This is a genomic window from Curtobacterium sp. MCBD17_021 (assembly GCF_003234525.1).
In the GTDB taxonomy this organism is placed as follows: Bacteria; Actinomycetota; Actinomycetes; order Actinomycetales; family Microbacteriaceae; genus Curtobacterium.
Genome location: NZ_QKTS01000013.1, coordinates 1 through 110,433, shown reverse-complemented (window position 1 = coordinate 110,433; position 110,433 = coordinate 1). Strand labels below are relative to the sequence as shown.

At 70.6% G+C, this 110,433-nt stretch carries 115 protein-coding genes, 1 tRNA gene and 1 riboswitch (1 of these 117 only partly in view); of the genes, 54 read left to right on the top strand and 62 right to left on the bottom strand.

Features of this window, described 5'->3' with window-relative positions; all coding sequences use genetic code 11:
• The 4 genes in view from DEI83_RS16010 to DEI83_RS12460 are tightly spaced (each overlapping or abutting the next) and all read left to right on the top strand, a layout consistent with a single transcriptional unit that may run on beyond the window.
• On the top strand, window positions 1-488 hold the 3' portion of the coding sequence (locus DEI83_RS16010; RefSeq protein ID WP_181431213.1) for an ABC transporter substrate-binding protein. It extends 517 nt beyond the left edge of the window; only the last 488 of its 1,005 coding nucleotides appear in the window; its start codon lies off the left edge, out of view; its stop codon occupies window positions 486-488.
• Complete coding sequence (locus DEI83_RS12470; protein ID WP_111082270.1) at window positions 485-1,261, top strand: trans-aconitate 2-methyltransferase; 777 nt, start codon at window positions 485-487, stop codon at window positions 1,259-1,261. Before DEI83_RS16010 ends, DEI83_RS12470 begins: the two co-directional genes overlap by 4 nt.
• Window positions 1,258-2,277, top strand: coding sequence for an iron ABC transporter permease (locus DEI83_RS12465; RefSeq protein ID WP_258371190.1), 1,020 nt, complete (start codon window positions 1,258-1,260; stop codon window positions 2,275-2,277). The genes DEI83_RS12470 and DEI83_RS12465 overlap by 4 nt, the downstream gene beginning before the upstream one ends.
• Window positions 2,274-3,098: an ABC transporter ATP-binding protein gene (locus DEI83_RS12460; RefSeq protein ID WP_111082269.1), complete on the top strand. Its 825-nt coding sequence runs from the start codon at window positions 2,274-2,276 to the stop codon at window positions 3,096-3,098. Before DEI83_RS12465 ends, DEI83_RS12460 begins: the two co-directional genes overlap by 4 nt.
• Window positions 3,099-3,104: 6 nt before the next feature.
• On the opposite strand, the gene DEI83_RS12455 is transcribed toward DEI83_RS12460, so the two are convergent.
• Window positions 3,105-3,587, bottom strand: a complete 483-nt coding sequence (locus tag DEI83_RS12455; protein WP_258371189.1) for a MarR family winged helix-turn-helix transcriptional regulator — start codon at window positions 3,585-3,587, stop codon at window positions 3,105-3,107.
• A 117-nt stretch (window positions 3,588-3,704) separates the two neighbouring features.
• Here DEI83_RS12455 and DEI83_RS12450 point away from each other — a divergent pair, with 117 nt between their 5' ends.
• Both DEI83_RS12450 and DEI83_RS12445 read left to right on the top strand, forming a co-directional pair.
• Entirely contained in the window at window positions 3,705-4,307 is a 603-nt protein-coding gene (locus tag DEI83_RS12450) for a hypothetical protein (protein ID WP_111082278.1), read from the top strand.
• Window positions 4,308-4,349: 42 nt separating this feature from the next.
• Window positions 4,350-5,348, top strand: a complete 999-nt coding sequence (locus DEI83_RS12445) for a signal peptidase I (RefSeq protein WP_111082268.1) — start codon at window positions 4,350-4,352, stop codon at window positions 5,346-5,348.
• 78 nt (window positions 5,349-5,426) lie between these two features.
• Here the strand turns inward: DEI83_RS12445 and DEI83_RS12440 are convergent, their stop codons facing one another.
• The 3 genes from DEI83_RS12440 to DEI83_RS12430 all read right to left on the bottom strand — a co-directional run bounded on the left by DEI83_RS12440 (window position 5,427) and on the right by DEI83_RS12430 (window position 7,901).
• Entirely contained in the window at window positions 5,427-6,278 is an 852-nt protein-coding gene (locus DEI83_RS12440; RefSeq protein WP_111082277.1) for a LamG domain-containing protein, read from the bottom strand.
• Entirely contained in the window at window positions 6,275-7,159 is an 885-nt protein-coding gene (locus DEI83_RS12435) for a S26 family signal peptidase (protein WP_111082267.1), read from the bottom strand. Before DEI83_RS12435 ends, DEI83_RS12440 begins: the two co-directional genes overlap by 4 nt.
• A gap of 94 nt (window positions 7,160-7,253) precedes the next feature.
• A complete protein-coding gene (locus DEI83_RS12430; RefSeq protein ID WP_111082266.1) occupies window positions 7,254-7,901 on the bottom strand; it encodes a hypothetical protein in 648 nt (215 codons plus the stop codon).
• Between the two features lie 212 nt (window positions 7,902-8,113).
• Here DEI83_RS12430 and DEI83_RS12425 point away from each other — a divergent pair, with 212 nt between their 5' ends.
• Window positions 8,114-8,593, top strand: coding sequence for a MarR family winged helix-turn-helix transcriptional regulator (locus DEI83_RS12425; RefSeq protein ID WP_111082265.1), 480 nt, complete (start codon window positions 8,114-8,116; stop codon window positions 8,591-8,593).
• 80 nt (window positions 8,594-8,673) lie between these two features.
• On the opposite strand, the gene DEI83_RS12420 is transcribed toward DEI83_RS12425, so the two are convergent.
• The 6 genes from DEI83_RS12420 to DEI83_RS12395 all read right to left on the bottom strand — a co-directional run bounded on the left by DEI83_RS12420 (window position 8,674) and on the right by DEI83_RS12395 (window position 14,700).
• Window positions 8,674-9,402, bottom strand: coding sequence for a trypsin-like serine protease (locus DEI83_RS12420; protein WP_111082264.1), 729 nt, complete (start codon window positions 9,400-9,402; stop codon window positions 8,674-8,676).
• A gap of 102 nt (window positions 9,403-9,504) precedes the next feature.
• The gene (locus DEI83_RS12415) at window positions 9,505-10,530 is read right to left on the bottom strand and encodes an NAD-dependent epimerase/dehydratase family protein (protein WP_111082263.1); all 1,026 of its coding nucleotides are present in this window, start codon (window positions 10,528-10,530) and stop codon (window positions 9,505-9,507) included.
• Window positions 10,527-11,732, bottom strand: a complete 1,206-nt coding sequence (locus DEI83_RS12410; RefSeq protein ID WP_111082262.1) for a zinc-dependent alcohol dehydrogenase — start codon at window positions 11,730-11,732, stop codon at window positions 10,527-10,529. The genes DEI83_RS12415 and DEI83_RS12410 overlap by 4 nt, the downstream gene beginning before the upstream one ends.
• A 126-nt stretch (window positions 11,733-11,858) precedes the next feature.
• On the bottom strand, window positions 11,859-12,707 hold the full coding sequence (locus DEI83_RS12405; protein ID WP_146241630.1) for a cytochrome c oxidase assembly protein: 849 nt from the start codon (window positions 12,705-12,707) through the stop codon (window positions 11,859-11,861).
• Between the two features lie 81 nt (window positions 12,708-12,788).
• A complete protein-coding gene (locus tag DEI83_RS12400) occupies window positions 12,789-13,481 on the bottom strand; it encodes a DNA alkylation repair protein (RefSeq protein ID WP_181431212.1) in 693 nt (230 codons plus the stop codon).
• A gap of 58 nt (window positions 13,482-13,539) precedes the next feature.
• Window positions 13,540-14,700, bottom strand: coding sequence for a peptidoglycan DD-metalloendopeptidase family protein (locus DEI83_RS12395; RefSeq protein WP_146243336.1), 1,161 nt, complete (start codon window positions 14,698-14,700; stop codon window positions 13,540-13,542).
• A gap of 210 nt (window positions 14,701-14,910) precedes the next feature.
• Between DEI83_RS12395 and DEI83_RS12390 the strand changes: the two genes are divergently transcribed.
• The 3 genes from DEI83_RS12390 (at window position 14,911) to DEI83_RS12380 (ending at window position 18,973) form a co-directional block, all read left to right on the top strand.
• The gene (locus DEI83_RS12390; RefSeq protein ID WP_111082258.1) at window positions 14,911-16,818 is read left to right on the top strand and encodes a gamma-glutamyltransferase family protein; all 1,908 of its coding nucleotides are present in this window, start codon (window positions 14,911-14,913) and stop codon (window positions 16,816-16,818) included.
• 118 nt (window positions 16,819-16,936) lie between these two features.
• Window positions 16,937-17,377, top strand: a complete 441-nt coding sequence (locus DEI83_RS12385) for an OsmC family peroxiredoxin (protein ID WP_110825588.1) — start codon at window positions 16,937-16,939, stop codon at window positions 17,375-17,377.
• A 93-nt stretch (window positions 17,378-17,470) separates the two neighbouring features.
• Window positions 17,471-18,973, top strand: a complete 1,503-nt coding sequence (locus DEI83_RS12380; protein ID WP_111082257.1) for a threonine/serine exporter ThrE family protein — start codon at window positions 17,471-17,473, stop codon at window positions 18,971-18,973.
• Window positions 18,974-19,093: 120 nt separating this feature from the next.
• Here the strand turns inward: DEI83_RS12380 and DEI83_RS12375 are convergent, their stop codons facing one another.
• Window positions 19,094-19,288 carry a DUF2795 domain-containing protein gene (locus tag DEI83_RS12375; RefSeq protein WP_110903840.1) on the bottom strand — a complete coding sequence of 65 codons (195 nt, stop codon included), beginning with the start codon at window positions 19,286-19,288 and terminating at the stop codon, window positions 19,094-19,096.
• Window positions 19,289-19,393: 105 nt separating this feature from the next.
• Window positions 19,394-20,086 carry a TetR/AcrR family transcriptional regulator gene (locus DEI83_RS12370; protein ID WP_146241626.1) on the bottom strand — a complete coding sequence of 231 codons (693 nt, stop codon included), beginning with the start codon at window positions 20,084-20,086 and terminating at the stop codon, window positions 19,394-19,396.
• A gap of 208 nt (window positions 20,087-20,294) precedes the next feature.
• On the opposite strand from DEI83_RS12370, the gene DEI83_RS12365 reads away from it, so the two are divergent.
• Window positions 20,295-20,615, top strand: a complete 321-nt coding sequence (locus DEI83_RS12365) for a hypothetical protein (protein WP_111082255.1) — start codon at window positions 20,295-20,297, stop codon at window positions 20,613-20,615.
• 74 nt (window positions 20,616-20,689) lie between these two features.
• Here the strand turns inward: DEI83_RS12365 and DEI83_RS12360 are convergent, their stop codons facing one another.
• Window positions 20,690-21,601 carry an SDR family oxidoreductase gene (locus DEI83_RS12360; protein ID WP_111082254.1) on the bottom strand — a complete coding sequence of 304 codons (912 nt, stop codon included), beginning with the start codon at window positions 21,599-21,601 and terminating at the stop codon, window positions 20,690-20,692.
• Between the two features lie 102 nt (window positions 21,602-21,703).
• Window positions 21,704-21,910, bottom strand: a complete 207-nt coding sequence (locus DEI83_RS12355; RefSeq protein WP_111082253.1) for a hypothetical protein — start codon at window positions 21,908-21,910, stop codon at window positions 21,704-21,706.
• 192 nt (window positions 21,911-22,102) lie between these two features.
• Here DEI83_RS12355 and DEI83_RS12350 point away from each other — a divergent pair, with 192 nt between their 5' ends.
• Window positions 22,103-22,825, top strand: a complete 723-nt coding sequence (locus DEI83_RS12350; protein WP_146243335.1) for a hypothetical protein — start codon at window positions 22,103-22,105, stop codon at window positions 22,823-22,825.
• Between the two features lie 55 nt (window positions 22,826-22,880).
• Here the strand turns inward: DEI83_RS12350 and DEI83_RS12345 are convergent, their stop codons facing one another.
• Complete coding sequence (locus tag DEI83_RS12345) at window positions 22,881-23,663, bottom strand: endonuclease/exonuclease/phosphatase family protein (RefSeq protein WP_111082251.1); 783 nt, start codon at window positions 23,661-23,663, stop codon at window positions 22,881-22,883.
• Window positions 23,664-23,723: 60 nt separating this feature from the next.
• On the bottom strand, window positions 23,724-25,232 hold the full coding sequence (locus DEI83_RS12340) for an LCP family protein (protein WP_258371188.1): 1,509 nt from the start codon (window positions 25,230-25,232) through the stop codon (window positions 23,724-23,726).
• A gap of 123 nt (window positions 25,233-25,355) precedes the next feature.
• On the opposite strand from DEI83_RS12340, the gene DEI83_RS12335 reads away from it, so the two are divergent.
• Window positions 25,356-26,216, top strand: coding sequence for a YdcF family protein (locus DEI83_RS12335; RefSeq protein ID WP_111082249.1), 861 nt, complete (start codon window positions 25,356-25,358; stop codon window positions 26,214-26,216).
• Between the two features lie 16 nt (window positions 26,217-26,232).
• Here DEI83_RS12335 and DEI83_RS12330 read toward each other — a convergent pair whose 3' ends face one another.
• Together DEI83_RS12330 and DEI83_RS12325 are read right to left on the bottom strand one after the other, a co-directional pair.
• Window positions 26,233-26,883: a GntR family transcriptional regulator gene (locus DEI83_RS12330; RefSeq protein ID WP_111082248.1), complete on the bottom strand. Its 651-nt coding sequence runs from the start codon at window positions 26,881-26,883 to the stop codon at window positions 26,233-26,235.
• A gap of 12 nt (window positions 26,884-26,895) precedes the next feature.
• On the bottom strand, window positions 26,896-29,031 hold the full coding sequence (locus tag DEI83_RS12325; RefSeq protein ID WP_111082247.1) for an efflux RND transporter permease subunit: 2,136 nt from the start codon (window positions 29,029-29,031) through the stop codon (window positions 26,896-26,898).
• 83 nt (window positions 29,032-29,114) lie between these two features.
• On the opposite strand from DEI83_RS12325, the gene DEI83_RS12320 reads away from it, so the two are divergent.
• Both DEI83_RS12320 and DEI83_RS12315 read left to right on the top strand, forming a co-directional pair.
• A complete protein-coding gene (locus DEI83_RS12320) occupies window positions 29,115-29,534 on the top strand; it encodes a MarR family winged helix-turn-helix transcriptional regulator (RefSeq protein WP_111082246.1) in 420 nt (139 codons plus the stop codon).
• A 162-nt stretch (window positions 29,535-29,696) separates the two neighbouring features.
• On the top strand, window positions 29,697-30,662 hold the full coding sequence (locus DEI83_RS12315; protein WP_181431210.1) for an LCP family protein: 966 nt from the start codon (window positions 29,697-29,699) through the stop codon (window positions 30,660-30,662).
• An 87-nt stretch (window positions 30,663-30,749) separates the two neighbouring features.
• Here the strand turns inward: DEI83_RS12315 and DEI83_RS12310 are convergent, their stop codons facing one another.
• The 4 genes from DEI83_RS12310 to DEI83_RS12295 form a co-directional block, all read right to left on the bottom strand.
• Window positions 30,750-31,433 carry a transglycosylase family protein gene (locus DEI83_RS12310; RefSeq protein WP_111082244.1) on the bottom strand — a complete coding sequence of 228 codons (684 nt, stop codon included), beginning with the start codon at window positions 31,431-31,433 and terminating at the stop codon, window positions 30,750-30,752.
• Between the two features lie 337 nt (window positions 31,434-31,770).
• On the bottom strand, window positions 31,771-32,922 hold the full coding sequence (gene rlmC / locus DEI83_RS12305) for a 23S rRNA (uracil(747)-C(5))-methyltransferase RlmC (RefSeq protein WP_111082243.1): 1,152 nt from the start codon (window positions 32,920-32,922) through the stop codon (window positions 31,771-31,773).
• A 17-nt stretch (window positions 32,923-32,939) separates the two neighbouring features.
• On the bottom strand, window positions 32,940-33,848 hold the full coding sequence (locus DEI83_RS12300; RefSeq protein ID WP_111082242.1) for an SMP-30/gluconolactonase/LRE family protein: 909 nt from the start codon (window positions 33,846-33,848) through the stop codon (window positions 32,940-32,942).
• A gap of 119 nt (window positions 33,849-33,967) precedes the next feature.
• The gene (locus DEI83_RS12295; RefSeq protein ID WP_146241624.1) at window positions 33,968-34,588 is read right to left on the bottom strand and encodes a DedA family protein; all 621 of its coding nucleotides are present in this window, start codon (window positions 34,586-34,588) and stop codon (window positions 33,968-33,970) included.
• A 204-nt stretch (window positions 34,589-34,792) separates the two neighbouring features.
• Between DEI83_RS12295 and DEI83_RS12290 the strand changes: the two genes are divergently transcribed.
• Genes DEI83_RS12290 through mnhG form a run of 6 tightly spaced genes read left to right on the top strand, consistent with a single transcriptional unit; the run spans window position 34,793 to window position 41,261 of the window.
• Window positions 34,793-37,702, top strand: coding sequence for a Na+/H+ antiporter subunit A (locus DEI83_RS12290; RefSeq protein WP_309146594.1), 2,910 nt, complete (start codon window positions 34,793-34,795; stop codon window positions 37,700-37,702).
• Window positions 37,699-38,187, top strand: coding sequence for a Na(+)/H(+) antiporter subunit C (locus tag DEI83_RS12285; protein WP_111082239.1), 489 nt, complete (start codon window positions 37,699-37,701; stop codon window positions 38,185-38,187). Before DEI83_RS12290 ends, DEI83_RS12285 begins: the two co-directional genes overlap by 4 nt.
• Window positions 38,184-39,911, top strand: a complete 1,728-nt coding sequence (locus DEI83_RS12280; RefSeq protein ID WP_111082238.1) for a Na+/H+ antiporter subunit D — start codon at window positions 38,184-38,186, stop codon at window positions 39,909-39,911. Before DEI83_RS12285 ends, DEI83_RS12280 begins: the two co-directional genes overlap by 4 nt.
• The gene (locus tag DEI83_RS12275) at window positions 39,908-40,489 is read left to right on the top strand and encodes a Na+/H+ antiporter subunit E (RefSeq protein ID WP_111082237.1); all 582 of its coding nucleotides are present in this window, start codon (window positions 39,908-39,910) and stop codon (window positions 40,487-40,489) included. The genes DEI83_RS12280 and DEI83_RS12275 overlap by 4 nt, the downstream gene beginning before the upstream one ends.
• Window positions 40,486-40,899 (top strand): hypothetical protein, encoded by a 414-nt coding sequence (locus DEI83_RS16005; protein ID WP_181431209.1) that lies wholly within the window; start codon window positions 40,486-40,488, stop codon window positions 40,897-40,899. The genes DEI83_RS12275 and DEI83_RS16005 overlap by 4 nt, the downstream gene beginning before the upstream one ends.
• Window positions 40,896-41,261: a monovalent cation/H(+) antiporter subunit G gene (gene mnhG / locus DEI83_RS12265; RefSeq protein WP_111082236.1), complete on the top strand. Its 366-nt coding sequence runs from the start codon at window positions 40,896-40,898 to the stop codon at window positions 41,259-41,261. The genes DEI83_RS16005 and mnhG overlap by 4 nt, the downstream gene beginning before the upstream one ends.
• Before the next feature lie 68 nt (window positions 41,262-41,329).
• Here the strand turns inward: mnhG and DEI83_RS12260 are convergent, their stop codons facing one another.
• The 4 genes from DEI83_RS12260 to DEI83_RS12245 are packed head-to-tail and all read right to left on the bottom strand — an operon-like array spanning window position 41,330 to window position 44,384.
• Window positions 41,330-41,686, bottom strand: a complete 357-nt coding sequence (locus tag DEI83_RS12260) for a hypothetical protein (RefSeq protein ID WP_111082235.1) — start codon at window positions 41,684-41,686, stop codon at window positions 41,330-41,332.
• A 3-nt stretch (window positions 41,687-41,689) separates the two neighbouring features.
• Window positions 41,690-43,246: an FAD-dependent monooxygenase gene (locus DEI83_RS12255; RefSeq protein WP_111082234.1), complete on the bottom strand. Its 1,557-nt coding sequence runs from the start codon at window positions 43,244-43,246 to the stop codon at window positions 41,690-41,692.
• Window positions 43,247-43,284: 38 nt separating this feature from the next.
• A complete protein-coding gene (locus DEI83_RS12250; RefSeq protein ID WP_111082233.1) occupies window positions 43,285-43,890 on the bottom strand; it encodes a TetR family transcriptional regulator in 606 nt (201 codons plus the stop codon).
• A 53-nt stretch (window positions 43,891-43,943) separates the two neighbouring features.
• Window positions 43,944-44,384, bottom strand: coding sequence for a hypothetical protein (locus tag DEI83_RS12245; RefSeq protein WP_111082232.1), 441 nt, complete (start codon window positions 44,382-44,384; stop codon window positions 43,944-43,946).
• Between the two features lie 195 nt (window positions 44,385-44,579).
• On the opposite strand from DEI83_RS12245, the gene DEI83_RS12240 reads away from it, so the two are divergent.
• A complete protein-coding gene (locus DEI83_RS12240; RefSeq protein ID WP_111082231.1) occupies window positions 44,580-45,197 on the top strand; it encodes a hypothetical protein in 618 nt (205 codons plus the stop codon).
• Window positions 45,198-45,225: 28 nt separating this feature from the next.
• Here DEI83_RS12240 and DEI83_RS12235 read toward each other — a convergent pair whose 3' ends face one another.
• Together DEI83_RS12235 and mgrA are read right to left on the bottom strand one after the other, a co-directional pair.
• Window positions 45,226-46,449: an MFS transporter gene (locus DEI83_RS12235; protein WP_111082230.1), complete on the bottom strand. Its 1,224-nt coding sequence runs from the start codon at window positions 46,447-46,449 to the stop codon at window positions 45,226-45,228.
• A 285-nt stretch (window positions 46,450-46,734) separates the two neighbouring features.
• Complete coding sequence (gene mgrA / locus DEI83_RS12230) at window positions 46,735-47,778, bottom strand: L-glyceraldehyde 3-phosphate reductase (protein WP_111082229.1); 1,044 nt, start codon at window positions 47,776-47,778, stop codon at window positions 46,735-46,737.
• A gap of 54 nt (window positions 47,779-47,832) precedes the next feature.
• Here mgrA and DEI83_RS12225 point away from each other — a divergent pair, with 54 nt between their 5' ends.
• Window positions 47,833-48,291: an iron chaperone gene (locus DEI83_RS12225; protein WP_111082228.1), complete on the top strand. Its 459-nt coding sequence runs from the start codon at window positions 47,833-47,835 to the stop codon at window positions 48,289-48,291.
• Here the strand turns inward: DEI83_RS12225 and DEI83_RS12220 are convergent.
• The 6 genes from DEI83_RS12220 to DEI83_RS12195 all read right to left on the bottom strand — a co-directional run bounded on the left by DEI83_RS12220 (window position 48,269) and on the right by DEI83_RS12195 (window position 55,235).
• Window positions 48,269-48,727, bottom strand: coding sequence for a MarR family winged helix-turn-helix transcriptional regulator (locus DEI83_RS12220; RefSeq protein ID WP_111082227.1), 459 nt, complete (start codon window positions 48,725-48,727; stop codon window positions 48,269-48,271). The two genes, DEI83_RS12225 and DEI83_RS12220, sit on opposite strands and share 23 nt — an antisense overlap.
• Before the next feature lie 127 nt (window positions 48,728-48,854).
• On the bottom strand, window positions 48,855-49,793 hold the full coding sequence (locus DEI83_RS12215) for an ROK family protein (RefSeq protein WP_258371187.1): 939 nt from the start codon (window positions 49,791-49,793) through the stop codon (window positions 48,855-48,857).
• Complete coding sequence (locus DEI83_RS12210; protein ID WP_111082226.1) at window positions 49,790-51,499, bottom strand: ABC transporter ATP-binding protein; 1,710 nt, start codon at window positions 51,497-51,499, stop codon at window positions 49,790-49,792. Before DEI83_RS12210 ends, DEI83_RS12215 begins: the two co-directional genes overlap by 4 nt.
• Complete coding sequence (locus tag DEI83_RS12205) at window positions 51,496-52,392, bottom strand: ABC transporter permease (protein ID WP_111082225.1); 897 nt, start codon at window positions 52,390-52,392, stop codon at window positions 51,496-51,498. The genes DEI83_RS12210 and DEI83_RS12205 overlap by 4 nt, the downstream gene beginning before the upstream one ends.
• The gene (locus DEI83_RS12200; RefSeq protein WP_111082224.1) at window positions 52,389-53,348 is read right to left on the bottom strand and encodes an ABC transporter permease; all 960 of its coding nucleotides are present in this window, start codon (window positions 53,346-53,348) and stop codon (window positions 52,389-52,391) included. Before DEI83_RS12200 ends, DEI83_RS12205 begins: the two co-directional genes overlap by 4 nt.
• Window positions 53,349-53,438: 90 nt before the next feature.
• The gene (locus DEI83_RS12195) at window positions 53,439-55,235 is read right to left on the bottom strand and encodes a peptide ABC transporter substrate-binding protein (protein ID WP_111082223.1); all 1,797 of its coding nucleotides are present in this window, start codon (window positions 55,233-55,235) and stop codon (window positions 53,439-53,441) included.
• Between the two features lie 240 nt (window positions 55,236-55,475).
• Between DEI83_RS12195 and DEI83_RS12190 the strand changes: the two genes are divergently transcribed.
• Genes DEI83_RS12190 through DEI83_RS12180 form a run of 3 tightly spaced genes read left to right on the top strand, consistent with a single transcriptional unit; the run spans window position 55,476 to window position 58,931 of the window.
• Window positions 55,476-56,660, top strand: coding sequence for an ROK family transcriptional regulator (locus DEI83_RS12190; protein ID WP_111082222.1), 1,185 nt, complete (start codon window positions 55,476-55,478; stop codon window positions 56,658-56,660).
• Window positions 56,653-58,194 (top strand): M81 family metallopeptidase, encoded by a 1,542-nt coding sequence (locus tag DEI83_RS12185; protein WP_111082221.1) that lies wholly within the window; start codon window positions 56,653-56,655, stop codon window positions 58,192-58,194. The genes DEI83_RS12190 and DEI83_RS12185 overlap by 8 nt, the downstream gene beginning before the upstream one ends.
• Window positions 58,191-58,931 (top strand): copper homeostasis protein CutC, encoded by a 741-nt coding sequence (locus tag DEI83_RS12180; protein WP_111082220.1) that lies wholly within the window; start codon window positions 58,191-58,193, stop codon window positions 58,929-58,931. Before DEI83_RS12185 ends, DEI83_RS12180 begins: the two co-directional genes overlap by 4 nt.
• A gap of 70 nt (window positions 58,932-59,001) precedes the next feature.
• Here DEI83_RS12180 and DEI83_RS12175 read toward each other — a convergent pair whose 3' ends face one another.
• Window positions 59,002-59,994, bottom strand: a complete 993-nt coding sequence (locus DEI83_RS12175; RefSeq protein WP_220036787.1) for an AraC family transcriptional regulator — start codon at window positions 59,992-59,994, stop codon at window positions 59,002-59,004.
• 137 nt (window positions 59,995-60,131) lie between these two features.
• On the opposite strand from DEI83_RS12175, the gene glgX reads away from it, so the two are divergent.
• Genes glgX through DEI83_RS16000 form a run of 3 tightly spaced genes read left to right on the top strand, consistent with a single transcriptional unit; the run spans window position 60,132 to window position 63,273 of the window.
• A complete protein-coding gene (gene glgX, locus DEI83_RS12170; protein ID WP_111082219.1) occupies window positions 60,132-62,150 on the top strand; it encodes a glycogen debranching protein GlgX in 2,019 nt (672 codons plus the stop codon).
• Between the two features lie 20 nt (window positions 62,151-62,170).
• Window positions 62,171-63,058, top strand: a complete 888-nt coding sequence (locus DEI83_RS12165) for an SDR family oxidoreductase (RefSeq protein WP_111082218.1) — start codon at window positions 62,171-62,173, stop codon at window positions 63,056-63,058.
• A 41-nt stretch (window positions 63,059-63,099) separates the two neighbouring features.
• Window positions 63,100-63,273, top strand: coding sequence for a hypothetical protein (locus DEI83_RS16000; protein WP_181431208.1), 174 nt, complete (start codon window positions 63,100-63,102; stop codon window positions 63,271-63,273).
• 86 nt (window positions 63,274-63,359) lie between these two features.
• Here DEI83_RS16000 and DEI83_RS12155 read toward each other — a convergent pair whose 3' ends face one another.
• The 4 genes from DEI83_RS12155 to DEI83_RS12140 form a co-directional block, all read right to left on the bottom strand.
• Window positions 63,360-64,163 carry a BCCT family transporter gene (locus DEI83_RS12155; protein WP_258371186.1) on the bottom strand — a complete coding sequence of 268 codons (804 nt, stop codon included), beginning with the start codon at window positions 64,161-64,163 and terminating at the stop codon, window positions 63,360-63,362.
• A gap of 64 nt (window positions 64,164-64,227) precedes the next feature.
• Window positions 64,228-64,677 carry a DUF4396 domain-containing protein gene (locus DEI83_RS12150; RefSeq protein WP_111082216.1) on the bottom strand — a complete coding sequence of 150 codons (450 nt, stop codon included), beginning with the start codon at window positions 64,675-64,677 and terminating at the stop codon, window positions 64,228-64,230.
• On the bottom strand, window positions 64,674-66,896 hold the full coding sequence (locus tag DEI83_RS12145; protein ID WP_111082215.1) for a cation-translocating P-type ATPase: 2,223 nt from the start codon (window positions 66,894-66,896) through the stop codon (window positions 64,674-64,676). Before DEI83_RS12145 ends, DEI83_RS12150 begins: the two co-directional genes overlap by 4 nt.
• A 5-nt stretch (window positions 66,897-66,901) precedes the next feature.
• Window positions 66,902-67,129, bottom strand: coding sequence for a heavy-metal-associated domain-containing protein (locus tag DEI83_RS12140; RefSeq protein ID WP_111082214.1), 228 nt, complete (start codon window positions 67,127-67,129; stop codon window positions 66,902-66,904).
• A gap of 82 nt (window positions 67,130-67,211) precedes the next feature.
• Here DEI83_RS12140 and DEI83_RS12135 point away from each other — a divergent pair, with 82 nt between their 5' ends.
• Both DEI83_RS12135 and DEI83_RS12130 read left to right on the top strand, forming a co-directional pair.
• Window positions 67,212-67,514 (top strand): metal-sensitive transcriptional regulator, encoded by a 303-nt coding sequence (locus DEI83_RS12135; protein ID WP_111082213.1) that lies wholly within the window; start codon window positions 67,212-67,214, stop codon window positions 67,512-67,514.
• A 116-nt stretch (window positions 67,515-67,630) separates the two neighbouring features.
• Window positions 67,631-68,095, top strand: coding sequence for a DUF4383 domain-containing protein (locus DEI83_RS12130; RefSeq protein ID WP_111082274.1), 465 nt, complete (start codon window positions 67,631-67,633; stop codon window positions 68,093-68,095).
• A 90-nt stretch (window positions 68,096-68,185) separates the two neighbouring features.
• Here the strand turns inward: DEI83_RS12130 and DEI83_RS12125 are convergent, their stop codons facing one another.
• Window positions 68,186-68,542 carry a VOC family protein gene (locus DEI83_RS12125; RefSeq protein WP_111082212.1) on the bottom strand — a complete coding sequence of 119 codons (357 nt, stop codon included), beginning with the start codon at window positions 68,540-68,542 and terminating at the stop codon, window positions 68,186-68,188.
• Between the two features lie 157 nt (window positions 68,543-68,699).
• Here DEI83_RS12125 and DEI83_RS12120 point away from each other — a divergent pair, with 157 nt between their 5' ends.
• Window positions 68,700-68,999 (top strand): Dabb family protein, encoded by a 300-nt coding sequence (locus DEI83_RS12120; protein ID WP_111082273.1) that lies wholly within the window; start codon window positions 68,700-68,702, stop codon window positions 68,997-68,999.
• Between the two features lie 85 nt (window positions 69,000-69,084).
• Here DEI83_RS12120 and DEI83_RS12115 read toward each other — a convergent pair whose 3' ends face one another.
• Genes DEI83_RS12115 through DEI83_RS12105 form a run of 4 tightly spaced genes read right to left on the bottom strand, consistent with a single transcriptional unit; the run spans window position 69,085 to window position 71,879 of the window.
• Entirely contained in the window at window positions 69,085-69,816 is a 732-nt protein-coding gene (locus DEI83_RS12115) for an OBAP family protein (protein ID WP_111082211.1), read from the bottom strand.
• A gap of 3 nt (window positions 69,817-69,819) precedes the next feature.
• Window positions 69,820-69,987 carry a hypothetical protein gene (locus DEI83_RS15995; protein ID WP_181431207.1) on the bottom strand — a complete coding sequence of 56 codons (168 nt, stop codon included), beginning with the start codon at window positions 69,985-69,987 and terminating at the stop codon, window positions 69,820-69,822.
• A 36-nt stretch (window positions 69,988-70,023) separates the two neighbouring features.
• Window positions 70,024-70,755 carry an NADPH-dependent F420 reductase gene (locus tag DEI83_RS12110; protein ID WP_111082210.1) on the bottom strand — a complete coding sequence of 244 codons (732 nt, stop codon included), beginning with the start codon at window positions 70,753-70,755 and terminating at the stop codon, window positions 70,024-70,026.
• Window positions 70,752-71,879, bottom strand: coding sequence for an LLM class flavin-dependent oxidoreductase (locus DEI83_RS12105; RefSeq protein WP_111082209.1), 1,128 nt, complete (start codon window positions 71,877-71,879; stop codon window positions 70,752-70,754). The genes DEI83_RS12110 and DEI83_RS12105 overlap by 4 nt, the downstream gene beginning before the upstream one ends.
• An 85-nt stretch (window positions 71,880-71,964) precedes the next feature.
• Here DEI83_RS12105 and DEI83_RS12100 point away from each other — a divergent pair, with 85 nt between their 5' ends.
• Window positions 71,965-72,513, top strand: a complete 549-nt coding sequence (locus DEI83_RS12100; protein ID WP_111082208.1) for a MarR family winged helix-turn-helix transcriptional regulator — start codon at window positions 71,965-71,967, stop codon at window positions 72,511-72,513.
• Between the two features lie 8 nt (window positions 72,514-72,521).
• Here the strand turns inward: DEI83_RS12100 and DEI83_RS12095 are convergent, their stop codons facing one another.
• Complete coding sequence (locus DEI83_RS12095; RefSeq protein WP_111082207.1) at window positions 72,522-74,249, bottom strand: AMP-binding protein; 1,728 nt, start codon at window positions 74,247-74,249, stop codon at window positions 72,522-72,524.
• Window positions 74,250-74,457: 208 nt separating this feature from the next.
• On the opposite strand from DEI83_RS12095, the gene DEI83_RS12090 reads away from it, so the two are divergent.
• The gene (locus DEI83_RS12090; protein ID WP_111082206.1) at window positions 74,458-75,453 is read left to right on the top strand and encodes an AraC family transcriptional regulator; all 996 of its coding nucleotides are present in this window, start codon (window positions 74,458-74,460) and stop codon (window positions 75,451-75,453) included.
• Window positions 75,454-75,489: 36 nt separating this feature from the next.
• On the opposite strand, the gene DEI83_RS12085 is transcribed toward DEI83_RS12090, so the two are convergent.
• Window positions 75,490-75,825 (bottom strand): hypothetical protein, encoded by a 336-nt coding sequence (locus DEI83_RS12085; RefSeq protein ID WP_111082205.1) that lies wholly within the window; start codon window positions 75,823-75,825, stop codon window positions 75,490-75,492.
• A gap of 156 nt (window positions 75,826-75,981) precedes the next feature.
• On the opposite strand from DEI83_RS12085, the gene msrA reads away from it, so the two are divergent.
• From msrA to DEI83_RS12070, 3 genes are all read left to right on the top strand, one after another.
• The gene (gene msrA, locus DEI83_RS12080) at window positions 75,982-76,503 is read left to right on the top strand and encodes a peptide-methionine (S)-S-oxide reductase MsrA (protein WP_111082204.1); all 522 of its coding nucleotides are present in this window, start codon (window positions 75,982-75,984) and stop codon (window positions 76,501-76,503) included.
• Between the two features lie 166 nt (window positions 76,504-76,669).
• Window positions 76,670-77,404 (top strand): 5'-methylthioadenosine/S-adenosylhomocysteine nucleosidase, encoded by a 735-nt coding sequence (gene mtnN, locus DEI83_RS12075; RefSeq protein WP_146243334.1) that lies wholly within the window; start codon window positions 76,670-76,672, stop codon window positions 77,402-77,404.
• Between the two features lie 599 nt (window positions 77,405-78,003).
• Window positions 78,004-78,402, top strand: coding sequence for a hypothetical protein (locus tag DEI83_RS12070; protein ID WP_111082202.1), 399 nt, complete (start codon window positions 78,004-78,006; stop codon window positions 78,400-78,402).
• Between the two features lie 505 nt (window positions 78,403-78,907).
• Here the strand turns inward: DEI83_RS12070 and DEI83_RS12065 are convergent.
• Window positions 78,908-79,117, bottom strand: coding sequence for a hypothetical protein (locus DEI83_RS12065; protein WP_111082201.1), 210 nt, complete (start codon window positions 79,115-79,117; stop codon window positions 78,908-78,910).
• Window positions 79,118-79,245: 128 nt separating this feature from the next.
• The gene (locus DEI83_RS12060; protein WP_146243333.1) at window positions 79,246-79,716 is read right to left on the bottom strand and encodes a hypothetical protein; all 471 of its coding nucleotides are present in this window, start codon (window positions 79,714-79,716) and stop codon (window positions 79,246-79,248) included.
• A gap of 200 nt (window positions 79,717-79,916) precedes the next feature.
• A riboswitch (cyclic di-GMP riboswitch) is annotated at window positions 79,917-79,991 on the bottom strand.
• A gap of 127 nt (window positions 79,992-80,118) precedes the next feature.
• Between DEI83_RS12060 and DEI83_RS12055 the strand changes: the two genes are divergently transcribed.
• The 3 genes from DEI83_RS12055 to DEI83_RS15990 all read left to right on the top strand — a co-directional run bounded on the left by DEI83_RS12055 (window position 80,119) and on the right by DEI83_RS15990 (window position 84,018).
• Entirely contained in the window at window positions 80,119-82,299 is a 2,181-nt protein-coding gene (locus tag DEI83_RS12055; protein ID WP_181431205.1) for a bifunctional diguanylate cyclase/phosphodiesterase, read from the top strand.
• A 125-nt stretch (window positions 82,300-82,424) separates the two neighbouring features.
• Window positions 82,425-83,587, top strand: a protein-coding gene (locus tag DEI83_RS12050; RefSeq protein WP_111082198.1) for an IS3 family transposase whose coding sequence is annotated in 2 segments (ribosomal slippage) — window positions 82,425-82,704 and window positions 82,704-83,587 — 1,164 coding nt in all. Because the reading frame shifts where the segments join, the coding sequence is not laid out codon by codon here.
• A 128-nt stretch (window positions 83,588-83,715) separates the two neighbouring features.
• On the top strand, window positions 83,716-84,018 hold the full coding sequence (locus DEI83_RS15990; protein WP_181431204.1) for a hypothetical protein: 303 nt from the start codon (window positions 83,716-83,718) through the stop codon (window positions 84,016-84,018).
• 177 nt (window positions 84,019-84,195) lie between these two features.
• On the opposite strand, the gene DEI83_RS12040 is transcribed toward DEI83_RS15990, so the two are convergent.
• From DEI83_RS12040 to DEI83_RS12020, 5 genes are all read right to left on the bottom strand, one after another.
• Window positions 84,196-85,719, bottom strand: a complete 1,524-nt coding sequence (locus DEI83_RS12040; RefSeq protein WP_111082197.1) for an SIR2 family protein — start codon at window positions 85,717-85,719, stop codon at window positions 84,196-84,198.
• 361 nt (window positions 85,720-86,080) lie between these two features.
• On the bottom strand, window positions 86,081-86,491 hold the full coding sequence (locus tag DEI83_RS12035; protein WP_111010764.1) for an ester cyclase: 411 nt from the start codon (window positions 86,489-86,491) through the stop codon (window positions 86,081-86,083).
• Between the two features lie 73 nt (window positions 86,492-86,564).
• Window positions 86,565-87,494, bottom strand: a complete 930-nt coding sequence (locus tag DEI83_RS12030) for a VOC family protein (protein ID WP_111082196.1) — start codon at window positions 87,492-87,494, stop codon at window positions 86,565-86,567.
• Window positions 87,495-87,729: 235 nt separating this feature from the next.
• A complete protein-coding gene (locus tag DEI83_RS12025) occupies window positions 87,730-88,152 on the bottom strand; it encodes a DUF6069 family protein (RefSeq protein ID WP_111010762.1) in 423 nt (140 codons plus the stop codon).
• A 108-nt stretch (window positions 88,153-88,260) separates the two neighbouring features.
• Entirely contained in the window at window positions 88,261-88,773 is a 513-nt protein-coding gene (locus tag DEI83_RS12020; RefSeq protein WP_111082195.1) for a MarR family winged helix-turn-helix transcriptional regulator, read from the bottom strand.
• 91 nt (window positions 88,774-88,864) lie between these two features.
• Between DEI83_RS12020 and DEI83_RS12015 the strand changes: the two genes are divergently transcribed.
• The 6 genes from DEI83_RS12015 (at window position 88,865) to DEI83_RS11990 (ending at window position 94,262) form a co-directional block, all read left to right on the top strand.
• Complete coding sequence (locus tag DEI83_RS12015; protein ID WP_111082194.1) at window positions 88,865-89,227, top strand: DoxX family protein; 363 nt, start codon at window positions 88,865-88,867, stop codon at window positions 89,225-89,227.
• 46 nt (window positions 89,228-89,273) lie between these two features.
• Entirely contained in the window at window positions 89,274-89,846 is a 573-nt protein-coding gene (locus DEI83_RS12010) for an NADPH-dependent F420 reductase (protein ID WP_111082193.1), read from the top strand.
• Window positions 89,843-90,706, top strand: a complete 864-nt coding sequence (locus tag DEI83_RS12005) for an SDR family oxidoreductase (protein WP_111082192.1) — start codon at window positions 89,843-89,845, stop codon at window positions 90,704-90,706. Before DEI83_RS12010 ends, DEI83_RS12005 begins: the two co-directional genes overlap by 4 nt.
• Window positions 90,707-90,864: 158 nt before the next feature.
• Window positions 90,865-91,527 carry a TetR/AcrR family transcriptional regulator gene (locus tag DEI83_RS12000; protein WP_146243332.1) on the top strand — a complete coding sequence of 221 codons (663 nt, stop codon included), beginning with the start codon at window positions 90,865-90,867 and terminating at the stop codon, window positions 91,525-91,527.
• Complete coding sequence (locus tag DEI83_RS11995) at window positions 91,524-93,221, top strand: MDR family MFS transporter (protein WP_258371185.1); 1,698 nt, start codon at window positions 91,524-91,526, stop codon at window positions 93,219-93,221. The genes DEI83_RS12000 and DEI83_RS11995 overlap by 4 nt, the downstream gene beginning before the upstream one ends.
• A 120-nt stretch (window positions 93,222-93,341) precedes the next feature.
• A complete protein-coding gene (locus DEI83_RS11990; RefSeq protein WP_181431203.1) occupies window positions 93,342-94,262 on the top strand; it encodes an alpha/beta hydrolase in 921 nt (306 codons plus the stop codon).
• Window positions 94,263-94,300: 38 nt separating this feature from the next.
• On the opposite strand, the gene DEI83_RS15985 is transcribed toward DEI83_RS11990, so the two are convergent.
• Entirely contained in the window at window positions 94,301-94,546 is a 246-nt protein-coding gene (locus DEI83_RS15985; RefSeq protein ID WP_181431202.1) for a hypothetical protein, read from the bottom strand.
• 133 nt (window positions 94,547-94,679) lie between these two features.
• On the opposite strand from DEI83_RS15985, the gene DEI83_RS11985 reads away from it, so the two are divergent.
• The 4 genes from DEI83_RS11985 to DEI83_RS11970 all read left to right on the top strand — a co-directional run bounded on the left by DEI83_RS11985 (window position 94,680) and on the right by DEI83_RS11970 (window position 99,155).
• Window positions 94,680-95,867: a sensor histidine kinase gene (locus DEI83_RS11985; protein WP_181431201.1), complete on the top strand. Its 1,188-nt coding sequence runs from the start codon at window positions 94,680-94,682 to the stop codon at window positions 95,865-95,867.
• Window positions 95,864-96,523, top strand: coding sequence for a response regulator transcription factor (locus DEI83_RS11980; RefSeq protein ID WP_111082188.1), 660 nt, complete (start codon window positions 95,864-95,866; stop codon window positions 96,521-96,523). Before DEI83_RS11985 ends, DEI83_RS11980 begins: the two co-directional genes overlap by 4 nt.
• A gap of 209 nt (window positions 96,524-96,732) precedes the next feature.
• A complete protein-coding gene (locus DEI83_RS11975) occupies window positions 96,733-98,940 on the top strand; it encodes an MMPL family transporter (protein ID WP_111082187.1) in 2,208 nt (735 codons plus the stop codon).
• A 71-nt stretch (window positions 98,941-99,011) separates the two neighbouring features.
• On the top strand, window positions 99,012-99,155 hold the full coding sequence (locus DEI83_RS11970) for a hypothetical protein (protein WP_220036786.1): 144 nt from the start codon (window positions 99,012-99,014) through the stop codon (window positions 99,153-99,155).
• 189 nt (window positions 99,156-99,344) lie between these two features.
• Here the strand turns inward: DEI83_RS11970 and DEI83_RS16405 are convergent, their stop codons facing one another.
• Window positions 99,345-99,653: an NUDIX domain-containing protein gene (locus tag DEI83_RS16405; protein WP_181431200.1), complete on the bottom strand. Its 309-nt coding sequence runs from the start codon at window positions 99,651-99,653 to the stop codon at window positions 99,345-99,347.
• A gap of 316 nt (window positions 99,654-99,969) precedes the next feature.
• Here DEI83_RS16405 and DEI83_RS11960 point away from each other — a divergent pair, with 316 nt between their 5' ends.
• Window positions 99,970-100,314, top strand: coding sequence for a helix-turn-helix transcriptional regulator (locus DEI83_RS11960; RefSeq protein ID WP_111082184.1), 345 nt, complete (start codon window positions 99,970-99,972; stop codon window positions 100,312-100,314).
• 362 nt (window positions 100,315-100,676) lie between these two features.
• Window positions 100,677-101,579 (top strand): hypothetical protein, encoded by a 903-nt coding sequence (locus DEI83_RS11955; RefSeq protein WP_146243331.1) that lies wholly within the window; start codon window positions 100,677-100,679, stop codon window positions 101,577-101,579.
• Window positions 101,580-101,618: 39 nt separating this feature from the next.
• Here DEI83_RS11955 and DEI83_RS11950 read toward each other — a convergent pair whose 3' ends face one another.
• The 5 genes from DEI83_RS11950 to DEI83_RS11930 all read right to left on the bottom strand — a co-directional run bounded on the left by DEI83_RS11950 (window position 101,619) and on the right by DEI83_RS11930 (window position 106,791).
• Window positions 101,619-103,637, bottom strand: a complete 2,019-nt coding sequence (locus tag DEI83_RS11950; protein WP_111082182.1) for a hypothetical protein — start codon at window positions 103,635-103,637, stop codon at window positions 101,619-101,621.
• Window positions 103,634-104,521 carry a hypothetical protein gene (locus DEI83_RS11945; RefSeq protein ID WP_111082181.1) on the bottom strand — a complete coding sequence of 296 codons (888 nt, stop codon included), beginning with the start codon at window positions 104,519-104,521 and terminating at the stop codon, window positions 103,634-103,636. The genes DEI83_RS11950 and DEI83_RS11945 overlap by 4 nt, the downstream gene beginning before the upstream one ends.
• A 299-nt stretch (window positions 104,522-104,820) precedes the next feature.
• Window positions 104,821-106,002 (bottom strand): hypothetical protein, encoded by a 1,182-nt coding sequence (locus DEI83_RS15740; RefSeq protein ID WP_146243330.1) that lies wholly within the window; start codon window positions 106,000-106,002, stop codon window positions 104,821-104,823.
• Window positions 105,999-106,547 (bottom strand): DUF4365 domain-containing protein, encoded by a 549-nt coding sequence (locus tag DEI83_RS11935; protein WP_111082179.1) that lies wholly within the window; start codon window positions 106,545-106,547, stop codon window positions 105,999-106,001. Before DEI83_RS11935 ends, DEI83_RS15740 begins: the two co-directional genes overlap by 4 nt.
• Window positions 106,548-106,701: 154 nt before the next feature.
• A tRNA-Ser gene (locus tag DEI83_RS11930) sits at window positions 106,702-106,791 on the bottom strand.
• Between the two features lie 141 nt (window positions 106,792-106,932).
• Between DEI83_RS11930 and DEI83_RS11925 the strand changes: the two genes are divergently transcribed.
• Entirely contained in the window at window positions 106,933-107,979 is a 1,047-nt protein-coding gene (locus DEI83_RS11925; protein ID WP_181431199.1) for an SGNH/GDSL hydrolase family protein, read from the top strand.
• Window positions 107,980-107,988: 9 nt separating this feature from the next.
• Complete coding sequence (gene radA, locus DEI83_RS11920) at window positions 107,989-109,350, top strand: DNA repair protein RadA (RefSeq protein WP_111082177.1); 1,362 nt, start codon at window positions 107,989-107,991, stop codon at window positions 109,348-109,350.
• Between the two features lie 118 nt (window positions 109,351-109,468).
• Here radA and DEI83_RS11915 read toward each other — a convergent pair whose 3' ends face one another.
• The gene (locus DEI83_RS11915) at window positions 109,469-109,852 is read right to left on the bottom strand and encodes an SseB family protein (RefSeq protein WP_111082176.1); all 384 of its coding nucleotides are present in this window, start codon (window positions 109,850-109,852) and stop codon (window positions 109,469-109,471) included.
• A 41-nt stretch (window positions 109,853-109,893) separates the two neighbouring features.
• Window positions 109,894-110,181 carry a hypothetical protein gene (locus tag DEI83_RS11910; protein WP_111082175.1) on the bottom strand — a complete coding sequence of 96 codons (288 nt, stop codon included), beginning with the start codon at window positions 110,179-110,181 and terminating at the stop codon, window positions 109,894-109,896.
• Window positions 110,182-110,433: the final 252 nt, after the last annotated feature.

The window sequence follows — 110,433 nt, the reverse complement described above, 5'->3', positions numbered from 1 at the left end:
GCGTGTTCGGCGTCGAGGAACGTGGTCGTGCCCTCGTGGCCGAGCAGCGCGCCACGCTCGACGAGGTCACGGCCGCGGCCGCCGACACCGGAGAGCCCTCGGTCGTGTGGCTGTACTCGTCCGTGAACGGTGCGCCCGTGGTGGCCGGTGCGAACGGACTCGCCGACACGATGGGCAGCGTGGCCGGTGCCACGAACGCCTTCGCGGACCTCGACGCCCAGTGGGGCGAGACGAGCTGGGACGAGATCGCACAGCGCGACCCCGACGTCATCGTGGTCGCGGACCTGACCCGCGGGCTGCCCGGTGACAGTGCCGACGACAAGATCGACCAGCTCCGCTCGGACGCCGTGACGAAGGGGTTGCGGGCGGTGCAGGACGACCACCTCGTCCCCGTCCCCGCGACCGAGCTCGACCCCTCGGTCCGGAGCATCGACGCGCTCGAGACCGTCTTCACCGCCCTGACCGAGTACTCGGAGGAACGACGATGACCACGTCCGCCACACCCACCCCTGACGAGACCGAGCACGCGCTCCGACTCCTCGCCGCCTGGGACGTCCAGCAGGCCGCCTACATCACGAACCGCGAGCAGCGCTTCACGATCATGCTCGACGTCGTCGACCACGTCGTCCCCGAGGGCGGAGTCGTCCTCGACCTCGCCAGCGGACCGGGGTCGATCAGCCAGCGCGTCCTCGAACGCCGCCCGGACATCACCTGCATCGCGCTCGACCACGATCCCGTCCTCCTGGAACTCGGGCGGACCGCGCTCGCCGGGCGCCGCGTGCGCTTCGTCGACGCCGACCTGTGGGACCGCGACTGGACCGCGGGACTGGACGGTGCGGTGCCGCACGCCGTGCTCAGTTCCACCGCACTCCACTGGTTGCCGTCCGACGTCCTCAGTCGCGTGTACAACGACCTCGGCTCGCTCCTCGCTCCCGGCGGTGTGGTGATCAACGCCGACCACCTGCGCCACCTCGACGGTCGGACGCTGTTCGAGGAGCTCAGCGCGCGCGACGACGAGCGCACCCAGCGCACCGACCGAGCGGCGGGTGCGCTCGACTGGGACCAGTGGTTCGCCGAGGTCGTCGCCGTCGAACGGTACGGCCGGCTCGCCGCCGAGCGGGACCGTCGCTTCGCGGACCGCCCGCCGAACCCGGAGCTCAGCCTGGCGTTCCACGTCGCCGCCCTCCAGGTGGCCGGGTTCGCCGAGGTCGGGCCGGTCTGGCAGCACCTCGACGACTTCGTCGTCCTCGCCCGCCGGTGACCCCGCGAGCGCTCCGTGCGGCGGCCGTGCTCCCCGCCCTCGCGGTCGCGCTCGTGGTCGTCGTGGTCGCCGGCGTGACCCTCGCCGGTGGCTCCATCACCTGGACCGGGACGATCCGGTCGATCGGCAGCCACCTCGGCCTGCCCGTCACCCCGCTGTCACCGCTGGCGGACTCCGTCGTCTGGCAGCTGCGCCTCCCCCGCGTCCTGTTGGCCGCAGCAGCGGGCGCGGGGCTCGCCGTGTGTGGATGCGTCCTGCAGGCAGTGACCCGCAACGTGCTCGCCGAGCCGTACCTGCTCGGGATCTCGTCGGGCGCGTCCACCGGTGCGGTGCTCGTCATCGTCCTCGGCATCGGTGCGGGCTCGGTGACCCTCGCCGGCGGAGCACTCGTCGGGGGCCTCGTGTCGTTCGCGCTGGTGTTCGCCCTGATGGGTCGGGACACGGCGGACACGAGCCGCGTGGTGCTCACCGGTGTGGTCGTCGGTCAGCTCTTCGCCGCGGTGACCTCCCTGGTCGTGACGGCGTGGGGTGACGCGGACGCCACCCGCGGCATCACCTACTGGCTGCTCGGGTCCCTGGCCGCCGCCCGGTGGCCCTCGGTCGTGGTCTGCGTCACCGTGGTGGCCGTGGCGACGGCGGTCTTCGTGCTCGTCGCCCCCGCTCTCGACGCCTTCGCGTTCGGTCACGACGCCGCCGTGTCCCTCGGCATCGACGTCCGGTCGCTGCGCCTGACCGTCCTCGTCGGTGCGGCCGCGACGACCGCGGCGGTGGTGGCGGCCGTCGGCGCGATCGGCTTCGTCGGGCTCGTCGTGCCGCACGCCGCGCGGATGCTCGTCGGACCGGGTCACCGCCTCCTGTTGCCGGTGTCCGCCCTGGGCGGCGGCGTGTTCCTCGTGCTGGCGGACCTCGTCGGTCGACTGGTGCTCGCGCCGCACCAGATCCCGGTCGGCGTCGTCACCGCGCTCATCGGCGTCCCGGTCTTCCTGGTCGTCCTGCGACGGGGACGACGCGCATGACCCGCGAGCAGCCCGGGCGGACCGGGGGCCCGTCATCCCTGGAAGCGCGTGCGGTCTCGCGCTCGGTCCGCGGCACCGCACTCATCCACGACGTGGACCTGACCGCCCAGCCCGGCGGCGTCACGGGGATCGTGGGTCCGAACGGGTCGGGCAAGTCGACGCTCGCCCGCTGCCTCGCCGGGGTCACCGCGCCGGAGCGTGGGACGGTCCTGCTCGCCGGCGAGGACCTCCGGGGGCTCCGGCGCCGGGCGGTCGCCCGACGGCTGGCGTTCGTCGAGCAGGCGGGGCACACGGACATCGACCACCGTGTGCTCGACGTCGTCCGCCTCGGTCGGCTGCCGTTCCGTTCGCGGCTCGGCGGCCCGGACGCCGACGGTGACGACGTGTGCCGCGGAGCCCTGGCCGACGTCGGGATGGACGGGACGGAACACCGGCGGTGGAGCGGCTTGTCCGGTGGGGAACGACAGCGCGTCCAGGTGGCACGCGCACTCGCGCAGCAGCCCGAGGTGCTGGTCCTCGACGAGCCGCTCAACCACCTGGACATCCACCACCAGTTCGAGCTCCTCGACCTGCTCGCGAGCCGGTCCTGGACGGTCGTCGTCGTGCTGCACGACCTCGACCTGGCAGCCCGCTACTGCGACCACCTCGTGGTGCTGGCCGGCGGCCGGGTCACCGCCTCCGGCCCCCCCGGCGCAGTCCTGACCACCGAGCTGCTCGAGCAGGTGTTCCGGGTGCACGGCCGGGTCCACCGGGACACCGACTCCGGCACGTCCCGGGTCGACCTGACCGGCTCCTTCCCGGGCGCGTCCAGACCGACCTGAGCGCCGTCAGACCCCGGGATCGGCCGACCGCGCGGCGACGCGCAGGGCCTCGGCCATCCGACCGGTGAAGTCGATGAACAGCTCGAAGGACTCCGGCGACACCGCCTCCTCGAGCACGCCGCGGTAGGCCGCCCGCACCGCTCCGAGGACGGCGACGCCGTCGAGCGTCAGTTCGATCCGGACACTGCGCCGGTCGTCCGGGTTCCGCACACGGTCCAGGAGTCCCTGCCGGGTGAGCCGGTCGAGGAGTGCGGTGACCGCCCCCGTGCCCATCTCGAGGTACCCGCCGAGCTCCTTCGGTGTGCGGTCGTCGTCGATGGCGCCGAGGAACTGCAGCGCGCGGAGGTCGACCGGGTTGAGGTCGTGGCGGACCGCCAGGTGCTGCATGAGGTGCGCGTGCTCGACCTGCGCGCCGTAGAAGGTCGCCACGGCCTCGTCGAGGAGTCGGTCGAGGTCGGCGGTCGAGGGGCGCCGAGGAGGTGCGGTCACACCACGAGCATAGTCGACATCCGTTCATCACGAAGATTGACAAACTCGAAAATAGAGGCGTACAGTCGCTGTTACCTCGAATTTCGAGGCGTCACGATCAGGATGGAACCCCGGAACATGCGTCGCCCTACCCGCACCCTCGCTCGCCTCGGCACCTTCGCCGTGATCCCCGCCGCGCTGCTCGCCGCTGGCGTCGCCGTCTCCACGGCGAGCTACTCGGCCTTCTCGGCGACCTCCTCCGATGGTGCCGACAACTGGTCGATGGGCACGGTCGCGCTGACGAACGACGCCGCGAACGGCGCGCTGTTCTCCGCGTCGAACCTCAAGCCGGGGGCCACCGGCACGAACTGCATCGCGGTGACCTCGAGCGGCAGCCTGCCGAGCGCCGTCCGCATGTACGCCAAGGACGTGACCCAGACCAAGGCCCTGGCCTCGTCCGTGACCCTGCAGGTCAAGCAGGGCACCGGTGGCGGCTACGGCACCTGCGACGGCTTCACGGCTGCGACGGGCACCGAGGGCACTCTGTACGACGGATCCCTCGCGACCTTCGCGTCGACCCGCAAGGACTACGCTTCCGGCCTCGGCACCTGGAAGACCGCGGGCACGAAGCCCGAGACCCGGACCTTCCAGATCACCTACACCGTGTCCCCCGACGCTCCGGCTGCGCTGATGGGCGCCACCGCCAGCCTCGGCTTCACGTGGGAAGCCCAGAACCTCTAGCCCGTACCCGGGACCGCTCACCCACCGGACAGGAGGATCGGGATGCGCTCGTCGTCGTGGATCCGTTTCACGGTGGTGCTGACCGCTCGCGGCGTCATCGCCACGCTCATCGGCATCGCGTTCTGGGGCGTCGCCCCGCTCGCGCTCGGGTGGCACAGCACCACCGTGATGACCGGTTCCATGCAGCCGTCCCTGGTGCCCGGTGACGTCGTCGTGAGCAAGCCCGTCGCGACCGGTGCGCTCCGGGCCGGTCAGGTCCTGCTCTTCCCGGACCCCGACCACGCCGGCGTGCTGCGGTTGCACCGTCTGCAGGACGTGGACGCCCACGGCACCCTCGTCACGAAGGGGGACGCGAACCCGGAGGCCGACTCGACCGCCGTCGCACGGTCCTCGGTCGTCGGTGTCGGCTACCTGCGCGTCCCGCTCGTCGGGCTCCCCGTGGTCTGGGCCGCCGAACACCACACGGCGCGCCTGCTCGCCCTGGCCGCCACGCTCGCCGTGCTCGCCGCGCTCGCCGTGACACCCGCCGTCCGTGCGCGGCCGGACACCCCGACCGGGCCCCTCCGGTCACACGGTCGCCACCGTGCCGGACGTCCGGGACGACCGCGCACGACCGTCGCCGTCGCCACCGCCGTCGTCTGCGCCGTGGTCGGCGTCGCCCTGCCGGCGCCCGCGGCCGCTGCGGCCTTCGCGGCGACCACGACGACCGGGGCCAGTTCGATCGCCACCGCGGTGGCCACCCCGGCGACCGGGCTCACCTGCACGAACGTCGGCAACGCGGCGGTCGACGTGGGATGGGACTACTCCGGGGTCGCGCCCGAACGGTTCTCGGTACTGGTCGACGGGGCCGTGAGCGGGATCAGTGCCGCTGCCGGCGAGCACGACGTCATCCTCGGCGCGTCCGACTTCTTCATCTGGAAGACCTCGACCATCAGCGTCCGGACCGACCTCACCGACACGTGGACGGCCACGTCGTCATCCACCGTGCGGATCACCACCATCCGTCTGTTCGGACTCGGCCGCACCTCCTGCGCACGCTGAGCAGCGGCGCGACACCGGTCCCTCAGCGCACGGCCGGCCGTACGCCGCACGGTCGGGGCGCGGCATGTCGAGCCCGCGTCACCGTCCGGCGGCGTGGTGCGCGGCGACCTGTGTCGGTGAGAGCACGGAGCCGTAGACCGCGGCGAACCGCATGGACCCGGAGAAGGAGTACGAACCCGCCCCCGGCCATCCGGTGATCGTGTCGTACCCGACGCGGAAGTACCCCGTGGCGTTCTCCGGCGTGGTGAACGCCGCGTTCGACGCCACGAGCACGCCGTCCGCGTACAGCCGCATCCCCGTGGTCGGCGACATGGTCGACACGACGTGGTGCCAGGCACCGTCGTTGTAGGACCTCGGTGACGTCACGACCTGCGTGGTGGTGTTGTACGTGCCGAACACGAGCTGTCCGCTGGTGTTGAGGTAGACCTGCCGGTCGTGTTGACCGGACGTGGTCACCTGGTTGCTGCCGAAACCGATGAGGAGCCCGCCCGCCACGGTGGTCCGGAACCACACCTCTTCACTGAAGGTGGTCGGGTTGCGGTAGGCGTTCGGCGTGGAGACGAAGCTCGTCGAGCCGTTGAGCACGTAGGCGCCACCGGCGTCCCGCGGGCAGGCGTTCGGGCTGGCCGTCGTCGTGGCCATCGCCCCCTGGTAGGTGCCGTTCGCACCCCTGCCGGACGAGTCGACGGCCGTCCGTGATCCCGCGGACTCGGACAGCTTGTACGCGAACAACGCGGTGGCGGCGTCGGCGTCGACGGCGCTCGAGCACGTGAAGTACGCGGCCGTGCCGGCGCTGTTCGTCCCGTTCGTCACCTTCGCGCTGAAGGCCGACCGGGTCGGGGCGAACTGGTTGAGGAGGACGACCACGGCGAGTGCGACGACCAGCAGCAGCGCGACGACCTTGCCGTCGCGGAGACGCCCGGGGTTCACGACGGCCGCACCGTCTCGACGCGGCCGACCGCCAGGCACAGCACGAGCGGGACCAGGCAGGCGGCGACGAGCACGGCCCATCCCATCGGGTCGAGGTCGATGGTCGACATGAGCTGGTACTGACCGTGGCGGTTCAGCTCGGTGATCGTCACCCGACCCACTTCGCCGTCGACGAGGTGGACGGCGTTCCCGCCGACCGCGTCGACCCGGACCGGGAAGACCCCGGACGACACCACGGTGGCCTCGACGGAGCCGGGCGACGTGCTGTTCGAGATCGTCGTGACGTTGACGAAGGGCTTGAGCAGGAAGGCGGCGTACGAGACGGTCAGGGACGCTCCGGCGATGCGGAGACTGCTCCGGGTGACCCGATCGGTGAACGCACTGGTCAGGGCCCAGATGAGCAGCGTGCCGACCAGGAGGATCGGGGTGGCCTTGAAGAGCCAGCCCAGGTGCGGGACGAGCAGGACCGGGGCGCCGATCAGGTCCTCCTGCGTCAGCGTCCACGGGTCGACCGCCCCGTTCACGTCGCCGCGGGCACGGATGCCGCCGTCGGGGTCGATCGCGACGATGCGGTGGGTGTAGACGACGTCGGGGTTCGCGGCGACGCTGTAGGAGACGATGTCCCCGACACGGAGCGACGACGCCTGGACCGGCATGTCGAGGACGAGCGTACCGACGGGGGCTGCTTCTCCCATCGACGGCGTCTCGACGACGAACCAGCGTCCGCCGTTGGTGAGGAACAGCATGGCCGCGGTGAGGAGGACCGCGGCGGCCGCGGCGACGCCCCAGGCCAGGACGGTCTCGGAGCGGCTGACCGCCCGCCCGCCGAGCAGCGGCCGGGGGAGCGTCCCGCTGAGCGGGATGGCCGACGTCTGGCTCATGTGCTGCTCCGTCCGGGTCGCTGCTGGTGGAGTGGGATGGCGACGCTCGACCGTAGGGGGGTCGGTCGAGCGTCGCCGGTCTGGGTGGTGTTGATCAGGCGGTGAAGGTCCACGTCATCGGCACGGAGGCGGCGAGGCCCTGGTAGGTGTTGCCGGCTGAGGAGTCGAGCGTGACCGCGAAGTTGAAGGGGACGCTCGTACCGGCGGCGGGAGCGGTGGGCAGCGAGATCGCGGCGCCGCCCTTGAAGCTGGCGAGGGTGCCGGAGAAGACCGTGGTGGAGCCCGAGGTGATGACGAGGTTCATCTTCGCGCAGAGGTCGGTCGCGGTGCCGTTCGACGTGCCGTTGGCCGTCTGCGTGCAGGTGGCGCCCGGGGTGAGCGTGAAGGTGTTCGCGGCGGCGGTGCCCGTGTTCTTGATCGTGATCGGGGTGTTGACCGTGTTGCCCGGCGTCATCGTGGTGCTGCCACCGAACTTGTTGATGGTCGAGCAGGTCGCGGAGTTGGTGGAGACCGAGCCGCCGTCGGTGCTGAGACACGTGACCGACGCGTTGGCGTTCTGCTCCTGCATGATCAGCGTGCCGCTGGCGGCGGTGTTGCTGCTGTTGGTGATGCTCGCGGCGAACCCGGAGAGGGTGCCGGTGAGCGAGAGGGAGAGGAGCACGGCGGCGAAGACGCCCGCGAGGAGCGCCACGGGGGCGAAGCGGAGGCGCTTCAGCGGGGAGGTGCGGAGCTGGTTGGACACGGGGTACCTCGATGTTTCGTCAGTCAGAGTGGGCCGCAATCGTTCAATGAGGTGATTGCTTGATCATCAAGATAGTGAGTCATTGAGCAAGCAGGAAGGCCACGACCGTCCCCAGAGCGGGGGGCAGTGCAGGACGGGAGGCGCGACCGCGACCGCCACGGGCCCGCCGGCCCGGTACTCTGCCGCAACGAGAGAGACACGGAGTCGAGCTGGTGACGGAACAGGACGAGGACGGCACGACCGACCTGATGCTCGCGTTCGACGCCGTCGTCCGGGCCAACGCGGGCCTCGTCGGTCAGCTGAGCACCCGCGCCGGCGTGCACGAGAGCGGGCTGCGGGCGCTCGTCCTCATCAGTGACACCGGCTACTCGACCCCCACCGAGGTCGCCGGGTTCCTCGGCCTGACGTCCGGTGCGGTGACGAACATGATCGACCGGCTGTCGTCCGCCGGGCTGCTCGAACGCACGCCGAACCCGTCCGACCGGCGCGGCTCACTGCTCCGCCTCCGTCCGGCTGGCGAGGACGTCGTCGCCGACTACCGGCAGCGGTACGCAGCCATGCTCCGCGCCGTCGACACCCGACACGGCGGCGACCTGCACACGGTCCTCAACGACCTGGCCACCGGCCTGTTCGAACAGGCGGCGACCGCGGCACCGGCACCGGCACCGGCACCGGACGAGCGCTCGCGCTGACCCGCGGAACACACCACGGGCGGACGACGACGGGCGCCCCGGTCGGCGAGGACCGGGGCGCCCGTTCCGCGTCCGGTCGGTCAGACGCCGGCCGTGCTCCGGATCCACGAGGACGCCTGTGCGAGGAGGGCGTAGTTCGACCCGGCACGGGTGTTCGCACCCGGGTCGGCGCTGTCACCCGTCGAGCAGACGCCGACGACCTTGCCGTTGACGATCAGCGGACCACCGGAGTCGCCGTGGTTCGAGGCCCCGGAGACGCCGGTCACGTGCTGCGCTCGACCCCGGAACGCGTCGGTGCTCGCCCCGGTCAGGGACACGGTCGCCTGGTACAGCCCGTCGGACTGCACGGCGTTCGCACGGAGGCCGTAGCCCTGGATCGTGCCGGTGCCGCTCGACTTCGCCGTCGCCGCGAGGTCGAGCTGCGTGTACGAGGACAGCGCGTACGCGGTGCGCAGGTGCACCAGCGCGATGTCACCGGCCGGGGCGGCGGTGACCCGGTCGACGGCGACCGGGGCCCCGCGGTTCACCGTCGAGTTCGAGTGGTAGACGTTCATCGCCCCGATGCCGTCGATGCAGTGCCGGGCGGTGAGGACCCACGACGCCGTGATCTGCTCGCCGGTGCACGTGCTGACGTAGCCCGCGGGGATGTCGCCGCCCGAAGCCTCGAGCTGCACGATCGACGACGTCGTCGGCGCCTTCTCGCCGCCGACGACCCTCGTCGACGCGGTGAGCGCCGATGCCGGCGCGGCGGCGAACAGGCCGGCGGCGATCACGGTGGCCGCTACCGCGGCGGTGACGGACTTGTGCATGTCGACTCCTTCGTCGATGGGGAACGAGGCAGTTGCACACGGCAACTGCCTCGTATCCTCACCCCCGTCCGAGGGTCGCACCAGTCCGCTCTTAAGCGGACCTCAGCCGCGCAGCGGCGGCGCCTCGGGCACCCGGTGCTCGTCGGCGAAACCGGCCACGAGGTCACGCATGGCGTCCTCGGCACTGTGCCGGGCCTCCCACCCGAGCACGTCGCGCGCCCGGTCCGTGCGCATGACGGGCACGCCGGCCGCGATGTCGACCCAGCCGGCGTCGGTCGGCTGGAGGCGCAGTCGCCAGGTGAGCGTGACGAGTCCGCGCACGAGCCGCAGCGGCACGCGGACGGCACCGAGCATCCCGAGGACCCTGGCCATGCACGGTGGGGTGAGCACGGGCGCGGCGGCGATGTTGAACGCTCCGCCGGCCTTCCGGTCGATCGCGCGCCAGTACGCGTCGGCGAGGTCGTCGGCGTGCACGGCCTGGAACACGAACGGGTACGGCAGGGGCAGCACGGCGAACCGCAGCCACCGGACGGCCCGCATCGGCACGAGGTGGCCGAGGAAGAGCCCGCGGATCTCGGCGGCGGCGTCGCGCTGGAACACCAGGCCCGGGCGCAGCCGCGTCACGACGACGTCCGGGTGCTCGCGTTCGAAGACGTCCATCGCGCGCTCGTTCTCGGCCTTGTGGACCGAGTACGTGGCGGTCGGGATGCCGTCGGCGGGCCAGGACTCGTCCACCGGGGTGCGCTTGCCGTCCACGTCCACCCCGCGGTAGGCGCCGACCGACGAGGCGACGACGACCTGCGGGACACCGGCCGCGGCGACGGCGGCGAGCACGTTGGCCGTGCCGGTGACGTCGGTGCGGTGCTGCGCCGGGATGTCGTGCGTCGGCTGCAGCGCCCACGCCAGGTGCACGACGGCGTCCGCGCCGCGGAACACGGCGGTGAGCCGGTCCACGGCGTCGGTCGCGCCAACGTCGACGGTGTGCCAGAGTGCGGCGTCGTAGGGCTGCGCACGGAGGTCCGGCAGTCGTCGGGCGACCCCGACGAGGTCGGCGCCGGCGTCCCGGAACCGTCGGAGCAGTGCGCTCCCGACGTTCCCGGTCGCGCCGACGATGACGACCCTGGTCATGCCGCGGCCGAGGAGCCTGCGGGCAGCGCCGGGTCGAGCACGACCTTGATGCAGCCGTCCTCCTTCTTCTGGAAGACCTCGTACATGTGCGGGGCGTCCTCGAGCGAGACCTTGTGCGTCGTCAGGTCGAGCGTGCCGAGCGGGTCCGAGGGGTCCTCGACGAGCGGCATGAGGTCGTCGACCCAGCGGCGGACGTTGCACTGCCCCTCGCGGATCGTGATCTGCTTGTCGAAGAGCGTCATCATCGGCATCGGGTCGGCCATGCCGCCGTACACGCCACTCAGCGAGACCGTGCCGCCGCGGCGGACCAGGTCGATCGCGGTGTGCACGGCGTCGAGCCGGTCGACACCGGCGGTCTCGATCGCCTTCTGCGCGAGCTTGTCGGGCAGCAGGCCGGCGGCGCGCTGGGCGAACCCGGCGGCCGGGTTGCCGTGCGCCTCCATGCCGACGCCGTCGACGACGGCGTCCGGGCCGCGTCCGTCGGTCAGGTCGACGAGCTCGGCGACGAGGTCCTTCGACAGGTCGAAGGTCTCGATGCCGTACTTCGTGGCGAGGTCACGACGCACCTGCTCCGGCTCGACGGCGAGCACCCGGTAGCCGAGGTGCTTGCCGATCCGGGCGGCGAACTGGCCGACCGGGCCGAGTCCGAGGACCGCGAGCGTGCCGCCCTCGGGGACGTCCGCGTACTGCACGGCCTGCCAGGCGGTCGGGATGATGTCGCTCATGAACAGCCACTGCTCGTCCGCGCCGGTGTGCGGCACCTTGATGGGGCCGTAGTCGGCGTGCGGAACGCGGAGGTACTCGGCCTGGCCGCCGGGGACCTGGCCGTACATCTTCGTGTAGCCGAACAGGGACGCGCCGCTGCCGTACTCGGTCACCTGGGTGGTCTCGCACTGCGACTGCAGTCCGCGCTGGCACATGTAGCAGTGGCCGCAGGAGATGTTGAAGGGGATGACGACGCGGTCGCCGACCTGCAGGTTCGTGACGGCGGAGCCGACCTCCTCGACGATGCCCATCGGCTCGTGGCCGAGGACGTCACCCTTGTCGATGTACGGCCCGAGGACGCGGTACAGGTGCAGGTCCGAACCGCAGATCGCCGTGGAGGTGATCCGCACGATCGCGTCGGTCGGCTCCTGGATGGTCGGGTCGGGAACGGTCTCGACGGACACCTTCTCGGTGCCCTGCCAGGTCAGTGCGCGCATGTGTGCGCTCCTCTCGTCGCTGTCGCGGCCGGACGGGAGGCCCGACTCGCGTCGACCCCATCGGTACGCCTGGCGCCTCGGGGCCGCTCCCAGCGTGGTCCGGTCAGCGCACCGTGTCGGCGGGCCTCAGGCGTGCTCGGGACGGGGCGCGGCATCCGTCGACGTGGCCGGTGCCGAGGGGGCGACCCGTGCCTCCTGGGCGTGGCGGACCTGACGCTCCTCGGCCGCCGCCCGTGCGTCCCGGCGCCGCTCGGTGACGAGGACGGCCGCGAGCGCCAGCGCGGTCAGGACCGACCCGACCAGCAGTGCGGTCGCCGCCGGCGGGACCTGCGCGGCGTCGATGCCGGGCACCCCCTGGCTGAGCATGACGACCGCCTCGACGGACAGCACCGCGGTCGACACGACGAGCACGCCGACCCGGAGCCAGCGCGGCGACCGTCGGATGCCGGACGAGACCCCGACCACACCGGCCGTCCACAGCGAGCCGACGAGCAGGAACCCGATCATGACGACCGAGTGGAGCACCGGGTCGCGGGTCGAGTCCGCCGCGACGGTCCCCGTGTACAGCAGCCACGAGCTGCCGACGGCGAGGACCGCGGCGACCACCGGGAATGCGAGTGCCTTCGTCAGCGGGTTGCCCGCGAGCCGTCCGAGTCGCTGCAACGGCACGGGCTCGAGTGTCCGACGGGCGAGCGTGACCGGCGCGCCGAGGACGAGCAGGAGCGGGGCGACCATGCCGATGACGACGTGCCCGAGGACGTGCGTGGTGAGGTCGTGGGCGCCGGCGTGTCCGAGCGGGCCGACGAGCACCGCGGCCACGGCGAGCAGCGCTGCGATCCACGCGACCGTGCGGGCGAGCGGCCACGGCGGGTTGCCGCGCCGACGCTGACCCGAGGCGCCGACGATGTACACCGCGCCGGCCAGGGTGAGGGCGATGAGGGTGAAGGTCCCGAGCATGCCGCCGTGAGAGTGCACCAGAGGGCTCCTGTCGTCGTCGGTCCATCCTGGCGGAGCAGGGCTCGACGTGTTCGGTGCCTGTCCGCGGAGCGGCGGTGGTCAGCCGCGCAACCGGTCCCGTTCCGCGTCCGGCAGGTGCTCGGTCGCCGTCTCCAGCGCCGCACGCCCGAGGAACCGTCCCTGCCGTTCGAGGAAGGCCACGAGCGCGTCCTGCGACGCCCGTTTCCCCGTCTCACGCAGCACCCACCCGAGGGCCGACTGCACCACCTCACCCCGTTCGCGCACGAGTCGGCCGGCGACCGCCAGCGGGACCTCGGCGTCGCCCTGCTTCGCGAACGCCAGGGTCGCCACGACCGCAGCCCGGCGGACGAGTGCCACGTCGGACTTCGCGAGCGCGAACAACGGCCCGGTCGATCCGCCGAGCAGCGGGGCACCGACGAGCTCCTCGGCCGCGAGGTCGACGAGTGCCGGGTCGTCGAGCCGCTCCGCCCGCAGGGCCGACAGGTACTCGTCGGTCAGCTCGGGGTCTGGGTGGGCACGGGCGGCCTGCAGGAGCAGCACGACCGCGACGAGCCGACCGCCCGGGTCGTCGCTCCAGAGCAGTGCCGACCGCTCCGCGGGGCCGAGGTCCGCGTACCGACGAGCCACCCGGCGCGCGGCCGCGACGTCGCCGTCGGTGCGTGCGAACGCGACGACGACGTCCTCGGCGGTGTCCGTCACGACGCGCGCCAGGAGCGGGTCGCCGACGGACCGGGCGCGACGGACGAGGTGGCACGTGTCATCACCGTCCACGATACGGCGGCGGTGCCCGGGCGCCGCTGACGACGCCGACCGGACGGGCCGGCGGTCGTCAGCGGAACGCGAGGATCGTCAGCGGGTCCTTGAGCGTGCCGTTGACCCGCGTCTCGACGTGGACGTGCGGCCCGGTGGACTGCCCCGTGTTGCCGGACTTGCCGATCTCCTTGCCGACCGAGACGATCTGGTCCTTGCTGACCCCGATCGTGCTGAGGTGCGCGACCAGGACGGTGGTGAGCCCGTAGGTCACCACGACGTAGTTGCCGTAGCTCGCGTGGTTCCGGACGACCGTCGTCACACGGCCGTTGCCCGAGGCGTACACCGGCGTGCCGACCTTCACGGGGGCGTCGGTGCCCTGGTGGTAGCGCGGGACGTGCCCGGCGCCGCGGTCGTCACCGTAGCGACCGGTGATGGTCGTGCCGTTCACCGGCCACCGCAGTCCGGTGACCGCCTTCGTCGACCACACGCGGGTGTCGGACTTGCCGTACAGGACGACGTTCGAGTCGAGCTGCACGAGCAGCTGCCCCGGCCCCTTGCGTGACGTGTGCGACGCCCAGAGCGCTTTCCCGCCGCCCTTCGGGTAGATGACGAGGTTCCCGTCCGCCTGCACCGCGGTGGTCGCACCGGGCCGCCCGGCGGTCTTCGACGACCAGGTCACCGCGCCGTTGACGTGCTGCACGAGGTTGCCGTCGCTCTGCATCGTGAGCGTCTGCTCCCGCCCGGCACCGGAGCGCAGCACCGTCTCGGGCAGGATCGTGGTGCCGGCGGGCACGCGGCTCTGGAACGTCAGCAGCTTCCAGGTGATCCTGTTCGCGGTGTCGAGCAGGCGGAGGCTGCCGTCCCCTCGGACGCCGAGGTTCTTCGTCGGCGACTTGGTCGGGCCCCACTGTGCCAGGAGCCTGCCGTTCTTGATGATCGACAGCGGCCCCTCCTTCTGCACCACCGCGACGGCGCCGTACTGGTCCGGGGTGTTCGACGCCCAGAGCACGACGTTGCCGATGCCGTACTCGACGAGGTTGCCGTCCCCCTGCATCACCAGGCGGAACTGCCCGTTGCCCGACGTCACCTGGTCACCCGCGCGGAGGGTGGTGCCCGCCGGGACGGTGCCGGTGTAGGTGGTCGCTGCGTGTGCCGGTGTCGCGACCGCGACGAGTCCCGCGGCCGCGATCGCGACGGCGGTGACGGCCGCGGCGAAACGCGATCGTGCCCTGATCATGGTGAGTCCCTGCTCGTGGTGCTGGTCCACCGCGGGCGCCGAGCGCCGGCGCGGTGCGTGTCCGGAGATGTGGCGCGTCCCTGTTCGCGCCGACGGTCAAGGCTCGCAGGGACGGCGGATGAGGGCCATCCCCGCGAACGGGGGCATGCGAGGCCGGTGACGGGTGTGCAAGCGGGTGCCGTGCCGGAGGGCGCGGGACAGGATGGGTAGATGCAGACCGCCCCGTCCCCTTCCCCCGCGTTCGTCCCGCCGTCGCCCGACCGCACCCGTCCGGACCTGCAGGGCACGTTCGGCATGACCGCGTCGACCCACTGGCTCGCGACGGCGACCGCGCAGTCGGTGCTGGAACGGGGCGGGAACGCCTTCGACGCCGCCGTGGCGGGCGCGTTCGTCCTGCACGTGGTCGAGCCGCACCTGAACGGCCCCGGCGGTGACCTGACGGCCGTGTTCGCGACGGTGGACGACCCGTCCCCCGTCGTGCTGGTCGGCCAGGGTCCCGCGCCGGCGGGGGCGACGCCGGAGCACTTCCGCGCCGAGGGGCTGGACCTCGTGCCCGGTGCGGGTGCCTTGGCAGCCGCCGTCCCGGGCGCGGTCGACGCCTGGCTCCTGCTCCTCCGCGACCACGGCACCTGGGAACTCGCCGACGTGCTCGCGCCGGCCATCGGCTACGCGCGCGACGGCCACCCGGTCAGCGCGGGGGTGGTCCGCACCATCGAGGCGGTCGCCGACCTGTTCCGGCAGCACTGGCCCACGTCCGCCGAGCGGTGGCTGCCGGGAGGCGCGGCTCCCCGCACCGGGGACGTCGTCCGCAACGAGGCGCTCGCCTCGGTCCTCGATCGGCTCGTCGCGGCGGGCGGCGCACCGGGCGCGGACGCGGTGACCGACGGGGCTCGGGCCCGGCGGATCGACGCCGCCCGACGGGAGTGGGCGGAGGGGTTCGTCGCGACCGCGGTCGACGCGTTCGTCCGCCGGCCGCACCGCCACTCGTCCGGCACCGACCACGCTGGCGTCATCCGAGCCGCCGACATGGCCGGGTTCCGGGCGTCCAACGAGCCCGCGACGACGGCGGAGTTCCGCGGACACACGATCGCGAAGACCGGGCCGTGGGGGCAGGGTCCGGCGCTCCTGCAGGTCCTGCGGATGCTCGAGCCCCTGCCCGACGAGCGTCTCGACCCGTCCACCGAGCTCGGCGCGCACACCGTGGTCGAGGCGCTGAAGCTCGCCCTCGCCGACCGAGAGGCGTTCTACGGCGACGGCACGGTCCCGCTCGACGTCCTGCTCGCCGACGCCACCGTCGCGGAGCGTCGGGCGCTCATCGGGGACACCGCGTCGGCCGAGTTCCGCCCCGGCCACGTGCCGGGCGTCGACCCGGTCCTGCCGCCGCTCCGCACCAACCACGACGTGACCGGTGCGGCCGGGGTCGGTGAACCCACCGTGCCCGGTGCACGGGTGACGTCGCCTGACGAGACCGCTGCCGAGGTCCCGGTCGAGGACCGCGGCGAGCCGTTCGTCGCGCCCGACGGGGACACCCGCGGCGACACGTGCCACATCGACGTCGTGGACCGCTGGGGCAACATGGTCAGCGCGACGCCCTCGGGCGGGTGGCTGCAGTCGTCACCGACGATCCCGGAACTCGGGTTCTGCCTGGGCACCCGCCTGCAGATGACGTGGCTCGAGGAGGGCACGGCATCGACCCTGCGCCCCGGCGAGCGCCCGCGCACCACGCTCACCCCGACGCTCGTCCTGCGCGACGGTGTCCCGGTCGCCGCGCTCGGCTCCCCCGGGGGCGACCAGCAGGACCAGTGGCAGCTGCTGTTCCTGCTCCGCTGGATCGTCGGCGGGTACACGCCGCAGCAGGCGATCGACGCCCCTGCCCTGCACACCACGTCGTTCCCGGGGTCCTTCTGGCCGCGGACGTGGGAGCCGGCGGGCCTGGTGGTCGAGGACCGGCTGGGCGACGAGGTGATCGCCGGCCTGGAGGCCCGTGGTCACGTCGTCAGGCGTGCCGGCGACTGGAGCCTGGGCCGGCTGTGCTGCGTCACCCGGGACCCGGAGACCGGGGTCCTCGGCGCGGCCGCGAACTCCCGTGGCGCCCAGGGGTACGCGGCGGGGCGTTGAACGGCCGGGTCCGGCATCCTGCGCCCCGGCTGTGGATCGGTTGCGAGAACGATCGTTCTCCGGTTGACTCGGCATCGAGGGTCACATCCGGCCCGCACCCCGAACGAAAGGAGCGGCCATGCCCACGCGCACCGCACGCACCGCCTGGAACGGCGGCCTCAACGACGGTTCCGGCCAGGTCGAACTCTCCAGCTCGAAGGTCGGCACGTACGACGTGTCCTTCCCGAAGCGCGCCGCCGACGAGGCCGGTGGCACCACCAGCCCCGAGGAGCTCATCGCCGCAGCGCACTCGTCCTGCTACGCCATGCAGTTCTCCGCGATCCTCGGCGAGGCCGGAGGCACGGTCGAGTCGCTCGACGTCAAGGCCGACGTCTCGCTCGGCCCGGACTCGGCCGGCGGCTTCAAGCTCACCGGCATCGTCCTCACCGTCTCCGGCGAGGTCTCCGGCATCGACGAGGCGGCCTTCCTGAAGGCCGCCGACGAGGCCAAGGCGACCTGCCCGGTCAGCAAGGCCCTCACCGGTGTCGACATCGAGCTGCACGCCACGTTCGAGCAGTAAGCACCGAGCACGCTCCTGACGCAAGGCCCACCCACCGGGTCGGTGGGTGGGCCTTGCGTCCGTCTCCCCGGTGACGGGATGCACAATGGTCCGATGGCCGAACCGCTCCTCCCCGGCCCGCGACCGGGCCGTCCACCCCGACCGCACTCCAGGGCCCGGAGCGTCGCCCAGCACGACATGCGCGACGTCCGCGCCCGACTGCGCGGCACGATCTACGAACACGTCGAGCCGGACACCCGGTCGCTGCGGGAGCAGTACTCCGCCCGGCAGATCGTCGACTTCTGTCTCGACCTGGCCGAGGTGATGCTCGCCTCCGGGGCCGACACCCGGAGCGTCGAGATCGCCGTCATCGCGGTCGCCACGAAGTGGAACCTCGCACCGCTCGACCTCGACTTCTCCGGCAGCGCCGTGACGATCCAGTACTCCCCCACCGACGGCCCACCGCTCGTCAAGGTCCGCAGCACCCGCTCGGACGGCTCCGACCTCGCCCGCCTGGCGTGGGCGAACCAGATCGTCGACGACGTCATCCACGACGACCGGGACATGACCAGCGCCGTGAACGCGCTCGTGGCGGTGCTCCGGATGCCGCCGCGGTGGCCGATGTGGCTCGCCGACGTGGGGTTGTCGGTCCTCGGCACCTCGATCGCCATGCAGGCGGGCGGTGGCTGGCGGGCCGGCCTCGGGGCGTTCGTCCTCATGCTCGGCATCATCGTGTCCGGGCGGTGGCTGACCGGGCGGGGCTACCCGCAGTTCTTCGTGTCCGGCGCGCAGGGTGCCGTGGCGTCGGTGATCGGCACCCTGGCGATCGGGGCCGGCGTGCTCACCCCGACCGGGGCGGCGACGATGGTGGCCGCGCTCGTGGTGCTCCTGCTCCCGCACGTGCAACTCGTCACGTGGGCGCAGGACGCGATCTCGGGGTTCCGCGCGATGGCCGTGGCTCGGGCCTTCACCATCGGCATGCTCATCGCGGCGATCGTCGTGGGGGTGCCGGCCGGCATCGCGCTGACCCACTGGCTCCGGCTCGAGGTCGACCCGTCGGGCATCGTCACCCAGGCCCTGCCGCTCTGGGCCTCGCTGTCCCTGACCGTGGTGTCCGCCGGGGCGAACTGCTTCGTGCAGCAGGCGAGCGCGCGGGTGATCCCGGTCGCCGTGGTGCTCTCGGTCGCGGCGGGGGCGGCGCTCTGGCAGCTCAAGGCGTTCGGGCTGCCGTTGCTCGGGGCGACCTTCGTCGCGTCGGTACTGCTCGGCGTGCTCTCGACCTACGCGGCCGTGCGGATGCGGACCGCCGTGGCGGCGATCGCGGTGCCGGCGTTCTGTGGTGCACTGCTCCCCGGTGTCGCGGTGTCGAACGCACTGCTCAACGTGATGAGCGGGTCGTCGAGCTCGGTGCTCGACTTCGGGTCGGCCGTGACCGTCGCGCTCGCGATCGGCGCCGGACTCGTCCTCGGCGGGCTGTTCGCGACGCCGGGTGCCCGCCGAGCGCTCCGTCGCGGTCGTCGGGTGGAGGTGCACTCGGTCCACAGCGACACCACCGCGATGCCGGTCATCCGCGACTCGGGCTACGACCCCGGGAACGGGTCCGTCCCGCGCTGGTGACGCGCCCGCGCTGCCGCCGGAGACCGCGTCACGCAGCCGAGCCTCGCTCCGGCGGACATCGTTCGGGCTCCTGGCCACGGGACCTGTCCGCCAGCGCGAGGCTCGGCGCGGGCGTGGCCGCTAGCTGGCGTCCGAGACCGCACTGGAGACGGCGGTCGGGGCGTCGTACTCGCCGTCCGGGATCGCACGGAGCGCCTCGAGCACGTCGTCGGGAGCGTTCTCCTTCTCGGCGGTCGACACGACGTCGTCCTTCGAGGCCGGGTAGTCGATGCCGCTCAGGTACTTCTGGATCTGGATGGGGTTCGGTGCTGCCACGATCGGTTCCTTCCGTTGGGCCTCCCGGCCTACCCGGGCGCACCTCGGCACCGACCCAGCGGGTGCGGCCAGCGGCCAGCGCCCACTCGCGTCATGCGACGGACGTCAGGCCGACCAGTTGTCGTCGTCCGACCAGGACACGTCGGACCAGGTCGACAGCCGGCGCTGCGCGTGGGCCTCGTACCGTTCCATCCAGCCGCGCTCGAGCCGCGCCACCGCACGGTCGAAGGCCGCCACGAGGTCGAGTTCGCTGCGCAGGAGCGCCTGCAGCTGCAGCCCCTCGTACAGGGCGATGAGCTGCTCCGCCCCACGGCGCGGGTCCATCGTGTGCGGTGCACGCCCGACGGCGATGTCGTGCTCGAGGCCGCGCTTCACCTGCGCGAAGAAGAGCTGGTAGCGCGAGCGGAGGTACGTCGACATCGGGTGCTCCGGGTTGCCCGCGACACTGAGGAGCGCGACGAGCAGGCGCATGAGCGCCGGGTCCTCGGCGTTCGAGGCGACGATCGCGCGGAGGAGGTCGACCGTGCTGCCGTCGCCGACCTCGCGGGTGACCTCGTCCATCCGGGCGCCGTTCCAACGGTCCACCGCGGCCAGGACGAGTCCGTCCCACGAGGGGAAGTGCTGCTGCAGCTCGTACGTGCTGATGTCGAGGCGCTCGGCCACGTGCTCGGGACGGGCCTCGTGGAACGGGACGTCACGGAGCAGGTCGACCGTCGCCCCCACGATCCTGATCCGCAGGTGCAGGGTCGCCGCAGCCGCAGCGGCAGCCATCGTGTCGGCGCTGGTGTCCTCGAGCATCGTGCCCTCCGTGTCCGGGACGCGCACGGTCAGGTCGTGGCCGGAGCGTCCGGGGGTGCGGACGTCCTGTCCGCACGTCGATCCTCCCGTAGATCCGGACCGGCGAGCATCCCCGGTACGGGGGTCGGCAGGATGGGGGACAACGGAGTACGCGACCGAGGCACTCCGGGCGCGTGCGTGTCCCGGCCGGATGTGTGACGATGCCGCCATGTCCCCGAACGACTCCACCGCCCACGGGCTCGCGACGATGGCCTCCGCCGGCTTCGAGTTCGGCAGCACGCCCGAGCAGGTCGCGCACGATGTCCGCACGATGTGGGAGTTCCTCGGCCGGCCGGACGGCGCGTTCGAGGCCGCCGCCGCCGCGATCGCCGTCCTGCCGCAACGACCCGAGGTCCCGGTCGCGCTGCAGGCCCGGCGCCGCGAGTTCGAGCAGGCCGTCGGCATCAACCCGGTCGAGGTCGAGTTGGCGGCCGCCCTCGCGGCCCGGGAGCTCCTCGAGACGATGGCGCGGACCTGCGGGACGCGCTGACCGCGTGACGGGAGGCCCGTGGCTGGCGAGCCACGGGCCTCCCGTCCGTCACGGCGTGACCGCCGGAGCGCTGACTACGGCGTCGGCATGCCGCCGTCGACGTGCAGCGTCTCGCCCACCACGTAGGAGGACTCGCCGCTGGCGAGGAACACGTACGCCGGCGCGAGCTCGGCGGGCTGGCCCCAGCGACCGAGGTAGGTCTGCTCGCCGGCGGAGGGCAGCGCCTCCGGCGGCTGGCCGCCGGCCGGCTGCAGCGGGGTCCAGATCGGGCCCGGGGCGACGGCGTTGACGCGGATGCCCTTCGGCGCGAGCTGCGCGGCGAGGCCCTTGGCCAGGTTGTTGACGGTCGCCTTCGTGGCCGCGTAGTGCACGAGGTGCGGCGACGGCGCGTAGGCCTGGATCGACGTGGTGTTGATGATCGTGGAGCCCGGCTTCAGGTGCGGGACGGCCGCCTTCGTGATGCGGAAGGTGCCGTAGACGTTCGTCTTGAACGTCTCGTCGAACTCGTCGTCGGAGATCTTCGTGATGTCGTCGACGTTCTGCTGCTTGCCGGCGTTGTTGACGAGGATGTCGAGGCCGCCGAGCTCCTGCACGGCCGTCTCGACGAGCTGCTCACAGAACGACAGGTCGGTGATGTCCCCGGGGATCGCGACGGCCTTGCGACCGGCTGCCTCGATGAGGCCGACGATGCGGTCGGCGTCCTCCTGCTCCTCGGGCAGGTAGTTGATCGCCACGTCGGCACCCTCGCGGGCGTAGGCGATGGCGACGGCGGCGCCGATGCCGGAGTCGCCACCGGTGACGAGTGCCTTGCGGCCCTCGAGTCGTCCCGAGCCGCGGTAGGTGTCCTCACCGTGGTCGGCAGGCGTGTTCTCCGCCATCTCGGCGTCGGTGCCGGCACCCTCGAGGTACTGCTCGTCCGGCTTCTTGTCGGCGTAGAGCTTCGTCGGGTCCTGCATGGTGTACTGGTCGATCCGCTGGTCCGTCATGCGCCAGACGGTACGCAGCCGGGCACCCGCTCCCGTTCAGGCGGATGTCCCCCGCCGCGCACTCCGGATGGACCCCGACGGAGCCGGCCGGGGTCCCGCCGATCAGACGGGTCGGTACACCGAGATCGGCGGGGCGTCGTCGCCCTGGTCCTCCGCGTCGCCGGTGCGCGTCCAGGTCCGGCCGTCGTGCTCGAGGGAGTCGGGCAGGTCCCCGTGCACGATCATCCGGACGGGCGGCGCATCGCCGTCGATGAGGTCGACGCCGTGCGCCGCGTTGTCCCCCGTGCTGTCCACCACGTACTCCGCCATGCCGACGACGCTACGCGAAGCCGGGCGCGTGTGGTCGGGGGACCCCCGGGGCCCGGTGCGTCGCGCCTCCCGTCCCGGCACTCCGGGGAGGGTGACGGCGTCCCCACCGGAAGATCACGGTCCGGTGACGGTGCGGCCCCGTTTCGGTAACACCCGTCGTGCACCGGGGCACGGGCAGCTAGCGTCGAGCGAGTGACCCCCAGGACCGTGATGGCGATCGGCGCCGTGGTGCTCGCCCTCGTGGCGGGTGGCGCGTCGGTCGACCGCCTGCCCGGTCACGACGAGGACCGAGCGGCAGCGGCCGAGCCCACCTCGACGCCGACCCCGGTCCCGAGCTGGCGCCCCGTCTCCGCGGCAGCGCTGCGCACCGTCGACGCCGTCGAGCTGGGTGCCGAGTCCATCGTCCTGCGCTCCGACGACCGCACCGTGTCGGTCGTGTCGATGCGCGACGCCAAGCACACCGTCGGGGTCCTCAACCGCCTGCTCGGGACACCCGCGCGCACGCAGACCGCGGTCGGCGATGCCGGCCGGTGTGTCCCCGCGAGCACGACCTCGACCTGGGGCGGCGCACTCCGCGTGGCAGCGCTCCGCGAACCCGCGGCCGCCGGCAACCGGGTCGAGATCCGGATCCTGCGCGACCACGTCCGGTCACGCCTCGGGTCGCCCGTCGAGCTGTCCGGCCCGGACGGGGTGCAGGTCGGCGACGACGTCCGCTCCCGCATCGAGCACGCCCCGGCGGACGAGCGTGAGTCACTCGGGTCCGAGGACGCCGAGGCGTGGCAGCTGCTGCTCGCGCCCGGATGGCCGTCCGACCACGACGATGACGGCGACAACGGCGTGTCCGTCCTGACGCAGGAGTCCACCGTGACCGTCATCGGGTCGCCGATGCCGGTCCACGCGACACGGACCTGCTGACCGGACCGATCGAGGGCCGGTCCGGTCCCATCCGGTCGGGGCGGGCCGGTGGGGCTCAGACCCGGATCGTCGCCACCACCGGGAAGTGGTCGCTCGCGAACCAGGTCTCGGGCCCGTCGTGGTCGATCACCACGCGGTCGACGCCGGCGACCCCGCGGGTGAGCACCCAGTCGATGCGCTCCCCACTCGCCACCGGCGGCTGCCACTCGTTGTACGACGCCGTCCGGTCGTCGGGGTCCCCGGCCACGGCCCACGCGTCCGTGTAGCCGGCGTCGGTGAAGACCTGCGCGGCAGCACCCGCCCCGAACGGCTCGTTGCAGTCCCCCGCGAAGAGCACCGGCCCGTCGACGACCGACAGCCGCTGCACGATGAGCGCCGCACTGCGCCCGCGGACCTCGTCGCCGTGCGGGCCCCGCTCGTGGTCCATGTGGGTGGTCAGCAGCGTGAAGGTCGGACCCTCCGCATCGAGGAACTGCACGTGGTTCGCGATGCGGGGGTACAGGCTGCCCCACGTGTTCGAGACCGGCTCGTCGGGGGTGTCCGAGAGCCAGAACGAGCCGGAGTCGGCGGGACGGAAGCGGTCGCGGCGGTAGAAGACGGCGGGGTGCTCGCCCGCGGTGCCGCCCTCGCGCCCCTGACCGATGTCGGCGTGGTCGGGCAACCCGGCCCGGAGGTCGTCCATCTGGTGGTCGAAGGCCTCCTGCACGCACACCAGGTCGGGGTCGTGCCGACGGATGAGGTCGAGCACGACCGGCCGACGGGCGGGCCAGTCGTGCGCCGGGTCCGGGTTCTTGATGTTGTAGGTCATGAGGGTGATCGGGCGCGCGGTGCTGGTCACCCCTCGAACCTACCCGCGCGCACCCGGGCACTGCCGCCCGCCGTCCGTCGCGGGCGAGCGCTAGTTGATGCAGACGCCTTCCTGGCCGTACTCGTGCACGGCCGTGGACGAGGGGCTCGGCTCCGCTGCCTCCGACGACTGCGGCGCCTCGGCCTCCTCGGATGCCTGCTCGGACGGCTGCGCCGGGGCCTCGGGCTGCGCCGCCGCCGAAGCGGTGGGCGTCTTCCCGTCCGTGCCGAGGACCAGCGTGACGCCCTGCACCGTGGTGCTCTGGACCGGCACCGCGCCGGGGACGACGGCCGCGACGGCCTTGGCCTGGGCCTCCTGGCCGACCGGGTACTGCACCATCGTCGTCGCCGTCGTGTCCGAGGACCCGGGTGTGGCGACCTGGAACCCGCGCGCGGTCAGGACCTCGCTCGCAGCGGCCGCCGCACCGGTGACACCGCTGCCGTTCGACACCGTGACGGACACCGACGCGGGGTCGGCGGCCTTCGCCTCCGTGTACGCCGGCGCCTCGCCGACCAGGCCCTGCACGAACGCGGGCATGCCGACGGTGTCGACCTCGACCACCGACAGCGCGTACCCGTTCGGGTAGACCGTCGGGGTGCCGAGGATCGGGATGGTGGCGGACTTGATGTTCGACGGACGGAGGTTGCTCATCTGCCGCGCGAGCGAGAGCAGGTCGAGGCCCTGGTCGGTCTCGACGGAGTCACCGATCGCGTCGATGATCTTGGTGGTCTTCACCGGGTTGAGGAGCGTGCCGGCCGACAGGATCTTCCGCGCCTCCTGCGACAGGAAGTACTGCTGGCGGACCTGGCGGTCGAGGTCGCCGTTCGGCAGGCCGTGACGCTGGCGGACGAAGGACAGGGCCTGCTTGGCGTCGAGCTCCGACACCCCGGCGGGCAGGTCGACGCCCGAGTACGAGTCCTTCGCGGCCTGGTTGAGGCAGACGTTCACCGGCCCGAGCTGCTTGACGATCTCGTAGAACCCGAGCAGCGACACCCGGACGTAGTGGTCGATCGTCAGACCGCTGAGGTCCTGGATCGTCGCGATGAGCTTCTTCGCGCCGCCGCTGTCACCGCCACCGTCGAGGGTGCCGTAGTGGAACGCACTGTTGAGCTTGCCCTTGCCGACGCCGGGGATGTCGACGTAGGAGTCCCGCGGGAACGAGATCATCGTCGCGCTGCGGCCGTCGGCGGCGATGTGCAGGACGATCATGGTGTCGGTGTTGGTCGCACCGCCGTCCGACTCGGTGCTCAGTTCGGCGAGCTGTTCGGGGGTGGCGTTGTCCGGTCGGTGGTCGTCCCCGACGAGCAGGATGTTCATCGCCCTGCCGTCGACGTCGTCCTCCGCGGCGGGCGCGCTGCCGATCGCGTCCACCTTCGTGACGCTGCTCGCGAGACGGTTGTACGCGTACGCCGCGTACCCGCCGCTCAGCAGCACGGCCATCGTGAGGACGCCTGCCACCGCGGGGAGCACGATCCCCCAGTGGCGCTTCCGGCGCCCGTGGCGGGGCGGCACGGCGCGGTCGGCACGGCGCGGCCTGGTCTCCTCGGGTGCGTTCGTCACGGGGAGAACCATAACGGTGGGGCACGCGGATGACATGGATTCCGGCTGGACGCAGCTGGACGGACCTGTACGGATCCCTCCGGGAGGCCCGGCCCACCTCCGCCGCAGCGCGCCCGTGCGCACATGGTCGCCCAGTACGGTCGCATGGTGCTCCTGTCCGTCCTCGCCGTGTGCTGCGCCCTGGTCGCAGCGCTCCTGGTCGGGAACGGTGTCCGCGCCCTGCGCCGCGGCGCCCGCAGCCTCACCCGGCTCCTCGCCCTGGTGGTGGGGGTCGCGCTCCTGGCGCTCGACGCCCTGGTCGTCGTGCTCGCAGGCCTCGGCACCCCGGTCAGTTCCGCGGCCCTCGTGCTCGTCGTGGCGGTCGCCGGGTACGTCGCCGCCGCCTTCCTCGTGTTCCTCGGGGCGGCCGTCGCCTACGGACACGTCCGCGTGACGGAGCAGGCCGAAGCGGTCGTCGTCCTCGGGTGCGGGCTCGTGCACGGGCAGGTGTCGCCGATGCTGCGGTCCCGGCTCGACCGTGCGATCGAGGTGTTCCGCCGGTCGGACGCCGCCGGCCGCACGCCCGTGGTGGTCGTCTCGGGCGGGCAGGGGGACGACGAGGACCGGACCGAGGCGGACGCGATGGCGGAGTACCTCGTCGACCAGGGCCTCCCGTCCGGGCTCGTGCACCGCGAGCCGCGCTCCCGGAACACCCGCGAGAACCTCCGGTTCTCCCGCAGGGTCCTGCACGACGCCGGGATCGGCGGGCGGACGCTCGTCGTGACGAACGACTACCACGTCATGCGCACCGCGATCACGGCTCGGCGCGCGGGGCTCGATGCCCGCGTGCTCGGGGCGCCAACCGCGCGGCAGTCGGTCCCGAGCGCGTTCCTGCGGGAGTTCGCCGCCGTGCTCGTCATGCACGCGTGGTGGCACGCGGGCGCCGTCGCGGCGATCGTCGCGCTGTGGGCCGCCGCACTCGTGACCGGCGCGCTGCCCCGCTAGTCCGGCTGCGGCACGGTCAGTCCCGGCTCGGCAGCAGGTGCGCGGCCTCCATCGCGAGCTCAGCGGCGATCGGGTCCTGGGCGACGACGGCGTCCCGGAGTTCCCGGATGCGGGGCGCGACCACCTCGGGCGGGACGACCTCGGCGATCTCCGGGACGCGCAGCTTGTAGGCGAGGCCGTCGGTGGTCGACCGGCAGAGCTGTTCGAGCGACGCGTTGCCGCAGGCGTCCGCCCACATCGAGTAGATGCCGGCGCCGTCGTGGGCGATCTCGGCCTGCTGCCCCTTGCCGAGTCGGGTGAGCACGTCGTCGAGCGTGCCGACGACCCTGCGGCGCTCGGCGTCGGTGAAGCGCGGCACGGCGAGCCGGACGACACCGCCGTAGATCACACCGAGGGTCTGGTAGGCGTCGAGCAGCTCCGCTGCCGACGGCGATGCGACCCGGGTGTACCGGTTCGGGGCCATCTCGATGAGTCCGGCGCGGGCGAGTTCGGCCAGCGCCTCGCGGATGGGGGTGCGGGAGACGCCGAGCCAGGCGATGAGGTCGTCGTCGTTGAGTCGTTCGCCGGGCTCGAGCGTGCCGTCCATGATCGCGGTCCGGATCTTGTCCTGCACGGTGTCGCGGAGGAGCTTGCGCTCGGCGGCGGGCTGGGTCGAGGGGACTGGCATGCGATCAGCGTGTCACATGTCACGGGGTCGGCGCGAGAGGCGCGAGGGCCACCAGGCCCGGCGGTCCAGGTCGAGCACGAGCGCCGGGACCAGCAGCGATCGGACCACGACGGTGTCGAGCAGGACGCCGAACGCGACGACGAAGGCGATCTGGACGAGGAACAGGATCGGGATGACCCCGAGTGCTGCGAAGGTCGCGGCGAGCACCACCCCGGCCGAGGTGATCACCCCGCCGGTCGCCCCGAGTCCGCGGAGCACACCCTCCCGCGGGCCGTGGCGGAGGGTCTCCTCACGCACGCGTGTCATGAGGAAGATGTTGTAGTCCACGCCGAGCGCCACCAGGAAGACGAACGAGTAGAGCGGCACGGCGGGGTCCGCGCCGGGGAACCCGAGCACGTGGTCGAACACGAGCGCCCCCACGCCGAGCGCGGCCGCGAAGGACACGATGACGCTGCCGATGAGCACGAGCGGCGCGACGACGCTCCGGAGCAGCAGCATGAGGATGAGCAGGATCACGGCGAGGACGACGGGGATGATGACGGTCCGGTCGCGGATGCCGGTGTCGTTCGTGTCGATCGCCGTGGCCGTCACGCCACCGACGAGGGCGCCGGGGTCGACGCGCTCCACGGCGGTGCGGAGCTCGCGGACGGTCTGCTCGGCCGCCGTGGAGTCCGCCGGGTCGGCGAGGGTCGCTTCGAGGAGCACCTGACCGCGGGACACGGTCGGCCCTGGAGCGGGCACACCGGAGGGGGCGCCGGCCGCGCTGCCCGCCGCGACCGGGACGGAGCCGGACGGCGAGTCCTGCGCAGCAGCGCTCACGGCGTCGACGCCGTCGACGTCGGCGACCGCGTCGGCGAGTTCGTCGATGCGGTCGGCGTCACCGAGGACGAGCGCGGGGCTGCCCGAGCCGCCGGGGAAGTGGTCGGCGAGCACGGTCTGGCCGTCGCGCGCCGGTGACTGCCCGATCACGAGGTCGCTCTGCGGCACACCGTCGGCGCGCAGGCCGATCAGTCCGGTGCCCATCACGAGGAGTCCGACCGTGCAGACGACCCAGACCGTCCGGGAGCGCCCGCCGACCAGCCGACCCACGCGCGCCCAGAGCCCGCGTGCGTCCGGTCCGGTGAGCACCGGGTGGGCGCTGCCGAACGCGGGACGGAGCGGCCAGAACGCGGCACGGCGGAAGCAGAGCAGCAGCGCGGGCAGGAGGGTCAGGGCGGCGAGCACACTGGACACGATGCCGATCGCCGCCACCGGCCCGAGCGCCTTGTTCGAGTCGAGGTCGGACAGCAGGAGGCACAGCACACCGACGACGACCGTGCCGCCCGAGGCGATGACCGGCTCGAGGGAGCCCCGGAGCGCGGCCTTGGTCGCGTCCCACCCGGTGCGGTGGTCACGGAGGGCCTCGCGGTACCGGGACGTGTAGAGGAGCGCGTAGTCGGTCGCGGCACCGATCACGAGGATCGAGAGGATGCCCTGCACCTGCCCGTTCACCGTGACGACACCGGCCTTCGCGAGCGCCCACACGACGAGGATCGACGCGGTGAGGGCGAACACGGCCGTGGCGAGCACGAGGAACGGCAGCAGTGGCGACCGGTAGACGACCACCAGGATGACGAGCACCGCGGCGAGCGCGACACCGAGCAGCAGCCCGTCGATGCCCGCGAACGCCGCGGTCAGGTCGGCGGTGAAGCCCGCCGGTCCGGTGACGTGCCCGCTGAGTCCGTCCGGCAGTGCGGCGTCGAGGTCCGTGCGGATCGCGTCGACCGCGTTCCCCGGCTCGGCGGCGGCGGTGAGCGTCGCGACGATCTCGACCGCGTCGCCGTCCGCGCTCGGGATGGCGGGGCTGACCTGGTCCACGTCGTCGCGCTCCCCGAGTGCGTCGGCGACCCGTTCCGCCGCGGCGCCGTCGCCGGGGCGGAGCCCCCCGTCGCGCTCGAGCACGATGATCGCCGGCGCACCGGTGGCGTCGCGGAAGTCGCTGCTGCGGTCCTGCACCGCGGTCGCGTCGGCCGACGCCGGCAGGAACGAGGTCTGGTCGTTCGTCGAGACCTCGGAGATGCGGCCGGCGAAGGGGCCGCCGATCGCGGCGACGACCAGCCACGCGAGGACGACGAGGGCGGGGATCGCGATGCGGAGGAGGCGGGACACGACGGCGAGCGTACACGAGTAGTCAGCATGCTGAACACTCTGGCGCACCAGGTCGTCCGATGCCCCCACCGTAGACTCGCCGCATGGAGGACGAGCCCGCGCAGTGGCCGATCGGACGACTGCTGGCCGCAGCGGCACGGGCCGTCGAACGCGAGTGGGACGAACGACTCCGGGCCATCGGACTGCCCCATGCGGCGCTCATCGCACTCGACATCGCGCTCCGCAACGGTCCGACGGGCGCCGACGTCATCGCCAGGACGGCCCGCGTGCAGCCGCAGACGATGTCACGGACCCTCGAGCGACTCGAGCGTGACGGGATGATCGAGCGCGGTCCACACCCCGCCGACGGACGGCGGCGCGTCGTGACGGTGACCGAGCACGGCCGCACGATGTGGGACACCGCGAAGCACATCGAGCGCGAGGTCCTGCCGGACGACCCCGACCTCCGGCGGCGCCTCAGCGCGATCCTCGCAGGCGCCGGGCCGTCGAGACCGGACGACTGACACCTGGCGCTGGTATCCGATATGTGAGACGCTGGATGGGTCGGCATCAGGGCCGACCTGTCTCCAGGGAGTCCCATGTCCGGTCGCCGGGTCGCTGCGCCGCCCGCTCACCGAACCGCGCCGTCCGCTCGACGCCGACCAGCGTGGCTGACGGCGGTCCTCGTGGCCGCCGGGTCGCTCACCGCCGTCGCGGTGGTCCTCGCCGTGGTCGTGAGCACCTTCATCGGCGGACTCGCGCAGCGGTACGACGCCGGGCGCACCGTGCTGGACGACACCTTCCCGACCGGCGACCGACCGACGGACGCCGACGACGCGGTCGACGTCCTGCTCATCGGGTCGGACTCGCGCGCACACCTCGACCCCGAGCACGACGGGACGATCGGCGGCCGCTCGGACACCCTGATGCTCGCGCACATCGCGGGCGACCGGCGGCACGTCTCCCTCATGTCGATCCTGCGCGACTCGTGGGTCGACGTCCCGGGCCACGGCAGGGCGAAGATCAACGCGGCGTACGCGTGGGGCGGTGTGCCGTTGACCGTACAGACCGTGGAGCAGCTGCTCGACGTCCGGATCGACCACGTGGCCGAGATCGACTTCGCCGGGTTCGCCGGCATGACCGACGCCCTCGGTGGTGTCACCGTCCGGTCCCCGGAGGCCTTCGACGCTCGCGGACACCACTTCGCGGCGGGGCCGAACGAGCTCGACGGAGCGGAAGCGCTCACCTTCGTGCGCGAGCGGTACGCCTTCGCCGACGCCGACCACACGCGGGTCCGGAACCAGCAGGCCTTCATCCGCGGACTCCTCGAGAAGGTGCTCTCGCAGGGCACCCTGACCGACCCGGGGGCCCTGCAGCAGTTCGTGACCTCGACGAGCGAGTACCTCTCCGTCGATCCCGGTCTCACCTTCGGGGCCGTCGTCGACCTGGGTTGGTCGCTCCGCTCCGTCCGACCGCAGGACCTCGAGACGTTCACGCTGCCGACCGCCGGCGGTGGCACCAGCCCCGACGGGCAGGACTACGTCGAGGTGGACCGAGGGGAACTCACCGCGCTGACGATCGCCCTGCGCTCTGATGACGTCGACGGCTGGCTGGCCCACCACCGGACGGGCGCGGTCAGCGCTCGGGGCTGAGCACCGCCGGCGACCGGAGCCCCACGACGAAGCGCCCCACGACCGAGGTCGTGGGGCGCTTCCGATCGGCTGCGCGACGCTTGGGCGTCAGGCCGGGAGCTGCAGGGTCTGCCCCGCGTAGATGAGGTTGGCGTCGTCGATGGTCGACGTGTTCGCCGCCCACAGCTGCTTCCAGCCCCCCTCGATGCCGAGCTTCGTCGCGATGGTGTCGAGCGTGTCGCCGGACACCACCTTGACGGTCTTGCCGCTCGTGGCCACGGCGGCCGGCTTGCTCGAGGTCGCCGACGGAGCCGGCGTGCTCGGAGCCGCCTGCTGCGCGGGCGCGGCTTGCTCGGCGGGAGCCGCCTGCTGGGCGGGGGCCGCCGGTGCCGCCGGGGCGGGTGCCGAAGCGGCCGGCTGCTGGACCGGTGCCGGGGCCGCACCGCTGGTGCCGCTCAGGCCCAGCTTCGCGGAGCAGGCCGGCCACGCGCCCCAGCCCTGCGTGGCCAGGACGTTCTCGGCCACCGCGATCTGCGTCTCACGGCTGGCGCCCGCCGGGCTGCCGGTGCCGCCGTTGGCGGCCCAGGTGCTCTGCGTGAACTGCAGGCCACCGTAGTAACCGTTGCCGGTGTTCGTGGCCCAGTTGCCGCTGGACTCGCAGGCTGCCAGGGCGTCCCAGGTCGAGCCGTCGGCCGCGCTGGCCGGTGCAGCCGCGAGACCGACGCCCGTCGCGGCGATGCCGGCGAAGGCGAGTCCGCCGACGAGGGCGCGGGTTCGGGTGTGGTTCTTCATGTCGTTGCTCCACCGGGGTCGCGTCGTCGTTCCCGACGCGGCTGCCCACCCCGACCGATCGCGGTCAGTCTGATGGTGTCGCCGGGGGCAGCCTCCGCGCCGGCGTCACGGTCGGCCACCATAGGAAACTCTGGCTCGTTATCAAACTGAGACAAATGGTTCTGCCCGTCAGTGGTATGTACCCCTCGCCCCTCGACGTCTGCCTCGATCGGCACGCCTGCGGCGATCGGCACGTACCCGGGTACACGACCTTCCGAGTTCCCTGGCAATCCGGCTGCGGGCGGTACCGGACCCCGACGGGAGGGCCGTGACCGGCCCGCACCGCGCCTCCCGTCCGTCAGTCCCGCGAGAGCAGCGTGACGGCCTCGAGGTGCCCCGTCTGCGGGAACATGTCGAGGACGCGGGCCCGCCGCAGCCGGAACGACGGCATCGCCGCGAGGTCGCGCGCGAGGGTCACCGGGTTGCAGCTCGAGTAGACGACGTGACGGACGTCCGACGTCTCGAACCACCCCGACAGCTCGGCCCCGATGCCGCGCCGGGGTGGGTTCACCACGACGAGTTCCGGCGTCGAACCGGGCCGCGTGCGCAGGGCGTGCGCGGTGGCGTCGTCGGCGGCGAACCGGACGTCGGACAGGCCCGCCTCGCGCGCGGACTGCTTGGCGGACACGATGGCCTCACGGCTCGTCTCGATCCCGGTGACCGCGCGGCCCGGACGAGCGGCGTGCAGGGCGAAGCCGCCGACGCCGCAGTACAGGTCCCACATCGACACCGGGTCGACCTCGTCGATCCACGACGACGCCTGGGCGTACAGCTGCGTCGCGACGGCGGTGTTCGTCTGGAAGAAGCTCTGCGGGCGCAGGTGCATCGTCACCGGACCGAGGCGCATCGGGAGGGTCTGCTGCTCGGTGAGGACGACCTCCCGGTCCCCCTCGGTGACGGCCTTGTGCTCGGGCAGCAGGTTCGCCGTCACGACGACCGCCTGCGGCAGGACCCGTCGGAGCGCGTCGAGGTGCTCGCGCAGTCGCGGGAGCTGCCCCTCGGAGCGGAGGACGAACCGCACCATGAGCTCGGCGTCCGGCGACTCGGTGACGAGCACGTACTTCAGCTCGCCCCGGCGCTGCCGGACGTCGTAGGGGATGAGCCCTGCCGACGACACGAAGTCGGCGAGCACGGGGAGCGCGCGCTGGATGCCCGGTGTGCAGATGCCGCAGTGCCGCAGGTCGACCCCGCGCTGCCGCTCGTCCAGGATGCCGACCGTCGGGTGCTGCACCGAACCGCCGACGACCATCTTCGCCTTGTTGCGGTAGCCGGACTCGGGGCTCGTGACCGCCGGCAGCCATTCGACCGCCCCGGGGCCGCCGGCCGCTTCGACCGCGTCGTGGAGGAGCTCACGGGTGCGGAGCTCCTTGTCGAGCACCTGGTCGCCGTAGGGCTGGCCCATCAGGGTGCACGACCGGCACACCCCGCGGTCGAAGTAGTCGCACTGCATGGCCGAGCCAGGATACGTCAGCGGCGGGCGGCGTCCCGGGTCGTGGTCCGGATGCGGTGCACCGAGGTCGTCGCGGTGACGAAGAGGGTGCGGCCGTCGTCGCCGCCGAAACAGAGGTTCGCGACGACCTCGGGCACGGGGACCGTCCCGATGCGCGTGCCGTCCGCGGTGTGCACGAACACCCCGACGGCGGAGGACGACCACAGCCGGCCCCCCTCGTCGACGCGGATGCCGTCCGGCACACCCTCACCCGGCGCGAAGCGCACGAGGTCGCGGCCGTTCTTGACCCGGACGCCGGGCACGCCGGGAGCGGCGTCGCCGTCCGTCACCACGTCGTAGGCCCGGATCACCGGCCGGGCTCGGTCGGAACTGGCGACGTAGAGCACCCGCTCGTCGGGCGAGAAGGCCAGTCCGTTCGGTTCGTCGACGTCGAGCACGACCGGCCGGAGGTCCTCGCCGTCCGGCCCGCAGCGGAACACCCAGTGGTCGCCGTACTCCCGCGCGCCCGGGTGTCCCTCGCGCGGCTGCGTGATGCCGTACGCCGGGTCGGTGAACCAGACGCTGCCGTCCCGCGTGACGACGACGTCGTTCGGGGAGTTGAAGCGGACCGCACCCCAGCTCGTGGTCACCGGCGTGACGGTGCCGTTCCGGTCGCGCTCGACGCGCCGGAGCCCGTGCGAGCACTGCACCACCGAGCCGTCGCGGTCGAGCGTCCGGCCGTTGGTGAACTCGACCCCCGTGGCGTACTCCGTGACGGCGCCGTCCGCCGCCGACCACTGCAGGACACGGTCCCCGGGGATGTCGGACCAGCGGAGCGTGCGGGTGGCGGGGATCCAGCAGGGCCCCTCCGCCCACGTGCTGCCGGTGTCGAGCGTCTCGAGCGCGGTCGGGTCGGGGACGAGGTCGGTGAGGCTCGGCGCGGGCACGGTTCTCCTTCGGACACGGACAGTACGGCCACGCTACGGGCCCGACTCGTCGACCCCCCGCGGAATGGGCGGTCCGAGCCGCGCGGGACGGGCGGCTCGATCAGCTCGGTGCGGGCGGCTCAGGCCGCTGCCGCCGCCTCACCGCGTCGGCGCAGGGCCTTCTCGACCGCCGAGATGCCGAGCCCGAGGAGGATCGAGGCCACGACCGCCAGCACGGTCACGAGGAACGGCCGGTCGCGGCTCCACCCGCCGGTGGCCGCCGCGATGCCGACGCAGTAGGCCGCCCAGACGACGTCGGCGAGCAGGCAGCTGAGCAGGAAGCGCCGGACGTCGAGACCGCTGTCGGCGCCGACGAGGTTCGTCGTGAGCCGTCCCATCGGGATGAACCGACCGAGGACGGCGATGCGACCTGGGGCGGCGCGGTACCGCTCGTCGATCGCCTCCCGTGCCTTGCTGACCTTCGGCCGGGTGAACCACGACCTCGAGCCGAGGTCCGCGGATCGCGCCAGGTGGTAGAGCCCGAGGTCCCCGAGCACCATGCCGATCGTCGCCGCGACGACGAGGAACACCACCGGCAGGAGGCCGCCGTCCCCGCCGACCAAGAGCGTGCCGATCGCGACGACCATCGCCTGACTGGGGAGGAACACCGCGACGCTGCCCACCGCGAGCACGAGTCCGACGGCGAGGAACGCCCACGGGGTGCCGACGAGCTGCAGCACCATCTGTTCTGCTGCGTCCACCGGTCACCTCCACGGCACGCCGAGCGCGCACCGCTGACGATCATCCCAGGTCCCGGCGCTCGACGGGTCGGCCGACCGCCGACCTGTGTGCGGAGCATGCACCCGTGCGGGCGAACCTGACGGACTCCACAGGGTCTGCCCATCCACCTCTCCGTAGGCTGTGAGGAACCAAGAGAGCCGGACTGCAGCCCGACCCCCGAGGAGGTGCCCCGCTTGTCCACCGTCCTCATCGCGTTCGGCGTCATCGCACTCGTCGTCCCCGCACTCACCCCCCTGCTGGGGCGCCGCGTCTTCTTCGTCGCCGCCCTCGCCCCCGTGGCCGCCGCCGTCCTCACCCTGACGCAGACCCGGTCCGCCCTCGACACCGGCGTCACCGAGCGGGTGCGCTGGATCCCCCAACTCGCCCTCGACCTGGCGTTCCGGGTCGACGCGCTGTCGTGGGTGCTCGCGCTCGTGGTCACCGCGGTCGGAGCCCTCGTGCTCGTCTACTGCGCGTCGTACTTCCCCGACGACGAGCCCGGACTCGGTCGGTTCGCCGGCGTGCTGACCGCCTTCGCCGGTTCGATGTACGGCCTCGTGATCGCCGACGACGTCATCGTGCTGTTCGTCCTGTGGGAGGCCACGACGGTCTTCTCGTACCTGCTCATCGGGCACGACGCCGTCAAGCGCGCCAGTCGCGCTGCGGCCATGCAGGCGCTCGTGGTCACCACGGCCGGCGGGCTCGCGATGCTGGCCGGCCTGGTCGTCGTGTCCGTCGCCGCCGGCACCACCTCGCTGTCGGGGATCATCGCCGCACCGCCGACCGGCACCGCCGTGTCGGTGTCCGTGGTGCTCGTGCTCGTCGGCGCACTGACGAAGTCCGCGATCGTCCCCTTCCACTTCTGGCTGCCCGCAGCGATGGCCGCGCCGACCCCGGTCAGCGCCTACCTGCACGCCGCCGCGATGGTCAAGGCCGGCATCTACCTGGTCGCCCGGCTCGCTCCGGCGTTCGCGCTGCTCGACGGGTGGCGCGAGACGATCACCGTCCTCGGGGTGCTGGGCATGCTCGTCGGCGGGTACCGGGCCCTCCGCCAGACCGACCTCAAGCTGCTGCTCGCCTACGGGACGGTCGCCCAGCTCGGGTTCCTCGTGCTCGCGAGCGGGTGGGGCGTGCCGGAACTCGCCCTCGGCGGGGTCGTGCTCCTCGTCGCCCACGCCACGTTCAAGTCGACGCTGTTCATGGTCGTCGGCACGGTCGACCACGTCGCCGGCACCCGCGACCTCTGGAAGCTCAGCGGTGTGGGGCGTCGGCTACCGTGGCTCGCGGCCGTCGCGGTGCTCGCGCTCGCCTCGATGTCGGGCATCCCACCGCTCATCGGTTTCGTCGCGAAGGAGGCCGTGCTCACCGGGTTCGTCGAGGAGCTGCACAGTGCCGACGCCGGGTGGGCCTGGGTCGCACTGGTCGGGGTCACGCTCGGCTCCGTCCTGACGGTGGCGTACTCCTGCCGGTTCTTCTGGGGCACCTTCGCGCGGAAGTCCGGCGTCCCGCAGACCGAGCCGCACGCACTGCACGGCCTGGGCGTCGTCCCGTCGGTGCTCGGCGTCACGGGCCTCGTGCTCGGGCTCGCGACCCCGTCCGTCGCGCACGGCTTCGAGTCCGCCGCGGCCGCAGCACGGCACGGCTCCGGCGAGGTCCCGCACCTGGCGCTCTGGCACGGTCTCGAACCGGCGCTCGGCATCTCGGCGCTGACCCTCGTCGGCGGCGCCGTCCTCTTCCTGCTCCGCACCCGCGTCGAGGCCGTGCAGCACCGCCTGGCGGGCTCCCCGTCGGCGTCCGCGAACTACCGACGGATGATGCGCGGCCTGGACCGTTTCGCGACCTGGCTCACCGCCGGTCTCCAGCGCGGCTCGCTCCCCTACTACCTCACCGTCATCCTGTCGGTCTTCGTCGCCGGCGCCATCGCGAACCTCGTGGTCGGCGGTCCGTGGTCGTTCCACGTCCGCTTCGCCGACACCTGGGGGCAGATCCCCGTGGTCCTCGTGATGTCGGCCGCCGCGGTCGCCGTCCTCGCCGCGAAGACCCGGTTCGCCGCGGCCGTCCTGGTCGGCGTGACGGGCTACGGCACCGCGATGCTCTTCCTGCTGCACGGCGCCGTCGACCTCGCGCTCACGCAGCTCGTCGTCGAGACCGTGACCCTGATCGCCTTCGTGCTCGTGCTCCGTCGGCTGCCCCCGCGCATCGGAACCGCCAACCCCTCGCGCTTCCGCGTGCTCCGGGCCTTCTTCGCCGCCCTGGCCGGCATCACCCTCGCGGTCGTGGTCATCGTCGCCGCCTCCGCCCGTACCGCCGAACCGCTCTGGCCGGACCTGCCCGCTCTGACGAGCTCCTTCGGGCACGGACTCAACGTGGTCAACGTCGCCCTGGTCGACCTGCGTGGCTGGGACACGCTCGGTGAGCTCACCGTCGTGGTCGCTGCGGCGACGGGCGTCGCGAGCCTCATCTTCGTGAACTCCCGCGAGGACACCCTGCCCCGCCTCCGGGACATGCCCTCGTCGGTCGCGAGCGGCGACGACCGGGCCGACGGCGAACCCCGCGCGTGGCTCCCGACGAGCGCCGCGATCCCGACCGGACGCTCCGCGCTGCTCGACATCGTCGTCCGCCTGCTGTTCCACGGGCTCATCGTGCTGTCGCTGTACCTGCTGTTCGCCGGCCACAACTCGGCCGGTGGTGGTTTCGCCGGTGGTCTGGTCGCCGGCATCGCCCTCGCCGCCCGGTACCTGGCGGGCGGCCCGGCCGAACTCGGTGCGGCCGCCCCCATCCGCGCCGGCCGTCTCCTCGGACTCGGGGTCGCCACCGCGGCCGTCACCGCGATCGTGCCGATGGTCGCCGGCAAGGAGGCGCTCTACTCCGAGTTCTTCGAGGCGACCGTCCCGGTGCTCGGGCACGTCGAGTTCGTCACCGCGACGTTCTTCGACATCGGCGTGTACCTCGTCGTGGTCGGGCTCGTGCTCGACGTCCTCCGCTCGCTCGGGGCCGAGGTCGACCGCCAGCGCATCGCGGACCGTCGCACCACCACCACCGGCACCGACACCGCCACCGCCACCGCTGACACCATGGAGGGAACCAACGCATGACCGTCACCCTCGTCCTCGTCATCGCGATGGCCGTGCTGTTCTCGTGCGGCGTCTACCTGCTCCTCGAACGCTCCCTGACCCGGATGCTGCTCGGCTTCCTCCTGCTCGGCAACGCGCTCAACCTGCTGCTGCTGACCATGTCCGGCGCCGCGGGCGACCCGCCGATCGGGAAGACCGCGGACGGCATCACCGACCCGCTCCCCCAGGCCTTCGCCCTCACCGCGATCGTCATCACCTTCGCCGTCAGCGCGTTCCTCCTCGCGCTCATCCACCGCTCCTGGCGGTTGTCCCGCGCCGACGAGGTCGAGGTGGACGAGGCCGACGTCGCGATCCGCCACGACCGGGACGACCCGGCCGACGACGACCCCGAGCTGGCGGAAGAGGACGACCCGCGTGCACGGCGCGACCCGAAGGCCCCGGAGGACGCGGACGACCCGCACGTCACCACCCCGCACGACACCGACCGAGAGCAGGCCCGCCCGTGACCTCCCTCGTCCCGCTCCTGGTCCTCGTCCCCCTGCTCGGCGCCGCCGTCGCCCTCGGCCTGCTCCGCCACCAGCAGCTGCAGCGTGCGATCACGGTCGCGGTGCTCGTCATCGCGGTCGCCGTGGCCGTGGCCCTCATGGTCCTCGTCGACCGGCACGGCACGATCGTCGTGCAGGTCGGCGGCTGGCAGGCGCCGTACGGCATCTCGCTCGTGGTCGACCGGCTGAGCGCCCTGCTCCTCACCGTGTCGGCGTCGGTGCTGCTCGTCGTCCTGCTGTTCTCGATCGGCCAGGGCCTGGCCGACGACGACGAGGACGCCCCGGTCACGATCTTCTACCCGACGTACCTCGTCCTCGCCGCGGGCGTCCTCGACTCGTTCATCGCCGGCGACCTGTTCAACCTGTACGTCGCGTTCGAGATGCTCCTGGTGGCGAGCTACGTGCTCATCACCGTCGGTGGCAGCGTGCAGCGCGTGCGGGCCGGGACGACGTACATCATCACGAGCCTCATCTCGTCGTCGATCTTCCTCGCCGCCATCGGCCTGGTCTACGGCGCGACCGGCACCGTGAACATCGCGCAGATCAGCGAACGGGTGGCCGACCTGCCCGAGCACGTCCAACTGCTGCTCCACACGATGTTGCTCATCGGCTTCGGCATCAAGGCGGCGGTGTTCCCGCTGGCGTTCTGGCTGCCGGACTCCTACCCGACCGCCCCCGCACCGGTCACCGCGGTGTTCGCCGGCCTGCTCACGAAGGTCGGCATCTACGCGATCATCCGGCTCGAGACGATCATCTTCCCCCGGCCGCAACTCAACACGGTCCTGCTCGTGGTCGCGGCGCTGACGATGATCGTCGGGGTGCTCGGCGCGGTGTCGCAGACCGACGTGAAACGGTTGCTGTCCTTCACCCTGATCAGCCACATCGGCTTCATGGTGATGGGCATCGGCCTCGGGTCGGTGGTCGGCACGGCGGCGGCGGTCTTCTACACCGTGCACCACATCGTCGTGCAGACCACGCTGTTCCTGGTCTCCGGGCTCATGGAGCGGGTCGGCGGCACCACCTCCACCCGCTCGCTGGGCGGCCTCCTCACGGCGGCACCCCTGCTCGCGGCCCTGTACCTGGTCCCGGCGTTCAACCTGGGCGGGATCCCGCCGTTCTCCGGCTTCATCGGCAAGCTCGGCCTGTTCCGCGCAGCGGCGGAGGACGGTTCGCCGTTGGCCTACCTGACGATCGGCGCCGGAGTCGTGACGAGCCTCCTGACCCTGTACGCGCTGATGCGCGTCTGGGACGCCGCCTTCTGGCGGCCGAAGCCCGCTGCCGAGGCCGCGGCGCCGCATGCCAGCGTCGCCGAACCGCACGAGCACCTGCGCGCGCCGGAACCCGCCCCCGTCACCGTGCCGGAGGGCGACGACCGGCCGGGAGGCTCCGCCAGCGATGGTGCGCGGGCCGCGGTCGTGCGCGCCCCGGCCGGGGACGGCTCGATCGGTACGCTCGACGACCCGACGAAGTCGGACACGCACGAGCACGGCGAGGCGCCGTCGTCCGAGCACGCCCGGACGAAACTGCCCCCGATGCTCGTCGCCGTGACGACCGTGGCGGTGCTCGGATCCGTCGCCCTGACGGTCGTCGCCGGACCGCTCTACGGCTACGCGACCCGCGCCGCCGAGTCGCTCGAGTCCCCGGACCGCTACGTGCAGGCCGTGCTCGGGGGTGCGGCACGATGACGGACGTCCGCCGGTTCACGAACGCCCGCCGGATGGCACTGGCGTGGCGCTACGACGTGCCCCTCGTCGCCGGGCTGACCGTGCTCTGGGCACTGCTCTGGGGCAACTGGACACCGCTCACCCTGCTGTGTGGGCTCGTCGTCGCGCTGCTCGTCACGCAGCTGCTGCCGTTGCCGCCGGTGCCGTTGTCCGCTCGGTTCTCCGTGCTCCAGGTGCTGCGGTTCCTCGTCGTCTGGGCCGGCTACGTCGTCGTCGCGTCGTTCCGGATCGCGTGGGTGGCGGTCCGACCCCGGGGCGTCCGGAGGAGCTCGATCGTCCTCGTCCAGCTGCACACCACGTCGGAGATGACCTTCACCCTGTCCACCATCGCGATCTCGCTCGTCCCCGGCTCGTACGTGATCGACGAGGACCTGCGCCGACGACGCCTGCTCCTGCACGTGCTCGACACCGAGCGTGTCGAGCAGGTCGACCACGCCCGCCGCGAGGCGCTGACGATCGAGGCGCTCGTGATCCGCGCGATCGGCTCGAAGCAGGACGTGTCGGAACTGTCCGAGCCGCTGCCGGAGGTGACCCGGTGAGCGCCGCCCTCGCCGTCATGGCCGTCGGGGTCGCCCTCGTGCTGGTGCTCCTCGGAGTCACCCTGGCGCTCGCGGTCGGGCGCATCGTGCGCGGGCCGACGATCCTCGACCGGATGATCGGGTCGGACATGGTGCTCACCACCGTGCTGCTCGTCATCGCCGCCGCGGTGGTGATCCGGCAGGACCTCAGCGCCGTGCCCGTGCTGGTCGTCATCGCCGCGACGAGCGTCTTCGCGACCGTCGCCGTCGCGCGCGCGGTCACCCCGTCGACCGACCCGGAGGACGAGGGCATGGACGCCACCACCCCCGAGCACGCCGTGGAGGCAGCCGACGAGGCCACCGTCGCCGGTCAGGCCGACGACGCCGCAGCCGAGGACGAGCACGGCCACACCGCGGGAGGCCGGCGATGACCGAGATGACGGACATGCTGCAGGCGTTCCTCGACGACGCCGGCATCCGCGCGTGGATCGCCCTCGCACTGCTCCTCGTGGGGGCCTCGCTGTCCCTCGCCGCGGCGATCGGCATCGTGCGCTTCCCGGACCCGCTGGTCCGGCTGCACGCGATGGCGAAGCCCCAGGTGCTCGGGCTGGCCTGCTGCCTGGCGGCGGTCGTCGTCGCCGTCTGGACGTGGACGGCGCTCTGGGTGGTGCTGCCGGCGCTGGTGTTCCAGCTGGCGCTCGTGCCGGTGTCGACGCACATGATCGCCCGCGCCGGGTTGCGTTCGGGCGACTACCGGCACGAGGACCTGCTGGTCGACGACACCGAAGCCTGACCGCCGACGACCCGTCTCAGCCGCCGTGCTCACGCACGAACTCCTGCCCACCTGGGCCCGTTCAGCGGTCAGATGAGCAGCCCGATCGTGAGCGCGACGATCCCGCTCGCCATGAGGAGTGCTGGTCCCGCAACCCGGCCGGGAGTGGTGCGTTCCGTCGTCCGTGCGACGGAGACGGCGACGAGCGTTGACGTGGCACCCGCGGAGATGAGCACGAAGGCTTCGGGGAAGAAACCGATGATGTGGACGACGAGCCCGACGAAGACCGTCGATGCCGAGGTGAACAGGTGGGCTCTGGAAGCTGCTGGGAGGACGGGCTTCCCTCGCGTCCTGAGGAAGAGGCCGACCAGGCACCAGACCGAAGCGGTCGCGAAGAGCGCACCGCTGATCGAGACGATCGCGGCTCCGATCACGTCGAGGTCCACGCTTCACACCGTTCCGGTGGAGCCGGGTTCGGGTGTTCCGAACCAGGCGGAGAGCGCCTCGGTGAGGGAGGCAGGGTCGGTGTCGGACCAGGCGATGAACCCGTCGGGTCGGATCAGCATCGAGGTCTGTTCGTGGGTCGTGGCCAGCGGCACGTGGTCGACGCGGTCGTTCCACGGGGCGATGGTGTCGCGGTGTTCGCCCGTCGCGTCGAGCAGGATCGGGCGGGCGTTGCGGAGCAGTTCCGGGATCCTGCGAATGGTCCCGTCGACGAGCTCGACCGTCGTCGACGGCGCGAACCGTCCGGTGGGGCCGTTGGAGTCCATGGAACCCATGTCGTAGCGGACGTCGGACCCGGCGAGGAGATCTGCGATGCGCTGCACGGTGGTCGTGTCGGTGAGCATCTCGGCGAACAGGTCGCGGAGGGCGGTGACGTCCGAGCCGGGCGCCATGAGCGCGGTCTGTGCTTGGGTCTGCATGAAGACGCGTTGTCCGAGCGGGCGGCGCTCGGTCTCGTAGGTGTCGAGCAAGCCCGCGGGGGCCCAGCCGTGGAGGACGGCGGCGAGTTTCCAGGCGAGGTTCGCCGCGTCCTGCAGTGCGAGGTTCAGGCCTGGTCCGCCGGCGGCGGAGTGCACGTGTGCGGCGTCACCGAGCAGGAACACCCGCCGCTCGCGGTAGCGGTCGGCGACGCGGGTGTTCCGACCGGACAGACGGCGCAGCAACGTCGGCTCACCCTCGGCCGGCGCATGCAGGTCGACGCGGACACCGAGGACGCGCTCCAGGCTGTCCTCCATCTCGGCCAGCGTCATGGCTGCCCCCTCGCCGGGGAAGCTGCGGTCGGGGTGGTCCTCCCATTCGGCGGTGTGGACCAGCGGGTGCTCCGGGTCGCGGAGGGCGATGGTGACGACGCCGGTCTCGGTGCGGTGGAAGCTCTCTGCGATCTCCCCCAGACCTGCAACGTGCACTTTCCCGGGGCCGGCGGGCGTCAGCTGCGGAGTCGGGGCGATGAGCGCTGTGCGGTCGACGATGTGGTGGTCGGTGTTGCCGGGGAAGCCGATACCGGAGCGTTTCCGCACCGTGCTCCGCGCCCCGTCACTCCCCACCAAGTACTGCGCCGAGACCGTCCGCTCCGCACCGGTCGCGGCGTCGACCACGTCGACGGTGACGGTGTCGTCGTGTTGCGCGAAGGAACGCATCTCGACGCCGCGACGGATCTCGACGCCGAGTTCTGCTGCGCGGTCGTCGAGGACGCGCTCGAGGTCGCGCTGGTTGATGTGGAGCAGGTACATCGGGTTGTGGTCGCCGAGCACATGGAGTGGAAGGGGCAGTGCTCCGAAGAAGAAGCTCGGCGCAGGCACCGGGACGGCCGTCCCAGCGCACTGCTCGAACAAGCCGCGGTGGTCCAGGAGTCGGACGACCTGTCCGGTCAAGCCGTGCGCTTTGTCCCACTGGTTGATCTCGGGGAGACGTTCGAGGACGAGGGGGTTCGCACCCGCGAGCTTCAGCTCGCAGGCGGCGAAGACGCCCACGGGTCCGCCTCCGACGATGACGACGTCGTACATGACGATCTTCTTCCTGACGGTGTTCGCGGAGTGAGTGGTCAGCGGAGTTGGTCGAAACCCTCGCCGAGGAGTCGGAACGCAGCTCGGAGGAACGGCTGCAGGGGTTGCGGCTCTGCGCGCGCCGCCCAGGACTCCAGCGTCGTCAACAAGGTCGACAGCGCCGCGGCGGACACCAGACCAGGCACGGGGTCATCCGGTGCTGCGTCACAGCGCGCCGCGATGGCGGTCGTGAACACGGCGTTCGCCGCGCGGGCACCTCGGTCGACGGCGGACTGCATGCCTGGAATCGACAGCACTGCGAGCAGCCCGCTCTGCTCCGCTTGCGAGGGGACCGTCGCCTCTTCCGCCTCGTACGGAGCGAGCAGCGCCTCCGTGACAGCAGTCCACAGCGGCTCCTCGCGTGGCCGCTGCAGCAGATCGACGGCCGCTGCGCGGACGCGTTGCACGTGGCGGTCTGCGATGGCGTCTTCCTTGCTCGAGAAGTAGTTCCCGAACGTCCGCCTCGACACTCCGACCCGGCCGACGATGTCCTCGACGCGGACGTTGTCGAGCCCGCGCTCCCGGGCGAGCAGCACTGTCGTCACGCTCAATGCGTCACGGATCGCTGCCTTCTTCTGCTCGCGGAACGAGACCTCGTCTGTCATGACACCAAGCTAGGCCCTATTTGCCCATTAGGCAAATTTACCCGATGGGCAATTCACGCCTCCCCCTCGGAGACGATCCGCCATCCGTGCCGGGTGTGCTTCTCGCAGAACCCCCAGGTGCCCTCCCCCGTCGCCATCCCGACGAGCCCGGACTGCCGGAGGGAGTACACGAAGCACTGCTCGGCGTCCGCAGCGGCCGAGACGTTCCGCAGGCTTCCCCAGGAGTGCATGGTCGGGTCGCCCTCGCCGGTCCATTGCCCCCACCGGCTGGCCGGGCACCAGCTCGTGTCATCAGGGCTCGACAGCGCCCGCATCCCGTCGCAGTCGCGGCGGACGGCGGCGTCCAGGAAGGCCCGGCCCACCGTGCTCGCCGAGGCGCCGGCCGGTGGGAGCGGCGCGGACGGCCCCGACCTCCCGGGGACGGACACGACGACGACCGCGGCGACCAGGACAGCGAGGACGGACCCGAGACCCACGACCGTGATGCGACGCACGAGCTCATCATCCCGACGACCACGCCGCGAGGGGAAGACTACCGGCTGAGAACCGGTGCAGGCGCCCCATCCCGCCGCGGTCAGCGCACGCTGTCCCGACGCGACAGCACCAGGTCCATCGCCCCGGCGGGACGGTGACGACGGCAGCCAGCACTGGGGCACCCTCCCGACGGACGCGACGGTACGGTGGCTGTCATGGGCGGACGCCGATCAGCGGGTGAGCGACTGCGAGCGTGGTGGCGCGCCGCGAACGCCGTCCCGGTCCCGAGTGTGGCGGCACCGGGCCGTGCTGCAGTCCCGTACCCGCGACTCGAGCGCCGGGCACAGCGCGTCTTCGCGAAGGGTGAGGAGTACCTGCTCCGCGAGATCGTCGAGTCCGCCCCCGCGCAGCACCGAGTGGCGGCGCAGGGCGACCTGTCGTTCGACGTTCCCTGGATCGTCCAACCGCAGCGAGCCCGGTCCGCGATGTCCGACGACACCAAGGGCCACGGGGTGACGGCCGCGCAGATGCAGGAGGTCGTGGACTGGCTCGTCCACGAAGGGGCGCTCCGACCGCTCACCGACGCACACCGGGACGAGCTCGTGCAGTCCGGCGTCGAGGCTCGACTCCCGCGTACCGCGCAGGGCTGGCCGCCGACTTCCGGGTCCCCCGGGTACGCGGAAGCCGTCGAGCGGTCGTACCGTGAGTCCGACCGGGACACCTGGGTCGTCGTGCCCGCGGCGATGCTGACGGTCTACCCGCACCTCGCGGATGCGACTCCCGCCTGGCGACGCGTCGCCGGACGGCCGGACCGGCCAGGGGCATCGGCCTGAGCCGCCCGGGCCGCTGCGTCGCCGGCGCTCAGCGCACGGCGTCCCGACGCGACAGCACCAGGTTGACCATCGCGGCCAGCACGACCACGGCCGCCGAGATCGCCGGGAACGCCATCGCCGCCGGCGTACCGGCACGCTCCGCGACCTCACCGACCACGGCCGAGGCGATCGACTGCCCGACGATGACGGCCGAGCCGAGGATCGTCATGGTCGTCGCTGAACGCCCCACCGGCGAGCGGTCGGACCCGAGGCTGTACTGCGTCACGAGGGTCGGACCGATGCCGATGCCCATCACCGCGAGGACGATCCCGACCGCGAGCACGGAGTCCGCGGTCGCGAAGACGATCGCCGAGCCCAGGAGCACGGCGCCGAACACCAGCCACCGCCAGCCGAGCCGGAAGGCCCGCGGGAACGTCGCCGATCCGAGCGCGAGCCCGGCCGAGCCGATGCCCATCAGCCCGTAGAGCAGGCCGGCGCGCGACGATCCCCCGTGGTCGGCCATGAACGCCGTCAGCGAGGTCAGGGTCGACCCGAAGAAGAACCCGATGCCGAGGATGCCGACGACCACGACGACCAGGCGGGGCCGGAGGAGCTCCCGGGCCGGCGCGGGGCGGGGGTCGGACGCGTGCCCGAGCGTGAGCCGACCGGTGGGGTGCAGTGCGAACGCCGTCACGAAGACGAAGGTCAACACGGAGGCCCCGGCCACGGCGACCCACGGCGCGATCGCGCTCGCGAGGACGCCGACCAGGAACGGCCCGACGATGAAGACGGTCTCGTCGGCCGCGGACTCGTACGCCATCGTGCCGCTGAGGACCCGCTCGTGCCGCTTCGGGTCCATCCGGTTCCGGATGATCGCGACCAGCCGGGTGCGGGACATCGGCGCGACCTGCGGCGCGCTCGCGCCGATGAGGAAGGACATCGCGAGCACGGCGAGGTCCGGCGCGGCACTCTGCACGACGAACGGCAGGGCGCCGAGCAGCACCGCGTTGGCGAGACCGACGGGCACGAGCACCGCCCGTTGACCGTACTTGTCGGCCGCGGCACCGACGAGCGGACCGAAGAGCGCGGAGCCGATGCCGACGGACGCGGAGTTGATGCCGCCGAGGGCGACGGAGTCACGCGCGGCGACGACGAGGGTCAGGACGCCGACGACCATCATCGCGAACGGGAGCCGCGCGATGAAGGCGATGGGGAAGTAGGACCGCCCGGCGAGGGTGATCAGGGACGCGCTGGTGGAACGCGGTTGGAGCATGGTGGGGGTGTGCCTTCTCGGCCCGCCCCTGTCGGACGGACCCATCGGGTGCCGCCGCTGTCCGCCGGGGTGCCGGCGTCCGGTAGATACACGGTTGTTGCTGGATTGCCTGTCCAGGGTACCCGCCGGACGGGAGGCGCGTTCCGAAGCTGGTGCCCAGCCTCCCGTCCGGCGGTGCCTGCGGTCGGCCGCGACGGCCGGCGTCGTTCACACTTGGCCTAGCAAGTGTCGAACTGGAGGTGCGCTGGTGACACTTCGGGACCGAGCGGGACGGCCCGCCCCGGATCAGGAGACCTCGCCGGCGCGGGCTCCCGCCCACAGGTCGACGTCGGCGATGCCGACGGTGTGCTCGTCGATGGTGCGGAGCTCCTCGTCCGAGAACGTGGTGTTCGCGAGTGCGGCGACGTTGTCCTCGAGCTGTTCGACGCGCGATGCCCCGATGACGAGCGAGGTCACCCGCTCGTCGCGGAGGGCCCATGCCAGGGCGAGCTGCGCCATCGTCTGTCCGCGGGACTCCGCGACGGCGTTCAGGGCGTTCAGGTGCTCGACGACCTCGGGGGTGATCGTCGACGGGTCGAGGGACTTGCCGGCAGCGGCGCGGGAACCCTCCGGGACGCCGTCGAGGTACTTGCCGGTCAGGAGCCCCTGCGCGAGCGCCGTGAAGCCGATCACGCCGAAGCCGAGATCCCCGGCTGCGTCGAGCAGCCCCTCGGTCTCGATCCAACGGTTGAGCATCGAGTACGAGGGCTGGTGGATGAGCAGCGGCGTGCCGAGGTCGCGGAGGATCGCGGCAGCCTGTCGGGTGCGGTCGGCGTCGTAGGACGAGATGCCGACGTAGAGCGCCTTGCCCTGCTGGACGGCCGTGTGCAGGGCGCCCATCGTCTCCTCGAGCGGCGTGGACGCGTCGAGGCGGTGCGAGTAGAAGACGTCGACGTAGTCGAGGCCGGTGCGGCGCAGCGACTGGTCGAGCGAGGCGAGCACGTACTTGCGCGAGCCGCCACCCTGCCCGTACGGGCCGGGCCACATGTCCCAGCCGGCCTTCGTCGAGACGACCATCTCGTCGCGGTACGGAGCGAAGTCCTCACGCATGAGCCGGCCGAAGTTGACCTCGGCGGCGCCGTAGGGCGGGCCGTAGTTGTTCGCGAGGTCGTGGTGCGTGATGCCGAGGTCGAACGCCCGGCGGCTCACCGCGCGCTGGGTCTCGAAGGGCACGTCGTCACCGAAGTTGTGCCAGTAGCCGAGGCTCAGCAGCGGCAGGTCGAGGCCGGAGTGGCCGGTGCGGCGGTACGTCATCGAGTCGTAGCGGTCGTCGGCAGCGATGTAGGTCATGGACCCGAGCCTGCCACGGCGCTACCGTGATGCTCACCGACGAAGGGACCTCCCATGGCAGCACGTGACGAGATCTCCGAGAGCACCTTCACCGCGGAGGAGCGCGCCGCGATGCGCGAGCACGCGGCCGAGGTGAAGGCCAGTCGCAAGCGCGGCACGTCGAAGGCCGAGAAGGCCGCCCTCGATGCGCAGGCCGTGGTCGACAAGATCGCCGCGATGCCCGAGCCGGACCGCGGCCTGGCGGAACGGATCCACCGCATCGCGCTCGAGGTCGCTCCCGACCTCGCACCGAAGCTCTGGTACGGGATGCCGGCCTACGCGAAGGACGGCTCGGTGGTGTTCTTCTTCCAGGACGCCGCCAAGTTCAAGGCGCGCTACGCGACCCTCGGGTTCCAGGACCCCGCGGCGCTCGACGACGGCTCGTTCTGGCCGACCTCGTTCGCGGTGACGCCGGAGTTCTCGGCAGCCGACGAGCAGGCGGTCGCCGAGCTCATCCGCCGCGCGGTGGCCTGAGCCCGTCCTCGATCCGCTGGAGCAGGCCGACGGCGGACGTGACGGCGGCAGCGTCGACACCCCGCACGTCGAGGGCCGCACGCAGGGCCTCCGTCCACCGCGCCCGCAGCAGGCCGATGCTCTCGGCCGCGAGCGCCGTCGGGTACAGCTGCGCGAGTCGGGCGTCGTCGGGGTGCGTCCGACGTTCGACCATGCCCTTCGCGACGAGCGACCCGAGCGCGACGCTGAGGTTGCTCCGACGCAGCGCCGTCGCCTCCGCCGTCGCGCTCGGGGTGGTGCCCGGGTTCGTGTCGACCCAGCGCATCACCAGCACCTCGGTGCCGGTCAACGGGACGACGTCGACGGACCGCGGGCCCGTCGGGTCGAGCTCCCGGGCCACGCGGAGGACGGCGTCCGCCAGTTCGGCGAGTGCGTCGTCCGAGGCCGGTGAGGTCATCCCCGCACCGTAACCCGCGCGGATGGGCAGCCGGTCCGCCGGAGCCCGACGTCTGGTCGCCGGCCTCGCGCGGGTCAGCGGTGCGTCTGGTCGGCCGCTCCTGCGGAGCAGCTCCCCCAACCGGGGTTCACCGCCGCGCCACGAGCCGCCGCACCTGCGCCGCCGCCCCGAGCGCCACGGCGTCCGGCCCCAGCGTGGACGGCTCCACGCGGATCGTCGCCCCGCTCACCGGGGGTTCGTCCGCCAGGGCCGCGCTGATCACCGGCGCGAGCAGGTCCCACGACCGTGCGACCCCGCCGCCGATCACGACGGTCGTCACGTCGAGGATCCCCGCCGTGAGCAGGACGGCACGGGCGACACCCCACCCGGCGGCCGCGAACACGGCCTGCGCGTCCGGGTCCCCCGCACGTGCGGCCTCGGCGACCTGGTGCGTGCCGAGCCGTCGCCCGGTGCTCGCGGCGTAGCGGTCCGCCATGCCCCGGGCGCCGGCGACGGTCTCGAGGTGTCCGCGCCCGCCGCAGGTGCAGACGGTGTCACCGAAGCCGGGGACGTGGCCGATCTCCCCGGCCGCTCCGTGCGGGCCGCCGAAGAGCGTGCCGTCGAGGACGAGCGCCCCGCCCACGCCGGTGCCGAGGGTCATCCCGAGCACGTCCCGCTCCCCCGCGACGGCACCGGCGGCGACCTCGCCGAGCAGGAACGCGTTCACGTCGTTGTCGAGCGTCGCCGGCACCCCGAGCCGTGCGGCGACGGCGTCGGTGACGCCGTACCCGGCCCACCCGGTGAACGAGTTCGCGGTGACGAGCACCGTGCCCGTGGTCGGGTCGACGACGCCGGCAGCGCCCACCCCGACACCCGCCAGGGAGGCCCGGTGCCGGTCGAGCAGGGACCGCACCGCCGCCTCGGCCGCGTCCAGGATCGCGTCCCCGCCGTCGTGCGCGGGGGTCGGCAGGTCGACCCGGCCCAGGACCTCGAGGTCGGTGGTGGCGAGGAGGACCTTGGTGTTCGTGCCACCGACGTCGATGCCGGCCACGACCTCGCGCCTGCCCGGGGCACGGTCGTCGATCACCGGGTCACCGCGGCGAGGGAGGCCAGCCGCTCGGTCCGGCGCTGCCGTTGCACCACCGGGTCGGGCACCGGCACCGCGGCGAGCAGCCGCCGGGTGTAGTCGGTGGTGGGGTGCAGGAGGGTCTCGCCGGTCGGCCCCTGCTCCTCGACCGCCCCGGCGCGCATCACGACGACCCGCTCGGCGAACCGCTGCACGACGGCGAGGTCGTGCGAGACGAACAGGCACGCGAAGCCGAGGTCGGCCTGCAGGTCGGTGAGGACCTCGAGGACGGCCTCCTGCACGCTGACGTCGAGCGCGCTGGTCGGCTCGTCGGCGACGAGCAGCCGGGGCTCGAGCACGAGCGCCCGGGCGAGGCTCACCCGCTGGCGTTGCCCGCCCGAGAGCTCTCGCGGTGCGCGGGTGGCCAGGGTTCGGGGCAGTCGGACGGCGTCCAGGACCTCGTCGACGCGGCGTCGACGGTCGGTGGCCGAGGTCCGCCGGCGGTGGACGGCGAGCGGCTCTGCGATGCACTCGCCGACGGACATCCGCGGGTCGAGGGAGGCCACCGGATCCTGCAGCACGACGCCGACGCCGGAGCGGAGCGCCAGGCGGTCCCGACCTCGGCTCCGCCGGACGTCCGCGCCGAACAGCCGGACGCTGCCCGTGGTGGGGCGCACGAGGCCGAGGGCGACGCGAGCCGCGGTGGACTTGCCGGAGCCGGACTCGCCGACCAGGCCGACGGTCTCCCCGGCGTGGACCTCGACGTCGATGCCGCGCAGGGCGTGCACCGCGCGGGCGCCACGGCCGAAGGTGACCGTGACGTCCCGCAGGTCGACCACCGGGGGTGTGTCGGGCCTCCCGGCCGGGTCGGCTGCGGCGGGCCGGTCCACGACGACCGGACGCTCGTCCGCGGTACCGTCGACGGCCTCGGCCGTCCGGAGGCGCGGTACCGCGGCGAGCAACCGCCCGGTGTACTCGTGCTGCGGCCGGAGCAGGACGTCCTCGACGCCACCGGTCTCGACGATCGACCCGTGCAGCATCACGGCGACCCGGTCGGCGAAGTCCGCGACCACGCCCATGTTGTGCGTGACGAGCAGGACGCCGGTGCCGGTGTCGGCGGCGAGCGCCCGGAGCAGTTCGAGGATCTCGGCCTGCACGGTGACGTCGAGGGCGGTGGTCGGTTCGTCGGCGATGAGGAGCGCCGGCTCGTTGGCGATCGCCATCGCGATGACGACGCGCTGCCGCTGCCCGCCGGAGAGCTGGAACGGGAAGGCCTTCGCGCGGTCCTCCGGGGACGGGATTCCCACGCGGCGGAGGAGGTCGACGGCTTCGGCGGCGGCGGCCGCGGCGGACACCTGCCGGTGGTTGCGGACGACCTCGGCGATCTGCGCCCCGACGCGGGTGAGCGGGTCGAGGGCGGTGGCGGGCTCCTGGAACACCATCGACACCGTCCGGCCACGCAGGGACCGCAGGGACGGCTCGGACGCGCCGACGACCTGGTGCCCGTCGACCACGGCGCTGCCGGTGACGGTGGCGTTGCCGGAGAGCAGCCCCATCGCGGCGAGCGCCACGGTGGACTTGCCGGAGCCGGACTCCCCGACGAGGGCGAGGGTCTCGCCCGGCGCCACGGTCAGGGACACGCCCTGGACGGCGTGCACGTCGCCGGACTCGGTGCTGAAGTGCACGCCGAGGTCGTCGACGGCGAGGATCGGTTCGGTGGCGGTCATCCGCGGCCCTTCACGTCGAATGCGTCCCGGAGTCCGTCGCCGACCGCGTTGAGCGCGCAGACGACGAAGATCACGGCGAGTCCCGGCGGCACGATCAGCCACCAGCGACCGGAGTAGGCGGCGGTGAGCCCCGCCGAGAGCATGCCGCCCCAGTCCGTCGCCGGCGGTTGCACGCCGAGGCCCAGGTAGGAGACGTAGGCGACGAGGAGGATCGCGTCGGCGACCTGGAACGTCGCGGCGACGACGATCGTCGACACGGAGTTCGGCAGCAGGTGCCGGCCGATCGCGCGGGCGTGCGAGCCACCGATGGCGCGGAGGGTGAGCACGAAGTCGCGGTTCTTCAGCGTCAGGGTCTCGGCGCGGATGAGCCGGGAGGGCACGAGCCAGGACACGAAGCCGAGGATCACGATGAGCCCCCAGACGCCCGGGGTGGTGATCGCCGAGATGACGAGCAGGATGAACAGCGCCGGGATGGCGATGCCGGCGTCGACGACGCGCATCATGACCGCGTCGACCCAGCCGCCGACGTACCCGGCGACCGAGCCCCACAGCGTGCCGACGACGGTGGCCAGCAGCCCCGCGGCGATGCCGACCATGAGTGACACCCTCCCGCCGTACATCAGACGGCCGAGGACGTCGTGGCCGACGGCGTCGGTGCCGAGCAGGTGCGCGCCGCTCGGGCCCTGGTTCGCCTGCTCGAGCACGGTGTGCGTCTGGTCGGTCGGGTACAGGAACGGGCCGACGAAGCAGAACAGCACGATGACGACGAGCAGGACCAGGCCGATGACGGCGAGTGTGTTGTGCCGGAAGCGGCGGGCGGCCAGCCGGAACCCGGTGGCGGCGACGGTGACCGGTGCCCCGGGCGTCTCGGGGGCGAGTTGGACGGTGGTCATGCGCGGCCTGCCTTCACTCGCGGGTCGATCACGGACTGTGCCACGTCGGCGAGCAGGGTGCCGATGACGGTGGCGACGGAGATGACGAGCACGCAGCCGAGCAGGGTCGGGTAGTCGGACGTCTGCGCCGCGTTCCAGAACAGCAGCCCCATGCCCGGGTAGTTGAACAGCTGCTCGGTGACGAGGGCGCCGCCGAACAGCACCGGGAGGTAGTAGCCGAGCATCGCGACGACGGGCGTCAACGAGTTCCGGAACACGTGCCGGCGGAGGATCGTCGTCGTTGACGAGCCACCCGCGCGGGCGGTGCGCACGTAGTCCTCCTGCAGGTTCTCCAGCGTCGCCGCGCGCATGTACCGGCTGAAGACGGCGATCATCGCGAGGGCGCCGGTGAGCACGGGCAGGACGAGTCCGGCCGGCTGCTGGAACACCTCGGCGAGGGTGGTGCCGCTCGGCGCCTGGGACGGCAGCCACGGCAGCTGCTGGCTGAACACGATGATGAGCACGAGGCCGAGGAAGAACGCGGGCGTCGAGTAGAAGACGAACGCCAGTGCGGTGGCGGCGTAGTCGATCGCTCCGTTGCGTCGGGCCGCCTGCCACATGCCGACCGGCAGGGCCACGAGGAGCCCGAGCACGGCGGAGAGTCCGGTGAGGACGAGGGTCTTCGGGATGCGCTCCTGGATGAGCTGCGAGACCGGTTCGTTGAGCGTGTACGAGGTGCCGAGGTCGCCGGTGAGCAGCCGTCCGAGGAACCGGAGGTACTGCACGGGCAACGGCTGGTCGAGGCCCTGCGCCTGGTTGAACGTGGCGATCTGCGCGGGGGTCGCGGCGACGCCGAGTACGCCGCGGGCGGGCCCGCCGGGCAGCGCGTGCAGGAGGCAGAACACGACGATCGTGACGATGAGGATCACCGCGAGCGCCTGCAGGACGCGGCGGGTGAGGTAGAGGGCAGTGGTCATGCTGCTTCCGTTGTCGCTGCTGACGGGACTCCCCCGGGAGGCGCGGTGCGGGTCGGACCCGCACCGCGCCTCCCGGAGGGACTCAGTGGGCTACTTGCTCCACTTCCACTGGGCGGGGTGGAAGTTCGCGAGCGAGTCCTGGTCGAACCCGGTCAGGCCGCTCTTCTTGACGGAGATCTGGTAGTCCGGGCTCGGCAGCCAGATCACCGGCAGGTCCTCCGCGACGGCCGCGCTGTAGTCCTGCACGGCGCTCGTGTCGGTCGAGGTGGTCGTCGCGTCGATGAGCGCGTCGACCTCCTTGTTCGAGTAGCTGCCGAAGTTCGCGGAGCCGCCGGTCGAGAAGAGCGACTCACCGGTCGGGTAGGCCGGGAAGTACCAGCTGCCAGCGGTGCCGAAGAACGACAGGTCCCAGTCGCAGCTCGCCTCGTCCGAGGTGCAGGTCGGGGTCTGCGACAGGACGCTCGACACCGGCGCGGTCTTGATCGTGAAGCCGATGCCGGTCTTGGCGAGCGACGACTGGATGGCGCTCATCATGTTGTCGGTCACGGTCGAGCCGGACTGCGAGAGCACCTGCATGGTGAACTCCGTGCCCTCGGCCACGCCCTCGCCGCACTGGTCGTCACCGTTGCCCGCGTCGGTGCAGACCATGGTGCCGCCCTGCTTGGTCCAGCCGTGACCGGTCAGCAGTGCCGTGGCCTTCTTCGTGCTGAACGGGTAGGGGTTGTCCTCCTGCACGTCGGAGACGTAGTCGGACTCCTGCGCCTGCGGGATCGGCCCGTAGGTGGAGGTGGCGGTGCCGTTGAAGACGACCTTCGACAGGGACTCCTGGTCGATCGACATCTGCACGGCCTGGCGGGCGTACAGCTGCTTGAAGACGGCGCCCATGTCCGGGTTGTTGAAGTTGTACGGCATGTACGTGATCGCCCAGCCCGTCCAGGGGTCGACCTCGTAGCCCTTCGCCGTGAAGGAGTCCTCCTGGTCGAGGTCGGTGGCGTTGATGTAGCCGTAGTCGACCGCCCCGGAGCGCAGGGCGTTCGTCTCGGCGTCGGCGGTGGTGAACGGCAGCAGGTTGACCGTCTTGATGGAGGCCTTCTCGCCACCGTCGTACTTCCCGATCGCGGTGAGCTGGACCTTCCCCGCGGTCGTGAACGACGACAGGCCGTACGGGCCGGAGATCGTCTTCCACAGTGGGTCGGAGTCGTAGTCGGCGATCTTGCCGGCGGCGGTGTTGAGGTACTTCCAGACCTGCTTCGCGCCCTCGGGGGTGCGGTCGGCGTCGGTCACCTCGGCCGAGGCGCTCGTCTTGTCCCAGGCGTGCTGCGGGAGCGGGATGATGTAGCTCAGCTGGTTTGCGAGCATCCAGTCCTGGTTGTACGCCTGGTCGAACGCGATCGTGAAGTGCGTGTCGTCGACCGTCGTGAACGAGCTCCAGTTGTCCGGGGCCTTGCCCTCGGAGTAGGAACCCCAGTCCTGCGCGTTCGCCTTGATCAGGTTGAACCAGAACTCGACGTCGCGGCTCGTGATCGGCTCGCCGTCGGACCAGTGCCGGTCCCCCAGCGTGATCGTGACGCTCGTGCCGTCGTCGGCGAAGTCGGCAGCGGTCGCGACCGACCCGGCCTTGTTCCACGCGATCTTGCCCGTGGACCCGTCGTAGGCGATGAGGCGCTCGTACAGCGACTGCGCGATCGAGCCGTTGTTCGTGTTGAGGTGCGCCGCGGTGCCGATCGGGAGGATCCAGTTCGGCGTGAAGTTCGCCGGCAGCGCGTAGTCGATCTCGTCGGACGTCGTGCCGGTGGTGGCGGAACCGCCCCCGGAACACCCGGCGAGCAGTGCGCTCACCGCGAGCGCGGCTCCGGTGAGGAGGGCCCAGCGACGGGGCTTGGTCATGCGGTGTCTCCTTGCGCGAGGACGCCATCGTCGGCGTGGTGGAGGGACAGGAGTGCGATCAGGACCAGGCCCCGGTGGCACGACCACAGTCAATGGCCGAAGTCGTTGGAAAAACAAACGTTCTCGTGTAAATAGTCTGTTTCTGCCGATCGGTGGAAAGCGCGGACCGCCACTCCTGCCCCGTAGGCTCGGTGCAGTCGGGCGAGAACCGCGCTCGGACGACGCCGATTGGAGAAAGTCGTGCCGGACCTCAGCTCCCGCGTGCTCGAGCTCATCGCGAGCGGGCAGGCGTCGAGCCGCACCGAGATCGCGCAGTTGCTCGGCGCCGCTCCGTCGACCGTGTCGCACGTCGTCGGGCAGCTCCTCGGCCACGGCATCCTGGCGGAGGAGGGCACCGACGTCTCCACGGGTGGTCGGCCCCGCAAGGTCCTCCGGATCGGCGGGACCGACGAGTACGCGGTCGCCGCCGACGTCGGTGGCGGTCACGTCCGGATCGGGATCGTCCTGCCGGGAGGCGCGCTCGAGTCGGTCTCGACCGTCCCGTTCGCGCTCGCCGACGGTCCGACCGCGGGCCTGGCAGCGCTGGCGGCGCTCCTCGACGCCCTGGTGTCCGAACGCGGACGCGACGGGCTGCGCGGGGTCGGGTTGAGCCTCCCGGGTCCGGTCGACGTCGCGGCGGGCGTCGTCGACCTGCCGAGCCGGATGCCGGGCTGGAACGGCTTCCCCGTCGCCGCGTGGCTCACCGAGCACTTCGGGGTGCCGGCCGCGATCGACAACGACGCGAACTGCATGGCCGCGGGCGAGCAGACCGTGCAGCCGTCCACCAGACGTCAGGCGATCACGGTGAAGGCCGGGTCGGCGATCGGCGCGGGGATCGTCATCGACGGGCAGCTCTACCGCGGCTCGACCGGCGCCGCGGGGGACATCACGCACGTGCGGATCGACGCGGCGGGTGACACCCCGTGCTCGTGCGGCAACACCGGCTGCCTCGAGACCGTGGCGTCCGGGGCCGCCCTGGTCCGGATCCTCCGCGAGGCCGGCGTGGACGTCAGCACCACGCAGGACGTGGTCCGGCTGGCGTCCGAGGCGCACCCGGAGACGACCCGCGCCGTCCGCCTGGCCGGGCGCTACCTCGGCGAGGTGCTCGCCGCCAACGTGAACTTCTTCAACCCGGACGCCGTCTCCCTCGGCGGCATCCTGTCCACCCTCGACCCCTTCGTCGCCGCCGTGCGGAGCCAGCTCTACGAGAGCTGCCACCCGCTCGTCACGCAGCACCTCGTCATCGAGCGCGCCTCGTTGGGGGCCGACGCCGGCCTCGTCGGCGCCGGCCAGTTCGCCCTGCAGCGCGGGCTCGCCGCCTCGCTCGAGGAACTGTCGGCACCCATCCCATTGCGGACCACCAGGAACAGGAGCACCCGTGTCTGAGACCGGAACCACCGCCGGCGCCCGTCGTCCGGTCATCGCCATCGCCGGCCTGGCCATCGAGACGTCGACGTTCACGCCGACCCGCACCCCGGCGGCCGCCTTCCACCCGGACCGTGGCGACGAGGTCGTCGCCCGGTACGACTTCCTGGGGCCGTTGTCCGAGCGGGCCGAGTTCCGTGGCGCCCTCATCGGGCACGCGTTGCCCGGCGGGGTCGTGCCGCGCGACGACTTCGAGGAACTCAGCACCGAGATCACCGACCGGCTGTCCGCGATCGCGGCCGACACCACGATCGACGGCCTCTGGTACGACATCCACGGTGCGATGGTGGTCGAGGGGCTCGACGACGCCGAGGCCACCCTGCTCGAACGGATCCGCGCGGTGGTCGGCCCGGACGTGGTCGTCTCCGCGTCGATGGACCTGCACGGCAACGTCTCGCGGGAGCTCGCGCACCAGTGCGACCTGATCACCTGCTACCGGATGGCACCGCACGAGGACGCCATGGAGACCAAGGAGCGCGCGGTCCGCAACCTCGTCGACGTGCTCACCACCCGACCCGTCGGGGCGCAGCGGCCGGTCAAGGCCTGGATCCCGATCCCGGTCCTGCTGCCCGGTGAGAAGACCTCGACCCGCATCGAGCCCGCCGCGTCCGTGTACGCGCAGGTGTCCGACGTCGAGCGAGGCGAGGGCGTGCTCGACGCCGCGATCTGGGTCGGCTACGCCTGGGCGGACCAGCCGCGGAACCGTGCCGTCACCGTCGTCACCGGGTGGGACGAGCGCGCCGTCACGGCCGGAGCGGAACGCCTGGCGCAGGCGTTCTGGGACGCCCGCGAGGACTTCGCCTTCGTCGCCCCGACCGGGTCGTTCGACGAGTGTCTCGCCGCCGCCCTCGCCCCCGGTGCCGCACGCCCGTACTTCGTGTCCGACTCCGGCGACAACCCGACCGCCGGCGGCTCGGGCGACATGACGTGGGGCCTGACCCAGCTGCTCGCCCGCGACGAGTTCCGGAGTGCCGACGGCCCGGTCGTGCTCTACGCCAGCGTCCCCGGTCCGGCCGCGGTCGCCGCGTGCGTCGAGGCCGGCGTCGGCGCGACCGTCACCGTCACCGCAGGAGCCGAGGTCGACGACCTGCACGCCGGACCGTTGACGATGACCGGGCGGGTGCACGCGGTCAAGCGCGGCGACCGGGACGCCCGGACCGAGGTCGTCCTCCAGGTCGGCAGCGTCTTCGCGATCCTCACCGAGCTCCGGAAGCCCTACCACCACGAGCACGACTTCACCGACCTGGACCTCGACCCGCACAGCGCCGACCTGGTCGTCGTGAAGATCGGCTACCTGGAACCGGAGCTGTACGACATGGCGGCCGACTGGATGCTCGCGCTCACCCCGGGCGGCGTCGACCAGGACCTCGAACGCCTCGGCCACCACCGGATCGAGCGGCCGGTGTTCCCCTTCGACCGGACCTTCCCGGAACCGCCGGACCTGTCCGCCCGGGTCATCCCGGCGTCCGACCGGCCGCTCGGAGCCCACGCGTGAGCGCCCGGGCGCTCGAGATCGCCGTCACCTCCCCAGTCGGTGCCGCGGTGGCCCTCGCCGGCGGTGCCGACCGGGTCGAGCTCTGCAGCGCACTCGAACTCGGCGGGCTGACTCCGTCGCAGGGGCTCGTCGAGGCGGCCGTCGCGGCGGGTCCGCCGGTGCACGTCCTCGTCCGGTGCCGTCCGGGGGGCTTCGTGCACGACACCGATGAGGTCGACCTCATGGTCCGCGAACTCGTCGCCGTCCTGCGCTCCGGTGCAGCCGGCGTGGTCGTCGGTGCCCTCCACCGGGACCGGACGCTCGACACCGGTGCGCTCGCGCGGTTCGTCGACGCCGCACGCTCCGAGCGCCCCGACGCCGAGGTGACGCTGCACCGGGCGATCGACCACGCTGCCGACCCGGTCACGGCAGCCGCGGGGCTCGGCGCCCTCGGGTTCACCCGCGTCCTGACCTCGGGCGGTGCCGCGACCGCGCTCGTCGGTGCGGACACCATCGCGCGGATGGTCGCCGTGGCCGGGGACGTGCAGGTCATGGCGGGTGCCGGCGTCACCCCGGCGGACGTCCCCGTGCTCCTCGACACGGGCGCGGCGGCCGTGCACCTCTCCGCCAAGCGGCTCGCCGACGCCGCGCACGGAGGCGTGCCGATGGGCGCCGGCGACGCGGGGACCGGGCACTTCGAGACCGACGCCGAGGTGGTCCGGGCAGCCCGGGCCGCGGTCGACGCGCACCGGCCCTGACCGGTCAGGCCCACCGACGAATGGCCTGCCCGACGAGGGGGCACCTCCGGACCGTCGCCGGACGACCGGCTCAGGCGTCGGCGCTGCCCGCGCCGTCGTCGGAGCCGCTGCTGGTGCTGCCGCCGCCTCGCAGGGTCGCGCTCGGCAGCTCCCCGAACCGTTCCCGGTACGCACCGGAGAACCGGCCCAGGTGCGCGAAGCCCCACTGCCGGGCGACCTCCGCCACGGACGACGAGAGCGGATCGGCGCCCAGGAGCTCCTCGTGCACCGCGTCGAGCCGGACGTTCCGCAGGTGCGACAGCGGGGAGACGCCGACCGAGCGGTTGAAGGACTGCTGCAGCCCGCGCGCGCTCATGCCCGCGGCTGCGGCGATGTCCGCCAGGGTGACGACGGTGTGGGCGTGCTCCTGGATGTAGGTCAGGGCGTCCCGGAGCCGCTCGCTGCTCGTGGTCGCCGGCAGGTCCACGGGGAAGGTCCCGACGACGACCCGGGCGACCCGGAGGTTCAGCTCGGCGCGCTGTCGGCCGGTGACGTCCGGGTCGGTGATGGTCCGCCCGAGGGACTGCAGCACCCTCCGGAGGTCGGCCAGCTCGGTCGTGGAGACCGTCCGGCGGAACCGGAGTGGCCCGACGACCTGCGCGCCGTCGGCGGCGAGCGCCGCGCGGAGCAACCGGTCGGACAGGTGGAGCATCGAGACGCGGCTCGTCGCGGCCTCGAAGCCGTACCGGACGGTGGCGGCGAGGAGGAACGGCTGGCCGGGTCGGACCACGGTGCGCGTGCCGTCCTCGTCGATGATGACCGCTGTGCCGTCCCCGATCCAGAACAGGATGTGCGTGGGCCGCGGCTCCATCGTGCCGGTGCGGCGCCCCTCCACCGCGGAACCGCTCAGCGAGAGGTCGGCGTCGCCCGCGCCGGTGTAGCGGAAGGCGGACCGCTCGTCGCCGATGCCGCCCCCGGTGCCGTACGTGTCGTCGAGGACCGCGGGGCGGGTCTCGCTCGTGCCTTCCAGGCGCACGGCGCGGAACCCGTCAGGGGTCCCCGGGTCCGGGCGCAGATGGGTCACGATCTGATGTTCCCATGCCTGTCCGCGAAGCGCGAGCACCGCGGCGGGTCGCTCGTCGCGGCACCCCGGGGCGAGCCGAACGGGAACGGGGTACGCAGACCGGCGTCGGGCTCAGACGCCGACCGGTAGAACGGAGCATGACCTCTTCCACACGGAACCCGCTCGGCGTGACCCTCGTCGAGGGCGGCGCCAACGTCGCCGTCTTCTCCAGTACTGCCGAACGCGTCGAGTTCTGCCGTTTCGACGACGACGGCACCGAGCACCGGACCGAGCTGACCCACCGCACCGGTTACACCTTCCACGACGTCGTGCCGGACGTCACCGTCGGCACCCGCTACGGCTTCCGCGTGCACGGCGCCTGGGACCCGGCGAACGGCCTGCGGCACAACCCCGCGAAGCTCCTCCTCGACCCCTACGCCACCGCGATCGACGGCGAGTACCAGTGGGGCCAGGAGCTGTTCGGCCACGACATGAACGAGCCGGACCAGATCGACGAGTCCGACTCCGCCGCTGCCATGCCGCGCTCCGTCGTCGCAGACCGCTCGTTCGACTGGGAGGGCGACACCCGCCTCGAGACCCCCCTGGCCGACACCGTCGTGTACGAGGTCCACGTCAAGGGCTTCACCAAGCAGCACCCCGACGTGCCCGAGGAGATCCGCGGCACCTACGCGGGCCTGGCACACCCGGCCGCGATCAAGCACCTCACCGACCTCGGCGTCACCGCGGTCGAGCTGCTGCCGATCCACCAGTTCGTGCAGGACTCCACGCTCCAGGACAAGGGCCTCCGCAACTACTGGGGGTACAACAGCATCGGCTTCTTCGCCCCGCACAACGAGTACGCCGCGTCGGGCACCGCCGGCCAGCAGGTCGCGGAGTTCAAGGAGATGGTGAAGGCCCTGCACGCCGCGGGCCTCGAGGTCATCCTGGACGTCGTCTACAACCACACGGCCGAGGGCAACCACATGGGCCCGACGCTGTCCTTCAAGGGGCTCGACAACCAGTCGTACTACCGGCTGGTCGAGGGCGACGAGGCGAACTACTTCGACACCACCGGCACGGGCAACAGCCTCAACGTGTCGCACCCGACCGCGCTCGGGCTCATCACGGACTCGCTCCGCTACTGGGTCGAGGAGATGCACGTCGACGGCTTCCGCTTCGACCTCGCGACGACGCTGACCCGCCAGGACGGTTCGGCCGAGAAGCACTCCGCGTTCCTCGACATCATCCACCAGGACCCGGTGCTCCGCGACGTCAAGATGATCGCCGAGCCGTGGGACACCGCCGGGTACCAGGTGGGCGGGTTCCCGGCCGACTGGTCGGAGTGGAACGGGAAGTACCGCGACGACCTGCGCAGCTTCTGGCGCGGTGACGAGGGCACGCTCGGCGACGCCGTGCAGCGCGTCCTCGGCAGCCCGGACGTCTACGAGGGCTCGCGCCGGTCGCCGCTCTGCTCGGTGGACTTCGTCACCGCGCACGACGGCTTCACCCTGGCCGACCTCACCATGTACGTCGAGAAGCACAACGAGGCGAACGGCGAGGACAACAACGACGGCGAGAGCAACAACACCTCGTTCAACGGCGGCATCGAGGGCCCGACCGACGACGAGAGCGTCAACGACTACCGCAACCGCCAGCGCCGGAACTTCCTCGGCACCCTGCTGCTCTCGGCCGGCGTGCCGATGATCCTCGGTGGTGACGAGATCGCCCGCTCGCAGGGCGGCAACAACAACGCCTACTGCCAGGACGACGAGATCTCGTGGTTCGACTGGGCCGCCGCCGACCAGGACCTGCTCGCCTTCACGACGGCGGCGATCGCCTTCCGCAAGCAGCACGTCGCGCTCCGCCCGGAGTGGTACCGCACCGCGCCCGGCATCTCGCCGTCGACCGTGCAGGTGCTCCGCGCGGATGCGAACGACTTCGAGGACGGCGACTGGACCGACGGCGGGAACCGCGCCGTGATCCTGGTGCTCGCGCAGGGCGACGACAGCATCGCACTGCTGCTCAACGCCTCCGAGACGACCGTGGAGTTCACGCTCCCCGAGCGTCCGGGCGGCGGCTCCTGGTCCCTCGGCCTGTCGAGCGACCCCGACCAGGCCGTGGACGGCGACGCGACGACCCTGCTCGTCCGCGACGCCTCCTTCACGGCGCTGCAGTAGCCCGAGAGGACAGTGGACCGATGAGCCAGTACGAGAAGAAGGACCCGACCACCCTCTACCCGGTGCCGCCGTTCCCGGAGCAGGAGCAGTCGTTGCCCGGGGCCGCGTGGAAGATGGACCCGAAGCCGGACCACGGAGAACAGAGCTACGTCGGCAAGGGCCGTCTGGAGGGCTTCCGTGGCATCGTCACGGGCGCCGACTCCGGCATCGGCCGGGCCGCCGCGATCGCCCTGTCCCGGGAGGGCGCCGACCTGGTGCTCTCCTACCTGCCCGACGAGCAGGAGGACGCCGAGGAGGTCCGCGACCTGCTCGAGGGCGAGGGCCGCAAGGCCGTGCTGTTCCCGGGCGACATCTCGGACGAGCAGTACTGCATCGACCTCGTGCAGAAGGGCGTCGACGAGCTCGGCGGCCTTGACACGCTCGTCATGGTCGCCGGTCGGATGGACAGCAACGACGACATCCTGACCCTCGACACCTCGATGTTCGACTCGACGTTCAAGACGAACATCTACTCGCTGTTCTGGCTGACGAAGGCGGCGGTCCCGCACCTCGAGCCCGGTTCGACGATCGTGACGACCGGCTCGATCCAGGCGTCCACCCCGTCCCCGGACAAGATCGACTACGCCGTGTCGAAGGGCGCGATCAAGCTCTTCACCGAGGCGGTCGCCCAGCAGCTCGCACCGAAGGGAATCCGGGTCAACTCGGTCGCGCCCGGTCCGGTGTGGACCCCGCTGCAGCCCGGCTCCGACGACGCCGAGACCGTCTCGACGTTCGGGCAGCAGTCGCCCTTCGGTCGACCGGGTCAGCCGGCCGAGCTCGGTGCGGCGTACGTCCACCTCGTCAGTCCAGAATCGAGCTACCAGTCCGGGTCGACGATCACGGTCGCCGGCGGCACCCCCGCCTTCTGACGGACGTGGAGCACCCGGCCAGCACTGCGAAGGAGCACACGATGAGCAACGACAGCACGGCGCACGACCCCGAGGGCACGCCGAAGCCGGACGGTCTGGGCGACGACGGCACGGTCCCCAACGAGCCCGAGGGCCTCGCCGCCGGGTTCGTCGGCGACGCCTCGCACTTCAACCCCGAAGAGGACGAGCCCGCCGAGGACGACTCCGAGGCCTGAGCGCCGCGGCGCACGCGCCGACCACACGACGGGAGGCCCGGTACCAGCTGGTACCGGGCCTCCCGTCCGTCGTGTCGTCGGCGCCGTCAGCGCTCCGTGCGCGACTCCACCGCTCCGTCACCGGTCGGCGACGTGTCCGCCCGAGCGTCGAGCCGCGGGTCGAGAGCCGGGTCGGGCGAGACGGTCTCGGTGCCCGGTACGGGGTCGTCCGCCAGGGCGGCCCGCTCGGCCGGCGTGGAGCCGAGCACACCGCTCGGCACGGTGTCGGCGGCTGCTCGGCGTCCGCGGACCCGCTCCTTCACCGCGCGCCACGGACGGGCGAGCCCGCTGCCGAGCGGGCGCTCGGTGGGTGCGTCGACCTCGAGCCCGTAGTACTCGCCGACCTTCTCGAGCAACAGTGCCCGCTCGGCCTTGTCGTACGCACGGCGCTCACGGGTGAACGCGATGATCGTCGCCCAACAGGTGAGCAGCAGCACGACGCTGAACGGCAGCGCCGTGGTGATCGCCGCCGTCTTCAGGGCGTTCAGCCCGCCGGTCAGCAGCAGGGCGACGGCGAGCAGCGCGGAGACACCCGCGAAGAACACCCGGAGCCAGTTCTTCGGCTCGATGTCCCCGCCGGACGCGATCATCGCCATCACGAGCGACCCGGAGTCGGACGAGGTGACGAAGAACACGCTGATGAGCAGGATCGCGCCATAGGTCAGGACGACCCCGGCCGGCAGGTCCCCGAGCAGCGCGAAGAGCGACCCCTCGACGTCGACCGTGCCGTCGGCACCGATCAGGCCACCGGCACCGTCCGTCTGGCGGTGGACCGCCGCACCACCGAGCACGGCGAACCACAGGAACGTGAGCGCGGTCGGGACGAGCAGGACACCGAAGACGGTGGTCACCCACTGCCCACGGACGTGGCGGCGAGCTCCCCACCGACCCGGGGAGGGGAGGCTCGGCGTCACGTCAGTGGTGGCCGTGCACCTTCGCGTGCCCGAGGCCCCGGCGCATGAGAGCCCGGTTCACCGGCGTCGTGACCACGAAGGCGATGACGAGCGACAGGGCCAGCGCACCCCAGAACAGCCACTGGTCGAGCTGTGCGTCGAGTGCTCCCGGGATCGCGACGACCACCGTGTTGTCGATGACCTCCATGACGGCGATCGACACCGTGTCCGCGGCGAGCGCCACGCTCAGCGCGGCACGGAACGACAGGCCGGAGCGCAGGACACCGCGCATGGTCAGGGCGTAACCGAACACGAAGGCGAGCACGATCGACAGCACGATCGTCCCCACGTCGTGCATCCCGGTCGCGGTGCCGATCACCATGCCGAGGACCTCGCCGATCGCGCACCCCGTCAGACAGTGCAGCGTCGCCTGCGCGGCCGTCGACCACGTGGTCGTGCCGTGCCCGCTCACCGTGCGCCCGCGTCGACGGAGCGGAAACGGCGGAGGCGGAGGCTGTTCGTCAGCACGAAGACCGACGACAACGCCATGGCGGCGCCGGCGATGACCGGGTTCATCAGGCCGGCCATCGCGAGCGGGATCGCCGCCACGTTGTAGGCGAAGGCCCAGAACAGGTTCGTCCTGATGGTGCGGAGGGTGCGGCGGGAAAGCCGGACCGCGTCGACGGCGGCGCGCAGGTCGGCGCGGACGAGGGTGATGTCGGCTGCCTCGACGGCGGCGTCGGTCCCGGTGCCCATCGCGATGCCGAGGTCGGCGGCGGCGAGCGCGGCGGCGTCGTTCACGCCGTCACCGACCATGGCGACCGTCCTGCCGGCGGCCTGCAGCTCGGTGACGATGCGGTACTTGTCCTCCGGTCGGACGCCGGCCGTGACGCGGCTGATGCCCACCTGGCCCGCGACGCTCCGGGCGACCCCGTCGGCGTCCCCGGTGAGGAGCATCGTCTCGAGCCCCAGGTCGTGCAGGTGCCCGACGGCCTCGGCGGCACCGGGTGCGACGGTGTCCGAGACGACGACGAGCCCGCGGACCCGGCCGTCCCAGGCGACGGCGACCGCGGTGCGTCCGGCGTCCTCGGCGTCGGTGACGGCGGCGGCCAGTGCATCCGGTACCGGGACGGCCCAGGCGTCGCGGAGCCAGGCGGGTCGGCCGACGAGCACGAGGAATCCGTCGACCACGGCCTGCACGCCGAGGCCGGCGGTGGACGTGAACGACCCCGGCCGGGGCACGTCCGGGACGGCGGCGACGAGGGCGCGGGCGATGGGGTGCTCGGAGCCGGACTCGGCGGCGGCTCCGGCGCGGAGGACCGTGTCGGGGTCCTCGCCGTCGGCCGGCAGCACCTCGGTGACCCGCATGGTGCCGGTGGTGACGGTCCCGGTCTTGTCGAGCAGCACGGTGTCGATCCGCCGGGTGGCCTCGAGCACCTGCGGGCCGCGGATGAGGACCCCGAGCTGCGAGCCGCGACCGGTGCCGACGAGCAGCGCGGTCGGGGTCGCGAGGCCGAGCGCACAGGGACAGGCGATCACGAGCGTGGCGACGGCGGCGGTCAGGGCGGCCTCGACGTCGCCGGTGAGCAGGAGCCAACCGACGAGGGTGAGGGCGGCCAGCACGAGCACGACGGGGACGAACACGCTCGACACCCGGTCGGCGAGCCGCTGGACGTCGGCCTTGCCGGTCTGCGCCTCGGTCACGAGCTTGCCGATCCGTGCGAGTTCGGTGTCGGCACCGACACGGACGGCCTGCACGGTGAGCATGCCGCCGACGTTCACGGTCGCGCCGGTGACGGCAGCGCCGGGTCCGACCTCGACGGGGACGCTCTCCCCCGTCATGACGCTCGTGTCGACGGCGCTGGTGCCCTCGACGACGGTACCGTCGGTGGCGATGCGCTCACCGGGCCGGACGACGAAGCGGTCGCCGACGCGGAGCGACCCGACCGGCACCTCGACCTCGCGGCCGTCGCGGAGCACCCGGGCGGAGCTGGCTCCAAGCGCGAGGAGGGCACGGAGGGCCGCGCTCGACCGGGTCTTCGCGCGGCCCTCGGCGTACCGGCCGGCGAGGAGGAACACCGTGACCGCGGCGGCGACCTCGAGGTACGGCTCCGGGTCGGCTCCGCGTGGGGCGGTGAGCGCGAACGCCATGTGCATGTCGGGTCCGCCGGCGCCGCCGAGGACGAGTGCCCAGAGGGACCAGGCGGTGGCCGCGACGACGCCGAGGCTGACGAGGGTGTCCATCGTCGCCGAACCGTGCCGGGCGTTCAGGGCCGCGGCGCGGTGGAACGGCCAGGCGCCCCAGGTCGCCACCGGGGCCGCGAGGACGAGTGCGACCCACTGCCACCAGGGGAACTGGAGCGCGGGCACCATCGACAGGGCGACGACCGGGACCGCGAGCACCGTGGAGACGACCAGGCGGCGACGGAGCGGGGCGAGTGTGTCGACGTCCGGCTGCTCGGGCTCCGGCAGTCGCGCGCCGTACCCCGCCTGCTCGACTGTCGTGATGGCGTCGTCGACCGCGACGCCGTCGGGCAGCGAGACCGTGGCCGTCTCGGTGGCGTAGTTCACCGTGGCCGTGACCCCCGGCATCTTGTTGAGCTTCCGCTCGATGCGGTTCGCGCACGAGGCGCAGGTCATGCCCTCGATCGTGAGCTCGACCGGGGTGGCGGCGGGGGTCGTCGTCGTCATCGTGGTCAGCGCTCCGACAGCGAGTAGCCGGCGTCCTCGACCGCGGCGTCGACGGCGGCCGCGTCGAGGGGCGCGGTGCTCGTGACGGTCGCGGTCGACGTGCCGCCGGCGACGAGGTCGACCTGCACGTCGGTCACGCCGGGGAGTCCACGGAGCGCCTCGTCGATGCTCATGACGCAGTGCGCACAGGTCATGCCGTCGATGCCGTAGGTACTGATCTGCTGCTCGGCCATGCGGCCCTCCTCGTTCGGTCGTCGTGCGGGTACCCTAGGGGGGTACCCCTACCGTAACGCCGACGACGAGGATCTGTTCCCGATGGCCGAAGACACCGAACACCACCACGGCTACATCTCCGCGAAGGACGACTACCTCGGACGCCTGCGCCGGATCGAGGGCCAGGCGCGCGGACTGCAGCGGATGGTCGAGGGCGAGGAGTACTGCATCGACATCCTCACGCAGGTGTCCGCGATGACGAAGGCGTTGCAGGCGGTGTCGATGGGTCTCCTCGAGGACCACCTGCGGCACTGCGTGACGGACGCCGTGGCCCAGGGCGGCCGGGGTGCCGAGGAGAAGATCCAGGAGGCGACCCTGGCCATCAAGCGCCTCGTCCGGTCCTGACGGCCACGAAGCGTGTACTGCTGGGTTCTCCGACCAAACCGACTGCTGGTTCGATCCGAATGTCCTGCGAGGCGCATGGCAACCGACCGCGTCGACTCCTGACGAAGGGTTCCCTCATGACCACCACCGCATCGACCCGCTCCGACCACGGTTACGGCCGGACGCTCACCCAGAAGGGCGCGCTGGTCTTCGGCGTCGTCTTCCTCATCGTCGGCATCGCCGGCTTCATCCCCGGCCTGACCATGGACATGGGCAGCATGATGGCCGCCGGCAACGACTCGGAGGCGCACCTCCTGGGCCTGTTCCAGGTGTCCGTCCTGCACAACATCGTCCACCTGCTGTTCGGCATCGTCGGCCTGATCGCCGCGCGCTCGTTCGGCTTCTCACGCCAGTACCTGCTCGTCGGCGGCATCATCTACGCCGTGCTCTTCATCTACGGCCTCTTCACCGCCGGCATGTCCAGCGCCGCCAACTTCGTGCCGCTGAACAGCGCCGACAACGTGCTGCACCTGATCCTCGCCGTCGCGATGATCCTCCTCGGCATCGTCCTCCCGCGCGCCGGGGCTCGCACCGCCCGCTGACCCCAGCGACGCAACGGACGGGAGGCCCGTGACCAGCCGGTCACGGGCCTCCCGTCCGTTCTGCGCGAGTGTCGGCTCGCGCCGGTGCGCTCAGCCCTGCGGCGGCGAGTACAGCTGCAGGTCGTTGCCCTCGCTGTCCTTGAAGGGGATGATCTTGCCCCACGGGTGCTCGCTGATCTCGCCCTGGATGTCCGCGCCACGCTCCTTGAGCGAGGCGACCTCGTCCTCGATGCTGCCGTCCGGCTGGAACGAGACGACCGCGCCGCCCTCGCTCGACGGGCTGGCCGACTCGCGCCCATTCAGGCCGATCATCAGGCCGTTCGCGTCGATCTCGCTCCAGTCCTCCGACTGGTCCTTCACGGTGAGGCCGAGGGTGTCGCGGTAGAACGCGACGGCGCGCTCCATGTCGCTGACCGGGACCCAGACTGCTGCGATTCCGCTTGCCATGGTGTTTCCTCTCGTCGTGGTGTGCCCTCGACGGTAGGCCGCGCCGTGTCGAGGACACCCAGTCCGGCGGCGCTCCGGGGTACGTCCAGGCCCGGCGGCGCAGGCTCGGTCCGGACACCGTCGGACGGCCGGGGGTGCAGTGGAGGAGGGGTCGCCGATGACCGAGATCGTGCACGTCGTGCTGGTGGAGTGGGACACGGAGGACACCGCCGTGCCGGAGCGGGCGACGGCGCTCGCACACGAGCACCTGCCCGGCATCGACGGCGTGGTGTCCGTCGAGACCGGCCCGAGCGTCAGTCCCGAGGGGCTGGAGGGTGGCTTCGACTGGATGCTCGTCGTCCGGTTCCGGCACGCCGCGGCGCGGGACGCGTACCTGCCACACCCGGAGCACCGGCCCGTGGCAGACCACATCGGGGCGCACGCCAGGCGGGTGGTGGTGTTCGACGTGGCCGGCTGACGGACGGGAGGCCCGTGGCGGGGTCGCCAGGGGCCTCCCGTCCGGTGCCGGTCCGGTCAGGCGTCTCCGCGGCGTGCGCCCGGGGTCACGGGCGGCCGTCCTCCGCGTCCACCACGCCCGGGGTCGGGGTCGTTCCGGTGAAGTCGTCGCGCATCGTGCCGACGCCGCGCTGCGGGTGCGCCCGGTCGAGGTGCTTCGCCCGCGACGCCTTCCGCGGCTCGGGGTCGACGTGCATCGCGGTGTTCCGGTCGTCCTGCAACGCCGGCTGCACCTCGCCCTCGCGGTTGAACGACCACATGAGCATCGGGTCGCCGACGGGCAGCGGATCCGCCTCGTGGCCGCCCATCGGCGAACTGTGCCAGGTGTGCCAGGTCTTGCCGTACGAGTTGACGAGGTGGCCCATCAGCTCGGTCTCGACCGCGATCGGCAGTCCCGGAGCGACGAGCTCGCCCGAGAAGACCTCGTGGTTGTGCGGGTGCCAGGACGGCTTCTCGTCCTCGGGCAGCGAGTCGAACAGCCGCTCGGAGACGATGTACTCCACGCCGATCAGGTTGGCGTCCGCGGTGTTGCCGTCGAAGAGCACGCACTGCAGCATCTCGGCGTTCACCACCTTGCAGTAGTGGTGCGCCTCCATCTGCACGTCGGGCTCGCCCTTGACGCAGTGGAAGCCGACCACGTACACGTCGAATCCCTTGAGGGGGTCCGTCGGCTGCAGCAGGTCGGCGCCGCGGTCGAGCAGGGCGAGGCGGAAGCCCCGGTCCTCGCCCGGCGGGGTGACCCCGGTCGACCGGGCGGGGACCGTGGGGTTCCGCGGCACGCGTCAGCCCTCCTGGGGCTCTGCCGGCTCGCCGCCGGAGTCCACGTCGCTGTCCTGCTGCGGGTCCTCGGTGGCGTTCCCCGAGGCGGAGCCGTCGGGCAGGTCCTCGGTGCGCTGGGCCTCCTGGTCGGAGACGTCGTCCGGGCCGGTTCCGTTCGTCGTGTCACTCATGCACGGCACGGTACGCGGCGTGCGGTTGCCGCCGGTTCAGGCCGGGAGGCCCGCCCGCGCCGCCGCGACGGCCCGCCCCCGATCCGTGGTCGGGAACCGCTCGAGGAGCGCCGCGAGCTCCGGCGCGGAGACGTTCGCGCCGAACGCCTCGGCGTGCGGTTCGAGCGCCACGCTGTCGCTGAGCGAACCCGCCGCGACGGCGTCGAAGCCGAGCTCGTCGACGAGCGCCGCGACGGCCGCCACGGCCGGCTCGTCGTCGCCCGCGACGGCGATCGCCTTCCGCTCGGGGTCGCCTGCGGGCCGCGCGCCGGCGTCGAGGTCGTGGTACCCCATGTGGTTGAAGGCCTTGACGACGGTGGCTCCCGGCAGGTGCGCCTGCACGAGCGCGCTCGTCGACACACGTCCGTCCTCGAGGTCGGGGCGGTGCCCGTCGACCTCCCACCAGTGGTTCATCGCGTCGATGACGACCGTGCCGCGGAGCCGCTCCACGGGGATCGTGTCGAGACGTCCGAGCGGCAGGGCGAGCACGACGACGTCGGCCTGGTCGACGGCGTCGGCGGCGCGGACCGCTTCGGTACCGGGTGCCACGACGGACAGGATCAGGCGGATGCGGTCCGGATCGCCCGAGCCGGCGACGAGGACCCGGTGGCCGGCGCCGACGAGCAGGCGACCGAGGACCGTCCCGAGCTTCCCGGCGCCGAGGACCGCGACGGTCCGGAACGGATGGGTACCGATGGTGCCGGTGCTGGTGGCATCGGTGCCGGTCATGCTGCGGCCTCCTGGCGGTCGGTGTCGCCGGTCCGGTCGGTGTCGCTGGTCCGGTCGGTGTCGCCGCGGTCGGTGTCGCCGCGGTCGGTGTCGCCGCGGTCGGCGAGCAGTTCGCGCACCCGGGGGACGACGACGCCACCGTACAGCTCGACCGCGCGGGTGCGTGCCCGCATCGACTGACCGCCGGAGGTGTAGATCATGTCGAAGCGACCGACGCCCATCGCGTCGACGGCGCGGGCGATCCGCCGCGCGACCGTCTCCGGCGACCCGATGTACATCGAGCCCGTGGCGACCTCCTGGTCGAACTCGGCGCGGGTCACCGGCGGCCACCCGCGCAGGGCACCGATCCGGTCGCGGACGACCCGGTAGTGCGGCCAGAACAGCTCCGTCGCCTCCTCGTCCGTGTCGGCGACGAACCCGGGCGAGTGCATGCCGACCGGGTGTGCTGTCGTACCGAACTGCTCGGCGGCGCGGCGGTACAGGTCGAGGTACGGCGCGAAGCGCTCGGGCTGCCCGCCGATGATCGCGAGCATGAGCGGGAACCCGTACTGCGCGGTCCGCACGACCGACTGCGGGGAACCGCCGACGCCGACCCACGTGCTCAGGCCGTGCTCGGTCTTCGGGAAGACGTCGGCGTCGACGAGCGGCGCGCGGGTCGTCCCGCTCCAGGTGACGGGCTCCTCGCGGAGGAGCTGCGCGAACAGCTCGATCTTCTCCTCGAACAGGACGTCGTAGTCGGCGAGGTCGTGACCGAACAACGGGAAGGACTCGGTGAAGGACCCGCGGCCGAGGATCACCTCGGCGCGGCCCTCCGACAGCGCGTCGACCGTCGCGAAGCGTTGGAACACGCGGACGGGGTCGTCGGAGGACAGGACCGTGACGCCGGACCCGAGCCGGATCCGCTTGGTCACCGTGGCGAGACCGGCCAGGACGGTCTCAGGAGAGGACACCGAGTACTCGGGCCGGTGGTGCTCGCCGACCGTGAACACGTCGACGCCGAGCTCGTCCGCGATGACCGCCTCGTCGACGAGCTGCCGGATCGACCGGGCGTGGCTGACGAACGCGCCGTCGTCGTCCGTCGGGACGTCGCCGAACGTGTCGAGGCCGAAGGTGATGTCGGGCATGGTGCCTCTTTTCGTTGACGCTTCAACCAAGTGATTGACGCGTCAATGATGTGCCGCTACCGTCGAGGTGTCAAGAGGAGACCGGATGGGTGACGACGGACAGCAGACACGGGGTCGACGGTCGCCCACCGCCGAGGAACTGTCGGTGTGGCGCGACTACGTCGAGACGTCGGAGGCGGTGCGGCGCTCGCTCGCCGCGGCGCTCCAGTCCGCGTCCGGGATCTCCGACGGCGACTACCGGGTGATGCTCGCGCTCAGCGAGGCCCCGGACCGCATGCGCCGCTCCGCCGAGCTCGCCGACGAGGTCGGGTGGGAACGCAGCCGGCTGTCCCACCACCTCCGGCGGATGGAGGAGCGTGGACTCGTCACGCGTGACCGGGTCGGACCGGACGCCCGCGGCACCGCGGTCACGCTGAGTGCCGAGGGCGTCCGGCTCTACCGGAGCTCCTCGGCCGCCCACCTCCGCGCGGTCCGACAGGTCTTCGTCGACGCGTTCACACCCGAGGAGCTCGCCGCGGTCCGCGTCGTGACCGGAGCCCTCCGTCGGCACCAGGCGACGGGCCTCCCGGACGGGGACCGACCCGACGACCGGACCCGGCGTGCAGACCAGAGCCGACCGACCGGCCACCCCTGACCGTCGGGTCAGCCGTCGCGACGGCCGGTGCGGAGGCCCGGGAACTGGTCGTCGCGCCACTCCCCCTCGAGCTGCGGGCCGCCGAACGCCTCCTGCTCGCGGGCGCGCAGCTCGACGCGGCGGATCTTGCCCGACACCGTCTTGGGCAGCGGCCCGAACTCGACGCGGCGGACACGCTGCCACGCCGGCATCGCGGTGCGGGCGTGCGCGAGGATGTCCCGCGCGGTCTCGGCCGTGGGCTCCCACCCCGCCGCCAGTGTGACGTAGGCCTTCACGACGGTCAGGCGCTCCTCGTGCGGGGCCGGCACGACCGCCGACTCTGCGACGGCGGGGTGCTGGAGCAGGGCGCTCTCGACCTCGAACGGCGAGACCTTGTAGTCGGAGGACTTGAACACGTCGTCGGTGCGGCCGACGAACGTCAGCGACCCGTCCTCGTGCCGGGTGGCCACGTCCCCCGTGTGGAAGTAGCCGCCGCGCAGGGCGTCGTCGGTGCGCTCCGGGGCGTCGAGGTACCCGGCCATCAGGTTCACCGGCGTCGTCGTGAGGTCGAGGCAGACCTCGCCCTCACCCGCGCCGGGCGCCCCGGTCAGCGGGTCGACGAGTTCGATCGCGACCCCGGGCAGCCCGTGCCCCATCGCACCGGGTCGGACGGTGTCACCGGGGGCGTTGCCGACGATCGCGGTGGTCTCGGTCTGGCCGTACCCGTCGCGGATCGTGCGGCCCCAGGACTCCTCGACGAGTCGGATCACCTCGGGGTTGAGGGGCTCGCCGGCGGAGACGACCTCGCGCAGAGCGGTCGGGCGGCTGCCGAGGTCGGCCTGGATGAGCAGTCGCCACACGGTCGGCGGTGCGCAGAACGACGTCACCTGAGCACGCTCGAGCTGGTGCAGCAGTGCCGCCGGGTCGAACCGCTCCTGGTTGTGGACGAAGACCGTGGCCTCGGCGATCCACGGCGCGAAGAAGCAGCTCCACGCGTGCTTGCCCCACCCCGGCGAACTGATCGCCAGGTGGACGTCACCGGGCTCGAGCCCGATCCAGTACATCGTCGTCAGGTGGCCCACCGGGTAGGACGTCTGCGTGTGCACGACCATCTTCGGCTTGTCGGTCGTGCCGGAGGTGAAGTAGACCAGGCAGGGGTCGGACGCTGCCGTCACCACCTCGGGCTTCCACTCCCCCGCGGGCGCCGGTTCGCCGAGGTCGCTCGGGTACGTCGTCCACCCGTCCGCGGTTCCACCGACCACGATGCGCGTGAAGTCGCCCGCCAGGTGCGCGTACTTCGGCGTCTCGCGCAGTGTCGTGACGACGTGGGCGACGCGTCCGCGGTCGATGCGGTCCTGCAGGTCGGCCCCGCCGAGCATCGTCGACGTCGGGAGGATCACGGCGCCGGTCTTCATGACGGCGAGCATCGACTCCCAGAGCTCGAGCTGGTTGTCGAGCATGAGCAGCACGTGGTCGCCCTTCGCGACGCCGAGGTCGTGCAGCCGGGCCGCCAGCCGGTCGGACCGGGCGGACATCTCGGCGTAGGTGGTGCGTGTCTCGCGGCCGTCCTCCTCGACGATGACCAGGGCCTCCCGGTCGTTGCCTGCCGCGATGACGTCGAACCAGTCGATCGCCCAGTTGAACGTCTCGCCCACGTCGGGCCAGCGGAACGCCTCGCGCGCTGCGGCGCTGTCGGTTCTGGCCGCGAGGAGGACGTCCCGGGCGGCACGGAGGGCGGAGGCGGGTTCAGTGCGCATGCACTGACCTTGCCTCATCGAGGTGGACCAGCGCACGGCGACACCGCGCTGTACCGCATCCGGACAGCCGGAGTCAACCCCTCGCGGCGGCCGACTCGTGCTCCGTATCGTCCTGGATGGTGTGCTCTGTCACGGGCATGCGCGCGCCCGGACGACAGCCGGATCGGCCCAGCAGCGCGACACGACGAGCGAGAGGAGTGGACCGACGATGACGACAGTCGACGACCGGACCACCGGCCGCACGACGGACACCGCCCTCCGCAGCACCGTCCGCATCGAGGCCCTCGGGGACGCCCCGGACGCAGCCGTCCTCGACCTCAGCGGCTTCTACGCCGGCCGACACTGGGCCGCTCGTGCCACCGACCGCCCCTTCGGGTACCGCTACACCGCGGTCGGGGACGGCGACGTGACGCTCCGTCGGTCGCAGATCAACGGGTTCATCCGGGGCCTGATCCCCGCGTCCGAGGACTACGTCGTCCAGTGGCTCACCGCGGGGCACGGCGTGCCGGACGTCCGGCACGACCGCGTGCCGATGTCCGGCGACGTGCCGATGCTCTTCCCGACCGCCCGGGAGTTCGTGTTCGAGTACCAGGACTACGACCAGCGCGTCGTGCACCTGTCGCGCCGACTCGTGCACGAGGTCGCCGACGAGCAGTTCCACACCGGCCAGGTGGCGGACCTCGGTCTCGACCACCTGCGCACCCTCGACCCGGCCGCCGTGACCCAGTGGCGGAACGGCCTGGCGCTGCTCTCCCGCGAACTCCGCACCGGCGGCGTCGACACCCTCCTCTGGCACACCCTCACCCGCGGCACCGCCGCAGCGTTCCTCCGGATGTACCCCCCGACCGTCGCGGCCCTGCCGCCCGCCGTGCTCCTGCCCCGGCGCGCCCGCCTCCGCGCCGCCGTCGAGTACGTCCACGAGCACGTCGCCGGACCGATGAGCGTCTCGGACATCGCCGGAGCCGCGGGCCTCAGCGTCCGGGCCACGCAGGAGGCCTTCCAGCGACACCTCGATCTGACGCCGATGCAGTACCTGCAGCACGTCCGGCTCGAGCACGTGCGACGCGAACTGCTGCAGGCGGACCCCACCACCTCGGCCGTGCAGGCGATCGCCCGTCGGTGGGGGTTCGCGCACCTGGGCCGGTTCTCCGCCGCCTACCGCACCGCCTACGGCGAGTACCCGAGGAACACGCTCCGTCGCTGACCGTCGCGACAGCCCGACGCCGGCGACGGGTCGCCGTCAGCCGAAGTCGTAGTCGTCGTGGCGGGTGTCCGGGTCCTCGTGCACCGGACGGACGGGTCCCGCCGCCACGGCCAACCGCCGCACGTGCTCCACGAACGCGGTGTCGTCCACGTCGGCGTCCCGGCCGTCGTCGGCCGCCGCGCTCAGCGTGATCTGGCTCGCCGGCCCGATCAGCAGCGTCTCGACGGCGGGTCGGCCGTCCCCGTCGACGACCGGGACGTCGAGCGTGTCGGTCTTCCGGTTCGCACCGAGCACCGCGGCGTAGTGGATGACGGCGTCGGCAGCGCCGTCGCTCGTCCGGATCGCCCGGCCTGCGTACTGGATGTCCTTCATCCGGCCAGTCAACGTCGTGGCGGGTGCGACCGGGCTCAGGTCCTCCAGTGGACGCACCGCCCGGGCCCACCGCATCCGTCGGCCGGAACAGACGGAGGCGTCCGGGTGTTGCACCGGGTACTGTCGCAGCCAGCGTCACGAACCACGGAGGTACCGATGACCACCACCGAGACCGCGATCCTCGCCGGCGGATGCTTCTGGGGAGCGCAGCAGCTCCTCCGCCGCCGCCCCGGAGTCCTCAGCACCCGTGTCGGCTACTCCGGCGGCGACGTCCCGAACGCCACCTACCGCAACCACGGCACGCACGCCGAGGCCGTCGAGATCGTCTTCGACCCGTCGGTGATCTCGTACCGGGAGCTCCTCGAGTTCTTCTTCCAGATCCACGACCCGTCGACCAAGGACCGCCAGGGCAACGACGTCGGTGTCAGCTACCGGTCCGCGATCTTCTTCACCTCCGACGAGCAGCGTGACGTCGCACTCGACACCATCGCGGACGTCGACGCGTCCGGCATCTGGCCGGGCAAGGTCGTCACCGAGGTCACCGCGGCCGGCCCGTTCTGGGAGGCCGAGGAGGAGCACCAGGACTACCTCGAGAAGATCCCGAACGGGTACACCTGCCACTACGTGCGCCCCAACTGGGTGCTCCCGAAGCGCAGCGAGGCGGCCGCGACGGCCTGACCGCCCGGCGCGAGCACCTGTCAGCACGGGAGGCCCGGTACCGGTCGGTACCGGGCCTCCCGTCCGCGTCGTCCGACCCGATCAGCGGGGAGGCCACCCCGGCGGCGGACGTGACGTCGGCTGCGGCGGCACCGGACCGGGCACGCCGCTGTGCGAAGATCGCAGGGTGGATGCCCCTCGACGACCCGTGGCCGTCGTCATCGCCGCCATGAGCGAAGAGGTCGCCGCGTTCACGGACCTGTTCGGCGGCGAGCCCGTCCTGCACGGTCCGACCGGCGGCCACGACGAGCACCACCTCATCGACGTCGAGGGCAGCACGGTCGCCGTCCGCCGCAGCGGGATCGGGTTCACGAACGCGACCGCTGCCGTCGCCCACGCGTTCCACGACTTCGGATCCGGAGTACCGGTCATCAGTGTGGGGACCGCCGGCGGCCTCGCCCGGGACGTCCAGCTCGGGGACGTCCTCATCGGTGACTGGTACGTGAACCTCAACGCCGACGCCACGGCCTTCGGGTACGCACTCGGTCAGGTGCCCGGCATGCCCACCGGGTTCACGGCGGACGCCGACCTCGTCCGACGTGCGAGCGCCGTCAGGACTGATGACGTGGTCTGGCAGGCGCCGATCGGGTCGAGCGAGGTCTTCGTGACGGAGGGACGCGCTCGGGACCTCCGCCGGGCCTTCCCGACCGTGGCGGCGGTGGACATGGAGTCGGCGGCCATCGCCCAGTTCGCGCACGTGCACGCCATGCCGTTCGTGTCCGTCCGGGGCATCAGCGACCTGTGCGCCCCGGACGGCGACGAGTTCAAGGAGCACCTCGACGACGCGGCCGCGCGGGCGGCGCGGGTCGTGCACGGGGTCGTCGTGGGGCTGGCGCGGGGTGCGGTGCTGCCGAGGGGCTGAGCCCGTTGGCGATCGCGTTCTTCCTCACCGACCCGCCAGCGCCCAGGGCGCGCCCGCGATGGTCGACTTCAGCGCCGCATCCGCCGGCGCCGTGCTCAGCGCCGAGCGGCGGGAATCCACAGGCGCTGAGCAGTACCGCGACACCACTCATGAACTCGACGGCGCTTCTTCGGGGCCGTGACGGTGGCAGCTCGCTGCTCCGTCATCGGTTTGCGGGCGGGACGCCTGCGGAGCAGGATGTCCCCGACGGGTCGCGGGGGCGGCCGGAGGGGGGGACCATGGCCAGGGTGGAGTTCGACGACGGCGCGGCTGCACGTCTCTCGACGGCGCTGACCTTCGCGGCGGACGCGTTGCGAGCGCAGGCAGGAACTCGGCGCTCCGCGGTCCTCGCTCCACAACATCGCACTCACCACGACCGGCCAGGGTGGCTCCGTCACGCCGTACATCCCGAAGGGGCCGACACCATACGAGCAAGCCGTCCTTGACAGTCTGCATTCATCGGGGGCTCGATGAGAACACTCACCAGCCGAGCGGTTGCGACCATCGCACTGCTCGTCGCCGTCCCGTTCCTACTCACCAGCTGCCAGCGAGGGCCGACCGTGCAACCGAACGAAGCGAAGAAGGACATCGTCGACGTCGTCGACCGAACGACGGAAGCGCTCGGCGGCAAATGGACGGTCCGACGAGGACCGGCACTCGGCAAGTGCCCGGCGACCGCGGAGACGGACGGGGTCACCTGGACCTACATCCTCGACCGCGACGAGGTCGGCGACCAGACGGCGGACCGGGCGGCGGTCAAGGACCTCTGGGACTCCTCCGGGATCACAACCTCGGACTACGAGAGCGGCGGGGCGGATCCACTCCGGAGCGTCGTCGGTCACGGTGGACCGACCTGGTCGATCGAGTTCCTCACACGCTCCGACGGCTACACGGTCCATGGGGTGTCCCAGTGCGCTGACGGGGACTACAAGGAGATGCTGCGACGCGGCGAGGATTGACCTTCGGTTCGCTAGCCGAGCGGCAGCCGTTCGGTGACCCGGCGACGGCTCCGAGCCGGCCCAGGGTTTCGTGCTCGTATGCGAATGGGCATCGGGATGGGGGCAGGTACCAGACGGCGCAGCGATTCCTGCAGGGTGCCGGCTGGCGGCAGCGTTTGCGCGGACAGGACGAGCAGGATCACGCAGTCGGAAAGTTTCACGATCGACGCACGGAGCGTAGAACTCCCTAGGCCGACGGGAACGACGCTCACGTTTGAAGCATCGAAGCTTCTCGAGGTCGATCACGCAGAACCATTTGAAAAAGAGAAAACCCCCGCCGAAGCGGGGGTTTTCTGCGGCGGGTCATTTGCACGTCTCGGCCGTCCGCATCGGGGTGCCGTGTCGTGCAACCCGGTCCGGTCGACTCGCTGCCCGACCTCGGGTCGGCACGAGCGGACACCCGCACCGGTGTCCGAGGGTCAGGTGACGCCGCGGCGTGGTGACCAGCTGCTGCCGGTCGGGGAGGTCAGTCCGCGCGGGGGACACCGTCGCCCTGGGCGTCCGCCGCTCGATGTCCTCGTCGGAGCTCCCGGATGAGTCGACCGAGCCGGAGGAAGGCGGGGTCACGTGGGGCGGGCGGCTCCTCGACCACGAAGCCGTCGTCCGTCGGGGCGGCGAAGCGCGCGCAGACGCACATGTTGCAGATCCAGAGCCACTCGTGGACGGCCAGGCTCACTCCGAAGTACGGGTTGCGGGCCAGCTGGAGGGGTCGGGAGCACCGGGGGCAGGGCGGAGCCGACGGGACGGAGGGCGCCGACCGGTCCCCGCCCTCGGCTGCACGGGACGTGACGGATCGTGCCCGCGTCACCAGCCGCCTCCCGTCCGTGTCGTCGAGCCGGGTGCACCGGATCGACGGGAGCGGTACGTCGCAGGGTGCACGCGCGCACACGCACCAGCGCCGCGGACCGGTCCGACGTCGGCGATGCGGTCGCTGAGGTCGAGCAGGTCCGCCGCTGCGCGTTCGAGCCCGTCGAGGACCGTCTCGAGCGCGCACCGCCACGACGGGTCGGATGTCGTCTCGACCACCCCGAGCAGGTCGGTGTCGGCGGGCAGGGCCCGATCCCGGGCCAGGGCGAAGACCTCGAGGTCGCGGTCCAGCATCCGTCGCCGGAGTCGGTTCGAGTCGGCGACAGCACGCTGGAGCGCCTCCGGTCGCGCGGTTCCGTCGGAATCGGCAACGAGGCCGGTGAGCAGCGCGCGCTGGGTCACGAGCAAGGTGATGAGGGCATCGCGTTCCTCCAGGAGGAGCAACGCGAGCGTTGTCGGGGTACGCACGGTCGTCGATGAGCCGTGGTCACGGGGCTTCGTACCAGCAGCGCGGTTCACCTGCGGGGACGAGCGTTCGCTCCCGTCGTCCGTTCAGGCAGACGGGAGGCCCTTGACCGTTCGACGTGTCAGTGGCGGTCCGTCATGGCGGCGAGGGACGGGAGGGTCGACCGGCTTCGGTGGCGGACGGACATGGGGTTCCTTCTCGGTTCGGTAGCCCGGCTGACCGCATGGGTCCCGTGGCTTTGCGTCCCCGGCTCGCGCCGGGTTTGCCGTTGTCGTCGAGAGCGAACAGTGCGTTCACCCTGCGTTGTGGAGGCGACGATAGACACCAACGGACCGCGAGAGCAAATGCGCCCGTCACCGGACGAAACCCCTCGCCGCGGGGTCGTCCGGTGTCACACTCGTGCGATGGAGAGTGTGGATCGTCGAGCCCCCGTAAACGACGGGGTCCTCGCACGTGCCCTCGCGGCCTTCCCCGAGGCGTCGCTCGTCACGGATGCCGACCAGGCCATCGTCTTCGCCAACCAGGCCTTCCTGACGATGACCGGGTACGAACTCGACGAACTGCTCGGCCGGAACTGCCGCCTCCTGCAGGGTCCGGACACCGATCAGGACGTCGTCGATGCCGTTCGCGAGGCGCTGGCGGCGGGGCGGCCGTGGCAGGGGCACCTGCTCAACCACCGGAAGGACGGCACGCCGTTCTGGAACGCGCTCGCCGTCACACCGCTCCACGACGAGCTCGGGCGGATCTCGCACTTCTGCAGCGAACAACGCGACGTGACGGAGGACGTCGAGACGCAACGCAGGACGAAGGACCTCCTCGGGCAGGTGACGGAGCAGCGGGAAACGGCGCGGATGTTGCTCGGACTCTCGGAGGCGGTGGGCCGGCGATCCGGGACGGAAGAGATCGCACACACCATCGCGGCAGCCATCCCTCGGATCTGCGAGGCGGACCGGTCGGCGATCGCGCTCTGGTACCTCGAGGAACGGCGATTGACCATCGTCGGGCACAGCGGATGGCCCACGTCCCTGGCGGGGCAGGTGTCCGAGTTCGAGACGTCACCCGAGGACGCCCCCGAACTCGCCGAGATCCTCGAATCCGGCGTTCCCGTGCTCGTCGACCACCGTTCCTCCGAGTGGGCGCGGCGGATGCTCGATGCCTTCGCGATCCGCGCGCTCATCGCGACGCCCTTCTACCTCGGCCAGAGCTTCGCCGGACTCGTCCTCGCGCACTGGGTGGGTCCGCAGGCACCGGACTCCGTCGACACCGTCCTCGAGGAGCGGATGTCCGGCCTCGCCGGGCTGACCGCTGTCGCGTTCGACAACGCTCGACTCCTCGAGGAAGCTCGCTGGCGGGCCTCCCACGATCCCCTCACGGAACTGCCCAACCGAGAGCGGCTCGAGACCGTCCTCGAGGAGGCGCTCCGTGCGACGCGTGACCACGGCCAGGGAGTCGGTGTGCTCTACTGCGACGTCGACCGGTTCAAGCGCACGAACGACGACCTCGGCCATCGGAACGGCGATGCCGTGCTCGTCGAGGTCGGCCGACGGCTGTCCCGGGCCGTCCGCGACACCGACACGGTCGCCAGGGCAGGTGGAGACGAGTTCGTCGTCGTGCTCCCCGCGATCCACGGCCGCGACGAGGCCGAGGCGGTCGCCGCTCGCATCCGCGGAGCGATGACGGACCCGGCCGTCGTCGGAGACCAGCTCGTCCCGGTCCGCCTCTCGGTCGGGGTGGCCGTCTCCGACGGCAGCGCCGACGACGTCCACGAGGAAGCCGACCGGCTGCTCCGGGCCGCCGACCTGGCGATGTACCGCGAGAAGTCCGCTGCACCCGGCCTCGACACGCCCCCGCTCGCCGACGACCTCCGTGAAGCACTGGCCGCTGGGACGATCGACGTCGCGTACCAGCCGCAGGTCGACCTCGCCACCGGCAGCGTGGTGTCCGTCGAGGCCCTCGCTCGCTGGCAGCACCCGAGTCGCGGTCCGCTGCCCCCGGCCGTGTTCATCCCCGTCGCAGAGGCTGCAGGTCTGGTGCACGCCCTCGGGATGCAGGTGCTCGACCGCGCGTGTTCGGTGCTGGCCGAGCTCCGCGCCAGCCGATCCGACTTCGAGCTCGCGGTCAACGTCGCACCCTCGCAGCTGCACGAACCCACGTTCGTGCCCGATGTCGCGTCCACCGTCGCACGGCACGGCGTCCCACCCGGGGCGATCACCCTGGAGATCACCGAGTCGACTCCGCTCGGGAACCTCTCGAACGTGTCGGCAACGCTCCTCGAGCTGCGTCAGCGTGGCTTCCGGATCGCGATGGACGACTTCGGGACGGGATTCGCCTCACTCACGCAACTGCACGACCTCCCCATCACGGATCTCAAGATCGACCGGACGTTCGTGCAGGACGGTCCGCGTGGCGAGGTCCTCGTGGGAGCCATCAGTGACATGGCTCGAGCACTCGGCGCACGAGTGGTCGCAGAGGGCATCGAGAGCGAACAGGACCTCCGGATGGTCCGTGCCCGCGGTTGCGACCGTGCGCAGGGGTACTTCCTCGGTCGCGCGACCTCGGCGGACGCACTCCACGAGGGCATCTGATCCCGGCAGCGACCCTCCGGGTGCCGGGGCCGCTCCGGCTGCGGTGCGGCTCGGAGGGGGCTGCTGCAGGTTCGGTTGACTTCTGACAGGTAGGAGCGTTGGCTCCTACTGGAAGGATGTGCGCCATGGTGAAGGCGTATCCGGAAGAGTTCCGCCGTGACGTGATCGCGGTGGCCCGGAAGGGTGAGTCGTCGGTGCGGCAAGTCGCGAGGGACTTCGGTGTCTCCGAGTCCTGCCTGGCCCGCTGGTTGCGGCTCGCGGACCGTGACGACGGCATCAGTGTTGCAGCGGCGCCGTCGGCGAAAGCGGTCGAGCAGGCGGAGCTGCGGGACGCGCAGAAACGGATTCGGCTCCTCGAGCAGGAGAACGAGATCCTCCGTCGGGCGACCGCCTATCTGTCGCAGGCGCATCTCCCAAAATGATGTACCCGCTGGTCCTCGAACTCGCCGCAGACCGGATCCCGGTCGCGGTGGCCTGCCGGGTGCTGGGCTTCTCGAAGCAGGCGTTCTATCGGTGGCGTGCCAGTCCGGTAACCGATCGCGACTGGGCGGACGCGCACCTGACCAACGCAGCGATCGACGCGCACCGCGACGACCCGACGTTCGGGTATCGGTTCATCGCCGACGACCTCCACGCGGCCGGCCTCCGGGTTTCGGAACGGCGGGTGTGGCGGCTGTGCTCACAGCAGCGGCTCTGGTCGTTGCATGCGAAGAAGCGCGGCCTGAATCGCAAGGCCGGGCCACCGGTGCAGGACGACCGGGTCCGACGAGCATTCACGGCGCCAGACCTGGACCGGCTGTGGCTGACAGACATCACCGAACACCCGACCGGCGAGGGCAAGCTCTACCTCTGCGCGGTCAAGGACGCCTGCTCGCGGCGCATCGTCGGCTACTCGATCAGTGACCGGATGCGGTCCTCGCTCGCCGTCGCGGCCCTGCATATGGCGGTGGACCGCCAAAACCCGGCCGGGACTGTTGTGCACTCGGACCGGGGCAGCCAGTTCCGGTCGAAGAAGTTCGTCCGCGCGCTCAGCGACGCCGGGCTCCTCGGGTCGATGGGCCGCGTCGGCGCGTGCGCGGACAACGCGGCGATGGAATCGTTCTTCGCGCTCCTGCAGAAGAACGTCCTGAACCGGAAACGTTGGGCAACCCGGGAAGAAATCCGACTCGCGATCATCACCTGGATCGAGGCGACCTATCACCGGAAACGACGGCAACGCGGTCTGGGGAAGTTGACCCCGGTCGAGTACGAGACGATCATCAACCCACAGGTCGCACTCGCGGCCTAAACGAACGAGTCAACCGAACCTGCAGCAGTCCCATGACTTCGGGCACGTCGGCAACGACGTCGTGGAAGGGCTAGCCACCGCTGACTCGCCGTTCATGCTCGCCATCGACGCCCCGATGGTCGTCGTCGGTGCCGGTCAAGGCCTCGCGTTCGCCCCTCCTCTCCAGCTTCGGCATCGCTGGCGCAAACAGCGCCTACGCCGGAGCCGCCTCAGGCCTGGTAAACACTGCCCACCAGCTCCGCAGTTCCCTCGGCCTCGCAGTCCTCGTCGCCGTCTCCACCGCACTGACCAGCGGCACCGGCGTTGCGGGAGCCGTCGGACGCACCCACAGCGCACTCACCCTCGCAAGCCTCTTCATCGCCGCGGCGTTCATCCTCTGCGCCTCCGTCATCGCGCCCACCGTCGGACGGCAGCGCCGCACCGTCCGCTAGGAAGCATCCGGCTGCCGGTCGGCCCTTCGGACGGTCCGCTGGTCGCTGGGGGTCGTCTCCGCCGTCCTCTTCGGCGTCCTCTAAGCGACCGACTGTCGATCAGCGACACAAGCTACCGCTAGCGGTGACTCACCCTAAATGCGGGGAGCTGAAGAGCAGCTCTCGATAGAAGGCGCCTCACGCGCTTCCGAAGCGCATCCAGTCATACGCCACGACCGCTTTCGCGTACTGCGTGGACCACCACGGTTCAGAGCGTTTTTCACGATACTTCACCAGAAACTCCCGCAAACCAGCAACGTCGTTCGTCAGTGTGGGCAACTGCATCGCACTGTTCAAAACACGATCCCAGCCCATCTTTGCCTCGAGGTCAGGCACCGACAACAGAACGCCCGGCTCCTCGAGCTTCGCGAACAGCTCCGCATATCTCTCTGCCCGCCTCTTGGCGGCCGTCTCTAGTGCAGAGCCTCCTTGCCATGAGCCAGCCGTCCATAGACCAGCCTCGACGAGATACTTAAAGACAGGCACGTACGTCGTGATTGGCAGCTTGGGATACACCTTGGAGATGACCAGATCCGCAGGCAAATCTCGAGCAGGGCTCTGTAGAACGTCGTCGAAAAGGTCCTGACGGGTGAGTCCGACGATGCCAACTGCCGTCATCTTCGCTCCGACGCCAAAAACGACGTCCAACCCGCTGGCGCTAGAGTCGTCTATGTCGGAGACGGCAACAAGTCGCCCGTCTGGATCATTGCTCTGCACAAGCTCGAACACTTGCTCCTTGAGCAGCCGAAGGATGCGCGCTGGCATAGCTCGCTCGCGATGCCCGAGGGCGCTGAACACTTCCAGGAAGTCTGGCACCGTTGCGCGGATGATCGGGAGAGACACCCCGTTCACATTCATCACGGTGGAGCTCACGTCTGCCGGCTGGTCGGGCACCCACTCGACGAAAATGAGTCGATCCTGCAACTTCGAGACGTTCTCCGGGCGAAGACCAGTGATCAGTGAATCCAACAACGACTGAATGTTCGAATCACCTAGACTGTACCCAAGGAATATAACGGGATGCTCGACGAATATAGTTGCTAGCTTCGCAGCTAAATACGCGTTCCGCGCGTTGTAATCCTCGTAATCCTCCGCAGTAAGCACCAATGAATCGGGGTGCTTTTCGCCTCCATGAATGTAGTAGATCTCCGCAATACCTTGCGTGTCAGAGAACACAAGTTCATCTTGACCGATGTATGGCCGGAAGTCTGGAAATACTCGCTCGAGTAGGGAGTCGAAGTTCGTCGTGATCACACCGTCGACAACGGAGTCTTTGAATAGCTCGAACTCGTGAAGAAGGTCTACGGGCGGCGCGAAGTCTTCGAGCGCCGACCTCACGTATCTGGCTACTTCAAACTTGAGTGGCGAAGCACGGGTCGTTACCGAATCTCGCCACTCATCGACGGACGATGCGAACGCGGCGTCAGACCACCAGGAGTCATAGAAGGCGTCCGCTATGAGCGTCGCTGCCGTCGGGAAATCTCCGCCCGCGGCACCAAGGTAGTAGGCGAAGGGATGACCAGTGAGCTCGGAGAAGTGCGTCAATAGCCCTTTCCAGTCCCCAAGGCCCGCATACCGCCTAGAAAGGCCTGCGCCGACGAAGAGGTAGGGACCGGCAAGACCGTGAAGGTGCTCGCTCAAGAAGTCGTCAACCTTGCCCATGTGCAGACCCTAAGGCAACACCACTCGGCACCTCCGGTAGGGCGCGCGGGCGCAAATCGCGCACAGTTGTCCGAACCCCATGAAGAGACGCGTGTCCAGCCTGGGAGCGGGTGGCGGTGAGCGGCCCGTCCATCGGAACCTGATGAGTCGCGGTGCTCTGCATGCCCCGTCAGCGTAGAGGGGACCAAGGATGCCTCGGAGAAGCATCGGCTACTGAAACAGCTAGCGGAGTCGAAGGTGGCCGGATGAGCCGGGGGAGCTGCACGCGACCCCGGCCCATCCGGTGCGATCCCGCCGGCGAGTCTTTCGCTTTCGCCGACTGTGGAGTGATTCGGCTATTGCATCAGCTCGTGGGCGGTGCTTACTGAGCGGTGAGCTGGCTCATGAAAGCGGTGAAGTCGCCGATGGCGTTGTGCTCGACGATCTGGCCGTCGCGAATGACGTCGACGGCGACGGCTTCGAGGCGGGTCGCATTGCCGTTGGCGGGGATGCCGAACAGGTCACCGTTGCTGAAGGTGCCCTCGAGGACCCAGTGGGTGTAGACGGTGTCGCCGTCGGCAGCCTGGCCGAGGATCGTCATGGTCTGGTCGGGGACCGCGGTCTTCGCGGCGAGGTCGGAACCCATCCACATGTCACGGTTCATCGCGCCGCCGTTGGTGTGGTTGAGGAGATCCTGGGCGATGTAGGTGTCGAACGCGCCCTGCAGGTCGCCGCCGTTGTAGGCGTCGTAGAAGGTGCGGGCGATGGTCTTGTTGTCGTCGGTGGTGCTCATGGACTTGTCCTTCGGCTGAAAGTGGCCGCTCACGGAACGTGAGTGGGGTTGTGTGCCCGGGTTGGGGCGGTGGTTAGTTGGCGGAGAGCAGCAGCGTGTTCAGGCTGGGGTCTCGGACGAGGAAGCCGGCGTCGGATTCCTCGATGGGTCCGTCGACGGTGCCGAGGACATGGTCGAGGCGCTCGTGGGTGTCGAGGCGGAGGGTGAAGGCGCGCATGCGGGCGGTCCCTGCGGGGGATTGTGGTGCGCCGATGCCTTGCCAGGTGTTCACCGCGATGCGGTGGTTGAACGCGCCGCCTCCACCGAGGTCGCCCATGTGGAAGCGGGGTGCCCAGACAGCCTGGTTGAACCCGAACGTGCGGTAGAAGCCGTAGGCGGCTTCGAGGTCCCCGACGTACAGGTGGACGTGGCCGATCTTCGTGCCCTCCGGCACGGGGAGGGTGGTGTCGTCATCGGGCAGTGCGTTCAGGACGGTGCGAACGTCGAGCGGCTCGCGACCGTTGGAACGGCTGCCGTCCTGGCGGAGCACGTACGGGCCGTTGTCGTCGAAGTGGAACCCGCGGAGACGTTCCGGCGTCTCGAGGGTGATCTCGACCGTGATGCCATCCGGGTCGAGGAGGTAGATCGCCTTCGACATGATGTGGTCGGTCGGGGAGATCTGCCAGCCGACCCGGATGAGGCGGAGCAGGATCCGTGCAAAGTCGGCTTCTGTCGGCGGGTGCACGGCGAGGTGGTACAGCCCACTGTGGCCCTGCAGGAACCCGGTCCGAGCGCCCGGGTGCAGGGTGACGAGCGTCCGCGCCTTCGTACCGAGCTCGACCTCGTCTTGGGACTCGGACCGCAGGACGAGACCGATGACATTGGTCCAGAACGCGGTGGAACGACCGAGGTCGGTGACCTCGAGGTGCACGGCGCCGAACTCCGCGACCTCACGGTCCGGCGTGCCAGGCGCGGCCGCGTTCGGGGCGGGGTGCGGGTCCGAAGAAGTGTCGAGGGGGTTCATTGCTGCTCCTGCAGAGTTCGACGTCGTTGGGTCCCGGGCCGCGCGAGCTGCTGCCGCCGGAACCGGATACTTGAACGATCAAGTAATGCCTATCACTGTACGCCGTTTGGTTGAACTGTCAACAACTCCCTGCACATCGTTCTTGAAGGCTCGACGCGGCAGGAGCGGGCCTGGATGCAGAACGCCCGCCAGCTGGGCGACGAAGGTGTCGTCAGCTGGCGGGCGGGAGGAGGACTCAGCGTGCGATCGGGAGGAACACGCGGTAGATCGGCACCGCAATCGCAGTGGTCACGAGGTGCATGATGCCGAGCGCCACTCCCGCGGTCATCGCAGCGGAGCCACCACTGACGGCGAGGAGCACGTCGGGGATGAGGGACAGCACCAGTACGACAGGGACGAGGATCGCGAGCACGCGGCCAGCCGAACGCGCGCGGCTGATAAGCGCCCACCCAATCGCGCCGATCAGGACCCCGACGACCGTGAAGGTGATGTAGGCCGGCGGCGTCAGGCCTTGCACTGCGGGGTCAGCGCCGGCCGCGAGGGCACTGACGGCGATGATCGCGTTGGCGATGCTGCCGATGACGGCTGCGAGGACAGTCGCGACGAGGACCCCGCGGAGGCGGCTCGGGCGGCGGGTTGTCGTGTCGATCGTGCTCATGGGACTTCCGTTCTGGGAGGGGCGGCCGCATCGGATGAGCGGGCACGGCGGAGCAACGGACTGACGGGTGCCAGTCCGAGCGGAGGGGGGTCTGTGGAGATTCGTCGGTCAGTCGTGAGCCACCGGCGCAGCGGCGGCGCGCGCCGCCGGACCGCAGTCGGCGTCCGGCGTCAGGAGGTTCGCGGCGATCGGCCGCAGGATCTCAGCGAGATCGCCGACCCGCTCGGGCGGGATCGCGTCGAAGAACGCGCGTCGGGCCTCCTCGACGTGATGCGGTGCCGCTCGCTCGATGAGTGCTCGTCCGTCCGATGTCAGAGTGGCCACGAGCGAGCGCTTGTCCGTCTCGGACGGCACGCGACGCACCCACCCACGCTTCTCGAGCTTCGTCACCGCGTGCGACAGGCGGGAGAGTGAGCCGTTGGTGAGGAAGGCCAGGCTGCTCATCGGAGCGCTGTCGTCGGGTGACTCGCTGAGCATCGCGAGGACGTTGTACTCGAAGCGGGTCATCGCGAAGTCACGCTTGAGCTGCGCGTCGAGCGCCGAGGGCAGCAGCTCGATGATCGCGAGGAGATCCATCCAGGCTGCCGCCTCGGTCTTGTTGAGCCAGCGCGGTTCGTCCATGCGCACATCGTCGCAGAAAAAACTTGACCGTTCAACAAATCGATGTGTACTGTCGGCCTCGTTACTTCAACGTTCAAGCACAAGGAAGATCATGCTCATCGCACTCTGGATCATCAACGGCCTCCTGGCGCTCGCGTTCCTCGGAGCCGGCCTGATGAAGCTGGCCCGTCCCGCGGAGGCCCTCGCTAGCAGCGGCATGGGCTGGGCGGCCGACTTCGCCAGCAGCCACGTCAAGCTCATCGGCCTCGCTGAGGTCCTCGGTGCCATCGGCCTGATCCTGCCGCTGCTGCTCGACATCGCTCCGGTCCTCACCCCGATCGCCGCGATCCTCCTCGCTGTCCTCATGCTCGGCGCCGTCGTCGTCCACCTGCGCCGCAAGGAGTCCCTGGCGGCCCCGATCGTCCTGGCGATCCTCTCGATCGTCAGCGCGATCCTCGGCTTCGCCGCCCTCTGACCACACCCTCTCCAACCGCACCACCTCTGATACAGGAGCACACATCATGACCAGCATCAGCATCCTCGGCACCGGCAACATGGGCACCGCGATCGCCTCCGTCTTCTCCGACGGCGGCGCCACCGTCGAGTCGATCAAGCACTCCGACGAGCCCACCTCCTTCGCCGGCGACATCGTCGTCCTCGCCGTCCCGTACGCCGCCCTCCCCGAGATCGCCGACAAGTACAAGAGCGCCCTCGCCGGCAAGACCGTCGTCGACATCACCAACACCGTCGACTTCGCCACCTTCCAGCCGGTCGCCTTCGACGCCGGCAGCGGCGCCGCGGACCTCGCCGCCCGCCTGCCCGAGTCGCACGTCGTCAAGGCGTTCAACACCAACTTCGCCGGCGCGCTGGCCACGAAGAGCGTCGGCGGCAAGAAGACCGCCGTGCTCATCGCCGGCGACGACGCCGACGCGAAGGCCGCTCTCCGCGACGTGATCACCGCCGGTGGCCTCGACGCCTTCGACGCCGGCCCCCTCGCCCGCGCCCACGAGCTCGAGGGCATCGGCTACCTCCAGATGGGTCTCGCCGTCTCCGAGCAGATCAGCTGGACCGACGGCCTCGGGGTCATCAAGTGACGATCGCCGTCACCGGTGCGACCGGCAACCTCGGTCGCCTGATCGTCGACCACCTCCTCGCTCGTGGCATCGCAGCCGACGAAGTCGTCGCCATCGGCCGGAACGCCGAGCGCCTCTCCGCGCTGTTCGCTGACTCCGGTGTCCGCACCGCCGTTGCCGACTACGCCGATCCGGCGGCCCTCGCGTCCGCGTTCGACGGCGTCGAGACCCTGGTGCTCGTTTCCGGCAGCGAGGTCGGCCAGCGGATCCCGCAGCACACCAACGCCATCCGCGCCGCGGAGCAGGTCGGCGTACAGCACATCGTCTACACCAGCGCTCCCCACGCCGACACGTCGACGCTGTTCGTCGCTCCCGAGCACAAGGCCACCGAGGACCTCCTCGCGGCCTCGCCCCTCACTGCGACCGTGCTCCGGAACAACTGGTACAACGAGAACTACGAGCAAGCCTTCGCCCAGATCGCCGCGACCGGCCAGTGGCTCGCCAGCAGCGGTACCGGACGGATCGCTTCGGCGGCTCGCTCCGACTACGCCGAAGCGGCCGCCGTCGTCGCTGCGACGGGTGCCCACCGTGGCGAAACGCTCGAGCTCGCCGGTGACACCACCTGGGACGGCGCGGAGTTCGCCGCGACCGCAGGCCGCGTCCTCGGACGTGACGTCGCGTACGCCGACGTCTCGTCGCAGGAGCACCAGCAGGCTCTGGTGTCCGCCGGTCTCGACGAGGGCACCATCGGGTTCCTCGTCGGCCTCGACGCAGCTGTCGCCGACGGCGCCCTCGACGGCCCCTCGCCGGTCCTCTCCACGCTGATCGGTCACCCGACCGTGACACTCGAGGAGACCTTCCGCAGGCTCCACACGGCCTGACCCATCCGCGGAACGACAACGCTCCGTGGTGCCGGACGACAGACGGCACCACGAAGCGTTGTCGTGTTCGTGGCACCCGTCGCACGATCGGAGAACCCCCGGCGGAAGGGCCACGGAAGTACTTGCACTATGTGACGAGTAGTGCAAAACTGCAGAGTGTGAAGACAACTGAGCGGACCCGACTGCTTCGCCGTCGCATGATCGCCACCGCCCGTCGTCGGACGATCTCCGATGGGCTGAACGGCTTCACCATCGAGCAGCTCTGCGAAGAAGTCGGCGTGTCCCGTCGCACCTTCTTCAACCACTTCGCCTCCAAGGAGGACGTCGTGCTCGGCATCGAACTCGGCGTCGAAGACGACCTCCTGACCGCGTTCGCTGCCGGAACGGCCGTCGATCCAGATCTCGCCCCCATCGACGCGGCAGTCGCCCTGGCCATCGAGCACCTGCACGTCGTCGGCCTCGACCGCGGCGAAGAATCCCTCATGCGGGACGTGCTCGATCGCGAGCCCGCCCTCGTGGCCCGGTTCGTGTCCGCGACCGACCGGCAGATGGAACTCGTCGGGGACGCCCTGCGCTCCCGGTTCGGATGGACCGACCCGACCGACGACCGCGGACGCCTGGTCGCCGAGATCGTCGGCGCGCTCCTCAAGGCGACCGCGTGGCGGTTCTTCGCCGACGAGGACGGACCACCGTTCGAAGACATCCTCCGGACCAACTTCCGCCTCGTCACAGCGATGGCGAACCCGGACGGCGCAACCGTCCCGACCAGCACGCCGCTCGGAGCGGCCCACTCGACCAACGAACTGGAGCACACCCCATGAGCTCGACCAAGAGCGCGACACGAGCAGGACGGTCAGACGGACCGCTCCTGCTCACCCAGCGCCGCATCTGGACCATCTTCTCCGCACTCATCGCGGGGATGCTGCTCTCCAGCCTCGATCAGACCATCGTCTCGACCGCGATGCCGACCATCGTCGGCGAGCTCGGCGGCGTCGCGCACCAGGCGTGGCTGACGACGGGGTACCTGCTCGCGTCGACGATCGTGATGCCGATCTACGGCAAGTTCGGGGACGTCCTCGGACGCCGGAACCTGTTCCTCATCGCGATCGCCCTGTTCACGATCGCCTCGGCCGGGTGTGCCTTCGCCGGCGACTTCACACAGCTGATCGTGTGGCGTGCGGTGCAGGGACTCGGTGGTGGTGGTCTGATGATCCTGTCGCAGGCGATCATCGCGGACATCGTCCCCGCCTCACAGCGCGGCAAGTACCTCGGCCCGCTCGGTGCGATCTTCGGCCTGTCCGCCATCGGTGGCCCGCTCCTCGGTGGTTTCTTCGTCGACCACCTCACCTGGAACTGGGCGTTCTACATCAACATCCCCGTCGGGATCGCCGCGTTCTGCATCGCCTGGTTCGCACTGACCCTGCCGACCAAGAAGGCCGAGAAGAGGATCGACGTCCTCGGCGTGCTCCTGATGTCCGCAGCCACGACGTGCCTGGTGTTCTTCTCCGAGTTCGGCGGCAACAAGGACCACGGCTGGGATGCGCTCGAGACGTGGGCCTGGTTCGCGGGCCTCGTCGTCGCCGCTTCGTTGCTCGTGCTCGTCGAGACCCGCGTCGAGGACCCGGTGCTCCCGATGTCCTTCTTCCGCAACCGCACCTTCCTGCTCGCGACCGGCATCGGTCTCGTGCTCGGCATCGGCATGTTCGCCGCCATCGGCTTCGTCCCGACGTTCCTGCAGATGGCGTCCGGCACCTCGGCCGCGGTTTCGGGTCTGCTGATGCTGCCGATGATGGTCGGCCTCATCGGGACCTCCATCGCGTCCGGCAACCTGATCTCGAAGACCGGCCGCTACCGCGCGTTCCCGATCGTCGGCACGATCCTCGTCGCGGCCGCGATGCTCTGCCTCACGCAGCTCGCCGCGGACACCCCGATCTGGCTGATCTGCGTGTACCTGTTCGTCTTCGGCGCGGGCCTCGGCCTGATCATGCAGGTCGTGGTCCTCGTCGCGCAGAACGCGGTGCCCGCATCGCAGGTCGGGACCGCCACCTCGACGAACAACTACTTCCGTGAGGTCGGTGCCTCTCTCGGCACGGCCGTGTTCGGTGCACTGTTCACCGCACGGTTGACCACGTCGCTGACCGACGTGTTCCGCGGCGCCGGCGGTTCCGCGACCGATGCCGCGTCCTCGGCGGGCAGCATCGACCCGGCGACCGTGGCGAAGCTGCCGGAGGCGGTACAGGACGGCATCGTCAACGCGTACGCCGACTCCCTCGCGCCGGTGTTCTGGTACCTGCTGCCCTTCATCGCCGTCGCGTTCCTGCTCGCCCTGTTCCTGCCGCAGATCAAGCTCTCCGACACGGCCGGCATGGTCGCTCGTGGCGAAGCCATCGGCGGCGCAGAAGCCGACGAACTCGAGAAGGCGCGACAGGACGCCGCCGCCGGTGGCCACTCAGCCGCAACGGCAGCACCCTCCGTTCCGGACTCCGTCCGATCCGGGGCGCCGCGCGACGAGTAGCCGGGACGCAGTGAGGAGGGCGCTGCGAGGCGCCCCCTCACTCCGTCCGTCGCACGCACCAGCGAGGACGCTCGACCCGCAGATCACATCAGCAGCCCCGACCGAATGAGAGAGCACATCATGGCCGCCCCCCTCGGCATGCGCGTCCGGACCTGGGCGATGTCGACCCTCGTCACACGCATCATCCGGGCACCGAAGGTGGAGCTCACTTCCCGTGCCGTTCCCGACAACGAGATCGTGCACGTCCCCACCCGTCACGGTTCGATCCGCTGCTCCATCACGCGGCCTCCCGCTGACGCCCCCCTCGCCGCGAACGGTGCCACGTCGCCGGTGGTCATCAACACCCACGGCGGTGGGTTCGTGATCGGGAACCCGCTGCAGGACAACCACCTCGCTCGAGGGATCGCGGGCGAAGTGGGCAGCGTCGTCGTGAACGTGAACTACAGCACATCACCGAGAGCCCGGTTCCTGCAGGCGTTGGAGGAGTGCTTCGACGTGCTCACGTGGGTCGCCCGCTCCGGGGAGACCATGGGGTGGGACGGTACCCGGATTGCGGTGACCGGCAGCAGCGCTGGTGGGAACCTCGCCCTCGGCACCCTCACGCAATCGACACGCGAGCACGGCCCTGCTGTTCGCGCTGCCGCCCTCATCGTTCCTGCCGTGGATCTGTCGATCCCGCCCGCCGGAGCGACCTTCCTGACCGAGAAGCCGTTCGTCAACGCCGCGATGCTCGAGATGGTCGACGCGGCCTACCCGCTGCCGAGCACGGACCGCAAGAACCCGCTCGTCTCGCCCGCTTTCCTCCCCGAGGCCGAGCTACGCGCACTGCCACCGACCCTGGTCGTCACCGCGGAGTACGACACGCTCCGTCCCTCGATCGAGGAGTTCACCGCGCATGCTGTGGAGGTCGGTGCGCCTGTCGAGACCCGACGGTTCGACGGGGTCGACCACGACTTCTACTACGCCGGCTCCACCCCGAAGGTGACGCTCGACACGCTCATGGCCGCGTTCACCACGCACCTCCTCGAACACCTCCGCTGACCCGAGCGCTCCAGGGCGTTGCAGCGCGGGCGGGCTCGTCAGCGGGAGATGATGCCCCGCGCTGCGCTCTCGAGGAGCATCGACGTGGCCAGCACCATGAAGCCCGCGAACCGCAACACCGCGCTCGTGGTGGCGACCGCTGCCCAGAGCGGCAGCAACGGCACGCGCGCGATCGTCCCCGCTCGAGAACGGTGGATCTGCTGGTCGTACCCGTCGTCGAGCTCCGCCGGCGTCGAGACGAACATCGCCGCCGTGGCAGATGGAGCGGGAAGAAGCGTGGTCATGAGGTGTCCCTTCATCGGTGCGACTGGTGAACAGCATCAGCGCAGCGACACCCGCCGGCGTCGTTCCCCGGAACTGGAGAACCTGATGCAGATGGAGTACATGTCCGGCACCGGCCTCCCTCAGACTCAAGGGATGACCGTTCCGACGCCCAGCGTGTCCGCGACGCCGCGCCCGCTGTGGCTGCGCGCGCAATCTGTGCTCGAGCGCCTCCCGCTGTGGGTGAGCGTGACCGCGATGATCGTGGAACTGGTCGTCATCGCCACCGACGGCGATGGTCTGCTCGCCGGTGTCGGCGCACTCGTGACCCTCACCGGAGCGCTCGTCGCCGTCCGACTGCCGCAGGTCGGTCTCGCGTTGACGATGGCTGGCGTCGTCGTGGTGATCGTCGGAGGGCGGGACCCGATCGGTGAATGCACCGTCGTGGTGTTCGTCCTGTTCGCACTCACCCTGCGCGGCTTGCCGCCCACGCGCAGCACCGGGATCACGGCGCTGGCGATGGCCGTCATCTTCGGGCTCGCGAGTTTCCTCTCCGCTGGCCGCGCGGTCGGTCTCGACGCCGTCGCGGTCATCGTCGCCGTCGTCGCCGGTGGTGCCGTGGGCGCGGCGCTGCGGCTGCAACGCCAGTACTGGGAGTCCCTCGAGCAGCGCACCCGCGACGCGATCGCGACGCGGGAGGCCGAAGCTGAGCGGCGAGTGGCGGAAGAGCGGGTCCGCATCGCCCGTGACCTGCACGACATCGTCGGCCACCAGGTCGCCGTCGTGAGCATGCACCTCGGCGCGGTCGAGGTCACCGCCGGCCGTGACGACGCCGCGACCCAGCGGTCGCTGGTCGCGGCGCGCACAGCGGTGCAGTCGATCCTCAGTGACACGCAACGGACGCTGGCCATGCTCCGCAGGGACGACGCCGACGACGATCACGCGCACCAACCGACACCCGGCCTGTCGAGCATCGACGAGCTGGTCTCCTCGTTCCAGGACGCCGGCCTATCGATCGACGTGCAGATCACCGACCAAGCTCGCCGAGCGCACGAGGCCGTCGGGGTGACGGTGTTCCGGGTAGCGCAAGAAGCGTTGACCAACGCGCACCGGTACGGCACCGGTGAGGCCGCGCTGACGGTGCTGACGGACGAGGCTGACCTGATCATCAGCGTCACGAACCCGGTCGCGTCCACGCCGCCGACCGCCCACGGCAGCGGGTACGGACTCGTCGGCATGCGCGAACGCGTTGAGTCTGCTGGCGGAACCCTGCAGCTGGCCGCCGACGATGATGTCTTCACCGTCATGGCACGGATCCCATGGAACGAAGGAGTCAGCTCGTGACACGCGTGCTGCTGGTCGATGACCAAGAGATGATCCGGCTCGGACTGCGCACCATCATCGACGCGCACCACGACTTCGCCGTCGTCGGTGAAGCAGCCGACGGGTTCGCCGCCCTCACCTTCCTCAACGATCAGGATGTCGACCTCATCCTCATGGACGTGCGTATGCCCGGAATCGATGGCGTCGAGACGACGCGACGGATCCGGGAGCGGATCCCGTCCGAGCAGACCCGCATCGTCGTGCTGACCACCTTCGAGCACGATGACACCGTCCTCGCGGCGCTCCGGGCTGGCGCGAACGGGTTCCTCGGCAAGGGCGTCGGACCAGCTGAGCTGATCGCGAGCCTGCAGGAAGTCACCGCCGGGGGAGGCGTCCTGTCCGCAGCAGCATCCGCCGCGCTCATTGGGCACGTCACCGACGGCCCAGAACGCATCATCGACGCCGACCTCGCCGACCGGTTCACCGCACTGACAGCCCGCGAACGGGACGTCGTCCTCAGCATCGCCGCAGGACACGACAACGACACCATCGCAGCGGAGTTGTTCGTCTCACCGTTCACCGTGAAGACCCACGCGAGCCGTGCGATGGCGAAAGTCGGCGCCCGCGACCGAGCGCAACTAGTCGCCTACGCCTACCAGGCTGGCCTCATCGCCTGACTCGAGCACTCGGACTCCTCGGGCACCCACCGCTCAGCCAGCGGTGGTGCCCGAGCGCTGTCGCCTGTCTTGACGGTACGCACGGAGGGGCGGGATCTACTGCAGATGGAGTAGATCGGACGGTGCAAAAGGAGGCCGTACCGAAGCGTCCCGGCCGGAATCGTTGACGTTGTTCGCACCTCGCGGACCACGACGACGAAGGAAACCGCATGTCCACGTTCCTATCCCACCTCGGGCGCTTCAGTGCCCGGTTCCGATGGCTGGTGATCGGAGCGTGGCTCCTGATCATGGCCGTCCTGATCGGCATCTTCGTCGTCGGCAGCGGCATCGAGAAGGACGCCGCGACCACGAGCATCCCCGACACCAAGGCCTCGCAGGCATTGGAGCGGATGAACGAGGAGTTCCCCTCCACGACCGGCTCGGACACCGCGTCCCTGCAGTTGGTGTTCCAACCGAAGTCCGGCGACGTCACGGACGCGTCGACTGCGAAACAGATCGAGTCGTTCCTCGCGAAGGCTGACAAGGTCGACGGAGTCCAGTCCGTCAGCGACCCACTGAACGCCGAACAGCCGTACATCTCGAAGGACCGCACGATCGCCGTCGCCACGTTGACCTACGGCGACCTGACGAAGGCCCAGCAGACGAAGTTCTACGACGCGGCCCTCGACCTGCAGGAGAACGCTCCTCCGGCGCTCGGCGTCGAGCTCGGCGGGAACCTCGTTCCCCTCGGCGCCCCGGCCACCGGCCCGGGTGAAGGCGCCGGCGTCATCATCGCGTTCATCATCCTCGCGATCACGTTCGGATCGCTGCTCGCTGCGGGCATCAACCTCCTCGTCGCCGTCTACGGCGTCGGCGTCGGCCTGATCGGTGTCCTCGCCTACGGCGCGCTCACCCCGATCGGTGACAACGCGATCATCCTCGCCACCATGCTCGGCCTCGCCGTCGGCATCGACTACAGCCTGTTCATCCTGTCCCGCTTCAAGACCGAACTCCGCTCCGGACGGAGGGTCGACGACGCGATCGCCCGGGCCACCGGTACCGCCGGCACCGCCGTGGTCTTCGCCGGTATGACCGTCGTCGTCGCCCTCGTCGCGCTCCTGGTCGCGAACCTCAGCTACATCACCGAGATGGGTGTCGCCGCCGCCTTCGCCGTCGCCGTCGCCGTCCTGCTCTCGCTCACCCTGCTGCCGGCACTGATGCGGTTCATGGGCGTCAAGGCCCTGTCGAAGAAGCACCGTGCGGCACTGCAGCGCGGGGAGCTCTTCACCGAAGACGGCCCGCAGAAGCGCGGCGTCCTCCGCTCGTGGGGCAGCTTCGTCGTGAAGCGCCCGATCGTGTCCCTCCTGGGCGGGGTGCTCGTCCTCGTCATCGTCGCGCTCCCCATGCTCAGCATGAAGACCGCCTCTAACGTCCCCGGCGGGTCCGACCCGGAGTCCACCGAACGCACCGCCTACAACCTCATCGTCGACGAGTTCGGCGGCATCCAAAGCCCCCTGATCGTCCTGGCCGAGGGCGACGACATCGCCTCGAAGACCGCCGTGATCGAGAAGGAACTCACCGCTCTCGACGGCGTGCAGCAGGTCGTCCCGGCTCAGGTCAGCTCCGACGGCGACTACGCACGGCTCACTGTCATCCCGACCGAAGGGCCAATCGACGACTCCACCAAGGACCTGGTGCACCAGATCCGTGACGACGCTGACACCATCAGCGGAGCGCACCTCGAGGTCACCGGTGAGACCGCGATCGGCATCGACTCCGACGACCAACTCGCACAGGCGCTGGTGAAGTACGTCATCGTCATCGTCGTCATCTCGATCATCCTGCTCATCGTCCTGTTCCGATCGCTCCTCATCCCCGTGATCGCGACGCTCGGCTACCTGCTCTCCGTCGGCGCATCCTTCGGCGCGAGCGTCGCGGTGTTCCAGTGGGGCTGGCTGGACTTCCTGCCCGCACCGCAGGGTGACCCGATGCTGAGCATCCTGCCGCTGCTGCTCGTCGGAGTGCTCTTCGGACTCGCGATGGACTACCAGGTGTTCCTCGTCTCCCGCATCCAGGAGATGTACCGCAAGGGCCTCGACCCGAAGCAGGCCATCCGCGAGGGCTTCTCCCGATCCGGACCGGTCCTGGTCGCTGCGGCGAGCATCATGATCGTCGTCTTCGGCGGGTTCGCCACCGGGGAGTTCGCGATCGGCGCCTCCATCGCGTTCGGTCTCCTCGTCGGCGTTGCCGCGGACGCGTTCATCGTCCGCATGGTCCTCATGCCGGCTGCGCTGTCCCTCCTCGGACGCTCCGCCTGGTGGATCCCCAAGTGGCTCGACAAGGTCCTCCCCGACGTCGACGTCGAAGGCCACGCCCTCGACAAGCACGACGACGCGGCACCCGCCGCGCACGACCAGCCACGAGTCCTCGTCGGCTGACACTCCGAAGGGCCCCGGTGAACACACCGGGGCCCTTCGTCCTCCGCTCGTCGAACGAAAGTGACCAGCTGATGCAGCATCACGTCCGCCCCGAAGACCTCTACTTGCCGCCGACTCAGCCCATCGACATCACCGCCTTCCTCGCGGCCGAAGCAGAACGCGAGAGCGCCGACCATCAAACCCAGCGCGAGCTGAACACCGAACCTCCCTGCTGAACATCGAAGCAGCCCAGGAGCGTTACGAAGCCCTCGAAGCGCAAGGCGATCGCCTCTGTCACTCCATCGGCGAGTACGACTGACCGCGTCCGAATGTGGATCGGCTATCGAGACGGCTCAGATGGCGGCCGTGCAGTGCTCAGGACGAGGCGTACCGCCTGTTTCGCTTCGTCTGGGACGAGCTGTTCATCATCGAGCGAGGTCGCGGCGACCCAGCTGGGGGCGTACTCGTTGGAGTCGGATGCTCGGTGTAGCTCCGGTCCTCCGAGCGACACATCCGTGAAGGTCATCCGCACCACGAAGTACGCCGCAGGCACATCGCTGTCTACGGGGACGTCGAGCAGCTCGCCCACGTCGCATCAAGCCCGGTCTCTTCGCAGGTTCGCGACGGCAGGCCTCACGTAGGTTCCCGCTCTCTTCGACGCCGCCTCCGGGGAGCACGCAGCAGCTCCGGCCGTTTTTGAACCGTCGGATCACGAGCACCTGCTCGTCGTGCACGACGACTGCCGCTAAGCAGTCAAGCTGGCGGTCAACGCCGATACGAGACAAACTGATGCCGGAACAGACAGTCTGAAACACTTCCAGACATTCTCACCCGCTTAGTCACATCCTCTTGCCGCACCGATCTACCGTTCAGCGAAGCGCGAGAACATGCCGTGGAACGCCACCGTGATGGTGTCGTGCACTCGCGTTCGCAAGCTCAACGACATACTCGGAAGCACTCCAGCACCCTTTCTGCGCCACGCCGAGTTGGTTGCAGGGTTGGTCGGCGCGGGCGTAGGCCGCACCCCCGCTCCCCTCGTACGCTTGAGCTATGGCCAGGACCGCACGCTCAACTCCCGCTGAGCTCGCCCCTGCGCCGTGGCCAGATCGGCACTCATCGGATCCGTCGGCTGAGGTAGCACGCCAGTTCGTGCTGAACCTCCATGACGCGATGGCCGGTCGAACACTGCGGGACGTCGCCGACCAGGTTGGCATTCACCACGTCACCCTGCTGAAAATCCTCCACGGGCGCGCCTGGCCCGATCTCGCAACGGTTTCGCGGCTCGAACTCGGACTGAACGCCGACCTGTACTCCTCCGCCGATGTGCGCGCCGAACTCGCGAAAGCGGCATCACCGTCGACGGCGGAGCCGCGCCCCAAGGGGTCAGTGGAATAGAGCCGTAGGGGCCCTCCTCAACGTCACGAAGCCTCCCGAGAGGCTGACCCGCCCAGTTCACCGTCCTGGCTTCGACGAGCAGGTCCACAAGGACCATGGTCAAGCGCACCAGCACGGACCCGCGGTGCGCGTTTGTCTGCACCTGCCGGGCACCCGACCGGAAGTTGACGGAGGCGCCGACGACTTCGTCATCGCGTCGCGCGCTGACATCAACCCGTACGCCGAAATCTGCGACCTCGATCTGCACTCCAGGCGGGACGATGAAGCCGCCGAGCCCACCGAGCCGCACCGAAGAACCTCCGATCTGCACCATGCGAAGTTCCGCTGGCCTACGCACTCTCATGCTGATTAGTGTAACCAACATGGATGCGAGTGGGAGCCACTACGACTACACGCCGAAGATGCCGCCGGAGATGTGGGCTCGCATCGGTGGCTTCGTCAGGGAGACGGTCCGCGCCGCGGCGCCGAAGACGGCCTACACGGAGAAGCAGCTATACCCGGTCACAGCGAAACTCACGCGATGGGCTGTGGAGACAGCTGGCTACCCACTGAAGGTGAAGATGTTGTTCCATCCCGCGACCGTGGACCAGTTCAGCCGCCAGGGACTCTTGGCGTACACGAACGCCGGCCGTGCGACGATGCGGTCCAAGCTCAGGAGCATGGCGACGGCTCTCCTGGGGTCGGACCGAGCTCCCGACGCTAAGCCGACGATCACGCGCTCGGGTCCTTCCGCGCCCTACGACGAGCGGGAGATCGCCTCGCTCCTGTCGTGGGCGTCGGTTCAGCGCTCTCCAGAGCGCCGTAGTTCCGCGGCGGCGCTGCTTGCGCTCGGGCTGGGCGCGGGGCTTACGGGGCGCGAGATTTGCGAGGTCAAGGCCGAGGATGTCGACCTTCACGGTGACGCGATCGTCCTTCGAGTAGGGGGCGCGAACGCACGTCGGGTCGTGGTGATCCGTGAGTGGGAGGACGCTCTCCGTCACCGGTGCGACTTCATGGCGGGTGAAGGCTGGCTGTTCCGATCAGGCCAGGAGGGCGGGAATGCGAACCTCATCACGGACTTCGTGTCCCGCAACCCCGGCCGCGTCCACCTGCAGGCGCGTCGCATGCGAGCGACATGGATCGTGCGCCATCTCACTTCGGGCACACCGCTGCCGGTTCTCATAGCTGCCGCCGGCGTGCAGTCCGCTGAAGCGTTCGATCGGCTCCTACCGTTCGTCGCAGAGCGCGATTTGGACAGCGTCCTACGGTTCCTGCGGGACGCATAGTGGAGGCCGACGCTCCTATGCGGGCCCGCGCTCGCGCGTCTACTCGCTCGCGGGGCGACGTCCGCGACGTCGACCGAGGGCTGTGGGCTGGCCGTTGGTGATACCCGCCGGCAGAGCCGACGCGGCCTTCGCCGCTTCCTTGGCTGCGTTGCGCTTGTCGACCGTGCGCATGCCCTTCCGGCGCTGGGGCTTCGTTGGGAATCGCTTGTAGTCGCTACGGCCTTCCCGGTCCCGGAGTCGTTCGCGGTGGATGGGCGTGACCACTCCTGCCGCGCGGTCGTGCAGGAATTTGTTGATGCGTGCGAAGTTGGCGGCTGTGAGGATGAATCCGAGGAGGAATGCTTGTGCTGCCAGGCCACGCATTCGGCGCTTCGACGCATCACCGAGGTTGCGGTTGTTCTTCAGGTAGGAGTTGAAGCCTTCCATTGACTGCCGGTCGTGGCCGAACACGCTGAGCCACTCGTCGCTGGCGTAATGCAGTTCCTGTCGAGTCGTGAGCGCGTCGTCCCACTCGACCTTCACCGAGTCCTGGCAGCAGACGAGATCCGGATGCCCCGGTACGAGGTCCTCGTCAATCGGTGGCCGATGAATGTCCGGGCTCTTGCTCGCTTGGGCGTGCATCTCGACGAGCGTGCAGGTGACCGTCGGGCTCTTGCCGCGGGCAGGGCAGCGAAGGCGAATGGCTCCGTTCTCATCTGGACCGCCCGACCGCTGGCGGGCGAGGTACGGCTTGCGCGCCTCGATTTTTTTGAAGTACTCGCGCGGAGAGATGCGGCGCTCACGCGCGTCGTCGGTCGCGGTGCGGAGGTCGACCGGGGTCGCGGGGCAGTACAGGCCACCCTCAATCTCGAGCAGACCGTGCACGGTCTGCTTCTGCACGCCGAGCTGACCAGTCCTGCCGCCCTTGTAGTCGATGACGAGCCCGATGCCACGTTCTGCCATCGGCCGACGGAATCCGTCAACCGAGATGTTCGCGCTGTAGCCGCGGTCCGCCGTGAGCCGCTTCACGGCCCAGCCGCGTTCGAGCAGCGAATCGATCCCAGCCACGGTCCGCTCTGCCACGCTGCGGCCCCACTGGTGCAGGCTCGCGGCAACGATGAGTTGCGGGTGGGCGTCGGGCTTCTTCGGGTCGGTGACGCTGAGGAACAGGCTCGCAGCGAACGATTGCTCGTAGTCGGACGCGGGACCGTCAAAGTCCTTGTTCTGTCGACTCTTGTCCAGCGGGTAGGGAGTCGCGTCCGGCTCGACGACGGGACGGTCGGCCGGTACCCACTTCATGTGACCGTCGACCTCGACGTAGACCTCGTCAGGGACCTCGGGGCTGCCCGGAAGCTCGTGGTCTCGCTTCCACGGCATCAGCTGGCTGTAGGTCGCGATGGATGTCTGGTCGACGGAGACACCACCTTCCCAAGCGTCCTGGTACTGCTGAGGAACGGCGCGCATGCTCATGTCGAGAAGCGCATCGATGAAAAGCGACGACCGCGGTGCCCTCACAGCCTGCATCAGCGGGTCACGCTTCTGCAGCTGACGCTCGCGCTCCGGGAGCAGCATCCCCTCCCGCCGGTTGTCAACCGGCCAAGCGTCCATCAGCTCGATGAGTACGTCCAGGGACCGCTTGACCCGCATGTACCAGTTCCAGTAGTCCTTTTTAGGATTACCGGTCTTCTTCACGTTCGCGATGCCGAGTTCTTCACGAGCCTTTTTCGTAACTCGAACGTGCAAAGCGCTGGCGATGTCGGAGATGAGCAGCGGAGAGTTCTCCTCAGCCAGGAGCAGCACCACAGTGCACAAGGCTGTGAAGCTGAGCACCGGCGGCCGCCCGCCAGCATGCTTTCCGTGGTTGTCCTCTGCACGCCAACCGGCAACCATCGATTCGATACGCGCCGCGGTGATGCGCTTGGTGCCCCGACGGATGTCGCGCCGCTTGAGTGGTGTGGTCTTCCGTCCCGCGGCTTCGACCTGCTGTTCGTCGATGAGGCCGATGGCCCGCATCGAATCCATGATGGCTCGCGCGCCTTCATCGAAGACGCCGTCGAGGATGTCGTCGTCGTTGCTCACTTCGCACCTCCGAGCGCCGACGGGTCGCGGAGGACCTCGCGCATCTCGGCCGGGTCCGGCACAGTGAAGAACGGTTCGTACTGGGCGAGCGACGAGAAGTGCTTCAGGCCCGATGCGTACACGAGTTCCCCGGCGGTCAGGACGGGGCACATCGTGGCAATCCAGCTCGCGCGGAGTCGCTCAGGGTTCGGCATCCGACCGGTCGTGTCTCGATTGTGGCGGAGCTTGAGGTCCTTCCGAGACCGCTCCGTGGTGCGTCCCGCCTTGACGAGGAACTCATCAGGCTTGGCGTCCTTGAGGACCCGTGCCAGGTACCGCTCGAAGGACCGGAGAACCGCGACGGAACGGGCGGCGCCACGACGAATGTGAATCACGTAACCCGTCCCGATGACTTCGATGTCGCTGACGGCGACGCCGTGAGCTTCCGCACGCCGCAGCCCTGCGCCGCCACAGAGACCCATGAGAGCCAACCCCAGACGCTTCTGCGCCTCGTCCTCCATGGCACCGACCCATGACGACATCTCGGCGAGTTCACGGATAGTAAGCGGCTTCACGGGCGTGACACCCGGTCGACCCATCACCCTCGGAGACCTGTCCGCACCGAGCGCTTCACCGACGAGCAGAAGCCGCCGCTCGTACTCCCTTCGCTGGAGTGCCTTCTCCTGCGTCGCGGCGAAACGGCGAACGGTCGCTGCGTCCAGCAGAATCGACGGCTTGAGCGGCAGGCCTTCGCCTTCGGTTCCCCACAGAGCCAGACGCGTCAAGGGGAGCATGACCTCGCGGACATCCTTCGCCTTCGCATAGTCGACACGGAGGGCGCAGTCCACGACGAAGTCCTGGACGAGTCTCCACTTTTGGAGAGGCAGCTGAGGCGTGTAGCCCATGATGGCTTCCCGAACGTCGACGGCGTGGCGTTGCTGATTACTTGCACCAAAGTGTGCTACTGCATGCGCCGGAAGGGAAGAGTGGACTGAAGAGTGGACTGAAGAGTGGGATCTGGGATCTTGGTTCACATGATCCGTATGCCGCCACGTCTGATCCTGCTGTGGCGAGGTCAGTCCCCTCGCATCGTCTAGTCTAAAAGCGCGTAACCATCAGAGTGGGTTACCTCGCTGTTTGTAGTCACCACGTGACGGGCGCTGGATCGCGCGAATTGCCGACCTGCGCACAGCCAGCGACCCGACTAGGTCGATTCAGCCCAAAGTGTCACCTGCGACTCAGGCATCGTGCCTCCAACGGGCACATCAGTAATGGCGACGAATCGAGGGTTCTCGATGACGCTGCCGCGTTGCCGTCGCTCGAGGTCTCCGATGACAGTCAGCAAGCGTTTCTGGCCATGCGCTGTGACCGCTTTCTCGTACTCGTCGGCGCTAAGGTTTACAATCACGGTGCGAGGCTTGCCATTGACGCGCCCGAAAACGCGGATCTGGTGCTCGGCCGTAGACTCTGCATTCTTCAGCAAGGTGACCTCGCCGGTCACGACAGTGTGAACGGGCTCCGGCGACGCTTCAAAGTGACGCCGCGCCCTCGCTATGACCGAACCGTCGTCTCGTGTGAACTCGAAGTCCCGGCGTTGAGCGTCCGCTTGGACTGGGTTCAGGCCGGACTGGTTGTACTCAACACTAACGCTCGACTCCTTCCCATCAGTCAGCAACTGCAGGGAGGTCAAAAGCTCGTATGAGACCCCGAGCGGGACGGCCTGTTCGAAAGCCTCGAGTTGCTGATCGTCTTCGCGAGTCTCGCGGACAGCCACCTGGACCGCCTCGAGGGCACTAACGAGCGTCGCAGTGACCTCGCGACCGGTCAGATGTCGCGGCGTCGTGCGCTCGCTCTCCGAGCGAGAGGTCGCGAGCGGCTCGAGCGTCGGAACGAGCGCCGTCACCACATAGCTGCCGACCCTGGTCTGTCCCATATAGCAGCTTCGAAGGAACTCCTCAGCGATGACCGACTGCGATTGAGCGAATCGGCGCTTCGGCGCATTCGAGGCCCTGGCGGCGGCTCCTAGCAGTCCACGGGCACTTTCGATCATTCTATTGCCCGCGTCCCAGGAAATGAGCCCTGCTTTATTGTCAGTTTCCTTCCGGACATCAACCTCATCGAGGCGCTGATCAAGCATCAGTTCGACAAGTTTAATACCTCGATCAAACTCGGCACCATAAAGCTCACTCAGCCTACGCGACGCCAACGCCAAAAGTCTTCCAAAGTCGGGCCCATTCGGGTCGAGGGGGAACATGAGCGGTTCGTCATCTCGTCGGCCTGAGGCTGGCGCCCAGTACTCAATCGCGTCGCGAAAGCGATCGACTGTCTTCCAGCCAAAGCGGCGCAGTAGCCCGCGTAGGACCTCCTCCGGCAGCGGGGTAGTCATGGCCTCCCGCCTCCTCGCAGTCGCGCCATCATTCGACAAAGGGCTTCGTCATCGAAGACGTTGTCAGAAGGAGCTGACACCTTCACGTTGTTCACTGAGGCTGCCGGGGCACCCTCCAAACTGACCCAATAGCAGTTGTGTCGCAGGACCGTGTACGGGCTCCTAGACCACATCCAAGCTGCTGGGTCTGACGGAAGATCCATGATGACTACGATCTGCGGCAGCATCGTTCCTACAGCACGCATCTCATCGTATCGGCGCCTCGACAGGGAAGCACTGATGGCTGTTCTCGTGCCATTCCATCCGCTGGTCGTCGACTTCAGCTGAAGGTCAAGCGGCACTGTGCTGTCGCCAGGACGCGCTCGATAGCGCAGATGCACGTCGATGCCGTCGTCGACTGGCACGACGCTGACGCTGCAACCTGCGGCGGCAGCGATCGCTCGGATGGTCGCCTCTTGGAACTGCTCCATGAAATCAGTGCGTCGTTGCGGAAGCCCCCGAACTACGTCAACGCCCTGCTCAAGGGCCCCCGCGATCACCGTCACGTATGGATCCTACGACTACTGACGTCCGCTCAAGACTCATGGGCCAGTCGAGCCGAGCGGACACGAAAGAGGCCCCCGGAGCATCTCCGGGGGCCTCTGGCCGGGGGTTTTCAGTTTCGTAAACGCTAGCGTCTAGTTCCGTAAACGCCCCCTGTGGCGGTACCGGTGGGATTTGAACCCACGGTGGAGTTGCCCCCACACATGTTTTCGAGACATGCTCCTTAGGCCGCTCGGACACGGTACCGGGGAAGAGTTTACACGATCCGGGAGGCTCGACACGCCATCGAGCGAGCCGCTCCTCCACAGGCGGCCGGCTTTCGCACCTCGTCCCCAGAGCGCCATGACGGTGACCGTGGCCCGAGGGTCCGCGCGTACCGTCTCCGCCATGAGAACGCGCACCCTCGTCGCCCTGGTGTCCTCCGTCGTCGGCGCCGCCGTCGTCAGCGGAGCTGCCGGTTTCGGCGCACGGGCGGGCATCCGCGGGCAACGGGCAGCGTCCCAGCGGGTGGTCGACATGCTCCCCGTCCACGCCGACTGGTGGCGCGAACGCCTGCACCACGAAGGGCAACTGACCTACCTCGCGATCGGCGACTCAGCGGCGCAGGGCGTCGGTGCGACAGCGCCGGGCCGCGGGTACGTCGGGCTGCTCGCACGCCGCATCCGACACCGCTCGCGGATGACGCTGCGGGTCGTGAACCTCAGCGTGTCCGGCGCCACGACGTGGGGCGCGAAGCAGCACCAGCTGCCGAAGCTCCGTCAGTTCACGCCGGACATCTGCACGGTGTCCATCGGGGCGAACGACATCTCCGACTTCCACCCCGACAAGTTCGAGCGGAACATCCGGGCGATCTACGGTGCGGTGCCGTCCCACGCGATCGTGGCGGAGTTGCCGTGCATGTTCGTACCGGACCGGGAGCGCAAGGTGGCGGTGGCCAACGAGATCGTGCACCGCGTCGCCGGCGAGCTCGGGCTGACCGTGGCGCCGCTGCACGCCATCACCAAGCGTGTCGGGATCCGGCGCACGTTCTTCAACACGTACGGCGACCTGTTCCACCCGAACGACCGTGGGTACGAGATCTGGGCGAGTGCGTTCGAGCCGGCGGTCGACGCCCGTGTGGACACGGTGGCCGCGATCCGCCGGTACCTCTCCGCACGTGAAGCCGAGGACCTCGGTAGCCAGGCCGGCGACGTCGCGCACGCTCGGGCCGAGCAGGACACCGACGGTGCGGCGGCGCTCGACACGGCGAACCGGCCGAAATCGCTCGACCGCCTGCGCCAGCGCGTCACCGGTTCGGTCCCGCTCCCGGGCCGACACGGCTCGAACAACGACAACGACAACGGCACCAGCACCGACACCGACACCGACACCGACACCCAGACCGACACCGGCACCGCCACCGCCGAGCCGTCCGATGTCGGCGGAGCCGCCTAACCTCGTCCCATGGCCCGCCCCCAGTCCACGTACCGCTGCACCGAGTGCGGCTGGACCAGCATCAAGTGGGTCGGCCGCTGCGGAGAGTGCCAGTCGTGGGGAACGGTGGAGGACGCCTCGGCCGCGACGGCCAGCACCCGCGGTACCGCGTCCATCGCCGTCACGGGCAACCGCATCGCGCGTCCGATCACCGAAGCCCGCGGTGGCTCCTTCCAACGCTGGCAGACCGGCATCGGCGAGTTCGACCGTGTCCTCGGTGGCGGGATCGTCCCCGGCGCCGCCGTCCTGCTCAGCGGTGAGCCCGGCGTCGGCAAGTCGACCCTGCTGCTCGAGGTCGCCTCGCGCGCGGCGGCGATGGGCAAGCGTGTCCTCTACGTCAGCGCCGAGGAATCCGTCGACCAGGTCCGCCTCCGCGCCGAACGCACCGGGGCGATGCACGACGACCTGTTCCTGGCGAGCGAGGTCGACCTCGGCGTGATCCTCGGCCAGATCGAACAAGTGCAGCCCGACCTGCTCATCGCCGACTCGGTGCAGACGATCTCCTCCGCCTCGGTGGACGGCATCGCCGGCGGGACCTCGCAGGTCCGCGAGGTCGCCTCCACGCTCATCCGCGTCGCGAAGCAGGCTGCCCTGCCGGTCCTCATCGTGGGCCACGTCACGAAGGACGGCACGATCGCGGGCCCGCGGCTGCTCGAGCACCTGGTCGACGTCGTGTGCCACTTCGAGGGCGACCGACAGACGGCACTCCGGTTCGTCCGTGCCCTGAAGAACCGCTTCGGTCCCACCGACGAGGTCGGCTGCTTCGACATGGCGGGCGACGGCATCCACGAAGTACCCGATCCGAGCGGCCTGTTCATGTCCCGCAACGGCGCCCCCGTGTCCGGCACCTGCATCACCGTCGCGATGGAGGGCCGTCGGGCACTCCCGGTCGAGATCCAGGCACTCGTCGTCCCGAGTTCGGCACCGCAGCCGCGTCGGGTGGTGAACGGCGTCGACTCGTCACGAGTCGCGATGCTCCTCGCCGTCCTGGAACGCCGTGCCGGCATCAAGCTGTCGGACGCCGACGTCTACGTCTCGACGGTGGGCGGCATGAAGCTCACCGAGCCCGGTGCGGACCTGGCCATCGTGCTCGCGCTGGCGAGCGCGGCCCGGGACCGCCCGTACCCGCACACCCTCGCCGCCATCGGGGAGATCAGCCTGGCCGGAGAGATCCGTCAGGCCACCGGAGCCAAGCAGCGCGCGAGCGAAGCCCGGCGCCTCGGCTTCACGACCGTCCTCGGCGCCGATGCCGAGCACCTGCGCGAAGCACTCCGGGTGGCCTTCTCGATGACGAAGTCGGTGCGCGAACGCGAGCTCGACGCAGCGTTCTGAATCGGTCCTTCCGCATCCGAGTGTCTAGAACTCTAGACACGGGTCCGGGGCAAGAGCGCTCGTGCCCGATCCCTCGCGATCCGCCGACGGACGCGTGCCGCGCCTCCCGACCGCCCCGTCAGGCGCGTAGCGCCGCCAACAGGTCCGCCGGCTCCGCCTGCATCGTGTGCGGACCCGCGATGTCGAAGAACACGCCCTCGAGCGAGTCGAGGTGCGCGGCGAGGAACTCCTCGAGCCGCTCGGCGTCGTACACCATGACCTGCCGGAGCTTCTCCCCCGGCACCATCGCGGTGTAGGCGTCCGCCGACGAGAAGAGCAGCAGGATGCGCTTGTCCGAGCCCTCGCGGCCGAACACCCGGACCTGCATGTCCTTCTTCCCGGTGACGAGCCGCGGGACGATCACGATGTCGTGTCGCAGGGCGTACGCCACCGCGGCGACGTCCTGCTTCGCGAGGGCTTCCTCGAGCTGTTCGCTCCGGAAGCGCTGTTCCTTCTGTGCCATCGCCCCTAGTCAAGCAGTCGTCGGGTGCGAGCGGGTTCCGCTCAGTGGGCGCGCCCGGCCTGCACCGCGTGGGTGCGGAGGCGGAGGTCGGCCGCGAACTGCGTCGTCTCCGGCCCGAGTTCGTCGTCCGGAGCCGACTGCACCAACACGCCGATGGCCGGGGCGAGGACGAAACTCGACGTCGCCGCCATGCCGTAGTCGTCGACCGAGGGCACATCCACCCGGTCCGCCAGTCCGGACTGCGCCAGCGCGGTGGCGTAGTCGAGCACGGCGTAGGCCGCTTCGTCGCTCGTCATGACCGAGGCGACCCCGTAGATGAGGTACTTCATGGCCCAGCCCTTCGTCGATGGGCGTGACGCTACGCCGCGGGCCCCGAGCGGGAGCCCGCCACCGTCCTGTAGACGCACTCAGGTCGGCACTCGTGGCGAGAACTCAGACAACGCCACTAGCGTCGAAGCAATCGCAATCGCGGGAACTCTCGTTGTACGGCCGAAGGGCTGTTCCTGATGGGGAAGCAGCTTCCATGCCGGCACCATCGCCCACCCTCTACCGACCGACCGCTCCCCGGACCCCCGGAGCCC

Bases quoted from the DNA above. Each gene is read 5' to 3' on its own strand.
- DEI83_RS12470 (WP_111082270.1), top strand. From the start codon at position 485: ATGACCACGTCCGCCACACCCACCCCTGACGAGACCGAGCACGCGCTC.
- DEI83_RS12460 (WP_111082269.1), top strand. From the start codon at position 2,274: ATGACCCGCGAGCAGCCCGGGCGGACCGGGGGCCCGTCATCCCTGGAA.
- DEI83_RS12450 (WP_111082278.1), top strand. From the start codon at position 3,705: ATGCGTCGCCCTACCCGCACCCTCGCTCGCCTCGGCACCTTCGCCGTG.
- DEI83_RS12445 (WP_111082268.1), top strand. From the start codon at position 4,350: ATGCGCTCGTCGTCGTGGATCCGTTTCACGGTGGTGCTGACCGCTCGC.
- DEI83_RS12435 (WP_111082267.1), bottom strand. From the start codon at position 7,159: ATGAGCCAGACGTCGGCCATCCCGCTCAGCGGGACGCTCCCCCGGCCG.
- DEI83_RS12420 (WP_111082264.1), bottom strand. From the start codon at position 9,402: ATGCACAAGTCCGTCACCGCCGCGGTAGCGGCCACCGTGATCGCCGCC.
- DEI83_RS12415 (WP_111082263.1), bottom strand. From the start codon at position 10,530: ATGACCAGGGTCGTCATCGTCGGCGCGACCGGGAACGTCGGGAGCGCA.
- DEI83_RS12410 (WP_111082262.1), bottom strand. From the start codon at position 11,732: ATGCGCGCACTGACCTGGCAGGGCACCGAGAAGGTGTCCGTCGAGACC.
- DEI83_RS12395 (WP_146243336.1), bottom strand. From the start codon at position 14,700: ATGATCAGGGCACGATCGCGTTTCGCCGCGGCCGTCACCGCCGTCGCG.
- DEI83_RS12390 (WP_111082258.1), top strand. From the start codon at position 14,911: ATGCAGACCGCCCCGTCCCCTTCCCCCGCGTTCGTCCCGCCGTCGCCC.
- DEI83_RS12385 (WP_110825588.1), top strand. From the start codon at position 16,937: ATGCCCACGCGCACCGCACGCACCGCCTGGAACGGCGGCCTCAACGAC.
- DEI83_RS12380 (WP_111082257.1), top strand. From the start codon at position 17,471: ATGGCCGAACCGCTCCTCCCCGGCCCGCGACCGGGCCGTCCACCCCGA.
- DEI83_RS12370 (WP_146241626.1), bottom strand. From the start codon at position 20,086: ATGCTCGAGGACACCAGCGCCGACACGATGGCTGCCGCTGCGGCTGCG.
- DEI83_RS12365 (WP_111082255.1), top strand. From the start codon at position 20,295: ATGTCCCCGAACGACTCCACCGCCCACGGGCTCGCGACGATGGCCTCC.
- DEI83_RS12360 (WP_111082254.1), bottom strand. From the start codon at position 21,601: ATGACGGACCAGCGGATCGACCAGTACACCATGCAGGACCCGACGAAG.
- DEI83_RS12355 (WP_111082253.1), bottom strand. From the start codon at position 21,910: ATGGCGGAGTACGTGGTGGACAGCACGGGGGACAACGCGGCGCACGGC.
- DEI83_RS12335 (WP_111082249.1), top strand. From the start codon at position 25,356: ATGGTCGCCCAGTACGGTCGCATGGTGCTCCTGTCCGTCCTCGCCGTG.
- DEI83_RS12330 (WP_111082248.1), bottom strand. From the start codon at position 26,883: ATGCCAGTCCCCTCGACCCAGCCCGCCGCCGAGCGCAAGCTCCTCCGC.
- DEI83_RS12320 (WP_111082246.1), top strand. From the start codon at position 29,115: ATGGAGGACGAGCCCGCGCAGTGGCCGATCGGACGACTGCTGGCCGCA.
- DEI83_RS12310 (WP_111082244.1), bottom strand. From the start codon at position 31,433: ATGAAGAACCACACCCGAACCCGCGCCCTCGTCGGCGGACTCGCCTTC.
- rlmC (WP_111082243.1), bottom strand. From the start codon at position 32,922: ATGCAGTGCGACTACTTCGACCGCGGGGTGTGCCGGTCGTGCACCCTG.
- DEI83_RS12285 (WP_111082239.1), top strand. From the start codon at position 37,699: ATGACCGTCACCCTCGTCCTCGTCATCGCGATGGCCGTGCTGTTCTCG.
- DEI83_RS12275 (WP_111082237.1), top strand. From the start codon at position 39,908: ATGACGGACGTCCGCCGGTTCACGAACGCCCGCCGGATGGCACTGGCG.
- mnhG (WP_111082236.1), top strand. From the start codon at position 40,896: ATGACCGAGATGACGGACATGCTGCAGGCGTTCCTCGACGACGCCGGC.
- DEI83_RS12255 (WP_111082234.1), bottom strand. From the start codon at position 43,246: ATGTACGACGTCGTCATCGTCGGAGGCGGACCCGTGGGCGTCTTCGCC.
- DEI83_RS12250 (WP_111082233.1), bottom strand. From the start codon at position 43,890: ATGACAGACGAGGTCTCGTTCCGCGAGCAGAAGAAGGCAGCGATCCGT.
- DEI83_RS12240 (WP_111082231.1), top strand. From the start codon at position 44,580: ATGGGCGGACGCCGATCAGCGGGTGAGCGACTGCGAGCGTGGTGGCGC.
- DEI83_RS12235 (WP_111082230.1), bottom strand. From the start codon at position 46,449: ATGCTCCAACCGCGTTCCACCAGCGCGTCCCTGATCACCCTCGCCGGG.
- mgrA (WP_111082229.1), bottom strand. From the start codon at position 47,778: ATGACCTACATCGCTGCCGACGACCGCTACGACTCGATGACGTACCGC.
- DEI83_RS12225 (WP_111082228.1), top strand. From the start codon at position 47,833: ATGGCAGCACGTGACGAGATCTCCGAGAGCACCTTCACCGCGGAGGAG.
- DEI83_RS12220 (WP_111082227.1), bottom strand. From the start codon at position 48,727: ATGACCTCACCGGCCTCGGACGACGCACTCGCCGAACTGGCGGACGCC.
- DEI83_RS12210 (WP_111082226.1), bottom strand. From the start codon at position 51,499: ATGACCGCCACCGAACCGATCCTCGCCGTCGACGACCTCGGCGTGCAC.
- DEI83_RS12205 (WP_111082225.1), bottom strand. From the start codon at position 52,392: ATGACCACCGTCCAACTCGCCCCCGAGACGCCCGGGGCACCGGTCACC.
- DEI83_RS12200 (WP_111082224.1), bottom strand. From the start codon at position 53,348: ATGACCACTGCCCTCTACCTCACCCGCCGCGTCCTGCAGGCGCTCGCG.
- DEI83_RS12195 (WP_111082223.1), bottom strand. From the start codon at position 55,235: ATGACCAAGCCCCGTCGCTGGGCCCTCCTCACCGGAGCCGCGCTCGCG.
- glgX (WP_111082219.1), top strand. From the start codon at position 60,132: ATGACCTCTTCCACACGGAACCCGCTCGGCGTGACCCTCGTCGAGGGC.
- DEI83_RS12165 (WP_111082218.1), top strand. From the start codon at position 62,171: ATGAGCCAGTACGAGAAGAAGGACCCGACCACCCTCTACCCGGTGCCG.
- DEI83_RS16000 (WP_181431208.1), top strand. From the start codon at position 63,100: ATGAGCAACGACAGCACGGCGCACGACCCCGAGGGCACGCCGAAGCCG.
- DEI83_RS12145 (WP_111082215.1), bottom strand. From the start codon at position 66,896: ATGACGACGACGACCCCCGCCGCCACCCCGGTCGAGCTCACGATCGAG.
- DEI83_RS12140 (WP_111082214.1), bottom strand. From the start codon at position 67,129: ATGGCCGAGCAGCAGATCAGTACCTACGGCATCGACGGCATGACCTGT.
- DEI83_RS12135 (WP_111082213.1), top strand. From the start codon at position 67,212: ATGGCCGAAGACACCGAACACCACCACGGCTACATCTCCGCGAAGGAC.
- DEI83_RS12130 (WP_111082274.1), top strand. From the start codon at position 67,631: ATGACCACCACCGCATCGACCCGCTCCGACCACGGTTACGGCCGGACG.
- DEI83_RS12125 (WP_111082212.1), bottom strand. From the start codon at position 68,542: ATGGCAAGCGGAATCGCAGCAGTCTGGGTCCCGGTCAGCGACATGGAG.
- DEI83_RS12120 (WP_111082273.1), top strand. From the start codon at position 68,700: ATGACCGAGATCGTGCACGTCGTGCTGGTGGAGTGGGACACGGAGGAC.
- DEI83_RS15995 (WP_181431207.1), bottom strand. From the start codon at position 69,987: ATGAGTGACACGACGAACGGAACCGGCCCGGACGACGTCTCCGACCAG.
- DEI83_RS12110 (WP_111082210.1), bottom strand. From the start codon at position 70,755: ATGACCGGCACCGATGCCACCAGCACCGGCACCATCGGTACCCATCCG.
- DEI83_RS12105 (WP_111082209.1), bottom strand. From the start codon at position 71,879: ATGCCCGACATCACCTTCGGCCTCGACACGTTCGGCGACGTCCCGACG.
- DEI83_RS12100 (WP_111082208.1), top strand. From the start codon at position 71,965: ATGGGTGACGACGGACAGCAGACACGGGGTCGACGGTCGCCCACCGCC.
- DEI83_RS12095 (WP_111082207.1), bottom strand. From the start codon at position 74,249: ATGCGCACTGAACCCGCCTCCGCCCTCCGTGCCGCCCGGGACGTCCTC.
- DEI83_RS12090 (WP_111082206.1), top strand. From the start codon at position 74,458: ATGACGACAGTCGACGACCGGACCACCGGCCGCACGACGGACACCGCC.
- DEI83_RS12085 (WP_111082205.1), bottom strand. From the start codon at position 75,825: ATGAAGGACATCCAGTACGCAGGCCGGGCGATCCGGACGAGCGACGGC.
- msrA (WP_111082204.1), top strand. From the start codon at position 75,982: ATGACCACCACCGAGACCGCGATCCTCGCCGGCGGATGCTTCTGGGGA.
- DEI83_RS12055 (WP_181431205.1), top strand. From the start codon at position 80,119: ATGGAGAGTGTGGATCGTCGAGCCCCCGTAAACGACGGGGTCCTCGCA.
- DEI83_RS12040 (WP_111082197.1), bottom strand. From the start codon at position 85,719: ATGGGCAAGGTTGACGACTTCTTGAGCGAGCACCTTCACGGTCTTGCC.
- DEI83_RS12035 (WP_111010764.1), bottom strand. From the start codon at position 86,491: ATGAGCACCACCGACGACAACAAGACCATCGCCCGCACCTTCTACGAC.
- DEI83_RS12030 (WP_111082196.1), bottom strand. From the start codon at position 87,494: ATGAACCCCCTCGACACTTCTTCGGACCCGCACCCCGCCCCGAACGCG.
- DEI83_RS12025 (WP_111010762.1), bottom strand. From the start codon at position 88,152: ATGAGCACGATCGACACGACAACCCGCCGCCCGAGCCGCCTCCGCGGG.
- DEI83_RS12020 (WP_111082195.1), bottom strand. From the start codon at position 88,773: ATGGACGAACCGCGCTGGCTCAACAAGACCGAGGCGGCAGCCTGGATG.
- DEI83_RS12015 (WP_111082194.1), top strand. From the start codon at position 88,865: ATGCTCATCGCACTCTGGATCATCAACGGCCTCCTGGCGCTCGCGTTC.
- DEI83_RS12010 (WP_111082193.1), top strand. From the start codon at position 89,274: ATGACCAGCATCAGCATCCTCGGCACCGGCAACATGGGCACCGCGATC.
- DEI83_RS11995 (WP_258371185.1), top strand. From the start codon at position 91,524: ATGAGCTCGACCAAGAGCGCGACACGAGCAGGACGGTCAGACGGACCG.
- DEI83_RS11990 (WP_181431203.1), top strand. From the start codon at position 93,342: ATGGCCGCCCCCCTCGGCATGCGCGTCCGGACCTGGGCGATGTCGACC.
- DEI83_RS15985 (WP_181431202.1), bottom strand. From the start codon at position 94,546: ATGACCACGCTTCTTCCCGCTCCATCTGCCACGGCGGCGATGTTCGTC.
- DEI83_RS11985 (WP_181431201.1), top strand. From the start codon at position 94,680: ATGACCGTTCCGACGCCCAGCGTGTCCGCGACGCCGCGCCCGCTGTGG.
- DEI83_RS11975 (WP_111082187.1), top strand. From the start codon at position 96,733: ATGTCCACGTTCCTATCCCACCTCGGGCGCTTCAGTGCCCGGTTCCGA.
- DEI83_RS11970 (WP_220036786.1), top strand. From the start codon at position 99,012: ATGCAGCATCACGTCCGCCCCGAAGACCTCTACTTGCCGCCGACTCAG.
- DEI83_RS11960 (WP_111082184.1), top strand. From the start codon at position 99,970: ATGGCCAGGACCGCACGCTCAACTCCCGCTGAGCTCGCCCCTGCGCCG.
- DEI83_RS11955 (WP_146243331.1), top strand. From the start codon at position 100,677: ATGGATGCGAGTGGGAGCCACTACGACTACACGCCGAAGATGCCGCCG.
- DEI83_RS11945 (WP_111082181.1), bottom strand. From the start codon at position 104,521: ATGGGCTACACGCCTCAGCTGCCTCTCCAAAAGTGGAGACTCGTCCAG.
- DEI83_RS15740 (WP_146243330.1), bottom strand. From the start codon at position 106,002: ATGACTACCCCGCTGCCGGAGGAGGTCCTACGCGGGCTACTGCGCCGC.
- DEI83_RS11925 (WP_181431199.1), top strand. From the start codon at position 106,933: ATGAGAACGCGCACCCTCGTCGCCCTGGTGTCCTCCGTCGTCGGCGCC.
- radA (WP_111082177.1), top strand. From the start codon at position 107,989: ATGGCCCGCCCCCAGTCCACGTACCGCTGCACCGAGTGCGGCTGGACC.
- DEI83_RS11915 (WP_111082176.1), bottom strand. From the start codon at position 109,852: ATGGCACAGAAGGAACAGCGCTTCCGGAGCGAACAGCTCGAGGAAGCC.
- DEI83_RS11910 (WP_111082175.1), bottom strand. From the start codon at position 110,181: ATGAAGTACCTCATCTACGGGGTCGCCTCGGTCATGACGAGCGACGAA.